Source organism: Paraburkholderia sp. NPDC080076 (assembly GCF_050281145.1).
Taxonomy (GTDB): Bacteria; Pseudomonadota; Gammaproteobacteria; order Burkholderiales; family Burkholderiaceae; genus Paraburkholderia.
Genome location: NZ_JBNNWQ010000003.1, coordinates 967,599 through 1,060,439 on the forward strand (window position 1 = coordinate 967,599; position 92,841 = coordinate 1,060,439).

Here is a 92,841-nt window from a genome sequence, read left to right on the forward strand (position 1 = left end):
GGCCGTCGAGGTCCGCCCACGCCACGCGTTCCTTCGCCGCCAATGGATGATCGTCGCGCAAGACGACGCAGAACGTATCGGTCATCAGCGATTCGCTGAGCAGGTCGTCGGCGGAAAACGGACCGATGATCACGCCGAAATCGACCTCGCCCGACTTGACCTTGCGCACCACGTCGCTCTGCACGTCGTCGCGCAGCCCCAGCGCGATATACGGGAATTGCTGCCCGCACGAGGCCACCACGCGCGGCATGAGCCGGCACGCGACCGTCGGGCTGGCGGCCACCACCACGCGTCCGCGGCGCTGTTCGCCGATTTCGCGGATTTCGCGAAGCGCGTCGTCCAGATCCGTCAACAGACGCGACACACTCGACACGAGGTTGCCGCCGACATCCGTGAGCTGCACCTCGCGGGTGGTGCGATCGATCAGCTTGAGGCCGATCTCGCCCTCCAGTTCGCGCACGCAACGGCTGACCGCCGACTGCGTGAGGCCGATTTCATCGCCGGCCCGGCTGAAGCTCTGCAAACGGGCCACCTCGATGAAAACCCTTAGCTGGCGGAGCGTGACATTCATTTACCAACCTCATCAATTGCATCATTTGATGCGTATTGTAAGGCGAAAGATAGCGCCACAGTCGCTTTTCGCAATCTCGCTGCAATGCAGCGATAAGGCGCAAACGCACGCTGGCCGGGCCTGATTGCACAAGATTGGTGATTGTCCCGATTTGCGAGATGGGTTTTTTGGATTCTTATACGCCCCTAGCTAGCGCCCGCGCTGGCCCGCCGTCACAGGGCTTTCAGGCGGTTGGACTCAACTTGGCACACTTCCTGCATTTATCTGCAGACAAGGGTCGGCGCCATGATTCTGACTGCATAGCAGACCGTGGCAAGCCCGACCCTCCTTGGCACTCGCCTATCGAGTGCATGGAGAGTGCGCGGCGCGGGGCAGCGCACCGGAGTTAGCTTCGCTGAGGTGAAACATGATGCTGTTCGACGATTTGAGAGACAACGAGTGGGCGCTGGTCGAGGCGTTGTTCTGTGCGGAGCCAGCACGGAGCGAACGGCGCGGTCGGCCACGCGTGGAAGCGCGCGCGGTTGTCAACGCCGTGCTGTGGGTGCTATCGACAGGCGAAGGCTGGTCCAAACTGCCGGGCCGCTATCCGTCGCCGCCGACTTGCCGCCGTCGCTTCGACGAGTGGCAGGCCGATGGTACGCTCGCCGAAATAGTTAAGCGACTCGGCACGAGCGGCCGTGAAATTTCGCTGCGCGGCCGAATTGGCGCGACCGCCGCGAAACCGCCGGCACCGCCGAGCCGTGACCGCCTGCGCGGCGCGTTCTGGACCAATCCGGAATCGTGGCGCGCGCCGGTCAAGATGGCCTGACGCACATTGCTTTTCCTCCGGGCGCCTGCGGGCGCCCGGAGCGTATCAATCCCCAGGTCGACGCGTCTTGACGCACGCCGTACCTGTCATGGGCACCGCTCTTCGGCGCGCCCAACACAGTCGTCCCTTCCCGTTACACCCAGCCTGCTTGCGCGCTGCTTCAGACGTCTGAAGCAGCGCGATAGTTGCTGGTGAAACATCCATTTACTATTACTTACAGCGTGCTTTCGCGACTGGGCATACCTTATGTGTATGCAAACAGGCCTTGAGTCGATCGGCTTGACGGGAGCTCAGCATGAAACCAATGTCACTGCTTCTGTGCGGCATTGTCGTTTCATCGATGGCCGCACCGGCGCTTGCCCAGCAGCGCCAACAGGCTTGGAACTGGCGGCCGGATCGTCCGGCTACCATCGAAGCCTGGCAGCAAAGCGATTCGCGCGCCCGCGATTTCACACCGCCGGCGCCGCGCGGAGACTTGCGCGGTGATATCGCCAGCAACGTGCGCACACGACCGGAGGCGCCTCGCCAGGATCCGACGCACCGGCGTTAGGCGGAGTCGAGCGTGAGCAAAGCCCACGGGGCTCACTCACGAAACTCCGTAGCGCATATTGAATAATTGGGGGAACCACCGCGCGTTGTGCAAGTCTGATTTAACGCCATTAGCACAGCGTGGCAGTAGTAATTCCGGTACGCCCGTATCCTCGCGATACGGGCTTTTTTTCAGGCTTTCGCTGCCTAATCGATAGCCGCGCGATACCTGCGCGACGCCTGCGGGCGCGCAGAGACGCACGGCGCGACGCAAGTGTCATGAAGCGGATGGACGCAGCAATGGAGACACCGCCAGCCGCGCGAAGCGGCCGGAAAACAACGCCTGCCAGCCCGGCCGGACCTAAGGCCGGACTTCAAGCGCGGCGGTGGGCCGCGTGTCGGCTGTAGCGACAACGTAGTCGTTCATGCGCTGTGCTGTCCAGGTGAGCAGACGTTCGTCATGGGCGAGCCGCGCGAACTCGGCTCTGCCCCGCTCAGTGAGCACGGCGATATCGACAGGTGCGTGGAAACCCGGAGCCGGCGCGACAGTGCGCTGCCGAACGGTGTCCATCAAGCCTAGTGCGCGAAGATATTGGAAAACACCCGGCCTTCTAGCCCATGGGACCTGGCGATATTGCGCCCGCCGCAGCGCTTCAAGTACCGCTTCGTTGGAATACGTGGTCATCTCACTTCTTTCTTAAAGTGCAGCTATGACACATTTATGCCCAACACGTCACCGCGCCACCAGTGACGCGCGTAGCACCCGCCCTTGGCTGGAAGCTGACCGCAACTCGTGCAGTCGAATTCCGCCAGGTGCTGCCTGGTCTCGTTTTCGGAACCCCCGTCTGAACGGCATGTTAGCGTTCTGTCCACGAACTGGCGATGCAACCGGTGCGGCGCCATAGCAAGCCCGTGGATTTGTCCCGAAAGACATACGTTACCGCATTTAAATTGATTCTATTCACTTTATTAGCGCTTTTTTTTGCAGCAATCGTGCTATGGAAAGGCGCCCGCCGACCTCTAGCCGTCTGCACCGTCGCCTTCTTCTGGCTGCTCGCCGCCGGCTGGCTCACCGCGCCCTTGCTGAAATTGGCGCAGCCGCACTGGCGGACCGAGACGCCCGCCACGTTCGCGCCGCGCACCGCGATCATCATGCTGGGCGGCGGCACGATCTACGACGACGACCACGTCCTCGTGCCCCCGCGCGACGTGCTTGCGCGCATTGCGGCGAGCGCCGAGAACTACGCCGCCTGCAAACGCGCGGCGGATACCTGCCATGTGATCGTGAGCGGCGGCAATCCGCAGCGGCATCGCGCGACTGAAGCCGACACCTATCTGCCTTACCTGCTGCGCCGACAGGTGCCACGCTCGGACATCGTGCTGGAGAACAGCAGCCTCACGACCTACGAAAACGCGCGCAACGTTTCCACCATCTTGCAGGGCTCGGATTACGATTCGCTGATCCTCATCACGTCCGCCTACCAGATGCCGCGCGCCTTACTCGACTTCCACCGCTTCGGCCTCGCGCCGCAACCGCTGATCTCGAACGCGATAGGCGCACGTCTCGGTGTACTGCCGCGATATGACAACCTGGTGTCCGCGGAGACTGCGCTGCACGAATTGATCGGCATCGCGCAATTTCACGTCTATCGCGCGATCGGCTGGTTCTGAAATTCACTACTGAAACTCAAGCCGCATCACAGGCCGATTTATTTAGACATACGAAGAATGCTCTTGAGCGGCAACCGGTTATCGTGACTTCCCGCTCGACTCACCGCGCATCGCAACCGCCGTTTGAGCGTAACAAGATGTAACGAATTGTCATTGCAGTTACAAAACCGTCTGTTGGAGCGGATATTGCTGGCTAGAATGCATTGTCTTTCCGTTTGGACAGGCAAGTACTCGGGTCCACAACCACTCTGCGGAGGTAGCGATGAAGAAAGTGTCCCTGGCGATCCTGGTTTCCCTCAGTGCCGTAACGGGTGCGGCTTATGCGCAGGACAACGGCGTCATGATGAGCACCGATCCGGCCAAGGCCGCCGACGTCGAGCAGCGCGCGCAAGATTTGCAAAACCGCCAGCAAGCAATGGAAAGCGCACCGGCCAAGCCGATGAAACACCACAAGTCGGCCCCTCACAAGAAGGCCCCCAAGGCCGACGCCGGCTCCTAAGCGCGGTTACCCGACTCACCCGCGGCCGCGCCGCGAAGGTGAAAAGCCGAAGCCGGCACCGTCGGCTTCGGCTTTTTTGTTGTTTAATGGACTGGCGAAAGACTCGCCAGACGCGGCGCAGCGCACCGCACCGGCTTGTCCCGCGCCGGCGGCTCAAGGCCGGCGGCGCCCAACTGGCGGTGTGCTAAAGTCGCGCACCGACCGGCGTCTGGCCGGACTCCCCTAACCCGTGCGCACCTTGGTGCGGAGGACAGCATGAGCAACATCCAGCTTGATATCGAATGGACTGAAGCGGCATCTCGCAAAATCGAAAAACTGATGCCGCGCGGCGGTCAGGAAGCGTTTCTGGCGCTGCCGCCCGTCGAATGCCTGCCGATGGAAGGCGACGTGCTGTTTCTCGGCCCGGACGGCAAGCAGCAGCCGTTCATCGTCGCGGAACGCCAGTATCACCATGATGGCGACGCCGACTGGACCATCATCCTGATTCTCGACGTCCCGCAAGCCACGCATTAAAAACAAACGGCGAGCACCGTGCCGGGCTGATCGCGCCCGGCAGTTCGCTCGCCGTTGTGCAACTCGTCTGAAGGTTCAGGCGATCTTCGACACGACGCGAATCTCCGCGTGTTCCACCCAGTCCGCCGCCGCTTTCTTGTACGCCTCGATGTGCGCCGATCTGGCATGCACCGCGAGCGCTTCCTGACTTTCCCAACGCTCGACAAACACGAACCGGCGCGGCTCCTGCACGTCGCGGTGCAAATCGTACTGAAGCGCTCCCTGCTCCTTGCGCGTCGGCCCGACCAGCCCTTCGAGCGCCTGCCGCAATTGCTCTTCATAGCCCTGCTTCGCCACCGAGATTGCGACCACCGCGATTTCCGACATGCCTGACCTCCCTTTCACGAAAAGCAGCAGCATACCCGCCGCCCGCCGAACCTGCTGGTGGCCTGCGCGCAAGGCAGCGGCGTGCCTGTTCAGGTTTCGGCCGCGCTGACCGGATCGCACGTTCGAACCTCCAGACGTCCGAGTACCGTCCTTGCCTGGAGTTTGGCGGGTGTCCGCTTGCCGCCCTGTTACGCTCGGTTTCATACAGGCGATTGAGAGCGCCAGGCGCAAGCGGTTTTGCGCGGGGCAAACGAGCGCAAAACTCACGCCAGACGGCCGATTGGCGTGGAGATCGGCAGCACCGCGGATATGACCCCGCGTCTGTGATTACCCGCACATTCACGCGAATTGCAAACTGTTAGACTGGTTTTGACTAATTCGCCGGAGTCCAGCATGGCTGGCATCGCTCTCCGCGTTTCCGGGCTTTATCCGACCTGCCCAGCGCACGTGTGGGCCGTGCATCCGTTGCGCGCCGAATGGCCTGGCGCGTCCCGTCACCCGCTTGCCGCGATGTCGCCATGTCCGCTCTCTTGCCTGCCTTTATGCCATCCGTCAGCGAATTGACCCTGAGCGGCCTGCTCCCGCATCTGGTCCGGGACGAGTCCGGCTGGACCGCGACGTGGCGCGCGCTGACTTTGCACAGCGTGTTCCAGCCGGTGTTGTCGGTGACACACCAGCGCGTGGTCGGGTATGAAGGGTTGCTGCGCGCGTTCGATCCGGTCGGTCTGCCGGTCTCGCCTGACGTGCTCTTTTCCGGCACCCGCTCGGCGGCCGACGCCCGCGAGCTCGACCGCATCGCACGCTGCCTGCATGTGGCGAATTTCATGGAGCAAGGCGTCAGCACCGGCTGGCTGTTTTTGAATACACGCCCGCAGGTGTTCGAAACCGGCTGGCCGCAACGCGCGTTCATCGACGAACTGTCGGCGCACTTCGGGCTGCCGCAGGAGCGCATTGTGATCGAAGTGCTCGAGCAGCCCGCCGACGACGAATCCGCTGTCGCCAGCATGCTCGCCGCGTCGCAGCCGCGCGACTTCCTGATCGCGATCGACGACTTCGGCACCGGCTTCTCGAACTTCGATCGCGTGTGGCGCTTCCGCCCGGATATCGTCAAACTCGACCGTTCGCTGGTCGCGCGCGCCGGCAAGCGTGAAGGCGACGACTCGATGATCAGCCACCTGGTCTCGATGCTGCATCAGTCCGGCACGCTGGTGCTGGCCGAAGGCGTCGAAACCGACGAAGAGTTGATGATCCTGATGGAGGCCGACGTCGATTTCGTCCAGGGTTTCTGGCTCGGTCAACCGAAGAGTTCCGTGCAGGCGGCCTGCGCGAAGGTGCCTGCGCTGATCGAATCGATGTGGGGCAAGTTCGCCGACTACGAACGCGAGCATGCCGGCCACCAGCGCCTCGGTTTCGAAGGCTTCGCTGAAGCAGTGCTGGCGGCCGCCGAGACTTACAAGTCCACCGGCGATCTGCGCCAGGCGGCGCAAAAGGTCTGGCATCTGCGCGAAGCACGCCGTGTGTTCATCACCGACGGACAGGGCGAGCAGACCCAGCCTTCGGTCACGGCCGCCTCGGTGCCGCCGCCTCCGCTACGGCTCGCGCCGCTCTACACCGATACCCGCAGCAACTGGTCGCGGCGGGCCTATTTCAAGCATGCGCTCGCCGCACCGGGGCGCGTCGCGATGATGGGTCCGCATTATTCGCTCGCCGACGGTCAGGACTGCTACACCGCGGCCCTCGCCTTCGAGTACGACGACGGCACGCATGTACTGTGCGTCGACTTCGTGCCGGCTGCCACGACCGCGGATGCGCGCCCGACGGGGCGCGGCAGCAAGCGCTAATCGTCCACCCGGCCGCGGCCGGATTTGATCTCACTGCGTTTTGCCTTGCCGTCGAGGCGCCGCAGGTTCGACGCGCGCGTCGGCCGGGTTGCGACGCGCGGCTTGCGCGTCACGCTGACGCTTTCGATCAGTTCATCGAGCCGCGCCAGCGCCGCCGCGCGGTTCATCTCCTGAGTTCGATGCTCCTGCGCCTTGATGATCACGACGCCGTCACGCGTAAGCCGATGATCTGACAGCGCAAGCAGGCGCATTTTCAACACTTCGGGCAGCGACGAAGCCTGCACATCGAAGCGCAGGTGAATGGCGCTCGAGACCTTGTTGACGTTCTGGCCGCCCGCTCCTTGCGCGCGCACTGCGGTCAGTTCGATTTCGTTCGGCGGGATTGGATAGCGGGATGTCATGACGCGAGCTTGAATCGGGAAACATGAGTGTACACAGCGCGCGACCGATCACCGACTACGGACTATCGAGCGCGTCTGCCGATGCGAAAAACTATTTGCGTCCAACGCGGCCAGTTCATCGATACTGCGTTTTTCGCTTACAGCGTAAATTCACATGAAACTCCGCCCAGGTTTTGTGCTGGAACTGGCCGTCAACTTTTTGTTGCCGTGGCTCGCGTACCGGCTTGCGCTGCCGCGCCTGGGCGAGACCGGCGCATTGATCGCGTCGGCCGTGCCGCCGATCGTCTGGAGTCTGATCGAACTCGTGCGTTTTCGGCGCGTCGACGCGCTGAGCGTGCTGGTGGTGACCGGCATCGTGCTCTCGGTCGCGGCGATGGCGCTCGGTGGCAGTCCGCGCATGCTGCTGTTGCGCGAGTCGCTGGTGTCCGGCGCGGTCGGCGTGGTGTTTCTGCTCTCGTTGCCGATGCGCCGCCCGCTGATCTTCTATCTCGCGCGCGCCACCGTCGCCCGCGAAATGGAGGGCGGCGCGGCGCGCTTTGAAGCGCTGTGGCAGGAGCGGCCCGCTCTCGTCAGCGCGATGCGGCTGATGACGCTGGTGTGGGGCATCGGCCTGACTGGCGAAACGACGCTGCGTGCGTGGATGGCGCTAACGTGGCCGATCGAGCGCTTCCTGGTGGTCTCGCCGTTTATCGGCTACGGCATTTATGGCGGCCTCACGCTGTGGACCTTCTGGTATCGAAAGAGCATGCGTGGGCGCGTCGAGGCGCGTGTGCAGTCGGGTGGCGCTGCTAGTTGAGCGGGTTCGGCGCGGAATGCGATTGTGCCGTTCTGCCGTTCTGCCGTTCTGCCGTTCTGCCGTTCTGCCGTTCTGCCGTTCCGGCAGCTTAATTTGCGTGATCGGGCCGCCAAGCAGCCCGCGCTAACCGCACCTGCTATTTACCGCCGCGCCACACCTCCGCTATCCGCGCGGCCAACCCTGAGTCGCGCTGTGTCGGCGTCGCAATCGCCTGCGCCAGCACGGCGCGCCCGCCGATCACTTCCACCCGTTCTCGCGCGCGAGTGATCGCCGTGTACACCAGTTCGCGCGACAACACCCGGCTAAATACCGACGGCAGCATCAGCACCGCGTGCTCGAACTCCGAGCCTTGCGACTTATGAACCGTGAGCGCGAACGCGGTGTCGTGCGGTGGAAGCGCCGCCGGCGACACCGCTCGCAAACCGCCGTCGCCGGTCCGGAAATACACACGCAACGCGCCGCTCGCGCCCGGCAGCGCAATGCCGATATCGCCGTTGAAGAGACCCAGCGCGTAATCGTTGCGCGTCACCATCACCGGACGCCCGGCGAACCACTGCGCGCCCACTGCCAGCGTCACCCCCGCCGCGCGCCGCACCTGCGCCGCCATCACCGCGTTCACCTGATCGACGCCGCGTGGCCCGGAGCGGGTCGCGCACAGAATGCGGAAACGATTCAACGTGTCGAACAGCGGCAATGGGTCAGGCGTTTCGGCTGCTAGCGCTGTGGCAAGCGTCTCGGCGTAGGGCGCGAAACCTGCGGCGAGCCGTGCGACGGTGCGCTCGGCAAGCGTCGCATGCGTATCTTCGTGAAGCGCCGCAGCGCAAGTTTCCGTGGGATCGGTGCGCAGGACATCGAGCGCGGCGCTCGCCGAGCCGTTGCGAATTGCGAGCGACAGTCGACCGATCGGCGACTCCAGGCCGAACCGATAGTTGCGTTCGAGCCAGACGACGCAATCGGCAAGCGGGCTTTGCGTGGACGAGGCGGACGTCGGCGCTGGTGCTGCGCTTTCGAAAAGGTCGCTCGCCGGTAGTTCATCGAAAGCGTCCGGCGAACCTGTATAGGCGAACAGATCGTCGTCCGACGCATCGGGTTGCGCGAAAATATCGGCAGGCTCCGCGCCGAAGCCCCGCGATGCACCCGGCAATGCCTGCGTAAGCCGTGTCTCGTCGATGCCGAGCGCCTCGGCGATCCGCCGCAAACCACCTTGCGTAAAAGCCGGACGCGCGCTGAGTTCGGCGAACACCGCGCCGGCCTCGACGGCGGCGAGTTGGTCCTTGTCGCCGAGCATCACGAGACGCGTCTGCGGGGCGATGGCGTCGAGCAGATGCGCGGCCATGGCGACGTCGATCATCGACGCCTCGTCGATCACGACGACGTCGTAAGGCAAGGGATTGTCCCGATGATGCCGGAAGCGTCCTCCCGGACCGGAGCCGAGCAAACGATGCAGGGTGTACGACGTCTGCGGCAAACGCGCAGCCAGTTCAGGCGGCAAATCGCCGGCGCGCGCGAGCAAGGCCTCCTGCATGCGCTGTGCGGCTTTGCCCGTGGGCGCCGCGAGTGCGATGCGCAAATCCGCACGCGCATCGAGGAGGCAGGCCAGCACGCCGACCACGGTGGTGGTCTTGCCGGTGCCGGGTCCGCCGCTGACGACGGTGAGTTGCCCAGACAGCGCCATGACCGCCGCGACACGTTGCCAGTCGACTTCGTTGTCTTTGGGCGGACCGAAATAGCGTAGGAGACGCTCGTGTAGGATTTGGGCGTCGGGGCTCGCGCTCGAGTTCACTCTGGTTCCCGCACCCGCGCCAGCGTCGGCGCCGACGTTGGCCGCAGCGCTCGCTCTCGCGCCTGTACGCGCATCGGCGTCAGCGCCGGCAAACAATCCCGCGTGAGAATCGTCGTGCGCAGTGTCAAGCGCACGAGTCCGCGCCTCCGTCCGCTGGCCCGCTTCCGCCCCCGCCTCCGCATGCGCCACCAGCGCGCGTGCAAGCCGCCGCTCGTAGTCGTAATAGCGAGCCAGATACAAGCGCCCTTGCCCATCGACCACCAGCGGCCGCAACGCCGCCGCGCTTTGCGAACCATCGCTCGCCATGCCGCTAGCGAACAAGGCCGCGCGAGCTTCGGCGCTCGACGCCTCGAAGCGTCGCGCCAGCACCGCAAGCGGCACGCACACGTGCCCTTCAGCCGTCGCGCGGCTCGCGGCGAATGCACCCCGCGCCGCCCACTTGACCGCCTCAGCCGACGCGCCGCCACGCCGCGCCAGCGCGCCGATGCGGCGCGCGAAACCTTCGGCGAGCGCGATACTGAAATCCGCCGGCGCGGGCAGATTCACGCCGATGTCGTCGAGCTCAGGCGGCGCCGATGTGCTCTGTTCGAACGCGCTCATGCGACACCCCCGATCATGGCCGCATCGAGCAGCGCAACCAGCTCGAATGCCGGGCGCCGCATATGCACGCCCGCTGGTCCGTCCGCGTCGCGCCAATGCGGACGCACGCCGCGCACGAACAGATACAGATAGCCGCCGATGTGCGTGTCGTACGAATAATCGCGCACCCGCGTTTTCAGATAACGATGCAGCGCGACCGTATAAAGCAGTGCCTGCAGGTGATACGCGTGGCTCGCCATGGCCGCTTCGAGCGGCGCGGCGGCGTAGTCGGCGGCGGTGTCGCCCAGATGGTTCGATTTCCAGTCGACGATCCAGAACCGTCCGTCGTGCTCGACGATCATGTCGATAAATCCTTTGACGAACCCGCGCAACACGCCGGGTTCCAGTGCGACGTCGGGATAGCCGTGTTCAATCAGCAGTTCACGCAACGCAGGGAAATCCAGCGACGGCGCCGCGAACAGAAACTCGAGTTCGTTCAGGCGACGGCGCGGGTTCAGTTTGGCGAGCGTCATGCCGGGCTGCAGTTCGGCAGTGACCACGTCCCTGAGCAGGTTGTGCATCATCGCCGGCAAGCGTGCGGCGAGTTCAGGCACAGCCGGCGCCGGACGCTCGCGCAACGCCCCGCGGATGGCGTCGGTCCATGTACGCGGCTCGGTGAAATCAGCCAGTTCGAACATGCGATGCAGACAATCGCCCGCCGCGGCGCCACGCGGAAACGCGAGGATGTCGTCTTCATCGTAGGCCGGCGCCTGTGGCATGGGCGCCGGCGTGACGACGAGCGCATCGGCAATCTCGTCGTGATCGGGACGCACCTCTTCCGCCGGCGCATGCATCTCTTCGGCTTTACTGCCGGCGGCGATCAGGCCGCTGAAACTCGCCATGCGCCACTGATCGCGCAACGGCCTGCGGTTGGCTCGCGCCTGCATTCGCGCGCCGCGGTCCTGAAGGCTTTCGAGCGGCACGCGGCGCTGCGGCCTGGGCAGCGCCTCCAGCGTGATCGGGCCACCCGCCAGCGCCTGCCAGCGTGCCGACAACGCGGCTTCGTCGGGCGGCTCGGCGAGCCAGTCGCCGAAATCATGACCACCGCCGGCCACGAGCCAGTTCAACACGCTGCGGCGCGACTCCTTGCCGGAGCGCGACGACAGATACGTGCCGGCGACCAGATAGCAGCGGTACACCGCACGCGTCAACGCCACGTAGACGAGCCGCGCCCGTTCCGCCGCCTGTTCGCGCACCGCGTAACGCGACGCATGCTCGGCCTCCGCGTCGTCGCAACCGTAGTGCAGCACCGCATCGCCGGTTTCGTCGTGATACTCGCGCGCATCCGGCAAACCGGACGACGGCGGTTCGCGCAACGCGCCGTCGTTCAGGAACGGACAGAACACCACCGCGTATTCGAGCCCTTTCGATTTGTGGACCGTGACGATCTGCACGAGGTTGCGATCCGACTCGAGACGCAACTGCGCGTCGTCGCCACCGCCCTGGGTGCGTTGCGCGGCGAGCCAGCGCAAGGTCGGCGCGATACCGGGCTGCGTCGCGGCGCGCGCCTGCACGAGTTCGGCCAGGTGGTTCACGTTCGTCAGGCGCCGCTCGCCGTCCGCTGCGGCAACCAGCCGTTGCGCGACGCGTAGCTCACGCATCAGCGTGCGCCACATCACCGCGAAGCCGCGCTCGTGCCACAGCGTGCGGTAGCGCGAAAAACGTTCGACCCAGCCCATCGCGTCGCCGGCGTGCGCGGGATCGTCGGCGACCGATGGCGCGTCGGCGACCTGCTCGAGCCGCCACAGCGCCGCGGCGTCGAGGCCCAGCCAGTCGGTCGCCAGCGCGGCGCGCAGACGGCGCAGATCACCAGGCGTATCGACGGCGGCCAGCACGCGTTCGATCTGTTCGGCGTCGAGCGTCGCGAACACCGACGCCTGCGCCAGCTCCACGCTGCCGACACCCCACGCGGCCAGCAGGCGTTTGATCAGACTGCCCTGCTTATGCGTTTGCACCAGCACCGCGATGTTGCCCGGCGCGAGCGGCGCATCGCCGATCGTCACCGCGCCTTCGCGCGCACCGCGCAGGAGCCGCACGATCTCGGCGGCACACGCTTCGCTCGCTTCGCGCTGAGCCTCGCGTTTGGTCAGCGCGGCGTCGCCTTGCGGCAAGGTCCAGATACGGAAGTCGCCGGCGCTCGTGTCCGGATCGGAAAACGGCAGCCTGCGCCGTTCGCCCGCACGCACCGGTTGATAGTCGAGGCCATCCAGCACGAACGCTTGCGGATTCGCTTCGAAGAGCCGGTTGCAAGCCTCGACGATGGGCGCGGTCGAGCGCTGATTGACGGCCAGCGTGTAGCACGCGGAGGCTGCCTCACGCGCCGCCAGATAGGTGTGTAGATCCGCCGCGCGAAAACTGTAGATGGCCTGCTTCGGGTCGCCAACCAGAAACAGCGGACCGGCCGGCGCGAAAATGCGGCTGAAGATCGCGAATTGCAGCGGATCGGTGTCCTGAAACTCGTCGATCAGGGCTGCGGGGTAACGCGTGCGCAACGCATCGGCAAGCCACGGATGCGCCGCGAGCGCGCGGTACAAATTGGACAGCAGATCGTCGAACGAGACGACGCGGCGCGTGCGTTTGCGCGCCACCAGTTCAGCGGGCGCGTAGTCGAGCCAGGTTTGCACGAGCGAGAGCCAGCGCGCGCGTTGCGCGGCTTCGGCCGCGATCACGGCTGCCGCCAGCGCTTCAGCGTGCTCGAAGAACGCATGTTCGGGCGGTTCGAACTTGACCTTGGTGGCCTTCTTCAACGCCGATGCCGTCAGCTTCAACGCGGCCCTCGGCGGCGGCGCATGGTAGTCGCCCTGCGCGAAGTACTCAGTCCATGCAGCGATCGCGGCGCTCACATGATCGGGCTTATGCGAGGTCTTGCTCAGACGGTCTTGCGCCTGAGTCAGCAAACTCACAATCGCATCGCGCTCCGCTTGCCAGAGGTCGCAAGCAGCTTCGAAACCAGCTTGCGGATCGGTGCCATTGCCGCTCGCGTCGACCTTGCCCCAGCGCAACTGCGCCAACGGTTTCTTCAGACGCCGCGCGAGTTGTTCATCGAGTGAAGCGGGACCGGCGCGTTTGGCCACCAGCCACGCGGCGAACGCAGGATGCGCATGCGCTACCGGTTCCACCTGCTCACGCCAGAAGTCAGCCGCCATTTCGAAGCGCAACGCCGCGTCGTCGGCTTCCATTTCGAAGGCGAACGGCATGGCGGCGGCAAACGGCGCCTCCTGCAACGCACGCTGACAGAATGCGTGGATGGTATGGATCGCCGCCTGGTCGAAGGTGCGCAACGCACGCCTCACCACCTTCAAGGCGCCCTCGCGCTCGATGCCCCGCTCCGGCCCCAGCGTCGTTTCAAAGAGACGGCGGACGAACGGATCGCCGCCGTCGTCATCCATTTCGATGGCGCGGTGCAGTTCGGCCAGGCGCCCGCGAATGCGTTCATGCAATTCCGCGGTCGCCGCCTTCGTGAACGTGACAACGAGAATCTGGTCCGCGTTCAGGTTCTTTTCGAGCAGCAGGCGCACGTACAACGCGCAGATATTCCAGGTCTTGCCAGTGCCCGCCGAAGCCTCGATCTGATTCACGCGGTCGAGCGAACAGGCGAACACGTCGAGTTCTTCGGCGACCAGCGCGTAATGCTTCGTGGCGCCGCTCATGACGCGCTCCGCAGATGTTGCATGAGTGGTTTGAACACGATCGCGGCGAGGCTGCCGAACGGCTCGTCGAGCGTCAGCGGCGTGCCGCGCAATGCGATCCGCAAGGCGGGATCGTCGGACTCGCCGCGCACGCGGTCGTTGATCCAGACGCCCTGCGCGGCCGAATCGCTTTCGCTGACTTTGGTCCACGCGCTCTTCGGGAAAAAGCGCAGCGGCAGCATGCGGCCTGCCTTGAACAACGCGGCGAGCGGCGCCAGTTCGTCGAGCGGCGCAGCGACCGGCGTGAGTTCGAAACTCTCGCCGCTGCCATGCCATACGGTGCGGCGCGGGCCGTTCGGCTGCGCGGCGCAATAGACCAGATGCGCGAGCCATGCCGACAGATAGTCGCGTGCGGTAGGTTTGGCGTAGCGGAAAATCACTTGTCCTGTTTCGGTGAGCAGGTTCAGACTGCCGTGCAGTTGCAACGGCGTTTCGGCGCCTTGCCGAAGCAGCGCGTCATGCGGACCGAACAGCGCACCGGCAAGCTCCTCGCTCGCGGGCCAGCGCGGCGCGATGTCGAGCACGAACGGCAAACGCTCGACACCCGAAGCCACCTCGCGACGCACGCTGTCGGCGAGCTGACGCAACGCACCGAGCTCGCGCGCTCGCCACACCGCGCCAGTCGCGCCGCCCGGCAATTCCGGGCTCGCCGCCGCCACACGGCGCACGCGCTCGAACACGACGTCGTCGTCCGTATCCACGTCGAGCAGCACGGGCAAAAGGCGGTCCGCCAATGCATCGCGCCCCGCGTAATCCAGGTCGAACGGCTCGGTATCGAGCAATTCGCCTTGTGCTTCCGACAACACGATGCCCAGGCGGTCGCGCAACAGCGCCCGCGTCGGATGACGCCAGAAACGCACGAATTCGTCGAAGGCAATCGGTGCCGGCTCTTCCGGCGGCAGCGGTCGATCGAAGAACGGAGCCGCAGCGGCATGCGTGGGCGCAGCCAGCAACGTGGCCAGCTCGGCGCGATCCGCGTCGTAGCTGAACAGCTCGGATTGCGACGAGAAATAGTCCGACGCAAACGCCTGCAACGGATGATCGACAATGAACGCATGCCGCGCGCTCTCGACTTCGGCGGGGCTAGCGCCCTCGCCCGCCGACACCTGCGCGAGATGGTCGAGCAATTCATCGACCAGTGCGGCGGGCGGCAACGGCGCGTTGTCGCGAATGCTGCGACCCGTATAAGCGATGAAGAGACGATCGCGCGCCGCGAGCAGCAGATCGAGGAACAGATTGCGTTCGTCGTCGCGGCGCTGACGGTCGCCAGCCTTGCCGAACGCGGCCATCAGATCGAACTCGTCGGCGCGCGCGAGACTCGGCAACACGCCGTCGTCCATGCCGAGCAGACAGACGACGCGATACGGCAAGCCGCGCAAACTGGTCAGCGACGAAAACGTCACGCTGCCCCAGGGCACGCCGCCGCGCGCGGGGTCGTCGAGCGCTTCGGTGAGCGCGCCGCGCACCACCGCGGCGGGCAGCGCGACCTCTTGCGCGCCGGCTTGCATCGCGTCGCCCATCTTGTCGATCGCGTCGCGCACGGCGGCGAGCGAATCGGCGAACTCGACGCCGCCGTCGAAACATTGCGCGAGCGTTTCGAGCAGCAGTTGGGTCCACTCGGCAGGCGTGCGCTCGATTGCGCAATTCGCCGCGAAACTGTCGATGTCGTCGACGAAACGCGACAGGCGGCCGAGCAATTCCGCATCCGAGCCGCCGGCGCCTTCGATCGGCAGCCAGGCGTCCACGGGTTCACCGCCCTCCGGCATCGCATAGCCGAGATACAGGCGCGTGAGCGCATCCGCGAACGTATGACGGGCGATCGGTACGTGTTCGCCCGTCGGCTCGACCGGGGTGAGCCCGCGACGCGCGCCGGCCGCCGCCAACCACTCCTGCGCGGCTTCGAGCGAGCTGGCGTCGATCCCATAACGCACGGCGATCGCGTCGACGCGCAGCCATTCGATCAGATCCGGCGCACCCACGCTGCGCTCGGGCAAGGCCAGCCAATCGAGCAGCAACCGCGCAACCGGATTGGCCTGCGACGGCGGCAAGCCGGTGATCCGATACGGAATGCGGCGCGTGTCGCCAGGCGGCGTGGTGCCGAACACGGCGTCGATCAAGGGGCCGGCCGCCGCGAGATCGGACACGGCGACCAGCACGTCGGACGGCTGCAGATCGTCGAACTCATCGAACCAGCCGAGCAGGCGATCGTGCAGCACTTCGAGTTGCCGCGACAGACTGTGGCAGACGTGCACTTCGATGCCGCGTTCGATCGGCGGTTCGTCGGCATCGGTCTCGTCGCACAGATCGAGAATGCCGTTCTGCACGGCGGCAAGCCAGCTCGGTTGCGCATTCTCGGTGAAATCGCCGGTCTCGCCGGAAGCGGCGCTCTCGGTCAATTCGTACAGCATGTGCAGCTGTGCCTGAGTCTGGCGACCCCACTCGGCAAGCAACGGATGGCCGACTTCCTGATAGTCGAGCTGGCCGGCGGCGTCGAGCGCTTCGACGCGCCCCGCGCTGACGACGTCGAACCAGAACTCGCGGCACGGATTCATCACGTATAGCCGCACGTCGACCCAGCGCGAGAGCGCGCGCAGCAATGCCACGTGCAACGGCGGCATGGTCGGCAGCGCGAACACGCTGACCGCTTCGGGCCACTGTGCGTTCGAGATCGCCTCGAGATCGAGCGTGCCGATTTCGTCGAGAAAGCGGTAGGCAGGCGGCAAGGCGGCCGCGGGAGTCTGCGCGTCGCCCGACAGTTCAGTGAGCACCGCGCGCCACAACGCCGCTTGCCAGCGCTCGTCCTCGCGCGCCGCTTCGCTCGCGCCGACAAGGCGCGGACCGGTATCGTCAGCCGCGCCGCTCGCGAAGATCGAGCCGCCCTTCTGCCATTGCAGCAACCACTCCGGGCGATAGGTCAGATAGTGGTCGAGCACGGTCGCCACGCGCCGCGCGAGTTCGTAGCGCATCGAAGCATCCGCCGCATCGAGATACGTGCGCAGACGCGGCGACGCATTCCAGGGCAGCGCTTCGTCCACATCGTCCACTTGGCCCAGCAGCCGGTAGCAGCGCCACACGAGCCGGTCCGGCGCGAACGGCGAATGCTTCGGCACCGTGATCACGCCGCCGATCTGCGCCCACAGCCATTGCGCGAGATAACCAAAGTCGACATTCGCGCAGATGCCCTGGCGCGCGGCGATATCGAGCTCGAGCCGGCGCCGCACCGCCGCGCTCGGGACGATCACGGGCTGCGCGGTCCAGGGATCGGACGGCGCTTGTGCCAGGTCGTCGAGCAGCGCGCCGACAAGGGTTTCGTAGCGATTCGAGTAGAAGAGCTGGAGCATGGATCCCGGGGCTTGCGGGCGGCGCGGGCGGAACGCCCAGGCCGCGACTGACATTGAAGCGACAGCATAACAAACGCATCCCCAAGGCAGAACCTGGCCGAACGGACGAGGTCAGATCAGCCATAAAATCAGTTAGACTCGACGGCAGTTTGGGTCTGCCCCTTCAACCGCGGTTTTCTCAGTGAATGGAATCCAGGCAGTCGATGCGCTATTCGGTTGAAATAAAAAAATTCCTCTACAGCCAGTACTTTTATGGCGGCCTGCGCATCGCAGTCGGCGTGTCGTTACCGGCGGTACTGTGTCTGATCGTGTTTCACGATCGCGAACTCGGCTTCACCATCGCGACCGGCGCGCTCGGCGCCTGTGTCGTCGACATGCCGGGCCCGCTCAAGTACAAGCACAACGAAATGCTGGCGTGCACGGTGATCGGCTTCCTGTCCGCGCTCGCCACCGGGCTCGCCACGGTGAACGCGGTGGCGTTGTGGTGCACGGTCGTGCCGCTCACCTTCCTGCTGTCTCTGATCGTCGTGTACGGCAACCGCTGGCCGCAGATCAGCTTTGCCACGCTGTTCATGATGATCATGACGCTGGAAGAGCGCTTCACGCCGATGCAGGCGCTCGTCAATGCGTCGTGGATTCTGGTTGGCGGCCTCTGGTACACCTACTGGTCGACCTTCGTGAGTCGCTGGATGATGCATCGCATCGAGCAGCAGGCGCTGGCCGAAAGCGTGTTCGCGTGCGCCGACTATCTGCTGGCGCGCGCCGAGTTCTATGACCTCGATAACGATCTTGACGAGTGTTATCGCAATCTGGTCGACAAGCAGATCACCGCGGTGGATCGCCAGGACGCCGCGCGCGATATCGTGCTGCGCAATCTGCCCAAGTTCAAGAGCGGCAAGCTCGAACCGCGCCGCGCCATGCTGTTCAATCTGTTCATCAATACGGTCGATCTGCACGAACTGTTCGTCGGCGCGCATACGGATTACCCGTTGGTGCGCAATACGTTCGGCGGCTCCGATCTGCTGGTGTTCTACCGTGATCTGATCCGCAAGGCGGCAGCCGATCTCGAGGAGATCGGGCTTGCGGTGCTGCAAAACCATGCGCCGCGTGGGCGCGTGAACGTCAAGGCGGAATTGCGCGCCATCGAATTCGAAATCGACCTGATGCGCAAGCAGGATCTGCCGGCAAAAAACCACGAGGCTTATTCGGCCATCTCATCGACTTTCCGGCGCGTCTGGAGTGCCACGCGTCTGATCGACAAGATGCGCAAGAGTCTCTCGAGCGAACCCAGCACGACCGAGACCGAATTGCGCCTCGACCAGGCGCTCACACGATTCGTGTCGAGCCGGCGCGTACCGTTCGGGCAGATTTTCTCGAACCTGACGATGGCCTCGCCGAGCTTCCGCCATGCGTTGCGCGTGACGATCGCCGTCGCCGTGGGCTTCTGGCTCGGGCGCCTGCTGCCGCTCACCAACGCCTACTGGATCGTGATGACCACCGTTATCATTCTGAAGCCGGGCTATTCGCTGACCAAACAGCGTAACGGGCAGCGGATCGTCGGCACGCTGATCGGCTGCGCGGCGAGCATCGCGCTGATGATCTTCGTCAAGGAACCGCACATCCTGCTGGTCGTGATGTTCGCGTCGATGGTGATGAGCTACAGCCTGCTGCTGTTCAATTACACGGCGAGCGTGGTGTTCACCTCGTCGTATGTGCTGCTCATGTTTCATCTGCTCGCGCCGGGCAGCATGCGCATCATCGGCGAACGCGCGATCGACACCGTGGTGGGTTGCGCGATCGCGATCGCGGCGAGCCACCTGTTCCCGTACTGGGAATATCGTTTGATGGGCAAGCTCGTCAACAACATGATCAACGCCACGCGCCAATATCTGGAAGCAAGCTGGTGGTGGAGCGGCAAGCCGGCCGCCGCCGTGGTCGCCACCGTGACCGAAGCCGGAGCGCGTGCTCCGGCGGCGGCGATGGCCGATCCGGCGATCGACTTTGCCAAGCCCGTGCTGGCGACGGTTAATGGAGGTGCAAGCGGTGGCACAAGCGGAGGCACAAGCAGCGTTGCGAGCGGCAGCGCAAACGCCGCGACCGCCGTGGCTACCGATGCAACAACCAAACCCATTGCCGACGCCGGCGCCAGTGCGGGCACGACCACGGTCAGCAACCCGACCGCGAAGCCGGCCGCCGGCGCCTCCGCTGCAGCCGCAGCGGCGGCGACCGCGCTCGATCGCGATTATCGCTACCGGCTCGCCCGCAAGAATGTTCACGTCGCGTTCGCCAATCTGGGCCAGGCCTTTCAGCGCATGATGCTCGAGCCGAAGTCCGCGCAGAAGTTCGTACCGGAACTGAACGGCCTGCTGGTGCGCAGCCATGTGCTCGCCTCGCAGATCACCGCGGCCGCGCCGCTCTTGCGCACCTCGGCGCAACAGCAGGTCGAAGGCGTCTCGCTACAGCCGCTGCAACGTGCGCTGAGTGTCGTGCGCGACAATCTTACCGAAGCTGAAACCGGCACCGCGCCGGCCGCCGATCAGAACGAGCAGATCAAACTGCTGGGCCGCGAACTCGATGCGATGGTGGTCGAAACGGAGAAGTCGCCGGGCTATTCGGCGGATGCCGTGCATGACATGAAGTTGCTCGCGCATCAATGCAAGCAGATGCTGTCGGCGGCAGCGCAGATTCGCAAGGATGCGAGCGTGATTCGCCTGCCGGACGAGTGAAACCGCGTGGGCCGACATTGCGCCTCGAGCGGTCGGCGTGCCTTTAGCTTTTTAGATGGATTGACCGTCTGCATGACGGCGAGCGTCTCGCCGGCACATTGAGCGCGACGCTCCAACCGATGTACGCGCTGTCTTACTGAGCCACGCCGCTTGCCGGCTTCGCGGCGTTGGCCGCTGCCGCCGCTTCGGACGAAATCGACGGCGCCGGTGCGTTCTGGCTCTCGAAATCGTGCTTTTCCTTGATGGCGTTATAGAAGAGTGTGGCGATCACCAGCAATACCGCGACCACGATGAAGACGGCAATGCCAAAGGTCGGGTTCTTCTTGCGCGGCGGTTTGTTCATGAGGCGGGCTCGGTTCGCGAGGCAGTCGCGGATGGTGTCTGGGAAGGCGGCATTCTACGCCCACTGAGCTTGCACACGGCTTGCAGTGGGCATGCTCGGCGGCATGGGCGCGCGAGCTTGCTGGAAGCTTCAACGGCTGACCAGGCGCGCCGCGCGGTTCGCTGTGTGACGAACGGCAAACGATGCACCCGCCGCCTTTCCCCCTATCTCACCACGGCGGGCCTGACGGGCAGCGCCGTCGAATACTTGATCTGCTCCATCGCAAAACTCGAACTCACGTCGTACAGCGGCACGGCGGCGATCAGCAGCTTGTAGACGCGGTCGTAGTCGTCGATATCGGACACCACCACGCGCAGCAGGTAATCGGTTTCGCCGCTCATCCGGTACACCTCCACCACTTCCGGAATCTCCTGCACGGCATGCGTAAAGGTTCGCGCCCACTCCTCCGTGTGCTGGTTGGTGCGTACCGCGACGAACACCGTCGTGCCCACGCCGAGTTTGCGCGCGTCGCAAAGCGCGACCTGCGCGCGGATCACGCCCGCCTCTTTCAGACGCTGCAGCCGCTTCCAGCAAGGCGTTTGCGACAGATTCACGCGTTGCGCCAGTTCGGCGATCGGCATGGTCGCGTCCTCCTGCAGCAACTCCAGCAGCTTCCGGTCGATGATATCCATTCCCATCATGACACCCCCATAGGAAATTATTCTACTTATCAGATTCCAGGGGGAATTATATGGAAACTCTTTCTCCGGGCAAACCGGTATAAATATCGCTATCCGAAAATAACCGATAAGCAGCCTGCCGCTGCCCAACGATCATGAGTCAAGACCTCCGCTCTGCGTCCCTCGAAGGCCTCCCAGCCCAACGCGTGCAACCTGTTAAAACGGCTCAGGCGGGTTCGCGTGAGCCGGTGGACATGCTGTTGCGCGCCGGGCGCAACGCGCCGCTCACGCGTCTGTGCGGTGCCCTGGATGCGATCTTCGACGCCTGCGCCCATTCTCCCGAACCGTCCGATTCGCCATTTTTCGCCCGCAACATGCGTATCGCGCTCGCCGACGCCGCGGCAAACCCCGATTTGCTCACGGCGACGCAACGCGAGGGCTCGCTCGAGAAGTACCGGCGCCATCTGCTGGCTGCCGATCCGCACGGCCGTTATGCGATCGCGGCGCTGGTGTGGCTGCCGCAACAGGCGAGCCCCGTGCACGCGCATCACACGTGGTGCGGTTACGCGGTGGTGGATGGCGCGCTGAGCGAGACGGTATTCGAATGGAACGGCGCGCAGCATTGCGCGAGCGCCACGCGTACGCAAGCGCGCAACGCCGGCGCGGTGTCGTTCGTGCGAGGCGGCCGCGGCGGGATTCATCAGTTGGGTAATCGCAGCGATGCCCCTGCCGTCTCGCTGCATATTTACGGCGTCGCGGGCGCGCAGATCGCGACGCACGTCAACGACATCGTGCGCGCGGCGGATCTGCCGGCGCTGACCTGAAACGAGGCGGCGCGGCTGCCCCGCACTCCACACCTGACGATCCAGTGACGCGCGAGGCCGACGCCTCGCGCCCTCCCGCAAGAGCCACGCACCGCGTGCGCCATCAAGTCTTCCCGCTCACCTCGCCTGCCGTCGGAATCTGCGGCGGAATCGGCGCGGTTTGCCCGGTCGGCGGTGGCGCCGGCCGCGGTTCATGCGACACATCGCGCGCCACGGCGAGCGGCGCATGCACGGCCCGCGCCGCCGACGCCGCTCCGGTCTGCGCATGCTCATGCGGGTGCGGAGCGAATCCCGACACCTCGTCGTCCTGCAAAGGCTGCCCTTCGCTGTCCTTCGACGACGTGTACACACGCATCTGCGGCACCGGAATCTCGATGCCGGCTTCGTCCATCTTGCGCTTCAGACGCAGATTGAAGGCGCGCGCCACGCTCCACTGCTGCAACGGCCGCGTCTTGATCTGCCCTTTCACGACCATCCAGTTCGGATCGAAACGGTCCAGCCCCCACACCTCGATCGGTCCGAGCATCTCACGGCGGTAACGGAAGTCGGCCATCAGATCGGCGCCGACCTCGCGAATCAGTTGCGTGATCTGATCGACGTCGGTGGAGAACGACATGCGCACTTCGAACACCGCATAGGCGAAGTCGCGCGACAGGTTCTTGACGATCTTGATCTGCGAAAACGGAATCGCGTGAATCGCGCCCTGGCCGTCGCGCAACCGCACCGTACGGATCGACAGATGCTCGACCGTGCCCGCATGGCCGCCGTCCACGTCGATCCAGTCGCCCACCGAAATCGTATCCTCGATGATGATGAACAGCCCCGTGATCAGGTCGGTCACGAGCGACTGCGCGCCGAAGCCGATTGCGAGGCCGATCACGCCGGCGCCCGCCAGCAGCGGCGTGACATTGATGCCGAGATTCGCCGCCGTGACGATGCCGGCAATCGTCATGATCGAGACCAGCAGCACGTTGCGCACCAGCGGCAGCATCGTGCGGGCGCGCATGCTCGGCGCGCGCGCCTTGTTGCGCGGCCCGGCCGGATTGAGTGCCTCGGTGATCGCCGTGTCGACCAGAATCCACAGCAGCCAGGCAATGAACACCGTGGCGACGATCGCCGTCACCGCGTGCGCGATACCGCGCGCCGCGACGTTTTCCTCGATCACCGCGGCGAGTGACACACCCCACAAACGCGCCGCGAGTTCGAAGAAAAACAGCCAGATGAAGAGCGTCACCAGCGTGCCGAAAAAGCGCAGCAAGCGCGTGAGATACGGCGAGCGGCGACGCGCGCGCGCACTGCGCGGACGCGTCAGGCGCAACACGATAGCCGACAGGAAGAACGCCAGCACCAGCAGAGCCGCGGTCACCACCGAAATCTGCAGCACGTTTTCGCTCGAACCCGAACCGCCAAGCGTGGCGACCACCGACGCGGTAGCGAGCACCAGCACGGGCACGTGCCACAACGCGGCGAGCACTTCGAAGGCGTCGGTCGCGGCCTTGTGATTGGTGCGCTGTTCGTAAGGCCGGTTGCGAATCAGATGCGCGACCGGCCGGCGAAACGCGAGCGCGAAATAGCCGGTGAGGACGGCGGCCGTCATGTTGGCCGCCGTCGAAATCAACGCGGCGAGGTTCGAGCCGAGCTGATGCGCGACGTCATAATTGACGGCGGCGTCGCCGAGCGCACCGCACACGCCGACCACGAACAGCACGCGCCGCGCATGATCGATCAGCAGGCGCACCGCGATCCGCCGATGCCCCGAGCCGAACAGCGAAAACATGATCAGACAGATCGCCGAAAACACCGCCCCCGCGACGATCGCATACGCGACCACCATGCCGAGCGTGCGGCCAAGCGCATCGGGCATGGCGCGCACGAACAATAGCGCGGCCAGGAAGGCGATGATCCAGGGTCCGACACGGCGCAGCGCGAAAATCAACAGTTCGCGCGTGGTGGGATTCGGCTGGAGTCCCATGACGATGCCGAAGCGCCGGTACAGCCGGTGCTGCACATAGATCAGCGCGCCGGCGCATGCGCCCCAGCCGGCCAGCATCGCGAACATGGAAAACAGAATGCGGCCGAAGCTCTCGTGCCCCTGCCCCGAGATGATCGTGTAGAGCTCATTGCCGGCCGCGTTGAAGCGGCCGCCCCAATAGCGGACCGGCGTGCGGCCCTGATGCACGTCGGATTCGAACGACGCGATGCCGGACGCGATCGCGCCGAGCAAGCCCGGGCTCGGCTGCGCGGGCGCGGGCGGCGCGACCGTTTGCGAGACGTCGCGCAATTTTTTGAGCTGGGCGACGAGCGCGGTGCGCTGGCGGTCGTTGTCGAGCGTGGAGATCACGCTGTCGAGCGAGCGCGCCAGTTCCGCCTGACTCGCCGGCGACGGCGCGGACGCCGCCTCCGCCGCCGAAGCGCCCGAGGCCGAAGACGCGGGCGTCGCCGTCACCGTCGCACTGTTGATCAGGCTCTGCAAGGCCGGAATGACGGGCGTGCCGGTGGCAGCGCCGGCGGCAAGCGCCTTCGCAGGCAGCCAGCCGACACACAGGATCAGCGCGACAAAGACCGCGGCCGCCCATGCACCCAGCCGGGCGCCGAGTTGCGGGCGCGCGCCGCGACGGGCGTCGCCTGCGGCACGGTCGGAAGAAAAATGAAAGACGGCGTGGGTCGCCGGCTGCCCGCCGTTGGACGGCGCAGCCTCGGACTCACGCCGCAACGGGCATGACTGCATGGCAATCCGTAAGAAAACGGGAGACGCCAGTGTATCCGCAGTTTTATCGGGAGCGACCGAACTTGCGTAACCGAATGTTAGGACGCTTGCGCGCGCTCAAACGTTGTGAGGACCGCGCGTGGGTCCTGACGTCGCGCTTGTAACGCCCGCGCGCGGCCGGTTCAGCCTCGTTTCACGCTCAATAGGCGACGGTCGCGATCTGACGGATGAAATGGCCCTGCTCCAGTTCATCGACGAAGGCAATCGCGTAATCTTCGGCGGAAATGCGGCTATTGCCCTCGGCGTCGGCCAGCAGCGTGTTCGCGCCCGTGCGGAATTTGCCCGTGCGCTCGCCCGGCGCGATGATTGCGGCCGGCGCGAAGCAAGTCCAGTCGAGGTCGGTCACGCCGCGGTAATAGTCGAATACCTTCCGATGCGCGAGCGCGATCGGCTTGTAGGCGTCCGGAAAGCCTTCCGTATCGACCAGTTGCTTGCCCGGCGCCACTTCGAGCGAACCCGCGCCGCCCACCACGACGAGGCGCTTCAGGCCCGCCGCGCGCACGCCTTCGACGAGCGCACGAGTCGCCTTGTCGAGCGCCGCAAGATCGTCTGGCGGCGGCGCATAGGCGCTCGCCACCACGTCGTGGCCGCGCACTGCGGCGCCGACGCTCGCCGCGTCGAGCAGATCGGCTTGCGCCGCTTTCAGGTTCGCCACATCGGTCGGCACGCGCGCCGGATTGCGCGCCAGCGCTGTCACCTGATGCCCGCGGCGGGCGGCTTCGGCGGCAATCCGCGAACCAATCATGCCGGTGGCGCCGAACAACGCGATCTTCAACTGTTTGCTCATTTTCAATGCTCCTGTCGTTGGCATATATGTAACTACATCGATTACATATAACGCGGAAAAAAGAGGGGCTTGAGCCCCCGTTCGTTGCGAGGCGCGTGCTTCGATCGACCACCACGCGCCCTTCCGTACTGCTATTTTGCTACGTCACCCGTGCGAGCGCTTCTTGCGTTCGCGCTGCTTCTCGGCACGCATCACGTCAGCTGTGGCGTCGGCCAGCGTGCGCGCACCGAGCGCGGCCTCCATGGCCTGCTGCGCTTCGTCGATGATGCCGCGCAGTACGCCCTGGATGTTGCGCCCGACCATGCACGCCGGATTCGGCTCCTCGCGATGCAACGCGAATAACTGCGCGTCGTCTACCGCACGGTACACCTCGAGCAACGTGATCTCGTCAGGCGCGCGAGCCAGCAGCGCGCCGCCGCCCGCGCCGAGCTGCGAGGTAGTGAGCCCCGCTTCCGCCAGCATGCTCAGAAGCCGCCGGATCAATGCGGGATTCGTATTCACGCTGCCCGCGATCAGGTCCGACGAGAGCGGCGCGCCCTCCTGCAACGACAGCAGCGCGAGCACATGCACCGCGAATGCAAACCGGCTACTCGTGTTCACAGCAAACCCGCCCGGCGACGACAATGTGTAACCATAGTAATTACATTTAATCCGACTGTCAAACGACGACGCACTCCGGCCGGCATATCACTTATCCATCTGCTTCTGCGCATCGCTCGACTCGCCCGATGACGACGAAGCCGCAGCATTCGTCGACGATGCCGAACTCTGCGCCGACCATTCCTGGAGCTTGCGCCCCGCCGATTCGAGGCTTTGCCCGGTCAGCGACGCGGCCTTGCCAAGTTGCGCATTGGTGGCGCTCGCCGCGCTCTGCAGATTGGCCTGCGCGGTCGAAGCGAGCGCGTTGGGGTCGATATTGATCGTGGGCGCCGAGGCGGAATCGAGGTTCTGCTGCGCGGCGGACTTGGTCGCGTCGACCTGCTGGCCGACGTAGCTGGCGGCCTGATCGAGCTTCTGACCGGCGACCTGGGCTGCGTCGTTGAGCTTGCCGGCAACCTGCCCGGCGGACGCGTCATTCTTCTGACAGGCTGCGAGCCCGCCGAACACGATGGCCACGAACGCGGCACGGCGCAGCAAGGATGAACGTATCGATGAAATCATGATTGAGTATGAGCCGCGTCGAGCGGCTTCCGCATGCGAAAACGCGCCAATGATACGCCGTTGCGCTGCACGCGCTCCTCAATGAGCATCTCGAAGCCCGCTCGCTCGAAGCTGCGGCGCGCGCTGAGGCTTACGTCGGCGCTGAGTTGCATGGCACCGGACGCGCGCGCCGCGGCTTCGAGACGCATCAGCAAGCCTGCCGCGAGGCCTTGCCGCGCGTGAGCCGGCGCCACATACAGCATCTCGACATGGTCGGCTGGATGAAGCTGTGCGAACGCAGCCGGCCTGCCTTCGCGCCAGGCCACCAGCGTCACGCCGCGTGCGAGCCTCGCGGCAAAAGCCGGCACGTCGGCGGCGGCCGACGCCCATGCGTCGCGCGCCGCCGCGTCATAGTCTGGGGCGGCAAGCGCCCTGATCGCAGCGCGAAACAGCACGGCGAGCGCTGCTGCATCCTCGGCGCGAAACGCGCGCCATTCGAATGTGTCCATTGCGTGAGCCGTCGCGGTTCTGTCAAACGTAGTGGAGTAGACTGCCTGAGCTTATGAACGTCAATGACGTGAGCGTCAAAGAGCATTCGCTGTGTTCCGTTGATCAATTGGAGGCATACGATGGCGGCAAAGAAGATTCTGTTTCTGACCGGCGACTTCGCCGAGGATTACGAAACGATGGTGCCGTTTCAGGCGCTGCAGGCAGTCGGCCACGTGGTCGACGCGGTCTGTCCGAACAAGAAGGCCGGCGACCGGATCAAGACCGCGATTCACGATTTCGAAGGCGATCAGACCTACACTGAAAAGCCCGGTCATCAATTCACGCTCAACGCCACCTTCGACGACGCCGACCCGCGCCAATACGACGCGCTCGCGATCGCCGGCGGCCGCGCCCCGGAGTATCTGCGGCTCAATCACAAGGTAATCGAACTCGTGCGGCAATTCGCCGAAGCGGGCAAGCCGATCGCGGCTATTTGTCACGCCGCGCAACTGCTGGCCGCCGCCGACGTGATCCGCGGCAAGCGCATTTCCGCCTACCCGGCCTGCGCGCCCGAAGTGAAGCTGGCAGGCGGTGAATACGCCGACATTCCCGTCGACGCCGCGATCACCGACGCCAATTTCGTCACCGCGCCGGCGTGGCCCGCGCATCCCGAGTGGCTGCGCCAATTCCTCGTGCTGCTCGGCACGCGCATCGAACTCTGATCCGTCTGGCTGATCCATCGGCGAGCGCCTTCGCGCTCGCCGACGCTCCCCTTATTTGAGACTAGTCCGATAGTACGTAGCGGAAGGCTTTCCTATAGTCGCCGGCTGACTTGGGAGAGTTTTTCAATGCAACTGACCGACTGGATCGTCATTCTCGCCGTCGTGTTGATGGCAATTGCCTTCTTCTGCGGACGTACGCCGGCCAACTGGTCGCGCGAAAACCGCGCGCGTCGTCTGGCAGGCACGCGCATGCTGGCTCAAGCCGCGTGTTCGGTATGGGCCGCGCTGCTGATCGCCGCGCGCGGCCTCTTTGCGCTGGACGGCCTGCTCGGTCTGCGCCCGGCGCCGCTGGAAGCCCTGACGGGCGTCGCGATCCTGATAGCCTTCGGCTGCTACTGGTCGATTCGCGGCAGCAGAATGCTCAAACCACGCCGTCTCTTTACCGCGTAACGGCTACGGCGCAGTGATGCCGGGCTGGGCATCCGCGGCATGCGCGGCGGCGCCGCTGCCACTCTTTCGATCGCGATCTTCCGGGCCCGGGCGGGCGTCCCGAATGGCTTGAACACTCGCCACCTCCAGTGGCGCTTGCGTGCCGACAGCCTGTTGCGCGATCCGCGCTTCGGCTTCAGGCAGCGACAGGTAGAACGTCGTGCCCACGCCTTCTCTCGACTCCGCCCACACACGTCCGCCATGCCGCTCCACTACGCGGCGCACGAGCGCGAGGCCGATGCCCTCGCCCGCCGCCACATTGCCGTGCAAGCGCTGGAATGCATTGAATAGCCGCGGCAAGGCGACCGCCGGAATACCCAGACCGTTGTCCCTCACGTAGAAAATCCGCAGCGAGTGCACGCCCGGCGGCGCCGGCGTCGTACCGATCTCGATCCTGCCTTCCCGAGACGGGTCCAGATAATTCACCGCGTTGCCGATCAGGTTCGCGAACACCTGTTCCAGCGCGGTGGGGTCGCCCCACACCGCGGGCAATTCATCCACGCTGACATGAGCACGGCGCGCGCGGATCGAGCCTTGCATCGCATCGACTACGCGCGGCACGATATCGCGCACCTCGACCTTCTGCTGTCGATACTCCACGCGGCCCACGCGCGACAGCCGCAACAGCGCGTCGATGATGTGCGAAGCGCGCAGCACCGCCGTCTGCAGATAGTGCAGCGCTTCGCCGATGTCCTCGTCGACCACCCGTTCGATGCGCTGCCGCGTCTCGGCCGCAAGCGACGACTCGCGCACCGCGGCGCGCAGTTCGTCGCACGAGCGAATCAGTTCCTTCGAGAAGCCTTGCAGGTTCACCAGCGGCGCACGCAGATCGTGCGACACGCTGTAAATGAACATTTCGTTTTCCTGGGTCTGCTGACGCAAGGTCTCGTTGATCCGCGCCAGTTCGCCGGTACGGCGCGCAAGGTCGGCCCGGAAGCGCGCCTGGATGCGCTCGGCTTCGAGCAGGCGCCGGCTGGTCTCGTGCAAGGTCAGATCGAGGCGCGCGATTTCGTCGCGTCCGGGGCCGATTGGCGCCAGCGGCTCATTGCCCGCGAGGCGCCCGGCGTTGTCGGCAAGGACCGCGAGCCGCCCGCGCACGCCGCGCGTGAACAACCAGACCGCCAGCGCCACGAACAGCAGGGAGCCGAACACGGCCGCGACCACCAGGGTCTGCTGCCGTTCGCGGGCGGCGTCGGCGGCATTCGAACGCAGTGTGTCGAGACGCCGCTCCTCCGCCTGGAACGCCGCGAGTTGCTGACGAAACCGGTCGAGCACGTCGGACGGCGCGAGGTCGCGGAAGCGCGCGAGCACGTCGCGCCGCCGGCCCGAATGCAGCATGTCCTGAATGCGATCCGACCATTGCCGGTAAGCCTGCACCGCCTGGCGCACCTGAACCACGCGTTCGACTTGGGCCGGATTGTCGGCGACCAGTTCGGCCAGTTGATCGATGCGCCGGTCGACGTCCATCCAAACGGTCACCGGTGTGGAGAAACGGGCGTCGTTAGCGAGCACCGCGCCGCGCAGCGCCACCGACTCGCCCAGCACCGGGTCGAGGATCGCGGTGGTCTGGCGCAGCACCTCTTCGCTGTGGATAGCCCAGCGCTCCGCCTGTGTCGCATCTGCTTGCGCCTTGACCAGTCCGGACAATAGCGCCAACTCGAAGAGGGCCGGAATCGCGATCAGCAACAGCCCTTTAGTGGTCAGTCTCATGCGTGCGCATTGGAGGTCGGTGGCCCGGCAGATCATGCGCGGGGACGGGACATTATGTCGGCGATTGTGCAGGAAAACAAAGAGGGCACGCCATCGGCCAGGCATGCGCCGCCAACGTGCACAACAGGCGCACGCAAAACGTCAGGCTTTTGAATTAAACGTAAATCAAATCGAATAATTCGCCCCGCTTTGGGTCGCGCAGTTCGCGTCGAAAAATTCATGCACATTATTTGTGCGTCCTCGTGCCGTTTCAGGTGCAGACGGGTTAACGGCTCGTTGCTCAAAATACACGCCAAATTCCATCCCGGTGCCGACTTGCACCGTATAGACGCGTTTCGGCACAAGTTTGGCCCACTTCTTGCATTCACTGCCCGCTTTTTTGGCACAAGCAGGACACATCGATGGAAAGTCTGAAAACCGGCACCGATACCCTCTTCCTTCTGCTCGGCGCCGCGATGGTGCTGGCCATGCATGCAGGGTTCGCGTTTCTCGAACTCGGCACGGTACGCAAAAAGAATCAGGTCAATGCGCTGGTCAAGATTCTGGTGGACTTCTCAGTCTCGACGATCGCGTATTTCTTTATCGGCTACACGATTGCGTACGGCGTGCAGTTCTTCGGCAGCGCCGAGTCGCTGGCAGCTCATAACGGGTACGCGCTGGTGCGATTCTTCTTCCTGCTGACGTTCGCCGCCGCGATTCCGGCGATCGTGTCCGGCGGTATCGCCGAGCGTTCGAAGTTCAACCCGCAACTCTTCGCGACGTTCGTGCTGGTCGGCTTCATCTATCCGTTCTTCGAAGGGATCGCGTGGAACGACCGCTTCGGCATCCAGGACCGGCTCGCCCACGTGTTCGGTGTGCCCTTCCACGACTTTGCCGGCTCGGTCGTCGTGCATGCGTTCGGCGGTTGGGTCGCGTTGCCGGCCGTGCTGCTGCTGGGCGCGCGCCATGGCCGTTATCACCGCGACGGCGGCATTGCCGCGCATCCGCCGTCGAATATTCCGTTCCTCGCGCTGGGCGCCTGGGTGCTGGCGGTCGGCTGGTTCGGCTTTAACGTGATGAGCGCGCAAACCATCGACAAGATCAGCGGCCTCGTCGCCGTCAATTCGCTGATGGCGATGGTCGGCGGCACGCTGACCGCGTGGCTCGCGGGCCGCAACGACCCCGGCTTCACGTACAACGGGCCGCTTGCCGGACTGGTGGCGGTTTGCGCCGGCTCCGACGTGATGCATCCGCTCGGCGCGCTGGTGACGGGCGGCATCGCCGGGGCGCTGTTCGTTCATATGTTCACCTGCGTGCAGAACCGCTGGCGCATCGACGACGTACTGGGCGTATGGCCGCTGCACGGTTTGTGCGGCGCGTGGGGTGGTATCGCGGCAGGCATCTTCGGCCTGCGCGCGCTCGGCGGCCTGGGCGGCGTTTCGTTCGGCGCGCAACTGGTGGGCACGCTGGGCGGAATCGTCGTGGCGACGCTCGGCGGCACACTCGTGTACGGTGCGATCCGGCTGACGGTCGGGCTGAGGCTCGATCAGGAAGACGAGTACAACGGCGCCGATCTGTCGATTCACAAGATTTCGGCGACGTCGGAGTGAGGTTCGACTGGGAGCGCCGGCGGCGCGCGAGATGCGCCGCACGAATCTCGTCGGCGCCGAACTTGCGGCATCGCTTCGGTCAGCACGTGCGAGCGCCCCGTTCGTGACCGCGCCGACCTGTCCCCACATGCACTGCCAATGTTAGACTTCTGCGCTGGAGATGGCATTCTCCTTTAACCGCCCTCGTGGCTGATGATGCCTGCTTCGTCCGGATGAACGCGGAGGCGGCATCGCGCTCCTCGCTCTGTCCGGTTTGTCGACACGCCGGTTTTGCCAGGCCTCCTCTCATGTATTGGTCCATTCTCGCTGTCGGCATCGGCGGCGCGCTCGGTTCGTTGTTCCGCTGGTTTCTGGGCATCCGCCTGAACGGCATCTTCAGCGGCTTGCCGCTCGGCACATTCGCCGCCAACGTCATTGCCGGCTACGTCATCGGCGTCGCGGTCGCCGGTTTCGCGCGGGCGCCGCAGATCGCGCCCGAATGGCGGCTCTTCGTCATCACCGGCCTGATGGGTGGACTGTCGACTTTCTCGACTTTTTCAGCGGAAGTGGTGCAGCGCCTGCAGGACGGCCGGCTCGGCTGGGCGGCGGGCGAGATCGTGATTCACGTGGCCGCTTCGCTTCTGATGACCATTCTCGGCATCGCGACGGTGTCACTGCTGTCGCGCTGAAATCGCGGCGAGCGGCGGCGCGAGGCGCACGCGCGCCTGGCTGCGCTTCGTGAAGCTCAATCATCCGCTGCCGACGCGAGACGACGCGGTTCCTGCCGGCGCGTTTCGCCGCTTACAGCGCGCGCTCCGCGCGTTCTAGCGCCGTATTGATGTCGTCGATCAAGCCGACGCAGCACACAGTCCACTACTGTGCGTTACCGGCCCTCGGCACAATACGCGGCAACAGTTCCGGCGGTACTCCTCGATACAGCGATGAATTCTCCCGTGCCGTTTCCTGGAGAACGACCATGACATCGGCCGCGTTCAAGCCAACGCGGGTGCGGAGGTTGTGCTGAATTTGTTCGATCATGTCGTGCTTCATCGAGTCAGGACGACCCGTGCTAATCCAGATTTGAACCAGCACGAAGTCACGAGTCCGGGGTGCCGCGGAGAAGTTCGGGAAAACGGGATCAACAATGAAGTCGTTGTCTTCGTACTCGTGGATTTTCTGAAAGCGATCATTGCTGGGATAGCCAGCGAAAGAAAGCGCGTCCTGAATACAGTCGGCAATAAGCCGCTTTTCCGCTGGAGTACGACCTTTGTATAAAGATATGGTCTGAATGGGCATCGAATTCCTCTACGGCTAGATGAGGCGCAGATCGCGGCCGACGCGCTCGAAAACGCTCAGCGCAAAGTCAATATCGTCGTCCGCGTGTGCCGCGGATGTCTGCGCGCGCAGGCGAGCCGTACCCTCGGGCACGACCGGAAACGCCAAAGCCGGAACGTAGACGCCCCCTTGCTCGAGCAACTGCGAGAACACCTGTGTCATTTCGGCGTCTCCGATCAGCACCGGAGTGATCGGGCTTTCGCTGTTCACCGTCTTGAATCCGAGTTGCGCTACGCCGCTGCGAAATTTCTCGGCAACGTAGCGCATACGTTCCAGCGACTCCAGATCCGAGCGTGCCAGCGAAACGGCGGCCGCCGCCGCTTCTGCCGCTGCCGGACTTATCGAACTGCTGAAAAGCGCCAAGCGCGCTTTCCCTTTGAGTTCCGCGATGCGCTCATTGCTCGCGCAGATATAGCCTCCCCCGACGGCGCCAAACGCCTTCGAGAGCGTCCCTGTGACATAGTCAATTTTGTCCATGCAGTCATGGAGTTCGGCACTGCCTCGGCCCGTGTTGCCCACCACTCCCGCCGCGTGACTCTCATCGAGGGCGAACATGGTGTTGGAACGGGTCGTCGCTTCAAGAAACTCAGGTAGCGGCGCGGTGTATCCCTCCATGCTAAAAACACCATCGGTAATAAAGAGTTTGCGTTGCTGCGGCTCACCTGAAGACGATTGTTCCAATGCCTGCGATAAACTCGCCACGCTGCGGTGTTTCACTCTCACGACTCGCGCCCGACTTAATCGACACCCGTCGATGATGCTCGCGTGGTTCAACTCATCACTGAAAATCAGATCACCCGCGGTTGTAACGGTGTCGAGTAGAGCGAGATTCGCTGCCGTACAGGAATTGAAGACCACCGCCGCCTCGGTCTGATGAAATTCGGCCAAAGCCTCTTCGAGTCGCCGATGCGCGTTCGTGGTTGCAAGCGGCGGGTTCATCCCGGTGCCGGCGCCATATTGCCGCAAGCCCTCATGAAACGCGGCCAGCACATCGGGGTGGTTTGCCAAACCCCGGTAGTTGTTGGAGCCGAGCACGATGATCTTCTTACCATCTATCCGAGCACTCCCCGATATGGGACTTTGTATCACTCTCAACGACATGAAAATTTCATCCTCCGGCACTAAACGCTGCGCCTACCTCTTCAGTTAAGCCGCCTGGGTTTGCGACGTCCACACTCGATCATGGGCACCCTCATTTGCGCCCATGACCCGCTCCGCAAGTGGTTTGGGGAAACTTCTATTTTCATTAGAAAATCTGATCCAACGCCGGCGCAATAGCGCCTCCGTCTCACCATGCGTTTGAAGCAGAAATTTTCCCGATTTCGTGGTGAAATTGTACGCGCGGCAGAAACCGCCACGCGTTACCATTTCTGAAGTTTAATGATTAGAATTTCTTATCTATGGAAAAGCGGCTACCGCCATTGAATGGGCTTCGCGCGTTTGAAGCAGCAGCGCGTAATCTGTCACTCAAGCTGGCAGCCGACGAACTGTGTGTGACTCCCGCAGCGGTCAGCCAACTGGTGAAGGGCCTCGAGAGCTATCTTGGAGTCGCGCTGTTCGTCCGTGCCAACCGGGGTATTCGTTTGACCCAAGCGGGCGTCGACTATCTACCGGCAATTCGAAACGCGTTCAAACAGATTGGCGATGCAACTCGCCGCATCGCCAAAATTGCGGAAACGGGGACGCTCACAGTCAGCGTGACGCCGTCGTTCGCCTCCTACTGGCTGATTCCTCGTCTCCAAAGCTTTCACGAGAAACATCGCAACATCGACCTCCGGGTGATGACCGGCAAGGAACCCGTCGACTTTGCCCACGACGTGATGGACGTAGCGATCCGTCATGGCACCGCGCAGCACGGGAAGTTCTACCGCGAGCGGCTGTGCGCGGTGGATCTCATTCCGGTCGCCAGTCCGACCTTGATCGCGCAGTTCGGAATGCCCGAAACGGCTTCGGATCTGACGCGCTGGCCGCTCCTACATGAGGTCGAGCGAATGAACTGGCATCTCTGGTTTCAGTCGCAATCCGTGCAAGGTATGAGCCTGCCAAGCGGAACGGCGTTCGATGACTGCGGCATGATGCTAACCGCGATTGTTGCTGGACAAGGTGCTGGTCTCGTCCCCGCGGCAATGGCAGCGCCTGCCCTCGGCGACAACAGGATAGTCAAGGTTTGGGATTTTGATTGGCCCGAGGACTATGCCTATCATCTGGTCTTGCCCGATGGAGACTATGGACCCTTGGTGGCTGCTTTTCGCGAGTGGATAATCGGAGAGATTGCCAACTCATAGAGGATATCTGAGCATCGCTCGCTGCGTAAAACGCGCCACGCCAACTCGAACGTCGAAGCGGCGCCCTGAATCTCTTCGAGTGTGAAATCGCGAGCAATGAAGATCGCCGCCACCGGCGCGGCGTATCAAACCGACATGAACGCCGGTCCATGACGGAGGCCGCTTACTTCTGCAGCAGCGCTTCCTGGTGAGCCTTCACGAGGTCTGCCATGCTGTTGAAGCGGAAGTTCACGGCAGGTTGTTCGCCCGGGTTCATCGTCGCGCCGAAACCGGTCTGCGAATGGCGGCGATAGATCCAGCACGATGCCAGCCCGAACGCGTTCGCGGGCTTGTGGTCGTGAAACAGACTTTCCGCGGTATGGAGAATCGTCTCCTTCCCGATACCGCGGGCGCCCAGCTTGTCCAGCATGTACTCGAAGTTACGCGGGGACGGCTTATAGGAGCCGACGTCCTCCGCGGTGATGATCGCGTCGAATTCGACCTGAAGCTTCGCGTTGCTGTGCGTGAAGCTCTCATTGTCGATGTTCGACAGGATCACCAGCTTGTAGTACTTCTTCAGGTACTGCAGCGCAGCCGCCGAGTCCTCGAATGCCGGCCAGTTACGTACGGACTTGCCGTAGGCGACGCACTCCTCGTGCGTGAAAGGCACCTGCCATTCTTCGGCCAGTCGCTTGTACACGATAGGAAGCAGTTCCTGGTAACGCTTGGCGGGCGTGTAGGCCTGCTGCGACGACTCGTGACGCGCGTGCGCTTCGAGAACCTGATCCCGCGTCAGCGGCGGACTCACGCGCTCGAGCAGAGGACGCAAGCCTTCGAAGATGCCCGTTTCCCAGTCGATCAGCGTGCCATAGCAGTCGAAAGTCAGCGTATCGAAGTCGGTCAGTTTCATAGTCAATCCTCCTGTTGGTTGGTGAGCTAGACATAGTCTATTGGGCGTGAGCAGCAGCCGTTACTTGTGTTTCTCGCTACCCCCGCGCTTCCTTGATCCACGCTAGTTAGCTCCCATTCGAAGCCTACAATAAGCTTGCGATCCAATCTGGCTGGACGTAAAGTGAGCGCTCGACAAATCAGCAGATGAGGTGATGGATGCTTAAGTTCCTGGCGTTAGGTGTCGCATTGGGTGTTTCCGGCACGGCGTTCGCTAAAGCCGATTGCCCGGCCCATCCGAAGAGCGAGTGGATGAAGGAATCGGATGCGCGCGCTCAACTCGAAGCAGAGGGCTATAAGATCAAGAAGTTCAAGGTCGACGGCAACTGCTACGAAATCTACGGCCACAACAAAGAGGGCAAAAAGGTCGAGATCTACTACGACACCAAGACGCTTGCCGTCGTGAAGTCCGAGATCGACTAAGCTCTGGCGCGCGCGATGCCCGTCAAAACCTGGGACATGGGCGTGCGATTCACGCATTGGACCGTTGCGGGCATCGTCGTGTGGAATCTGTTCGGGCCGACTGATCAGACACATCGGGTACTGGGATATATCGCTGCGGGTCTCGTTGCATGTCGCATCGTGTGGGGGTTTATCGGCACGCCGTACGCGCGATTCTCCGCCTGGTGGCCGACGCCGGCGCATGTGAAAGACTACGTGCGCTCGCTGGGCGCCGGCAAGCCACTGCGTCATCTGTCGCACAATCCGCTCGGCGGCCTGATGGCGATCGCACTCTGGCTGCTGATTCTCGCACTGGCGGCAAGCGGCTGGCTGATGCGCCTCGACGCCTTCTGGGGTGAAGACTGGCCGCATGAGCTTCACACGTATTTGTCAATCGCACTGCAAGTTTGCGTGTGCGTCCATATCTTCGCGGCCGTCGTCATGAGCATCTGGACACGTGACAATCTGATCGGCGCGATGCTGTCCGGCTTCAAACGCGATCCCGCCGACAAGCGCTGACGGCTGCGAGCGCGCTCCGCCGCTAACGACCGCTTGCGGGCCCACTACGAACGCCGGACACGGCCATTCACCCCCGGCCCGTTCCGATGGCGCGCTGAATCGCGAATCCAGAGGTTCGCAGACTCACCCGGCATCGAACCCGGCGCAGTCACAGCGTTCGATCACAAAACGGTTTGCTGCGCTGCACGCTCGGGTTTGCCCGGTTGCCGCGGACGGATGCGAAGCATAGGCTTTGTAATACTTTGGTAAGCGTTATTCGCAGGTTGCCGGATAAGCCAGCCGTTTCCGCGATCTGCGCAGGATGCACAGGTGTCACGACCGCGCCGCACAGTTCGGCGCCGGGATACTTCCCCGCCGTCATACGGGTCACGCTGGCGTATCAAACGATGCTCTGATTGACGACTGAAGTGATTGTTTTGGAGCTCAAATGGCTTCGCACAAACCGCTTTACCGATCACTTTATTTTCAGGTAATCGTCGCGATCATCGCCGGCGTTGTGTTGGGAATTTTCGCCCCGCACACTGGCGAGGCGATGAAGCCGCTCGGCGACGCCTTCATCAAACTGATCAAGATGATCATCGCCCCCATCATCTTCTGCACGGTGGTCGTCGGCATCGCCGGCATGGAAGACATGAAGAAGGTGGGCAAGACCGGGGGATTGGCGTTGCTCTACTTCGAGATCGTCAGCGCTCTCGCGCTGGTGGTCGGATTGGTGATCGTCAACCTGGTGCAGCCCGGCGCCGGTATGAACGTGGACCCGAAGACGCTGGACGCGAAGGCCGTGGCTACGATCACCAGCGGGCGGAAGATGGAGAGCACGACCGACTTCCTGATGAACATCATCCCCTCGACCGTGGTCGACGCGTTCGCCAAGGGCGAGATACTTCAGGTTCTGTTGTTCGCGCTCATGTTCGGCTTCGCGTTGCACTCGTTCGGCGGTAGAGGCACATTGATATTCGACTTCGTCGAGAAGATCTCCCATGTGTTCTTCCGCATCGTCGGCTTCATCATGAAAGCGGCGCCGATCGGCGCCTTTGGCGCGATGGCCTTTACCATCGGCAAATACGGCATCGGCAGCATGGTCTCGCTTGGAATGCTGATGCTCACGTTCTATGCGACCTGCCTGTTCTTCATCTTCGTCGTGCTAGGACTGATTGCCCGGTTCCATGGCTTCAGCGTGTGGAAGTTGATCAAATACCTCAAGGAAGAACTGTTTATCGTTCTTGGAACCTCCTCGTCGGAAGCAGCGTTGCCTCGTGTCATGGTGAAGCTGGAGAATCTCGGCGCGAAGAAGTCCGTGGTCGGACTAGTCATTCCAACCGGGTACTCTTTCAATCTCGATGGCACGTCGATCTACCTCACCCTGGCTGCCGTCTTCATCGCCCAGGCGACGAATACGCCGCTTGACCTCACGCATCAGATCACTTTGCTGGCCGTCTTGCTGCTGACCTCCAAAGGCGCTGCGGGCGTTACGGGCAGCGGGTTCATCGTGCTGGCGGCAACGCTGTCCGCGGTCGGACATGTACCGGTTGCAGGCCTTGCGCTGATCCTCGGCATCGACCGCTTCATGTCCGAAGCGCGCGCGTTGACGAACTTCATCGGCAATGCTGTGGCTACGTTGGTGGTCGCCAAGTGGACCCATGAACTGGACGAACCCAGAATGCGCCGGGTCCTGGATAAAGAGACTCCGGAAGAAGCGGACGAGCCGGAAAAGGTGTTTGACCGTACGGACGAACGAATGCCCATTGCTACAGCAGGACCGGGCTCGCACAACATCTAGAGAGCCCGCAAGTTGCCGCATCTATCGACCTGACAGTCGGGAGCTCAGCCGGCGCGTCGTCGGACCAACTGCCGCAGCGACAGCGCGTGCAGCAGGATCGAAACTGGGACCACGAAAGCAGGGGTCAGCACATCCGGATAAGTGCCGGCGCCGATGCTCGTCACGCTCGGAACGAGCAACTGGAAGGGCCCAGGCGAAGTGATCATCCCGAAGGCAATCGCGACGGCGAAGTCGGCGAGGCCGAAGATGTTCCAGGCGATCGCCCCCTTCCGGCCTTGAGCTGTGCCGCTCGCCACGGCGATTGCCGCCGGCACGGCGAACAGGCCGGTCAAGACATCGCCGACGCCCGCCGGCAACGCGAACACGCCTGGCAGCGCCCCATGCAGCCAGGCGGCGAGAGCCCAACCGCCAAATACCCGATAAAGCTGAAGAGCGACAAGCCAGGTCGCCGGCATTCCATCGAGCACCTGCCCTACCCGCCTCGACAACAGCAGCAGCGGCGCGCCGATCATAACGGGCAGGAAGATCGCCAACGGCAACAACGGCAACGCCGAGGCGCTCGTGCGAAAGACGCCATTGATCGCCGCGCTCCAGACGACAGCGAACCACAGCGTGTCTGGAATCATGACCGCTAGCCAGGTCGTGCGGCGTTGGCGCGGCGTCAGTTCCGCGTTTTCGAGCCCGAGCCACAAACCGACTGCAATAAGCCCATGGACCATCAACTGATGAGCGGTGATCGCAACGCCGCTGGTTGGGATTATCGGCTTCCAGTAGATCAACGCAATCCACAGCACGGTCAACGGAACCAGCCAAAGCAGGCTGCGCCAGGCGGGACGCGGCAAGACGATGCCGGCGGGAATAGAGGCGGCGGTCATCACTGGTTCTCCAGGTTGATTCGGGTCTTGGTCAATGCAGCCTCGAACACCGCGGTGAGAATGCCGAGTCGGCCTTCCAGGAGATTTCGCGCCAGGTTGGTGGAAAGCTGCGCGAAGTCCGGCCCCATCACCACGCCGAGATTTGGCGAGGGCGGTGGTCCTGACGCACGCAACTGGGTGAACCAGGCCTTTGCGGCCTCGGTGTCGTTTTGCGATGCCAGCGTGCGGAAGCCCGCCTGTTCAATCGCCTCGCGCGTTGCATCGGCTGTCAGGAGAAAGCTTGTTGTCGACGTGCGCGCCCAGGGAACCGGGTAGTACGGTTCGCTGCCGTTTGCGACGACATCGAACGTCGCGAACCGGCCGGATGGCTTCAGCACGCGTCGAATCTCCCGGTAAAGCCGTGCGCGCTCGGCGATGTTCATCGCGACGTGCTGCAACAATACGGCGTCGAAGCGGCTGCCGTCGAAGGGAAGGTCCAGCGCGCTGGCGGCACGGAACGACACCTGTTCGCTCTGCCCTGTGCGTCGGGTGAGATAGCGCGCGGCATCCACGAACGGTTCGCTCAGGTCGATACCCGTCACCCGGCAGCCATAGGTTGCAGCCAGAAAACGGGCCGGCCCGCCAACGCCGGAACCGACGTCCAGCACGGCCATGTCGGCGGTGATCCCGGCGAGTTCGGCAAGTTCGGCGGTGGCCGCAAGCTCACGGGTGTGAAACTGGTCAAGGGCGCCTAGTTGCTGCGGCGTGAGTTGCTGATCCTCCGGCCCAAAAACTGCGAGCGCGATCTTCAACCGGTCGGTCAGGCCGGTCGCGTGATAGTGATCTCGTACGCCATCAAGTGCATCAGTCATTGCAAGGTTCCTCCACGATCTCAGCGGATTGTTCAGGGCTCGCAAGCCGACACCGGCCCGAGTCCTCATCTGCAGGCGTAGGTGTACCATGGCCTCTCGCGAGCAACTATTCCTCACAATGTTGACGGGCTATGAAGCAGAACTTCACAGTCAGACAGGGCGCGCTCGATGGCGTGGAGGTGTTTCTGAGCGTTGCCCAGCATCGCAGTTTTCGCCGGGCGGCCGCTGAACTCGGAGTGACGCCGTCGGCCGTCAGCCAGACGGTGCGTGTACTTGAAGCACGCATTGGCGCCGCCCTCTTCATACGCACCACGCGTAGCGTCGGCCTGACCGAAGCGGGTGAACGATTTCTTTCGCACGCACAGCCCGCCTTCGAGGCGCTTGTCGCCGCTAGTGAAGTTGCGCGCGGACTTGGCGAGCGGCCCGCCGGGTTGTTACGCCTTTCCGTGCCGCGCGCGGTGGTGCCAATCCTGCTGGAACCGCTGATTGCCTCCTTCTGCCACGCTTATCCCGAGGTCGAAGTGGAGATCGCCGCAAGCAAGGAGTTGATCGATCTTGCGGCGGAAGGATTTGACGCCGGTATCCGGCTGGGTCAGTTCGTCGACGCCGACATGATCGCGGTACCGTTGACGCCACCGTTACGCCTGATCGTCGTCGGCAGCCCGGCCTACTTTGCGGCGCGCAGCCGGCCCATGCACACGGACGATCTGCGTCAACACGCATGTTTGCGATGGCGGCGATCCAGCGGCGCGCTCGCGCTATGGTCTTTCAACGGCAACGGCCAGCCGATCGAGATCGCCGTATCCGGCCCGCTCATCGCCCACGATTTTCCCACCTTGCTCGGCGCGGCAGTCGAAGGGGTAGGCCTTGCGCAACTCCCTGAGCCGATGGCGGCTGAAGGGTTGAGAACGGGGAAACTGGTGCACGTGCTGGAACCGTTCGCGCCGATGATACCCGGCGTGTTTCTCTACTATCCAAGCCGCCGGCAGATCATGCCGAAGCTGCGCGCCTTCATCGATCATGTGAAGAGCCACCCAGCCGGCGATAGCGAAGGCTCGGATACATGATGACTATTGGCGTGCCGGGTTGCACATAGGAAGGTCCAGCAGAGCGGTCGCGCTCTGACGGATGACGGCCGTCTCAGGTCGACCCGCTTGCACCGCTCGCGGCTGGTCGGCATATGTCCGCTGTGATCCGCTCGGGACGCTAGCGCATTTCGGCGCGAAGCTCGCGTACCCCACGGCCGAGCCTCCGACGCAGCAGAGTCCGCAATGTCGCCGAGTCGGCGTAGCCAACCTCGCTCGCAATTTTCTCGAGGTCGTAGCCAATCGAAACGAGGTTTTGCGCCCGCTCGATTCGCAGGTCCTGGAAGAACGCCAGTGGCGACTTACCCAGCACTGCCTCGGTGCGGCGTTGCAACGTGCGGGGTCCGACGGACAATGCAGCCGCTGCCGCCTGAAGCGAAAACCCCGAGGAAAGATTGTCGCGAGCCCATCGCTCGAATCGCGCGACCAATGGATCGGCGTGGGCGAGGTGATCGGGAATGATGTATTCGGCCTGGGAGGAACGCTTGTCGATGAGCATGAAGCGGGCAACGAGCGTCGCGAGTTCGGGGCTTGCCTGACGCAACAACCATAGCGCAAGGTCGAGATGGCCCATCGCGGAACCCGCCGTCACCACGCGATCCGACGCGACGACCATGCGTGAATCATCCAGATTGACGGCCGGATAGCGTTGGCGGAAGAAAGGCGCCAATGACCATGTGGTCGTCGCTTCGCGATTATGCAAAAGCCCGGCTTCGGCCAGCAGGAAAGTACCGATGCAGGCGGCCGCGATGCCGACGCCGTCAGCATGCCAGGTACGCAGGTACGCCATCGCCTCGCGCACGTCCGGACGCCCCAGCGCCTCGATCAGGCGCTCCGGTTGCCTGACATTCGGCGCAGGCACCACCACCCAATCCGGGCGGGGAACGTTGCTTGCCGGTTCGACTGGAGTCGACAATCCATGCGCGGTACGAATGCGTCTGCGTACGCCAACGAGCCTCACATCGAAGGGCGGTGCGGCGAACCCCTGGGCGGCGGCCAGTTCGTTGGCCGTCGCGAAAGTATCCAGCAGTACCGTGAGCCCGGTGTCGAACAGGCCGTCAAGCGCGAAGATGACGAGTCTCATGTCGCAAATAACTCTATTAATGTCATTTGCGACTATAGCCCCCGCTCCGATCGGACGTCTAGACTGCACAGCCATGCGGCCGCGGTAATGCGCTTGCAAAAGGAGAAGATATGAGTGGTTCGATACAAGCTGACCTCGACCGTCCGATCTGGACGGCCCTCGCAACGAAGCAGGCGCACCTTGGATACGGAGACACGCTTGCCCGTCGATACCACCCCGATGTGGCGCCCTTCGCCGCCCTGGCATTCGAAACCCCTGCGGCATACCAGGCGCTCCTTCAGCTTCTGTTGCCTCACGAGCAGGTAGCTGTCCTGCAATCCGATGAACCGATCGGTCCAATCGACGGGCTTCAAATGACGCGCGTGGGAGTGATCCATCAAATGATCGCCCGGCACCGCGAAGCAAGCGGCATGGACGACCGCGCGGTAAGCCGGATGGGTGACGCGGATGCGAACGACATGCTCGACCTGGTCCAGAAGACCAAGCCCGGCCCCTTCGGCAAGCGAACTCGCGAGATGGGCAACTACATTGGGATTCGCGAGCGCGGGCGTCTAATTGCGATGGCTGGCGAACGGATGTGCGTCGACGGATACGTCGAGATCAGCGCCGTTTGCGTCGCTGAAGACTATCGGGGAAAAGGCCTTGCTGGCCGGCTCGTAAATATCCTGCGTAGAGAAATCGAGCAACGCGGGGAAACGCCGTTTCTCCATGTGTTCAGTGACAACATTTCCGCGATTGGGTTGTATGAGCGGCTTGGCTTCGAATTGCGCCGCACGTTCCATCTTACCCGCGTCGGACATGCAGATTCGCTTCCGACTTCAGTTCCTACGTCCTAGAAAAAGGTCGAAATGGGCTAACCATCGGTTATTCGGCCACCACGTTGGTCGACAGAAGCGAAGCTGTCTTCTCCACAGCAGGTCTACCAGCCGGAGGCTATCCGAAAACTCGAGCCCATGCCGCCCGAAGGCGACGCGCGCGGTTTTCGAAGAGATATGACGCAATCAACGCCAGGAGGCCTGAAATAGCACCCGTCACGATGTGCTCGAGATACGGGATGCGGTAGTGACTCGCGTGCGAATAGGCGTCGCCTACCGTCGTCAGGACGCCGACGACAAGCGCATTGCCGTATCGATGCGCGTAGAGTTTCTCCACAGGTGTGAAGGTCAACAGTACGGCCAGGAGTCCGGTAAGCAGACCGGTATGGAATGCAATCGTCCAGTGGGCAAGGCTCATCACATTGCCCCAACTTCCCGGCATGCAAGTCATGCACGCGCTGGTCGGCTGCCAGAAACGCTGGATGAACAGCCCGGCGCGGCGTTTCCACTCGGTTGACATGATGTATTCCCAACAATGCCGTTGCCACAGCCGACGCCACCACGCGTTTCGTTGGCGCGGTTTCCAGCCGTTTGACCGCATTGCCGTCAACGCCATGGATGCGTCGAATCTGCACGCCGTCGAGGCCGGGTAAGAACGCGTACATGGTCGAATACTACACCGCGATTGGGCGGCCGCCGTCTTGTCCGGAACCGGTATTCAGCCCTTGCGTTTATCGCTGCGACTCCATCGACGACAGGCAGCGAACGAGCGCTTCCTCGTGAAGTGAGCGTCCGGACTAGCCGGCCCATGCCGTCATTCGGGTCGCCGTTGTACAGTGTCGATTGAATGGAAGGAGACGCGATATGGAGAACCCATCGAACAGGTGGCCGACGCTTTGCGCGTTGGTTTTATTGCTCGCTGGCTGCGCGGCGGGCGGCAGCCCGCAAAGCACGACGCACTTGAGCACGTCGCAATGCCGCGACCTGGCCGCGCTCAGGAACAACGCCCCTTTAACGCCGGAGCGAAACCGCAGCGAACTGGCGGCTCTAAGGAAAGCTGGCTACGATCCATCCAGGTGGTTCGACCCGTACTACCCGGATGATCTACAGGCGGCACAGCGCCGGGTCGACAGTTGGTTCCAGGCGGAGTGCCAGCAGGCGCCGCCCGCTTGACGCCAAACTCTAGCGTTGAAGGCCATCGAGAAGGTCGAAAAATTGCAAGGCACCCGTAACCTGATCGCCCACACCGCCGGATGTGACGTAGTGCTGCTAGATGCAATCTGCATACACCGCGTGAAACCTACGAGTTGGAGATAGGCGACTCGCGATCGACGATTTTTCAAGCACCTTTCCGCGCAGCGCATCGAACCGCCTGACGCGGGTCACTCTGCAACAGGTGATTGCGTTCCCTCAGGCCACCCGAAGTGCCATCTAGTCCGATCGCCGGAGGCCTCCAGCGTCAGCCATAGCCGTTATTTCGATAACATATGGAGGCCGACATGCCCGTGACGTGGGGAAACTCGGTATAGTTCGAAAGCGCGGGCATTTCGGTTGCCCCATTCTGAAGGATGTCGATATGATTCCAATCGGTGTAGCAGCCTCAGTACTCAGCGGCGTGAGCAGCGCCATCGGTTCCGGGCTGTCGAAGCTGACAGGCCAAAGCTCCACGAGTGAATCGAGCCAGCCGAGTTTTGCAGCACATCTGAAGGCGGCAACGTCACCGAGCAGTCCAGGCAAAAGCGTCCATCACCTTCACGCGCATGGCGCAGTAAGCGCATTGGCGGATCGGTCGCCATCGTCAGCGCAAGCCACTACCGGTTCCGGTACGACAGCGGTCGGCTCGGTTATCAATATCAGCGCCTAAAATACCACCGCATACGAGTCGACCAGCCGTGTCTGGCCGCATTGTGCCCGGCCAGCGGTCGAATCGATCGTCGTGTGAAGGCGCTCCATCCGCTCGGCGCGGCGCCCCTCATTGAGGTCGACGGCATGTTGCTCGCCGAATCGGCCAATCGCTAAAAGAACCCACTCTCAGCAACGGCACAGCCGCATGCCAATGCACGCACTTCTGAAACCGTTCGCCTGCCAAAGACTTTCAGTCGCAGTGCCACCGCATGAACCCATTGGCTTTCCGTCTACGCCAGTGAGCTTGCAGGGTAAGGCTCAATCAATTCAGCGAAACGGTCTGCAAGCGTCTGCCTTGCACGCGCCGGCCAGATCGCGCTGAGTTCGAAACGCGGCAGCGCGGCGCCGTCGACGATCTCGCACAGCCTTACTCCGCTAAATTGCAGCGCCCGCACCGAACGCGGCAGCAGCGACACACCGCACCCCGCGGCGACGCACGCGAGCACGGTCAGCGACCGGTTCGCGTCCTGCACGATCTCCACCTCGCAATCCGCCTGCCGGAACGCGCTCAGGATGCCCGCGCGAATGTTGGGTAACTGGCCCTGCGGGAACCATACGAGCCCGTGCTGCGCGAGCTCGCGTAACGACACAGTCGCGCCGGCCTGCAACGGAAACGTCGCCGGCAACACCGCGACCAATTGCTCCCGCGCGATCAGCTTCTCCCGCATCTTGCCCGCGACCGCCACCGGCGTATGCAGCAAGCCGATATCGATTTCCCCTTTCTCGAGCGCGCTTGCCTGCTCCGCGTTGCTCATCTCGCGCAACACCAGCTCGACATCCGGCACCGATCCGCGCAACGCCGCGATAGCGCGCGGCAGCACCTCGAACAGCGCCGCCGACGCGAAGCCCACCGTCAGACGCCCTGCCCGTTGCGCGCCGATTTCGCGAGCGCGGTGCGAGGCGGCGTCGATTCTCGCGACGCTCATCCGCACGTCCTCGACGATCGCCAGCCCGGCGGCGGTAAGGTCCGCACCACGCCGCGTCCGGTTGAACAGCTTGACGCCCAGGTCCTTTTCCATGCGCGTGAGCGCCTGACTCAGCGCGGGTTGCGCGATGTTCAGCCGTTCAGCGGCGCGCGTGACGCTGCCTGCATCGGCGACGCAAAGGAAGTACTTCAGGTTGCGCATGTCCATATTAGAACGATATGAAAAATGATCATTTGCATCATATATCTTTATCCACCCGCTCACTAGAATGCCTCCACGTGCGATGAGCGAGCAGAGCGTCGCCACGAAAATATCGACAGCCTTGGACGGGACCAGAGTCAGGCGCCAAAGCGCCAACTCGGGTCGACAGGAGACAAAGATGAACTGGTACCGCGAAATATCGACGCTGGAAAAACGCACGCTGTGGAGCTGCTTTGCCGGATGGGCGCTCGACGGCGTGGACACGCAGCTGTTCAGCCTCGTGATCCCGACCTTGCTAGTCACCTGGGGCATCGGCAAAGGCCAGGCGGGCTTGATCGGCGGCGCAACGTTAGTCGCCGGCGCGTTGGGCGGACTGCTTGCGGGCATGCTGTCGGACCGGTACGGCCGCGTGCGCGCGTTGCAGATCACCGTGATCTGGTTCTCGCTCTTCACCTTTCTCAGCGCCTTCGCGCAGAACTTCGAACAGTTGCTTGTTCTCAAGGCTTTGCAAGGCGTGGGCTTTGGCGGCGAATGGACCGCTGGCGCCGTGCTGTTGAGCGAGACCATGCGCGCGGAGCATCGCGGCAAGGCGATGGGCATCGTGCAAAGCGCGTGGGGTTTTGGCTGGGCGGGCGCAGTGCTTCTGTACACGCTGGTTTTCTCGTTCGTACCGCCGGATTGGGCGTGGCGGTTGCTGTTCGGCATCGGCGTGATTCCGGCCGGCCTCGTGTTTTATCTGCGCCGCAACGTGGTCGAACCGCCACGCGCCGCCGCGCCGGTCGCGTCGCCGAGGCAGGCGCTCCCCGCCGCACGGAATATCTTCGACCGGTCGGTGATTCGCACGACGATCGTGGGCGCGCTGATCGGTGTCGGGGCGCACGGCGGCTATCACGCGATCACGACATGGCTGCCGACTTATCTCAAGACCGAACGGCATCTGTCAGTGCTCGGCACCGGTGGGTATCTTGCCGTCATCATTACGGCGTTCATCTGCGGCTGCTTCGTGAGCGCGTGGCTGCAGGACCGCATCGGCCGCCGGCTCAACGTGATTCTGTTCGCCGTGTGCTGCATCGCGACGGTCAATCTCTATGTCTTCCTGCCGATGGGCGACACCGCCATGCTGTTCCTCAGCTTTCCGCTGGGCCTCTTTGCAGCCGGCATCCCCGCCACGCTCGGCGCACTGTTCAACGAACTTTATCCGCAAGGCATTCGCGGTACCGGCGTGGGCTTTTGCTACAACTTCGGACGGATCGTCTCGGCCGGTTTTCCGGTGCTCGTCGGACACATGGGCAACTCGATGCCGCTCGGCTCGGCGCTCGGCATCGATGCCGGCATTGCCTACGGACTCGTGGTGGTGGCCGCGCTCATGCTGCCGGAAACGAAGAACCGCCGGATCGCGACGGTAACGGCCAACGCCGCGAGCCGCGCATAACGGGGAAACACATGATCGACGAACAGATTCAAACGATGCAGACGCAAGACACTGCGGTGGCGGACCAGTGGTATCACACCAAGGATCAGCGAATCGTCGCAATCGACGCGCATGCCCACGTGTTCGTACGCGGCTTGCCGCTGGCGCGGCAGCGTCGCCATGCGCCGGATTATGACGCAACGGTGGACGCCTACGCGGGTCACTTGCTGTTAAACGGCGTCTCGCACGCCGTGCTCGTGCAACCCAGTTTTCTCGGTACCGACAACTCCTTTTTCCTCGATGTGGCGAAGCGCTATCCGCGGCGTTTTCGTGGGGTGGCGGTCGTGGATTGCGCAGTCACCGATCACGAGCTCGCGCTGCTCGATAGCACAGGCGTGGTGGGTATCCGGTTGAATCTCGTCGGCCTGAAGCTTCCTCAACTGACCGCACCCGACTGGCGGCGGCTGTTCGCGCGTGTCAACGCGCTCGGCTGGCATGTCGAGGTTCACCGTCAAGCCGTGGATTTGCATGCCGTTGTCGGGCCGCTGCTCGAGCAGGGCTGCACGGTGGTCGTGGATCACTTCGGCCGGCCCGATCCGCGCACTGCTGCCGACGATCCAGGCTTCACGTATCTGCTGTCGCTTGCCGCTACCGGACGCGTCTGGGTGAAGCTGTCGGCGGCTTACCGGACCACGGTGAACGACGACGGCACAGCATTGGGCACAGCTCTCGCGAGCCAGCTTCTCGACGCTTACACACCCGCGCGACTGGTGTGGGGCAGCGACTGGCCGCATACGCAGCATCAGCAACTCGTCGATTACACCGCGACCCGTCGTGCGCTCGATCTGTGGGTTCCGGACGCGGCGCAGCGCGAGTCTATTTTGACCAGCTCGGCGCGCACGCTTTATCGATTCGAATAAGCGCTCGACCGCGGCGGCCAATCCGCCGGAGCGGTACATCACAACGGCAGCGATTTCAGCCATGTCGCCGATCTTGCGGGATCGGCCGGAAACGCGATTGCAAAAAGGCGCCAGTTCCATCCTGTGACGTTTGCTCACAAAGTCAATATTTTTCGTGCATTGTCCTCCCACCGGTCACGGCGCTTAATCTCCCTTGAGAGCAACCCGCAACGCGTAGATCTGGGGAAAACCATGGACCTTGAGGCGCTCAAACCCGCGATTTCCGATCGGTTGATGAAACGGATCGCCTGGCGGCTCGCGCCGCTGATGATCCTGATGTACATTGCGAACCAGCTTGACCGCGCAAACATCGGCTATGCAGCGCTGACCATGAACGCCGAACTGCATATGACAGCGGCGCAATACGGTTTCGCGGCAAGCCTGTTTTTCCTTGGCTATATTCTCTTCGAAGTACCGAGCAACCTGTGCATGCATCGGTTTGGCGCCCGGCTGTGGATGACGCGCATCCTGCTGAGCTGGGGTCTGCTCTCCTCGCTGACGAGCTTCGTTCCCGACTCCCGCTGGCTCTACATCGCCCGCTTCTTTCTTGGCGCATTCGAGGCGGGTCTGTTTCCGGGCATGGTGTACTACCTCACGCTGTGGATGCCCGCGCGCAATCGCGTCTGGATGATGTCGCTGTTCGTCACCGCTATCCCGCTGACCGGTGTGCTCGGCGCGCCCGTGTCCACGTGGCTGATGGCACACGCCACCGTGTTCGGCGTGAGCGGCTGGCGCGCGATGATTCTGCTGGAGGGATTGCCCGCGATCATTCTCGGCGTGGTCGCCTATTTCTGGCTGACCGACGACCCTTCCCGCTCGCGGTGGCTTTCCGCCGCTGAAAAGGGCGAAATCGCCGCCGCGCTGGCTGCCGAACGGGCTCAGGCAGCAACCGCCACGTCGTCGTCCGACGTCTCGCGAGCGCTTCGAAATCCGAAAGTCTGGGCCCTCGGCATCGTCTATTTCGGCACCAACGCCGGCATCATCGGCTTGCTCTATTTCCTGCCGCAAGTCATCAAGACGTTTGAAAGCACGTTCGGGGTGAAGTACAGCCTCACGGACGTCGGGCTGATCACGGCGATTCCATTCGGCGTCGCTGTCATCGCGATGCTGATCTGGGGCCGTCTGGTGAGCCGCCACAATGTCGGGGCCTGGCATGTGGCCGGCCCGCTGCTGGTGTGCGCAGCCGCGCTCTCGGTGGCGCTACTGCTGAAGTCTCCCTACCAGTCGATCATTGCGCTTTCGATTGGCGCGTCGGCCTGCTTTTGCAGCATCACGACTTTTTGGCAGTTGCCCAGCCGCATACTCACGGATCGGGCTGCGGCGGCCGGTATCGCGCTGATCACGAGTATCGGCGTATCGTCAGGATTTTTGCTGCCGTATTTTATCGGGTGGGTCAAGGATACGACCGGCACGTTCGTGCTCGCGTTCGTCGGCATTGCAGCGACGATGGTGCTCGCTTCCATCGTGGTCATGCTGCTCGAAACGCGCTGGCGCGAGGTCGGCCTGCGCCGGCTGGCGAGCGAATAGGCGTCGCCTGCGCCTCGCCGCACGAAGGGCTATCATCGGCGTATCCATTGCCCATTCCTTTTCGCCAGCAAGGATTATCGATGCGCCGCGGTGTTCCCAGTCTCAGCGCCCTGCAAGCTTTTGAAGCAGCGGCGCGTCATGAAAGTTTTTCGAAGGCCGCGGCCGAGCTGTCGCAGACGCACGGCGCGGTCTGCAAGAAGGTCAACGAACTCGAGGCGCATCTGGGCATCACGCTCTTCGAGCGAGTCCGTCAGCGGCTGGTATTGTCCGCGGCGGGCGCGGAGTACGCACGGCGGATCCGCGTCCATCTCGACCAGATTCGACGCGATACGCTCGAACTGGTCCGCAAGCAAAGCGAAGTGAAGCTCCAGCTAGCCGTCGGCGTCACATTTGCATCTCAATGGCTGATTCCACGTCTGCATGATTTCTACGAGTCCAATCCGGATCTGCAACTCCACATCATGGGTCGCGACCAGCCGACTTTCTTCGACGATTCGAGTTTCGATGCCGCGATCTATTTTGCGCAGAGCTTGTGGCCTGCAATGCCAGGACAGCCGCTCGTCAGCGACGATGAAATTCTCGCTGTCTGCGCGCCCTCGTTGATCGGTACGCGCGGTACGTTGAGCGGCGCAAGGATCAGCGCGCTGCCCTGGATCCACACCCGCGATCTACCGCGCGCATGGCTTGCATGGTCCGAAACGGCGTGCGCCCAGGTCATCGAACCCAGCACGTCGAACCAGCATTACGACATGTTCATCATGGCGATTAACGCCGCGATTTCCGGACTGGGTGTGGCCTTGCTTCCGCACATCCTGATCGAACGGGAATTGCGCAGCGGTGCACTCGTCCAGATCCACCCTCATTCGATCCCGAATCCGGAGACCGTCTACTACTCGTTTCCAGAGCAGAAACGCGAGTGGGAGCCGCTCAAACGCTTCGATCAATGGCTATGCGCCGCGGTTCGCGACTATCGTGACGGCTGCCGCGACCGCGCGGCAGCTATCGAAGCGACGCTTGCGTCACACTAGCAACATCCGCGTCAGGCGAGTTCGCGCAGATCAGGATTGTCGCGCAGGAGTTGCTGATAGAGTCCCTGGAATCCAAGCCATGCTACATAGTCGGATCCCAGTTGCGCGCGCGTGGCCTGCGCCTGCTCGTCGGAGAGCGGCTCGATCGGGCCGGCCGCCTCGGCCAGTAACTGCACCTGGCAGCAACGCTCCATCGCGATGAAACGATACGCTGCGGCATCGACGGATGAGCCGACCGTCAGCAGCCCATGATTGAGCAGAATCGCGGCGCGCTTCGTGCCCATCGTCTGCGCGATCCGGCGACCCTCTTCAGTGGCGAGCACCACTACGTCGCCACGAAATAGCACGTGATCCTCATGGAAGAGACAGGCTTCCTGATTGAGCGGAGCAAGCAGCCGTGCGCGCGCAGAGAATGCGCGACCGAAAGTCGTGTGTGTATGGGCTGCTGCAACGACATCGGGATTCGCGCCGTGGATGCCGCAGTGAATCGCGGCCGCCGCGGCGTTAACCGGTCCGGTCCCGTGATAAACGTTGGCATCCTCGTCGATGCAAACGAGATCGTCGGGATGAATCGACAAAAAATGCTGTGCGTACGGGTTGACCCAAAACCGATCGTGAAACTCCGGGTCGCGTACCGTGATATGTCCGGCTATGCCTTCGGCGAGCCCGAATCGCGCGAAGATGCGAAATGCGGCAGCGAGTTTGAGCTTGCGATGTTGCCGCTCTTCGTCGAGGCTGGCGAATACAGGCGGCTCCGGCAAGCGTCCGCCAATTGGCTTCGGAATCTGCAACTCGCGGACTTCCGCGTGACCCATGACATGCTCCTTCGTGCTGATTGAAGCATTCATTCTCAGCCGCACGGACCGCACGGTCCATCGACGATTTGTCACAAGTTTGCTTCTTGCGCTCACAAGGTGCGGCCCACTTCCCCATGGCTTGCCGAGATCGGCGCCACTCACGCTTGCGGTGCCCGTGGCTCTTCGAACGTCCCGCATGCATGCCCGCGACCGATCGCGTCCACTGCTTTCGTGCGAGACGGTTAACTCCAATGTGAATGAAGCAATCAGTCGACGTTAACCCGCATGGCATTTTGGCAACCAATACTTTTCACGAGCATGCGAATTCAGATATCGACGCTTGCATGCTCGCGGTCAATCGCCGCGTCGTCGAAAGCAACGCAATGATCCGCCGGGACCCCCCACGTGCGATGCCGATCCGGGTGACGCCGGCGCTGAGGAGTGACTGATGAAAAAACCGCGCATTGCCATTCTTGGCTTCGCGATCGAATCGAACCGGTTTGCGCCGGTGTCCACGCGCGCCGATTTCGTATCGCGTGCCTACTTGCAAGCCTCCGCGCTGCTAGACGACGCACGCAAGGAAGCGCCGGTGATGACGCCGGAAATTCCCGCATTCGTTCGAACGATGGATGCGACCTCTGAGTGGACACCTGTCCCGATCCTCTTTGCCAACGCAGAGTCGGGCGGCCCGGTCGAACACGCATTCTTTGCCGACACGCTGGGCGAATTCGAACAGCGGTTGCGTGCGGCACTGCCGCTCGACGCTGTCTATATCTGTGAGCATGGCGCCGCCATCACGACCGAAGAAGACGATCCCGACGGCGCGGTTTTCACGCTCGTACGCAATATCGTCGGACCCGCGGTGCCGATCGTCGCCACCGTCGACCTGCATGCGAACGTGTCCGACCGGATGGTGAACACCGTCGACGCGTTGGTCTCATACCGCCGCAATCCTCACACCGACATGGCCGAGCGCGGCGCCGAGGCCGCCCGCATCCTGAGCGAATTATTGAATGGCATGCGCACGACTGTCGCGCATGTACGCATGCCCGTCTGCGCGCCACCCACCCAGTTGCTGACCGCCCCGGGAACCGGACCGTATGCGGAAATGATCCGGCGCGCGGAAGCGCTGGACGACCCGCGGATCGTGAATGTCTCGATTGTCGGCGGCTTTGCGTTCGCGGACACGCCGAAGAACGGCTTGACGGTACTCGTGACCACGCGCGGAGATGCACCGCTCGCACATCAAGTGGCCATCGATCTTGTGTCGTATGCGTGGCAAGAGCGTGCCGCATTCACGCCGACGCTGACGCCCCTCGACGACGCGGTGCGCCTCGCCAAAGCGACGAGCGACGATCCTTCGTTAGCGCCCCTGCTACTCGCCGACGTGGCTGACAACCCGGGCGGCGGCGGGCGCGGCAACACGCCGTTCGTGCTCAAGGCGCTGCTTCAGCAGGAGGTGCAAGGGGCGATCCTCGGTGTCGTCACCGATCCGGATCTGGTGGCCGACGCCCACGTGGCGGGCACCGGGCAAGCGCTCGTTGCGCGCTTCAATCGTGCTGAAACCACTGTGTATTCGGAGCCGTTCAACGCGCCGGCCCGAGTGTTGAAACTGCACAACGGCAAAGGTGTCGGCCGACGCGGACAACTGGCGGGCTGCAGCTTTGACCTTGGACCGTGCGCCGCGCTGCAGATCGGCGGCGTGACGGTCATCGTCATCAGCAAGCGACATCAGTGTCACGAGCCGATGTTCTTCGAGATGTTCGGCATCGACATTGCACGTGCGCGCGTCGTCGTATTGAAGTCGCGCGGCCATTTCAGGGCGGCATTCGACGAGTTCTTTTCCGACGCACAGATCGTCAGTGTCGATGCGCCAGGTCTGACTTCCCCGATCCTCGCGCGATTCGATTTCAAGAAGCTGCCGCGGCCCGTCATACCGCTGGACGACATTTCCACGTGGAGTCCGACGGTCCGCACCGTTCTGCCAAGGAGCGACCCGCGATGAACGAATTACCCCGCGAAGACTTGCTGTCTTCACAGCACGCGCAAGGCACGCACCATTGCAACAGAGGATATTCCCAATGAACGATACGCTAGACGTGACGCGAGTCAGACCACAGACCGCCCGGAAGGTCATCTGGCGTCTGGCGCCGCTGCTGATATTGCTCTACATGGTCAACCAGATGGACCGGGCGAACGTCGGCTACGCGGCGTTGACGATGAATCGCGAACTCGGCATGTCGGTCTCCCAGTTCGGGTTGGCCGCCGGCCTCTTCTACGCCGGGTACATTCTCGTTGCGGTGCCGAGCAATCTGCTGCTGGCGCGATTCGGCGCACGGCTGTGGATGACGCGTATTCTCGTCACCTGGGGATTGATCGCTTCGCTGACCGCATTCGTCAACAGCCCTCACATGCTGTACGCGCTGCGCTTTCTCCTCGGCATTGCAGAGTCAGGCTTCTTTCCGGGGATGATTCTGTATGTCACGTTCTGGCTGCCGCGGCAGGAGCGGGTGTGGCTGATGTCGCTGCTCTTTCTCGCCATTCCGCTGTCGAACATGCTGGGTGCACCGATCTCAACTTTCGTCATGGAACATACGCATCTGTTCGGCTGGTCCGGCTGGCGCTCGATGTTCTTCATAGAAGGATTGCCGGCGATCGCGCTCGGTGTCGTCACGTTCATCGTCATGAAGGACCGGCCCGACGACGCCCGGTGGTTGACCGTCGAAGAGCGCGCCGAACTGAGCCATGCGCTCGCGGTGGAGAGACAGGAAGCCCAACGGGTGTCGCCGAAAAGCGCATGGCTTGCGTTGCTCGACCGGCGAGTTCTCGCATTCGGACTGATCTACTTCGGGATCAATATCGGCGTCGTCGCACTGTCGTTCTTCTTGCCGCAGATGGTCGCGGAGTTCTCCCACCTGTACGCTGTCAAATACTCGGTCTTCCAGGTTGGACTGATTACCGCTGTGCCATTCGCGGTGTCGGCGGTGACCATCCTGTTGTGGGGACACTATGCTCGACGTACCGCGCTCAGCGCCTGGCACGTTGCGATTCCAACGGCGATCGGCGGTTTGTCGTTCGCCGCTGCGCTGTTCCTTTCGTCGCCATACGAGGCCATGGCTGCGTTTACGCTCGGCGCGGTCGGCGTCTACACCCCGCATGCCTCGTTCTGGCAGTTGCCTCCGCGCTATCTCAGCAACGCCGCGGCCGCGTCGGGCATCGGCCTCATCAATACGATCGGCACGCTGGCCGGGTTTCTCGGCCCCTATGCTACCGGCTGGCTGCACGACGTTACCGGCTCGTATCGCGTGCCGATGCTCGGTGTTGCGGGACTCATGTGCCTGTCCGCGATGATGGTGCTGTTCGTAGAACGCGCAAACCGTGCGGCATTGCAGCCAGCGCGCGCACCGCAAGGTAGTGCCTCCTGACGCCGGACACACTGCGTTTGCCATTCTCAAGAATCAAGGTGTACCACCATGCGCAATGATGCCAAGCTGATCCTGATCGACAAACACCAGGTCGAGGCCTTGCTGAAGCCTGACGATGTAGTCGACGCGGTACGGGAAGCATTCGCTCTTCACAGCCGCGGCGAGGGCCGTGTGTTTCCTGTTGTCCGAGAGCCACTCGTGACAGGGGGCGTGTTCGGAATCAAATCGGGCGACGTGCAGTCGCAAGGCCTGCTCGGATTCAAGGCCGCGGGGTTTTGGCCTTTAAACCGCGGCTTGGGCGGCGAACCGCACCAGGCCACCATTCTCCTGATCGATCCGAAAACCGGCCGGCCCGTGTGCGTGATCGACGGCAATGCAATCACGACCATGCGCACGGGCGCTGCCGGCGGCTTGGGTTTGACCCTCCTCGCGCGTACGGACAGTGCTCGTCTATGCGTATTTGGCACGGGCGTACAAGCACAAGTGCAGGTCGGATTCGCGATGCGTGTGCTCGAACAGCTTTCCTGCGTTCGCTATATCACCGTGGACGGTGAGCGCGACGTTTCATTTGAAGCCCAGTTCGCCGGACGTTGCGAAGTCCTGCATGCGACCGACCGTAACGCCGCGGTGGCCGACAGCGATGTGGTCGTTACGGCCACGCCGGGCAAGGGGCCACTCTTCGACGCGCATGCAGTGCAACCCGGCACTCATCTCAACTGCGTCGGCGCGGACACCAAAGGCAAACGCGAACTTCCGGAAGATTTGCTGCCGCGCGTCCGCCTTTTTGTCGACGATCGAACCCAGGCACGCGAAATCGGCGAAACACAATGGGCGCCCGACACGCCATGTATCGAGATCGGCGATCTGATCATCGGCCAGGTTCGGATCGATCGGCATCCTGGCGACATCACCCTGTTCGACATGACCGGTATCGCCCTGCAGGATCTGACAGTCGCGCGATTGCTTTACGAGCGTGCCTGCGAAACGGGTACGGCGACCTCGTTGTCGTGGCCTTGGTAGTATCGCCGCTTCACCGGTAGTCAGACCAGGCCCGCGCCGCTCTGATCGGTGCGGGTTCGCGGCCACATCCGGTCAGCCGGCGCTCGCGCGAGCCGTCGATCCGGCAGCACCAGAGCCCTGTGCACGTTTGCCGCTCCTGGATTGTTCGCTGTCACCCGGCAACCAGGGTTGTTGCAACGTCGACGCATGCAGAAGGTCGAGAAAACGCTGAGCGCGCAGTGAGCGTCCATGCCGCGAGTTGATCAGCGCGACGATATCCGCGTCCGGCTGCGTCCACGCTTCGAGCAGCGGGACGAGCCGCCCCGCGTGCAGATGCTCGGCCACGTCCCATTCTGAACGCGAAATTATGCCAAGCCCGGCAAGCGCCCAATCACGCACGGTGCCGCCGTCATTGCTCGTTAGCATCGGCTCGATTCTGACGTTCGCCGGTGTGCCCTGGTCTCTCGGCGTGAAACGCCACATGGTCACGTCTTCATCGTTCTCGCGCAGCGCGATACAGTCATGCGTGAGCAGTTCTTCTGGATGCTTTGGTTCACCGCGACGCGCCAGATAGCTCGGCGCCGCGCACAGGATGCGGCGATTAGGTGCGAGACGCCGGCTGACGAGCGACGAATCGCGCAACTTGCCGATATGCACCATCAGGTCCCACATGTCATCCGAGATGCGCGCGGGGCGATCGGACAGCATCAGACTTGCGCTCACTTCCGGGTAGAGGGCACGAAATTGCGCAATGACAGGCGCGACGTAACGCTGCCCGAAACCGAGCGGCGCAATCACGCGCAGATGGCCGGCCACGGTGCCGCGCCGCGAAGCCAGCGTGTCTGACAAATTGCCAATGTCATCGCAGATCCGGCGCGCGTGGACCGCAAGCAGCTCGCCTTCGTCGGTGAGCACCATGCGCCGGCCCGATCGATCGATCAACCGCATGCCCAACCGGTTTTCCAGAAGACGCAGCCGCTGCGTAACCGCTGGCGGCGTGACATCGAGCTTACGTGCGGCATCCGCTAGCGACAAAGCGCTCGCAAGCGTAATGAAAAAATGCAGGTCCTCGGTCGAAATCATTGACTTGGGTATGAGCGCGGCGATCCGACGATGGTATTCCGTGGCGTTAGCGATCGCCATTATTTTTTTACGCCTGACGTGAGCGATTCCTGTCCATCCGTCTTCGTGTGCGCGCAATGGAGGTGACGGAACCTACGACGGTGGCGGAGATTAAAAGCCAGCGCGCCCACGCAGGGCTGAATCCAGGTCCGTCGCCATTTTCAGAGTATTACGAGCGGTCAGGCAACCAATCGATGCTCGGAGTAAGGCCGGTCCCTGTCATCATAAATTTGCGTCCCTCGCCTACCGTTGGGGCCGCTCCGGGCTTGCGCATTAGTCAATGTTCTTTAGTGGTTGTTCGGTCCTCCACCCCGCTTCGTTCGCCGCTGGAAGAGTACCGCGAATCCAATCGCGACAAGCAAGGCCACCATCAGAACGGCGCTCATGCCTGTCGTGCCGCGCTTGTCAACCGGACCGGACGCAGCGGAAGCCACAGCAGGTGAAGAGCTCTGCGTTTCAACCGGCTTCGGGAGCGCTACGCCAGCGGCACTCCCCTGGCGAACAAGAGAAGCCTCCGACGTTGGGGAGGCCTGAGATGCGATGGAGGGAACTACGTCCGGCATCGGACCGACGGGAGCCATGTCAGTGGATGAAGCCATTGCCGGAGCCTGTGCAGCGGCAGGACTGGCTTCGGCAGACCTGGCCAACGCCTTCCACTTGGCGAATACCGTATCGATGCAGTGAACGTCGGTGCAGGCGTTCCGCGATTGCCTCCACTGAGCGAGTCGTTCGGGTGAAAGCTTTCCACTGCTCAGGAGAGCCTGTTGTTGCGCGGAGATATCGTCGTATTCATTGTTCAGGATGGCGTGGTCGCAGATGACGCGTTCAGCCGGTTGTCGCGTGGTGGCGCATTGAATATCGCTTGCCCATGCTCCGGTTGAACCAAAAGCCGCCACTGATAGCAGCACTGGCCAAAATCGCTGTAGATGCACCGGCCCTCCTTGAAGATGGTTGCTTTGCTAAGACTGCGGTCGCTCGTGAGCGAAATCCTATGCGCCTACAACGGGATCACGAGACCCCGATCGTGCCGTCGCACGAGGCGTGCCACGCTAACCGCGAAAACGGTATTCGCTGGATCCTTTGAGTGTGCCAGCAGGAGCCGGCACAACAATGAACCCACCGAGCTCATCGCCGTACGCCACGAATCTCTCGTCAAGCAAGCAATGTGCTGTCAAGGCACACAGCGCCGCATCCACTTCGTCGATAGATTTCAGCGACGTCGCGTCAATTCCCGCATTTTGAAGAATTGCTCGGCGCTGAGTTCGTTTCTGTTTCGCGGACGCGACCGCGGTCCCTAGAAAAGCGCTGGTGATAGCGTGGGGGAACGTCTCAAAGCAGACTCGATCACCGAGTTCTCCGCCATTGTTGAAGAGGGGAAAATGCGGTGCGAATGCCTGATAGACAAGCTCGCCGTTGAACATCCACTCGTAGAATCCGCTTTTACTGGCCATGGCCGTTGCGCGAGTCGGTGTGGCGAAAGAAAAGATTCGCTGCCGCGCGAGCTCCTTCTCGGCTTGCCTTCCGGCTTCGCCGACTCGCCACAGACAGGGAGCATCGATGCCCACCGCTCCTACCTCGAATTGGAGGCACTTTTCGACCATTTGTTCCGGCGCCTGCGACCGGAGGTTGCACACAATCTGGGTGTCACGCAGGATAACCAGATGATTTCCTTTCCGGTCGCCGCCAATATCGATTCCAGCTACAGCTCGTTGTGACCTCATAGTTCCCTACTCTCAACGGAGCACGCTTACCTCGGTAGCAATAGCCGATGCTTAATCCGTCGAAAACCGCAGAAGCGACCTCGCCTGTTCAAGCAGAGCGTGTGACGCGGCAAACTCATTGCGTCCAGCCATAGTCAATGCGGCTTGTCCTGTGCGCTCGAACAGCTCGTCGTCAGATGTCGCGACGACACTCGCGTCGAGACCAGGACGGTCGTATTGGCGAAAAAATGCGAGCATTTGGGACGCATCGAATTGCGAGTCCTTAGGACCGGACCTGGCTAGAATCTCGGCGGCTGCCGCCAGATGTCGCGTGGCTTGGAGGAAATTAGTGCGGTCCATGACACTTGCCTCATGAGTCAGAGAACCTGATTGAAATCGAAGGCAGCACGATAGCCGCCGACAGATAGTCTATCTCACCGTGCCGCCTTTAGCGCCCAGAGGGTTGCGGCATGTTCGGCCATACCTGGCCGAAAACAATCGTCATCGCGGGATTGCCTGGGTCGGCGCCCGCTATATCCGCAGCAAACAGGAGCGTCTCCGTGTGCGTCGAGCAGCTTAAAACCCGCCTGCATCCTCACCCGTGACGCTCATTTGCCGACTCTAATGGGCGTCTGACGGTTCGTTCGTCGCCGTGTCAACTAACTCCAGCGTTTGCGGCGCGGACTGGGACGCATCGGAAACTGGAACCGGGCCAGTCTCGTGGCGATGGACATCATGCGTAACGAAGCCTAGATCATGACTTGGAATCTCGAACCAGTCGGGGTTGCCGAACGAGCGGCGGATGTCCTCGAGGCCGCTCGCCCAGTGTTCTCCCATGGTGTCGTTGCTGAATTCGTAGTCCTTGTAGTGACCTTCAAAAAACTTGTTCTTGTAGATGAGGTGCACGACATTGACCGCACCACCGTCGGCTACTTTCTGTGCCTGCTTGACTAGCGGGTGTGTCCGCCGCACTTTCTCCGGAATGTGTTCAAGCAGTTCCTTGATCAGGCGAGCATGCTTCTGGCTCTGCGACACGAAGGCCGTGATGGCGCGGGTACGGCTCGAGTATTGAATGTCCTTGGCCCTCTCGGCGACATCGAGGAAATCGCCAGGCTGCGTTCCACCTGCGCTCCACAGATCGACCTGGAAAACCAGCGCGTCCTTGTGCTGGCATTCCCGAACGATTTCCGTAAGCGGCGTATTCGAGACCAGACCTCCGTCCCAGTAATATTCTCCGTCGATTTCCACCGCCGGAAAGCCTGGCGGCAACGCGCCAGACGCCATGAAGTGCTCCGGCTCGAGGCGAGTCTGCGTGTTGTCGAAGTACACCAGATTGCCCGTGCGAACATTGACCGCTCCGACGGAGACGCGAACGTCACCGTCGTTGATACGGTCGAAATTGGCGTACTTGAGGAGCGTCGCGCGCAACGCCGTCGTATCGTAAAAGCTCACTTCGGTCGGCGGCTTCTTTGCAATGCTGGCGATGTGTGCGGAAAAGCGCGGTGAGAAAAAGCCCTTCTGACCTTCGGTCAAAGCGCGAGCGGCAGCCCACATGCTCGACCATTTTCGGGCAACGTCTGGAAACCCGAACGCTGTCGGCACCAAAGCGCCGACGTGCCCCAGCAAGTCCGCTGGTTGACAGATGGTGCTCCAGAAGCCGCGCAATGCTTCTACGCGATCCTCCGGTGCATTGCCGGCGATGATGGCGGTGTTCAGGGCGCCAATCGAGATGCCCGAAATCCAGGTGGGTTCGACACCCACTTCAGCAAGCCCCTCATACACGCCGGCCTGATAGGAACCCAACGCGCCACCGCCCTGCAGGACCAAACCGATTTCGTCGTAGGAAGGTAGCTCAAGATGATTCGGTTGCTTTAATGTATTGCGTTGACTGCGGCGCATTGTCGGCTCCTTATTGCATGAACCAACCGTGGCTGACCACAATCGATTGTCCCGTCAGTGCTGCTGATTCAAATCCCGCCAGGAAGGCGACTGTTTTGGCAACGTCGGCTACGGTGGTGAATTCGCCGTCGACAGTTTCCTTCAGCATCACGTCCTTAACGACCTGGGCTTCCGAAATACCGAGCGCTTTCGCCTGCTCCGGAATCTGCTTGTCGACCAATGGAGTACGAACAAAGCCCGGACATACGACATTCGCTCTCACGCCGCGCGAGCCACCTTCTTTCGCGACCACGCGCGCAAGACCCAGCAAGCCGTGCTTGGCGGTGACGTAAGCCGACTTCAGCTTCGAGGCTTCGTGTGAATGGACCGAGCCCATGTAGATGATGGAGCCGCCCTTGCCGGATGCGTACATGTGCCTGATAGCGGCCTTCGTGGTCAGAAATGCGCCATCCAGGTGAATGGCGAGCATCTTCTTCCAGTCGGAGTACTCGTAGTCTTCAATCGGGTTGACGATCTGAATACCGGCGTTCGACACCAGCACGTCGATGCTGCCGAGTTTGCCGACTGCTTCTTCGATACCGGCGTTGACCGCTTCTTCGCTCGTCACGTCCATCGACACGGCCAGTGCTTTCCCACCTGCGGCGACGACACTGTCCGCGACCTGCTGCGCGTTTGCCAGATTCAGGTCCGCAATGACGACGGCCGCGCCGTCCGAAGCCAGCTTGCGCGCGCATTGCTCACCGATACCGCTTGCGGCGCCCGTCACGAGCGCGACTTTTCCTTGCAACGACATAATTTGCTCCTTGTTGAATTATTGGTTCACGGCGAGCTTCAGCGCTTCCGCCGGGGCGAGGTAGTCGTACGCGACTTCGCCCACATCGAGGGTGAGATTTGCAATGACGTGCCTGGCGGCCACTACCCTTTTGACAGGCAGGTCAGCGACCGGCGCCAACGCATGTGCGTGCAGATCGAGCGCAGCGGGGCCTTCCCATGCGCCGAGCACAGAAACGTCGCGCAAGTAGAAACGTACGAGTTCACAAATCCGCGGTGAGCCATCGACATGGGGGATGACCTTCAACAGATAATTGGGTGTGTCCGCGAGTTTCTTGCGTTCAGATTCGATATCGAGCGGGCGGTACTTGTAGCCCATCGTGCCGGTAGCGACCCGTTGCGTCCCATAGTCGAGTGTGCCCAGCAACGTATCTTTTCCGTCGACGGATAAACGGGGTGAAGCGAGCTTCTTCGGGAAACCCCAAATCTCCCGGCCGCCGGCGATCGGACCTTCGTCATCGAGATACATCGCGTGCGTATAGCTGGCTTTCCGGCCGGCTTCATCCAGGACCGAAATGACTTGACCACTCTCTGTGTAATCGCCAAAGCCAGATGAATCCGGCATCCGGATGAACTCGTAGTGGACCAGACCATTGTCGACCGTCAAAGGCTCCGGCACGACCGCGCGAACCGCATCGATGTCGGTCTCGTACGAAATGATGAAGTATTCGCGGTTGAGGAATCGAAATGGCGGACGCGGATAGGCCGGGTTGTGCACTGGCATTGCGAAGGCATTTGCGCGGATTTCATCGAGTGTCACAGCAATTCTTCCTTTGGATACGAAGGCAGCATCATAGAGGCAAGTCATAGGGAGTTTCAGCGAAGCGCACATGGCGGACGGCGATTCCATGACTGACGTGTCAGGCGTCGAGTGCCCATCCCGCTTAGGTTTGAGCTGTGTTTATGCTTGCCTCGATGCCACATGTTGCAACTTCGCAATACATTGTTGCAGGATGGATTTCGGCGTCGAAGGGAACCCGCGCATACGACCGGGAGTCGCACGCCGACATCGCGTAGTGGCGATGTGGCGGCTGAGCCAGTGCACAGGTTGCGCCGTGGCCTCTTTTCTATTCGCCGATAAGTTTTCCAAGCAGACCATGCAATTCGACCAGTTCTGCAAGCGAGAGTCTGGCGAATCGTCCGCTCAATAGACTGGGAGTCATCTGCTCGAGGCGGGTGTACATGCTGGCGCCCACTTCCGTCAGCGCGACTCTTACTACTCTTCGGTCTTCCACGCCTCGGGAACGCTGCAGCAACAGCCTCTTCTCCAATCGGCCCAACAACCGGCTCATGAATCCCGAGTCGACGCCTAGCACCTCAGACAATCCCGTAGGTGTGTCGGCGACACTTTCACCGATTGCCATCAGGACGGTCGCTTCATTTGCGCTGAGGTCGAGGCTGCTGAAAGCCTGATTCAACTCCCTCAGCAAGGCAGCGCGCGCTCTGACAAGGCGCGATTCTACGTTGCGAACCAAAGAAAAATCGACATCGGCGGAGGCCCCGTGAGGACGCGCCCCATCCAAGGCAGGGCTCGATTCGGTTGTCGTGACTGGCATTCATGCAGCCCTGATTGCGTTGAACATTGCTCTTCGGAGGGGCGATGGTAGCAAGGCGGGGCCGACGCCGTAATTACATGTTTATGTTGTGACCTCGCGAGATGTCGCGGGGATGTCACTGGGACGCCTTCGCACAAACTCATCGGTAACTTACCTGGCCGGCGTCGCGAACGGCGCCGTTCCCGATTTGCCCGGGCGCAGCATCGCAGGCGTTTCGACGTGATGCGCGCATCGATCCGGGAAAATCGCGCATTGCAGTCCTCCTTGAACGACTTCGGAACTGTCGACTCTAAAGACAAGGGGCCACCCGGCCTCACGTATGAGCCTCTGCGTGTTGAACTCCATAGAAAGCGGACTCAGCGCTATTTGTCCATGCCTCGTTGCGCCGTCGCTAGTCGTTCGAACGGGCCTCGAGGCGAGGAGAACGCAAATGAACAGGTTCGTTCGTTTTCTGGTCGCTGTCGGGCTAGGCGCGGGTGCGGCCGGCTTCGCGCAGGCGGGTGGTGTGTCCGTGGGCGTCGGCATTGGTGTGGCGGGCCCCGTGTATGCCGGTCCGCCGGTAATCTATGCGCCGCCGCCCGTCATCTACGGTCCGCCGGTGATATTTGGACCGCGCCCCTGGCCCGGATACTATCGTTATCCCTATTGGTACGGCGGATATCGAGGCTATTACGGCCGCGGTTACTACGGCCCTGGTTACTATGGGCGTGGGTACTACGGCCATGGGTACTACGGCCATGGGTACTACGGCCGTGGGTACTATGGACGTGGTTATTATGGACGTGGCTACTACGGGCATCCGGGGTGGCGACGCTAGAGCGCACGAGTGACTGTCTCCGCACAACTCCAGCGCATTCGAAATGCGTGCACAGGTCGCTCGTAGCGAACCTTTCTTCCCTACCCGACCTGCATACGTCCCCGAAATCGTAGTTCCACGCTGCATGAATGGCGATTACTGACCTAACCCAGCCCGCGCTTCGCGCAAGTGTTGGCTTTGGAGACAGCATATAAGCTGAAATGTTTGTCTGAACCCAACATCGAGTCGTCCGCTCGCACGCTCATGCCGGGCATCAACAAGGCGGGCAGCCCGGCTGGATTGGCAGTTCGAAAACTTCTTCTCCGTCGGCACGGTCGTTGCAACTATGGCTGCCTCAACGGGAGATTGCCATGATGAGCTGCTTGCAGGGTTTCGCTAATTCCATTCCAGCGCGTGCGTCTTCACTTGTCGCCGTCGCTTCTATCGCTGTTGCGGTGGTCTGCGCGACCGGCATCGCAGCATTTGCCGGGTTACTGCCTGCGTCGGATGACGTAGCCGTCGCAGTGACTGTGACACCGTTAATTGACATGCAAATTGACGCTTATGTGAAGCGTGTCGCAGCCATGGATTGAACCGTCAGCCACAAAACAAGCGAGAAACCGGCGACATGCACCGCTCAGTCCGTGCGAGCTACCGCGCCCTCGATGCCAGACAGCGGTCAGGAGCGCAGCACTAATTTCAAGCGTCCCAGCTCAGCAGGTCTCGTGTATGACCGATACAGTTCGCCCACCGTGCCGAATGCCAAAGCTGGTTTGAGAGTCGCACCCGGAAGTGCGCTTGTAATCCAATCAAAGGCATTCATTTCACGTTGAGCAGCATGCACCGCTGCAGTGAGCACAGTGAGGGCTCGCTCCGCGGAGTGCCCACCAAGGTCGACGAAGCAGCTCTCAAATGGATGTTTCGTTGCGCTCTCGACGTGTAACGCTGACTTTCGGACGTTCAAATCAATCTCCTTCGCGGATCGCCCGTCCTGTATATCAACTGATTGTGACAATGCATCGCGTTGTCCATTCAATGATGCGACTCGGCTCGCGTGGACGCTCCGGGTGCGACGCGCCCCGATTGCAACTGGACGTGATTTGTTGAAGTAACAGCGCCCGACCTCCCGACAGCATCAAGGCTGGGACACATCAGGCTGTGTCGTCGCGAGCATGCCGTTTTCGAATCCAGTCGCGAGTATTCCCCGTATATGCGGTCAGACCCACGCAATTACGCGTGGCGACTCTGGAGGAGTACACCATGAAATACAAGACTATGTTCGCCGCTATCGCGCTTTCTGCAGCGGTATCAGGCGCCTTCGCCGCCAGTGACACGGTCATGGTCGGCGGTCAGGCCATGTACCCGAGCAAAGACATCGTGGACAACGCGGTCAACTCGGCCGACCACACCACGCTCGTTGCCGCGGTCAAAGCCGCAGGTCTCGTCGAGACGTTAAAGAGTGCGGGCCCGTTCACGGTGTTTGCACCGACGAACGAGGCCTTTGCTGCGTTGCCCGCCGGTACGGTCGATACGCTCGTCAAGCCTGAAAACAAGACGACGCTGACCAGCATCCTGACGTACCACGTCATTCCGGGGCGCTATGACTTCCGCAAGCTCGATCAGGCCATCAAGGCGGGCGGCGGCAAGGCGGAACTGAAGACAGTCAATGGAGAAGAACTGACATTCACGGAGAACGGTCCGCACAACATCGTAGTAATGGATGGCAGTGGCCACACGGCCGACATTTCCACCTATGACGTCACCCAGAGCAACGGCGTCATCATGGTCGTAGACAAGGTTCTGATGCCGAAGTAATAAGAGAAGCGCTCAGCGTCAGACGCTGGAATTCAGCGTAACGCTGTCATTTTCGGTGCCGGGCTCCGACTCAATCGCATGCCTCGCATCTGGGCGCAGCAAATGTCTGCCCTGTTTGCATTGGAGTGGCTGCTCGCGATTCGCCGCTGCGCAACCAGTCAGTGTTTAGCGGCTTACGAGACTTTGGCGTGGCTGACGCACGCGCCTGCATCAAAGGAGAAATACCATGGAAAAGCTGACGACAAAAGTTCTGTTCGCGCGTGTCGCTGTCGCGTCACTCTGCGCGTGCGCCGCGACGCTTGCGCAGGCCGGCGGGAATGGCAACGGTGGAAATGGCAGCGGCGGCGCTCACGGTGCCGCAACCGCAGGGATGACGTATCACAGCGAACCCATCTCGAGCCCCTGGAATCGGGTTCCCGGCGACATGAGCAAGAGCGCGGACACGGCTCATAGAGATATGCCCGGCATGACGCCCGACGACAGCAGTATGTCTAAAAAAACTGGGCAGTAACTGCTTGAAAGTTTGCCGGCGCCAGAAAACTCATGGTCTGCGCGCCCGGCAACAGGTTCGCAAGCGCTCGCTACGTCAGGTACGGAAGTCTGCGGCCCGTCTGCTCATAGAGCCGACCGTCCTGGTAACCGCATGAAGTTCTCGATGAGCCGCAGCAAGTCCGTCTCGTCCGGCCGCGTGCCCCAACGGCTGTATCCCGCAACAGATGCAATGGCGAACCAGGAATGCGGCGGAAACCATTCTGCCCGCACCGTTACGCCGCCGATAATTCGCAGTCGTCCCGTATCGCAGAGGAATTCAGCGTGAATCTTTTCGCCGCCGACAGTTTTGCTGGCAACTACTGGCGTGGATCGAAACATAAAGCCCTCCTGCGGTTTCCGACTGCCTAAAGTGAATGCTCGTGTGCTAGCTCTCCCGAAGAAAACGAACATGGCCCGGACGTTTGCATCAACCCGTCGAGCCGGCGGCGAAAACTAGGGTTACTGACGACACCGCATATTGAGAGGCAAGTTGCATGCCGGATGATCAAACGACCGATAATCGGGCTTTTGCTCATTTTTGCATCTGCTATTGAGTCTGGGCGGGGGCAGTTGCGCGGGTCGGATGCACGAAAATGAACAACGCGGCACCCGTTCTGTGCTGCGCCGCCTGCCAGCGTCTGCCGCTTCTGCAATTCCTCTACCAGCGCTTCGGCTGGCTCCATAAACGCCAGGTTTGATATCGTGACTTTGATGGCAGCGATTAACGCGTACATCGCGCAGTACCTCCGTCAACGTTCGAAATAGACGGCGCGAGACGTGTACCCTTACGATTGAGCCACAAATTCATTCCCGAAGCCGGCTCCCCACCGGCGATGAATCTCCTTCACACTACCCAACGCATAGAACCCGTAGTCGAGTTGCAGCAGGTCCGAATAACTACATAGCGCCGGAGCCCGGCTCCGCGGTGCGGTTTGGAGACATCATGAGCGCAGGCTTTCAACACCCGTTTCTCGCCACTGCGAACAGCGTCGAGCGAGGCAAAATCGTCAGTGCCCAGCAGGCCGTCAGGCTGATTCGTCCGGGCAACACGGTGGCAACGGGCGGCTTCGTCGGCATTGGCTTTGCGGAAGAAATCGCCGTCGCACTTGAACAGTTGTTCCTCGACTCAACGGCTGAGGATAGCGACGCGCCCCGAAATCTGACGCTAGTCTACGCGGGCGGTCAGGGCGACGGCGCCCGCAAGGGCCTGAATCACCTGGCTCACGAAGGTCTGGTTCGGCGGGTCATTGGTGGTCATTGGGGACTCGTTCCGGGCCTTCAACGTCTGGCCGTTGAAGGCCTCATTGAAGCCTATAACCTCCCGCAAGGCGTTATCTCCCAGCTGTTTCGGGACATCGCCGCGCATCGGCCAGGTCACTTGTCCACAGTCGGACTCGATACGTTCGTCGACCCGCGCAACGGCGGCGGCAAGCTCAACGCCCGCACGACCGAGGACCTGGTTAGCCTGATATCGGTCAACGGCGCTGACTGCCTTCTGTACAAAACATTTCCGGTCGACGTAGCCATCGTGCGTGGTACCACTGCCGATGCAAACGGTAATGTGACGATGGAAAAGGAAGCGCTGACCCTCGAGTCGCTTGCCATTGCAATGGCCGCACGCAACTCGGGTGGCATCGTGATCGTTCAGGTCGAGCGCATTGCCGAGTCAGGGACTTTGAATCCACGACAGGTCAAGATACCCGGGATTCTGGTCGATTGCGTGGTGGTCGCAAAACAGGAAAACCACTGGCAAACCTTCGCCGAGTCGTACAGCCCCGGCTTTGCGAGCGAGCTTCGCATTGCAACAAGTTCGATTCCGACCATGGCATTGACGGAGCGGAAAGTCATTGCACGGCGCGCTTCGTTCGAGCTGATGGCCAATAGCGTCGTCAACCTTGGGATTGGCATGCCGGAAGGGATTGCCAGCGTCGCGAACGAAGAAAATGTCTGCGACCTCTTCACGATGACAACCGAGCCGGGCGTCATCGGCGGTATCCCTGCCGGGGGCTTGAATTTCGGCGCCGCGACCAATACCGACGCCATCATCGACCAGCCCTACCAGTTCGACTTTTACGACGGCGGCGGCCTGGACATTGCATTTCTCGGGCTCGCGCAAGTCGACCGGGAAGGCAACCTCAACGTCAGCAAGTTCGGGCCAAAGCTGGCGGGTGCGGGTGGGTTTATCAACATCTCGCAGGCGGCGAAGAGGGTTGTGTTTGTCGGAACGTTCAACGCCGGCAAGCTGGAAGTGAATATCAAAGATGGGCGCCTGCAAATTCTTCAGGATGGCGTCAGTCAAAAATTCGTGGACGCAGTGGAACATCGCACCTTCGGCGGTCGCTACGCCAACGAACGGCAGCAACCCGTGCTCTACATTACGGAGCGCTGCGTCTTTACCCTGACGCCTGACGGACTCGAACTCGTCGAGATCGCACCGGGGATCGATCTCCAGCGAGACATCGTTTCCCAGATGGGCTTCGCTCCTGTCATCAAATCGCCGCCGCGCCTGATGGACGCCCGCATTTTCGACAATAAGCCGATGGGCTTGCGAGCAATGCTGTTGAGGCTGACACTCAGTGAGCGATTCAGCTACGACGCCGATAAAAACATGTTGTTTATCAACTTCGAAGGCCACAAGGTCACGACTGTTGACGACGTTGAAGCAGTCAGAGCCGAGGTCGAACGGGCGGTGTCCGGCCTCAAGGTCCGGCCTCACGCAATCGTCAACTACGACAATTTCTCGATAGCGCCCGAAGTCATCGATGCCTATTCCGAAATGGTGACTGGCCTGGTCGCCCGATATTACTCGGACGTGACTCGATACACGACAAGCAGCTTCCTTCGAATGAAACTGGGGGACGCGCTGCAGCGGCGCAGTGTCGCCACGTACATTTATGAGAGCCCGGAGGAGGCGTCGTCTCACGAGTCACGTTAGCCCGACGGATGCGCTTATGCCGATGGAACCAGGACGCGGGCTTCGACGAATACTCTGGCCGCGTCTTGCCATCAGACGATGAGAGGAAAGCTTTCCTGAATCGCGGACTGGACCTTGACCACCGCGGAATCGCGCATCGAGCTGGTCCGCCATGCAAGTACGATGGGGTAAATCGGGAGTTTTACAGGGCACTCGATAAGCATCAGCCCGGTCAGTCTGGAAATCGCCAGCGCTGCATGCCTCGGAATGGTCGCGACTGCACGCGAGCCCCTCAGCAGATGCGGCAAGGAAGCAAAATGTGTTGTTGAGGCTATGACGTTACGCCGTCGACCGAGTGCCGACAGCCCTTCATCCACTATCCCCACGACCCCGCCCGAAGAGACGAGAATGTGTCCGCGAGACACGTATTCATCAAGCGTCAGAGTAGACGCCGCGCGGCGCTTCTCATCCAGCAGGCATGCGTAATCGCCTTCACCCACAACCCGATGGTTGAGCCCTCGGCCGGACGCTGCACCCGCAAACAATGCGAGGTCCATTTCGCGATTTGCCAGCGCGTCGCCGGCAATCTGACTATGGGTTTGCCGGAATATGAGCCTCAGTCCCGGCGCGCTCTGCGCGAGGCGTTCAATCAACTGTCGTCCCACGGCAATCTCAAAGTCATCGGACAGCCCAACCGACACCGAGCGGCCGTGAAACGAGGTTGCATCGGGCCAGGCGATAGCGACGGTCTGACGGCATTTGCCGAGCGCTTCGCTCACCAGCGGTTTCAACTCTTTTGCACGCGATGTCGGCGCAAGACCTCGTCCAGTGCGGACGAACAGGGTGTCGGAAAACACTTCGCGCAGCCGTCCGAGCGCCGCGCTCACCGCGGATTGGGTCAGATTGAGCCGAATGGCAGCTCGGCTTGCTCCCCCTTCCTCGAACAAAGCTTCAAAGACCTTGAAGAGATTCAGGTCGACGGCATCGATATCAATCTTGTTCATATCAAATAGTGACGATATGCATTCACACGATTTTACATCCGGGTAAAGATGCAGGCTCAAACGTTCCTCGAGGAAAACGCCATGTCCAAGTCAACAGTCGCCGCGCTGCAAATCGGTTCCTCTGCAGCAGGAAAAGCCCAGACCCTGCAGCACATCCTCTCTTTCGAAGAGCAGATTCGCGCGTCCGGCGCCAAGCTCGTGGTCATGCCTGAGGCGTTGCTGGGCGGCTACCCTAAGGGCGAAATTTTCGGCACCCGTCTTGGCTACCGGTTGCCGGAAGGTCGCGAGGCTTTCGCGCGGTACTACGACAACGCCATCGACGTGCCGGGCGAGGAAACCCAAGTGCTCGCTGACCTCTCGGCTAAGTGCGGCGCTTCAATCGTCATCGGTGTTATCGAACGAGCGGGCAATACCCTGTACTGCACGGCGTTGTTCTTCGACCCTGACGACGGGCTGGTGGCAAAACACCGCAAGCTGATGCCGACGGGCACGGAGCGACTCATCTGGGGACAAGGCGACGGCTCGACCTTGCCTGCCGTGAAGACCGAAGCCGGCGTGGCGGGCACGGCAATCTGCTGGGAAAATCACATGCCGCTCCTGCGCACGGCCATGTATGCAAAGGGTGTGCAGGTCTGGTGTGCGCCAACGGTGGACGAGCGGGACATCTGGCAGTGCTCGATGCGGCATATCGCTCACGAAGGTAGGTGCTTCGTTATCAGCGCATGTCAGGTTCAACCTTCGCCGGCACAACTCGGCATAGAAGTGCCGGGGTGGGATGAAAACCGGCCGCTCATCAACGGTGGCAGCCTCATCGTGGGCCCTTTGGGTGAAGTTCTGGCTGGTCCGCTCCGCGGCGAGACCGGATTGGTGGTCGCTGAAATCGACACCGATGAACTCGTTCGAGCACGATATGACTTCGACGTGGTGGGCCATTACTCGCGGCCCGACGTGTTCTCGCTGTCCGTCGACGAGCGCGCCAAGCGAACTGTCGAGTTCAAGTAGTAGTCGAAATGCCCCCAGGCGATCGGGGGCCTAATCGCGTCATTCAGATATTCGGTGGAGGTAGCGGTCCGAACGGCTCAGCAATGGTTCTGCGACACGATTGCACGAACGCTAAGCGAAGTTTGACATTCGACAGTCGCCGGGCCGCGCCGCATCCATCCGCCGTCAGCGTTAGTCGGTTTTTCAAAAGTTAATCGGGCAATACAGCGACCGCCTTGATCTCAACAATGTAACCCGCCGCACCGCCAAGCATGTGCGCGCCGACCGCCGTCCAGGCCGGCAATGGATGCGTAGTCAGGTATTGGTCACGCACCTTCATGAACAATGGCAGGTCGCGCATGTCAGTGTGGTACGTGGTCACGTCAACCACATCGCTCAATGATGCACCCGCAGCCGCCAGAACCAGCTTGAGGTTTTCGAATGCCTGGACTATTTGCGCTTCGCGGCCTTCGACCAGTTGCATGGCCGTATCTCGACCAATCTGGCCGGACACGTAAATCGTGTTGCCGACCTTCACCGCTGGAGCGTAATGAATCTTCTCGTACACCGCTTCCATCCCCGCAGGGATGATGGCTTCGCGTTTGCTCATGCATATGTCTCCTACAAAAGACGAATGCTCAATAGGTTGCCCACGCCGGTGCATAGCGTGGAGAGGTTCTTCGTGCCACCGGTCTTCTTAGGTTTGTGACCAGGGGCCGGAGAACGTTACGAATCAGCCCGTGTCACCGCCGGCTACCGGCAATACAGTGCCAGTGATATAACCTGCCTCGTCCGAAGCGAGGAACAGAATCGGCGCCGCCTGCTCGTCGATGCTGCCGTAGCGTTTGAAGAAAGTCGATTCAGTGACCTGCTTCACCGCTTCACCCATCCAGACTTTTTCCTGCTCGCTATCGCCGACAGAGTTACGCGGCACGCGTCGCGGCGGCGCATCGGTCCCACCCGGCGCGGTGGCGACCACGCGGATGTTGTGCTCTGCGTATTCCATCGCCAACGACTGCGTAATCGCGTTGACCCCGCCCTTCGCCGCCGAATACGGAACGCGGCGAATGCCGCGAGTGGCATTCGAGGAGACGTTCACGATAGTCCCGCCTCCGCGCTTGAGCAGGTACGGCAAGACTGCATGGCAGGCGTACAGCGTCGGCATGAGAGAGCGGCGGATTTCCGCATCGATCTGTGCAGGCTCGAACTCGGCGAAGGGACGCATGCGAATCGCGCCACCCACGCCATTGACCAGAATGTCGATGCCGCCAAAAGTGCGCGCGGCGAAGGCCATCGCCGACGCAGCGCCATCGTACGTCTCGAGGTCGGCGACAAACCCCGCTGTCTGCGCACCGTGCGCTTCGGCGGCGACTTCCGACACGAAGTCGGCGCGGTCTACGAACAGCACCCTGCCGCCTTCGGCGGCTGCTCGAAGCGCTACCGCGCGACCGATGCCCTGCGCGGCGCCGGTGACCACCATGACCTTGCCAGCGAATCGTTGCGTGCTCATGCCGTCCTCGGCGCTGCGTTAGGTGTGAACTTCTCGTAGTGGAAACTGTTTGGCTTCACACCGTTGTCGTCGAAATGCTTACGCACTGCATCGACCATCGGCGGCGGCCCGCACAGGTACACGTCCACGTCACCATCGTTGACGGCCTCCACCGGCATGTGCTGCGTCACCCAACCCTTGCGAGGATGGGTCGAATCCGTGTCGGCCACGACGGTGCTGTAGGTGAAATTCGGCAACTTCGCCACATAGGCTTCGATTGCATCGACCTGCACGAGGTCGAGGTCGCGCGTTACGCCGTAAATCAGATGAACTTTTTGCTGCGAATTCGCACGAGCCAGCACTTCAAGCATCGACAGGAACGGCGCCAGGCCCGTACCGCCGGCGAGGAACAGCAACGGCCGCTCAACAGCGCGCAGATAGAAGCTGCCGAGTGGTCCGGTCAGTTCCACCTTGCTGCCTGCCTGTGCCGATTCGAGCCACGTGCTCATCACGCCGCCAGAAATCTTCTTGATCAGAAAACTGATTTTCGATTCGCCCGGTGCTGACGAAAAAGAATATGAACGGTGCTGACCGCTGCCAGGAACGTCAATGTTGACATACTGGCCCGGCAGGAATACCGGCGCGCTCGCCTCCACATCCAGTTCGAGCACGATGGCCGCATCGTTATGCGCTTCGACCTTGGTTACGGTCGCGGCGAACTTGCTTTGCTCAGTCTTGCATGCAGTGGAAGATGCCGGCACCGCAATGACGCAATCGCTTTCCGGCACCATCTGGCAGGTGAGTACGAGACCGCCGTCCTTCTCATCTTCGGTCAGCGCATCTTCGATGTAGTCGTCGCCCAGATCGTAGCTGCCGCTCTCGGCTCGGCACTTGCAGGTACCGCACACGCCGTCGGAGCAATCCATCGGCAGGTTGATTTTTGCGCGAAAGGCGGCGTCGAGTACTTTCTCGCCCGCCTTGCATGTCACGAAGCGGGTCACGCCGTCTTCAAAATTCAGTGCAATGTTGTAGCTGGACATCTTGCCTCCTGTACTTCTCATTTCCGCGGATGGTTGCGCTCAAACGTGATAGACGTCGAGCACCTGGCGGATGTAGTCGTCCTTCAACACGATGCGCTTATAGCAAATCAACAGTTCATCGTTGACTTTGCGCAGAGTGACGAACATCGTGCCGAAAAACTGGTCGGTGGTTTTGTAACGGTGACTGAGCGTGTTGAAGTTGTAGCGCACGTCCACTTCGTTCTCGCGCTCGGCCACCACTTCCACATTGGTGACGTTGTGACTGGTTCGCGGCTCAGGCATCGAGGCACTACTGCGTTCGGTCTTGATGCGGAACACACGGTCTTCGAGGCCGCCACGGTCCGGGTAGTACATCAGCGAGATCTGACTCTCGTGGTCGTCGGTGAGCCGGTCGTCGTCGTCCCACGCCGGCATCCAGTAAGTGACGTCCTCGGTATAGCAGGCAAGCCACTCGTCCCATGTTCGGTCGTCGAGCAGGCGCGCTTCGCGGAACAGCGCGGCGCAAATTTTCTGGTAATCGAAGCTCATGCCAGGGCCTCCCCTTGTTCCTTTTTGAGTGCGTCGCGCATCTGGTGCACCCAGTATTCGTGTTGACACACAAACAGGCCTTCGTCTTCGCTGCGCTCGCCTGAGATGCGCGGCTTCAGGCCCATACTTTTCGCATTTGCGTCGGGACCTTCGACCCACAACGGCGCTCCGCGCGAAAGGTCGTTCCACAACGCAGTGGTGCCGGCATAGCCAGCCTGGCAAGCGCGAAACTCTTCGAGGTCATCCGCGGTGCCCATACCCGAGACGTTAAAGAAGTCTTCGTACTGGCGGATGCGGGTAGCCCGGTCGGCGGCGCTCTCGCCCTTCGGAGCGAAACAGAAAATGCTGACTTCGGTCTTGTCCACGCTGATTGGACGTACCACGCGAATCTGCGTGCTGAACTGGTCCATCAGGAACACGTTCGGGTACAGACAAAGATTGCGGGTCTGGTTGACGATGAAGTCCGCCTTCACCTCGCCAACGCGTGCCTTGATTTCGTCGCGGTATTGATAGACCGGTCGCACTTCCGGGTTCATCGTCTTGGTCCACAGCAGGATGTGGCCGTGGTCGAAGCCGTACACGCCGGCCACCGACTTGCTCCAGCTGTTCGCATCCACGGCCTTGGTGCCCTCGACCTTGCGCCGGTCCATCGTCGCGGCGTAGTTCCAGTGGACGGTGCTGACGTGGTAGCCGTCGCAGCCGTTCTCCATCTGCATCTTCCAGTTACCGTCGTAGATGTACGATGAATTGCCGCGCAACACTTCCAGCCCGTCCGGGGCCTGGTCGACGATCTGGTCGATGATGACCTTGGTCTCGCCGAGGTAGTCCTCCAGTGCAATCGCGTCCGCGTTGAGGCTGCCGAACAGGAAGCCGCGATAGCTCTGAAAGCGTGCGACCTTCTTCAGGTCATGCGAGCCGTTGGTATTGAATTGCACCGGGTATTCGGTGGTCTTCACATCTTTTACTTTCAGCAGCTTGCCGGTGTTGGCGAAGCTCCAGCCGTGGAAAGGACACGTGAAAGTGCCTTTGTTGCCGTGTTTTTTACGGCACAGCATCGCGCCCTTGTGCGCGCAGGCATTGATGACCGCATGCAGTTCACCGCTTTTGTCGCGAGTGATCACGATAGGCTGGCGGCCAATCCAGGTGGTGTAGTAGTCGTTGTTGTCGGGAATCTGGCTTTCATGCGCGAGGTAGACCCAGTTGCTCTCGAAAATGTGCTTCATTTCGAGCTCGAACAGATCCGCGTTCGTGAAGATGTCGCGGCGGCAACGGAATACACCGTTTTGCTTGTCGTCCTGAACGGCCGTGTGCAGCAGTTCATCAAGTTGCGAGGCTTTGTCGATAATTGCGGACATGAGTGCTCTCCTACGCGTGCTCCAGGTTATGGGGCACGCGCATCGGTGTCGAAAGATTCTTGCGAAGGATTGAGCGGCAGCAGGGGTACGACGCAGCGGCCGCGTTTAGCGGTCAGGCGGTAGCAGATGCACGCAGGCGATGGACGACCTGGTTATCCTTGCCCTGAATCAGCGGAGTCAACTCGATGTCGAACTCGATTTCCTTATACGCGTCGGCCTTCATTCCCAGCGCAGTGCCGCCGGTCTTTTCGACCACACGAGGAATCAGATCCTCGCGGGTGGCATAGGCAAAGTCGTCCCAAATCAACGGGTCGCCCTCGATGTTGATTTGCGTCGTCAGCTTGCGGTACTTGTCGGTGGTGACGAAGAAGTGCACGTGTGCCGGACGGTTGCCATGGCGGGCAAGCACATTCAACAACTGTTGAGTCGCACCATGCGGCGGACAGCCATAGCCGACCGGCATGAGCGTACGGAACTCGTACTTGCCATCGACATCGGTGCTGACCGCGCCCCGAAGATTGAACTCGCTCTGCGCGCCAGTCGGGTCGAAGTGCGAATAGAAGCCTTTCGAGTTGGCGTGCCAGCATTCGACCAGCGCCCCTGCAACCGGCTTGCCATCTGGACCGGTTACCGTGCCGCGGATGACCAACGGGCCGGCATCCTCGTCTGGGTTGATATCGATCTTCGAAACGCCATCGCGCACGGGCACGCCAGCGACATAGAGCGGACCTTCGATGGTGCGCGGCGTGCCGCCGGTGATTTCAGCCGCCTTGTCTTCGGCATCCATGCGAATGTCGAGGTATTTCTCCAGACCGAGACCAGCAGCAAGCAGCGCAGCTTCGCCGTCCTGGCCGAGCTTGTTGAAGTAGTGGACGCCAGCCCAGATTTCATCGGGCGTCATGTCGAGGTCGTCGATCGCCTTGAACAGGTCGCCCAAAAGGCGATTGACGATCTGCTTTGCGCGAGCATTGCCGTCCTGGCTACCCACGTTAGCCGCAGCCTTCAGCAGGTCTTGCACTTCCTTCGTATCGAACACTTTGACGCTCATGTCTGCTCCTGAATCTCTATTTTCTGATGGGGTAAACCCTTGGTTTAGCGCCCGTTCGAATATGCCTGAGAGGTATAATGGGTGCTGAAACAGAGTGTGAATGCAGAATAATGGACGTCAGAACGCCTCGTCCAACACTGATTTAGTATCGGTCTATATCCACGAGGTATTGAAATGGAACTGCGGCATCTTCGCTATTTCGTCGCCGTAGCCGAGGAGCGCAATTTCACGCGCGCGGCTCAGCGGCTGAACATGGCTCAGCCGCCTTTGAGCCGTCAGATACAGCAGCTCGAAGAGATTCTTGAGGTGCAGCTATTCCAGCGCGACTCGCGCCCGTTGAAGCTCACCGAGACGGGCAAGTTCTTCTACGCTCATGCCGTCCAGTTGCTGGCTCAAACGTCGGAACTCGAATCCATGACGCGGCGCGTGGGCAACATCGAGCGCAGCCTCTCTGTCGGTTTCGTGGGCTCGACGTTGTACGGCATGCTGCCCAAAATCATCCGGCGCTTCCGCGATGAGAACACGACAGTCGAACTCAGCCTCCACGAGATGTCGACGATGGACCAGATTCGAGCGCTGAAGGACGGTCAGATCGATGTCGGGTTCGGTCGCATCCGGCATGAGGACGCGAACATCCGTCGGGTGATTCTTCGCGAGGAGAAGATGATCGTTGCATTCCCGGAGGGCCATCCGCTCTCGCTGGCCAAGCCCGTCCTCGCTCTCAGCGACCTGGTCAACGAGACCTTGATTATTTTTCCTAAGTCGCCACGCCCCAGTTATGCAGACCAGGTGCTGTCGGCGTTCGAAGATCGCGGCCTCAAGCCTCGCCGGATATATGAAGTACGGGAGTTGCAGATCGCGCTGGGCCTCGTAGCAGCGGGAGAAGGAATTTCTGTCGTTCCGAGTAGTGTGTACGGCCTGAAGCGAGACGATGTGAGTTACAAGGAGCTGGACGACCCTACTCTGGTTTCGCCAATCATCATGAGCATGCGTGCGCTCGACGAGTCGCGCGACATTCGGGAAATGCTCGAACTCATCTATCGGCTGTACGAGGAGGAAAAAATACCCCATGCACCTCCCAACGATTTTGGGCGGTGATATTCGCTATACCCATGAGGTATGGGGCTAGACGTCGACGGTGTTGGACAGGGGCTTATTGGGCACGCAATACTTCATCAACCCCTTAACTCCAACATGCCAGGTATGAACGCCCAAATCACCTCCGTCGAAGCGATTCTGGTTGACCTCCCAACCATTCGCGCGCATCAGCTAGCCATGGCGACGATGCAGCAGCAAACCTTAGTGATCGTCCGTCTGCGCTCGAGCGATGGCATCGAAGGCATTGGCGAAGCGACTACGATTGGCGGTCTGTCGTACGGCGACGAAAGCCCCGAAGGCATCAAGCTGACCATCGACACTTATCTTGCACCTGCGATCGTTGGGCAGGACGCAACCAACATCAACGACGCAATGCTCAAGCTGAGCAAGGTTGCTCGCGGGAACCGGTTTGCCAAGTGCGCAATCGAGACGGCTTTGCTGGACGCTCAGGGCAAGCGCCTGGGCGTTCCGGTTTCGACGCTTCTTGGCGGCGCTGTGCGCAAGACGCTTCCGGTCCTGTGGACGCTCGCAAGTGGCGACACCCAACGCGACATCGATGAAGCGGAAACGCTGCTCGCCGAACGTCGCCACAATACTTTCAAGCTGAAGATTGGCCGGCGTAGCGTTCGCGATGACGTAACGCACGTATCGAAAATCAAAGCCGCGCTCGGCGACCGCGCCAAAGTCACCGTCGACGTGAATCAGGCCTGGAACGAGGCTGACGCCGCATTGGGAATCGAAGCGCTTGAAGCTGCTGGCATTGACCTCATCGAGCAACCCACTCCGCGAGAGCAGCGCGGAGCACTCGCCAGACTTGCATCGCGTTTCATCGTACCCATCATGGCCGACGAAGCGGTGACAGGCCCGGAAGATGCCCTCGAACTTGTGCGCGGCGCATGTGCGGACGTCTTTGCGCTGAAGATCGCGAAGTCCGGCGGAATCTACGGAATGATGCGTACGGCCGCCATTGCGGATGCAGCCGGCGTGTCCCTCTATGGCGGCACGATGCTTGAAGGCAGCATCGGGTCGATTGCATCGGCACACGGATTCGCCGCGCTCCCGCAACTTGCCTGGGGTACGGAGTTGTTCGGACCACTTCTGTTGAAAGACGACATCGTCACTGCTCGCCCCCAATATCAGGACTTCGACCTTCACCTGCCGGAAGGGCCGGGCCTGGGCCTGCATATCGATGAGGACAAGCTCGCTTTCTATCGTCGCGACAAAAATAGCTGAGCGCACAGTCAATCCGGCACCGGGCATATCGACCCACTCCAACTATTGTGCTGGCGAACCTGAGAGACCCCTACTTTTTCGAATGAGAAACACATGCTATATCTCGTAAGAATGGATGTACACCTGCCACACGACATGCCGGTGGCTCAGGCTGACGAAATCAAGGCGCGAGAAAAGGCGTACTCACAAGAGCTTCAGCGCCAAGGCAAGTGGCAGCAACTACATCGCGTTGTGGGCGAGTATGCGAACTACAGCGTCTTCGACGTCGACTCGCACGACGAACTGCACACCATCCTGTCAGGTCTGCCGCTGTTTCCGTATATGACGATGAAGGTGGAAGCGCTCGCGCGCCACCCGTCGTCCATCCGCTGAAGCCTGGGACAGGCGTTCGCGTGTGAGCCCTAGCGGGCGCCTGCCTCTGAAATCAGCCATTCTTTGAAAGCGACTACTGGCGCAGAGTTCTCGCCTTCTTTTTTGTGGACGAGGTAGTACGCTAGTTCGCAGCTTTGTGATTCCTGGAATGGACGCACAAGCCGCCCCTCTTCGAGGTCATGTTCGACCAGCGTGGTCCTGCCGAGCGCAATACCGTTCCCTGAAATGGCTGTTTGGAGTGCTGCCGCGGAGTCGTCAATCTGGATGCCGCGATTGCAATCGACTTCGTTGCGACAGCCGGCTTTTTGCAGCCAGGAGCGCCATGTCGGGAAGACACCGGATGTTTGCATCGACACATCGTGAATGAGCAGATGATGCTCCAGGTCGGCAGGCGTCCTGAGCGGATGTTCGCCCATTAGAAGCGCGGGACTGCATACCGGGAAGAACTCGTCTCGCATGAGAAAGGTCGATACCAGGCCTGGCCAGACGCCCGAGCCATAGCGAATGCCGACATCGATTCTGTCAGCGGTGAAGTCGAGAAGCCGGTTGCTGGTGTCTATGCGAAGGTCGTAATACGGATGCCTCTGTTGAAACCGCTCGACGCGTCTCAACAACCACTTGTCAGCGAATGCGCCGGGTATCGTCACGGTGAAAGCGATGCGCGATTTGCTCGCTTTCAATTGCTCAACGGCTTCGGACAACAGGTCAAATCCCGCCTGCAATGCAGGTAGGACTGACCGTGCAGCGTCGGTCAGGGTCAGCCGGGTTGGCCCCGACGTCGCGCGATGAAACAGCTCGACGTCGAGGGTATCTTCGAGCCCGCGTATCAGATGGCCAACGGCCGCAGGCGTAACGTTGAGCTCCTCGGCGGCCGACGGATAGCTCAGATGACGCGATACCGCTTCAAAGGCACGGAGTGCATTCAGGTTGTTCGGTGCACGCATGTTGCTTGATGGGCCCAAGTCTGGTTGGCCCATCTTCCCAGCGCTGCAATTTATCGTCAACACTGCGGCGGCTTGGACTAAAGCCGCGCGATATCACCGCTCGAACGTGGGCGTATCAACATGCGCTCCTGAACGCAAACAGTCCAAGCTTCGTCGTTTCTGGAAGTGTGCGTTAGCGCCAGTTCGTAACCACCGTTTTCAGCTTCGAGGGCTCGCACGGTCTGGCGCTTTGATGACGTCAGAATTGCGTTAAGCCTCCATCGACCACGATTTCTGCGCCCGTCGTGAAGGACGAATCGTCGCTCGCGAGGAACAATGCCGTCCTGGCGATTTCGACGGCTTCGCCGAATCGTTGCAGCGGTACCCGAGCCTGAATGGCAGTCGCCGTTTCCGTCAATTGCGCGTCGGTCAACCCGAGTTTGGTGTGGAACGCAGTCGCAATCGGGCCCGGGCTAACAGCGTTCACCCGAATGCCGCGCGGCGCGAGTTCAGCGCCGAGGGAGCGCACGAGGGAGCGAATCGCTGCCTTTGTCGCTGACAGAATCGACAGCCCCGGTGTGCCGACAGCATTGAGGAACGACGTTGTCACCACGATGCTGCCTCCTTTCGGAATGAGAGGCGCGGCCTTCTGAATCGTGAAAAAGAGCCCACTGACATTCAGGGAAAACTGCTCGTCAATCTGTTCCGGCGTGACGGATTCCAGCGGCGCGGCCGTGCCAGCACCGGCGTTCGCGAAGACGACATCGATGCGACCGTATCTGGCACGCACCTCTTCGACCGCACGCTCGATTTCAGCGGGCTTGCGCAGGTCGACCGAGAGCACGAGCGCATTGTCGCCCAAAGCCTTTCCTGCAGCTTCAAGGCGTCCCGGATTGGTGCCCGTGACAATGACTTTCGCGCCTTCAGCCTGGAAAAGCTTCGCGGTTTCCAGGCCAATGCCCGAGGTGCCACCGGTGATAAAAGCAACCTTGTTTTGCAGCTTCATGTCGTTCTCCTTCGAGGGTTAGGTGACGAGAACCGTTGTGCGTCCTCGATGGATGCAATATGGCTTTTGGAACGACGTCGGACAAATGAGAAGAACTCGCGCAGTGGAGTAGAAAAACTAGCGTGGGGCCAGGAAAATCGTTGCCAGGCCTGGATTGCGACAGCTTGATGCACAGTTGACCGTGCTCGTGGCGGCGTCTGTGGAGAGCCAGGACTGAGGGAAAGTCGCGGGCGGAAATCCCGGCATTTCCGTATGGAGCAAACTTTGTTGTGCTTGATTAGCCGAAAAAAAAAGGCGTCACGTTGCCGTGACGCCTTAAAAAGTTCTAGCCATTCCGAGGGCCGTGCTAGAACCTGAGAGACGGTATTCGAAAGTTTGGCCTGCGATGCGGCGCCTGTACGGTGCGCGACATGGACTGTTACGGTGGACTATGAGAAGACACTCGACACAGACATTGTGCGGGCCACGGCAGGTTCGAAAACTTCAAAATGCAGAACCTGAAACCGTCTTTCGAAATGAGATTCCATTTTTTATGGTTATGCTGACTAAGTCAAGCAAAATCTAAAGAGGCTCCATTCGTTGCGGCAAAATATTCCGATACAATGAATGTTCTGATGAAAAATGACTTTGATGCCCCATTTTGGGGCCGCCGCTGGCGCTCTGAGAGACGGTGCCAGCAAGGCTGCGAAGAAAAATATTGAAATAAAGTTCCAGAAAAACACATGAACCGACCCACGCCCTCCCGAACCGCCGCAGACCCGGCCAAAGACAAAGACGGCTCCGGCGACGAAGTGACCGCCCTCGCGCGCGGCCTGACCGTGCTGCGCTCAATCGCCGCCGCCGACGCGCCGCTCAGCAACCGCGAACTGACCGAGCTCACCGGCATTCCCAAGCCCACCGTGTCGCGGATCACCGCCACGCTGGTCAGCGCGGGTTTCCTGTTCCGCCTGCCCGACAGCGAGCGTTTCGTGCTGACCTCGTCGGTGTTGGAGCTGAGCAACGGCTTTCTGCGCAACTTCGACATCCGCGCTCGCGCGCGGCCGTTCCTGATCGAACTCGCCGAACGCACGGCGCTGTCCGTGCATCTGGCCGTGCGCGACCGGCTCGATATGGTGGTGATCGACGCGATCCGGCCGCGTTCGGCGGTGCTGGTGTCGCGTCTCGAGATCGGCTCGCGCATGAATCTGAGCCGCACCGCCATCGGCCGCGCCTATCTGGCCGCGCTCGAAGCGCCGGAGCGGGAAAAATTGCTGATCGGCTTGCAAGCGGCTGAAGGCGACGACTGGGGCCACGTCAGCAGCCGGCTCGAGAGCGCATTACAGGAAACCATCGAGCGCGGCTTCGCGATTGCCACGGGCGAATGGTACGACGGCCTCAACGCGATCGCGCTGGGTTTCACAGGACCGTCGGGCGAACGCTATGCGGTCAATTGCGGCGGCTCCGCCGACCAATGCCCGCGCGACTGGCTGATCTCGCGCGCGGCGCCGGCGCTGCTCGAGTGCGTCGCCAAAATCGTGCTGGAAATCGGCGGCACCCCGGGGCGCCGCCTGGATACCTGACCCGGCGGCGGTTTCGCCGGTCGGCGGCCAAGGTTATTGCAAGGCATCCTGTAACCTTCGTAATCAAAAGAAAAATACGCGGGTGGACTGTTACAGAGCCCGCGACGTAGGATCATGCCTTCCTGTCGCGGGACGCACGCCCGGCCTGCCGTTTTCCCCTTTGATAACGTTCCGGCCGCCTGTTTCGATGCCGCATTGCGTTAACATCTCTGTCCCGCGCCTCGGGTAGCATCGCGCTGAACGAGCGCGGGGCACCCGTTGTCGAAACCGCCTGTCATGCCATTCGCGTGCCGGTCCGCCGAACTGTCGAAACGGCACGAACGCGCGAGCGGCTCACATCCAAGCCAGTCACCTGACCGAACCGATGGACGAACAACAAAAGTATTCGGAAACCACACGCCCTGTTCCTCCGGCTTCCCAACCGTCCTCCAGCGGCGGCCCCGCCGGCACACCGAACCAGCCGCCAGGCATGGTGAAGCGGCACCGCGGCCGCAATATCGCGTTGATCATCGCGGCGCTGGTCATCCTCGGGGTGGTGCTGTGGCGCTGGCATCCGTGGGGCGGTCCCGGCGGCGGCGCGAGCGGCGCGGCCGGCGCCAGCGACGCGAGCGGCGCGCGGGCCGGGCGCGCGGGCCGCGGCGGTGCCATGGCCAATATCTCGCAGCCGGTTCACGTGGCGGCCGCGACGCAGGGCGAAATGCCGGTGGTGATCACCGCGCTCGGCACGGTCACGCCGCTCGCCAACGTCACCGTGCTGCCGCAGTTGAGCGGCGTGTTGCAGGACGTGTATTTCAAGGAGGGCCAGATGGTCAAGAAGGGCGACGTGCTGGCCCAGATCGACCCGCGTCCCTATCAGATCTCGCTCGACAACGCGCAAGGCACGCTCGCGCGCGACGAGGCCCTGCTGCAAACCGCCCGCCTCGACCTGAAGCGCTATCAGACGCTGCTCTCGCAGGACTCCATCGCCAGCCAGCAGGTGGATACGCAAGCCTCGCTGGTGCGGCAATACGAAGGCACGGTGAAGTCCGACAAGGCCAATATCGACACCTTCAAGCTCGACCTCGTGTATGCGCGCATCACCGCGCCGGTGTCGGGACGCGTCGGTCTGCGCCAGGTCGATCCGGGCAACTACGTGACACCGAGCTTGACCAACGGGCTCGTCGTGATTACGCAACTGCAGCCGATCAGCGTGATCTTCACCACCTCCGAAGACAATCTGCAGCAGATCATCCAGCAGACCCAGTCGGGCGCCAAGCTCTCGGTCACCGCGTATGACCGCAGCAACACCACGTCGCTCGAAGGCGGCATGCTCGAAACACTGGATAACCAGATCGACACCACCACCGGCACGGTCAAGCTGCGCGCGATCTTCCAGAACAGCAAGAGTCTGCTGTTCCCGAATCAGTTCGTGAACACGCGCCTGCTGGTCGATACGATCAAGGACGCCGTGATCGTGCCGACACCGGCCGTGCTCAACGGCTCGATGGGCCCGTTCGTGTACGTCGTGAAGGCGGACAACACCGTGACCGTGCGGCCGGTCAAGGTCGGCCCCGTGGATGGCGAGCGCACCAGCATCCAGTCCGGCCTGACCGTGGGCGAGCGCGTCGTGATCGACGGTTCGGACCGGCTCAAGGAAGGCGCGAAAATCACGATTCCGGCCGACAAACCGCGCGGCGCCTCGGGTGCTCGCGGTGCGGCCGCCGCGTCGGGCGCCTCCGGCGCTCACGCGCATCATGGCAAACACGCGGCGCAAGCCTCGCAATAAAGGCACGGCACTTACCGCATGAATCCATCCCGCGCCTTTATTCTGCGTCCCGTCGGCACCGCGCTGCTGATGGCGGCGATCATGCTGGTCGGTCTCGTCGCGCTGCGCTTTTTGCCGCTCTCGGCGCTGCCCGAAGTCGACTATCCGACCATCCAGGTGCAGACCTTCTATCCGGGCGCGAGCCCGGACGTGATGACGTCGTCGGTCACCGCGCCGCTCGAGCGCCAGTTCGGGCAGATGCCGTCGCTCAATCAGATGTCGTCGCAAAGCTCGGCCGGCTCGTCGATCATCACGCTGCAGTTCAGCCTCGACCTGCCGCTCGATATCGCCGAGCAGGAAGTCCAGGCCGCCATCAACGCGGCCGGCAACCTGCTGCCGTCGGACCTGCCCGCGCCGCCGATCTACGCCAAGGTCAATCCGGCCGACGCGCCGATCATCACGCTCGCGATCACCTCGAAGACGCTGCCGCTCACGCAGGTGCAGGATCTGGCCGACACGCGTCTCGCGCAGAAAATCTCGCAGGTGGCGGGCGTGGGTCTGGTGAGCCTGTCGGGCGGCCAGCGTCCGGCCGTGCGGATTCAGGCGAACCCGCGCGCGCTCGCCGCGTACGGCCTGAATCTGGACGACTTGCGCACCACCATCTCGAACCTGAACGTCAACACGCCGAAGGGCAACTTCGACGGTCCCACGCGCAACTACACGATCAACGCGAACGACCAGTTGACCGACGCCGACGCCTACAAGAGCGCGGTGGTCGCGTACAAGAATGGCCGCGCGGTGATGTTGACCGACGTCGCCACCATCGTGCAGGGTGCGGAGAACACCAAGCTCGGCGCGTGGGTCGACGGCACGCCCGCGATCATTCTGAACGTGCAGCGCCAGCCGGGCGCGAACGTGATCCAGGTGGTGGACAGCATCAAGAAGCTGCTGCCGCAATTGCAGCAGGCGCTGCCCGCCGCGCTCGAGGTGCAGATCGTCACCGACCGCACCACCACGATCCGCGCTTCCGTGCGCGACGTGCAGTTCGAACTGGCCATGTCGGTCGTGCTGGTGGTGCTGGTCATGTACCTGTTCCTCGCCAACGTCTACGCGACCATCATTCCGAGTCTGTCGGTGCCGCTGTCGCTGATCGGCACGCTCGCCGTGATGTACCTGTGCGGCTTTTCGCTCGACAACTTATCGTTGATGGCGCTGACCATCGCGACCGGCTTCGTGGTGGACGACGCGATCGTGATGATCGAGAACATCGCGCGTTACGTGGAGGAAGGCGAAGCGCCGCTCGAAGCCGCGTTGAAAGGCTCGAAACAGATCGGCTTCACGATCATTTCGCTGACGGTGTCGCTGATCGCCGTGCTGATTCCGCTGCTCTTCATGGGCGACGTGGTCGGCCGCCTGTTCCACGAATTCGCCATTACGCTTGCCGTGACGATCGTGATTTCGGCGGTCGTGTCGCTCACGCTCGTGCCGATGATGTGCGCCAAACTGCTGCGCCACACGCCACCGCACGAGAGCCATCGTTTCGAAGCCAAGGCGCACCGCGCGATCGACTGGGTGATCGCGCGTTACGCGGTCGCGCTCACGTGGGTGCTGAACCGGCAACGCTCCACGCTGGTCGTTGCGGTGCTCACGCTGGTGTTGACCGGCGTGCTGTACGTGTTCATTCCGAAGGGCTTCTTTCCGGTGCAGGACACCGGCGTGATCCAGGCGATCACGCAGGCGCCGCAGTCCGTGTCGTATGCATCGATGGCCGAGCGCCAGCAGGAACTCGCCGCGCAGATCCTGAAGAACCCGGACGTGGAGAGCCTGACCTCGTTCATCGGCGTGGACGGCAGCAATATCACGCTGAACAGCGGCCGCATGCTGATCAACCTGAAGCCGCGCGACGACCGCAGCAACACCGCGAGCGAAGTGATCCGCCAGTTGCAGCGGGACGTGGCGCACATTGCCGGCGCGTCGCTGTACATGCAGCCGGTGCAGGATCTGACGATCGACTCGACCGTGAGCCCGACGCAGTATCAGTTCATGCTGACCGATCCGAACATCAGCGAATTCACCACGTGGGTGCCGAAGCTGATCGACCGATTGAGGCAGTCGCCCGAACTCGCCGACGTCGCCACCGATCTGCAGGACAACGGCCAGTCGGTCTACATCGAAATCGACCGCGCCACCGCGTCGCGTTACGGCATCACGCCGGCCACCGTGGATAGCGCGCTGTACGACGCGTTCGGCCAGCGCATCATCTCGACCATCTTCACGCAATCGAACCAGTACCGCGTGATCCTGGAAGCGCAGCCGGAGATGCAGCACTACACCGAGTCGCTGAAGTCGATCTATCTGCCCTCTTCCACGTCCACGGGCGGCCAGGTGCCGCTGTCGTCGATCGCGCGCTTCATCGAGAAGCCCGCGCCGCTGCTGGTCACGCACCTGAGCCAGTTCCCGGCCACCACCGTGTCGTTCAACCTCGCACCGGGCTCGTCGCTCGGCGCGGCGGTCAAGGCGATCGACCAGGCGGAGAAGGACGTCGGCTTGCCCGCGTCGTTCCAGACCCGCTATCAGGGCGCGGCGCTGGCGTTCCAGGCGTCGCTGTCGAACGAGCTGTTCCTGATTCTCGCGGCGATCGTCACGATGTACATCGTGCTGGGCGTGCTGTACGAGAGCTTCATCCACCCGATCACGATTCTCTCGACGCTGCCGTCGGCCGGTGTCGGCGCGTTGCTCGCGCTGCTGATCACCGGGCATGATCTCGACATCATCGGCATCATCGGTATCGTGCTGCTGATCGGTATCGTGAAGAAGAACGCGATCATGATGATCGACTTCGCGCTCTATGCCGAGCGCGAGGAAGGCAAGCCGCCGCGCGAAGCGATTTACCAGGCGTGTCTGCTGCGCTTCCGGCCGATTCTGATGACCACGCTCGCCGCCCTGCTCGGCGCGCTGCCGCTGATGCTCGGCACCGGCGCCGGTTCGGAATTGCGCCGTCCTCTCGGTATCGCGATTGCGGGCGGATTGATCGTCAGCCAGTTGCTGACGCTGTTCACCACGCCGGTGATCTACCTCGCGTTCGACTCGCTCGGCCGTCGCGCGCGTGAGCGCTTCAATCGGGGCAAGCCTACGCCGCCCGTCACCGATGCAGGGAACTGAGCGATGAATCTGTCGCGCCCATTTATCTCCCGCCCGGTCGCCACCACGCTGCTGGCGATCGGCATCGCGCTGGCCGGTATCTTCGCGTTCACGAAGCTGCCGGTGGCGCCGCTGCCGCAAGTCGATTTCCCGACCATTTCGGTGCAGGCCACGCTGCCGGGCGCGAGTCCGGATACCGTGGCGACCAGCGTCGCCAGTCCACTTGAACGGCATCTCGGCTCGATCGCCGACGTCACCGAAATGACCTCGTCGAGCTCGGTCGGCTCGACGCGCATCACCATGCAGTTCGGCCTGAACCGCGACATCGACGGCGCCGCGCGCGACGTGCAGGCCGCCATCAATGCGGCGCGCGCCGATTTGCCGACAAGCTTGCGCAGCAATCCGACGTACCACAAGGTCAATCCGGCCGATGCGCCGATCCTGATTCTGGCGCTCACGTCGAAAACGCTCACCGCCGGCCAGTTGTACGACTCCGCGGCCACCGTGCTGCAACAGTCCCTGTCGCAGGTGGACGGCGTCGGCGAAGTGGATGTGAGCGGCTCCGCCAACCCGGCCGTGCGTGTCGAACTCGAGCCGAATGCGCTCTCGCACTACGGCATCGGTCTCGAAGACGTGCGCGCGGCGCTCGCCGCGGCCAACGCGAACAGCCCGAAAGGCTCGATCGAATTCGGCCCGAACCGCGTGCAGATCTATACCAACGACCAGGCCAGCAAGGCGTCGCAATACAGGGACCTGGTCATTGCCTATCGCAACGGCGCGGCGGTGAAGCTCTCCGACGTGGCCGAGGTGGTCGATTCGGTCGAAGATCTGCGCAACCTCGGCCTCTTCAACGGCAAGCGTTCGGTGCTGGTGATTCTGTATCGCCAGCCGGGCGCGAACATCATCGACACCATCGACCGTGTGACGGCGATGCTGCCGCAACTGCACGCGTCGCTGCCCGCGGACGTCGACATCGCGCCGGCCGCCGACCGCTCCACCACGATCCGCGCGTCGCTGAAAGACACCGAGCGCACGCTGGTGGTCGCGGTTGCGCTGGTGGTGATGGTGGTGTTTCTGTTCCTGCGCAACTGGCGCGCCACGCTGATTCCGAGCGTGGCCGTGCCGATCTCCATCATCGGCACGTTCGGCGCGATGTACCTGCTCGGTTTCTCGATCGACAACCTCTCGCTGATGGCCCTGACCATCGCGACCGGCTTCGTGGTCGACGACGCGATCGTGGTGCTGGAGAACATCTCGAGACATATCGAGAACGGCGTGCCGCGCATGAAGGCGGCCTTTCTCGGCGCGCGCGAAGTCGGCTTTACCGTGCTGTCCATCAGCATTTCTCTGGTCGCCGTGTTCCTGCCGATTCTGCTGATGGGCGGCATTGTCGGGCGCCTGTTCCGCGAATTCGCGCTCACGCTTTCGCTCGCGATCGGCGTGTCGCTGATCGTCTCCCTCACGCTCACGCCGATGATGTGCTCGCGCCTTCTGCGCGAGCCGCACGAGCAAAAAGAAGAAGGACGTTTCGGCCGCTGGCTGGAACGCGGCTTCGCTTCGATGCAGCGCGGTTATGAGCGCACGCTCGGCTGGGCGCTGCTGCATCCGCGCCTGATCGTGACGATTCTGCTGCTGACCATCGGCCTGAACGTGTGGCTGTACATCATCGTGCCGAAGGGCTTCTTTCCGCAGCAGGACACGGGGCGGCTGATCGGCGGCATTCAGGCTGATCAGGCTACCTCGTTCCAGTCCATGAAAGGCAAGTTCGCGCAGATGATGGAGATCGTCGGCAAGAATCCGGCGGTGGAGAGCGTGGCCGGTTTCACCGGCGGGCGGCAGACCAATTCCGGCTTCATGTTCGTGACATTGAAGTCGAAGTCCGAGCGCAAGGCATCCGCCGATCAGGTCATCCAGCAACTGCGCACGCCGCTCGGCGACGTCGCCGGCGCGCGGACTTTTCTACAGGCGGTGCAAGACATTCGCGTCGGCGGCCGGCAATCGAATGCGCAGTACCAGTTCACGCTGCTGGCCGATTCGACGCCCGACCTGTACCTGTGGGGACCCAAACTCACCGAGGCGCTGCAGGCGCGCCCCGAACTCGCGGACGTGAATTCCGACCAGCAGCAAGGCGGCCTCGAAGCGATGGTGACGATCGACCGCGCCACCGCCGCGCGCCTCGGCATCAAGCCGGCGCAGATCGACAACACCTTGTACGACGCGTTCGGTCAACGCCAGGTGTCGACGATCTATAACCCGTTGAATCAGTATCACGTTGTGATGGAAGTCGCGCCGAAGTACTGGCAGAGTCCGGACATGCTGAAGCAGATTTACATCAGCACGTCGGGCGGCAGCGCGAGCGGCGCGCAGACCACCAACGCGCCGGCGGGCACGGTGACAGCGGCGACCGCCGCCGCGACGACCTCGTCCACGAGCGCAACGACAGGCGGCACGGCGGGCACGACCGCATCGAGCGCGGCGAGCATTGCCGCCGACTCCGCGCGCAACCAGGCGATCAATTCGATCGCGGCGAGCGGCAAGTCGAGCGCTTCGTCGGGCGCGGCGGTGTCGACGGCGAAGGAAACCATGGTGCCGCTGTCGGCGATCGCGAGCTTCGGACCGGGCAGTACCCCGCTCTCCGTGAATCACCAGAGCCAGTTCGTGGCCTCGACGATTTCGTTCAATCTGCCGCCGGGCGTTTCGCTGTCGACGGCGACTCAGGCGATTTACGACACGATGGCGCAGATCGGCATGCCGGGGACTATCCACGGCAGTTTCCAGGGGACCGCGCAGGCGTTCCAGCAGTCGATGTCAGATCAACCGATTTTGATTCTGGCCGCTCTGGCTGCCGTGTATATCGTGCTGGGGATGCTGTACGAGAGCTATATCCATCCGCTGACGATTCTGTCGACGCTGCCTTCGGCGGGTGTGGGCGCGTTGCTGGCGTTGCTGCTGTTCAAAACGGAGTTCAGCATCATCGCGTTGATCGGCGTGATTTTGCTGATCGGTATCGTGAAGAAGAACGCGATCATGATGGTGGACTTTGCTATTGAAGCGTCACGGCATGGTTTGTCGTCGCGGGATGCGATTCATCAGGCCTGTTTGCTGCGATTCCGGCCGATCATGATGACGACTTTTGCCGCGTTGCTGGGGGCGCTGCCGCTGGCGTTTGGGCGGGGTGAAGGGGCTGAGCTTCGGGCGCCGCTGGGGATTGCGATTGTTGGTGGGTTGATTGTCAGTCAGATGCTCACGCTTTATACGACGCCGGTTGTGTATCTTTATATGGATCGGATTCGGGTGAGGTGGGAGTCGAGGAAGGCTCGCCGTGCAGGCCCGGCTGCTACTTGAGGGTTTTTTTACGCGGCTGGTTTTTTGGGTGTGAGGGTGGCCTTTCCTTGAGATCATGGTGGTCTATTAGCGTTGCCGCCTGCGTGAGGCGGCGCCAATGGATTCAACCGGTCGATGCAACACCCAAAGTTTCCGCCAGTTTTTCGGCGGGTTCGTAAATTGCAAGGTCTGACGCGGGCCGTCGCAGAAGGCCATTCGTGTTCTCATTGCTGACTCGCTGCCGTGGGCTGTGCGGATCACAGAAATACACCTGCACGTCCGTGGCAATCGAGAAGTTCCTGTGGCTCGCCATCTCGGCCGCGGCCCATGTCACGACCGAAGTAGTTTTGCCGGCAGTCTGTTGACCTGCTTTATCAGCGCGGGCACCACGCTTGCCGTGTCCTTGCGCGCCACCTTGACCAGCATCGCATAGCGCGAGTGCCGCTCCATCAGCGTGGCAATGTAGGTGTTGTCCGAGCCCGTCAGCAGATCGTGCGGGTAGCCGGGCAATGCCGCTGGTCCTATTCGCAACACGATAAACCGAACTCGGATGGCGCTCGAGCATGCGTGCAATGGCACGCAGCGTCTCACCCTCATCCAATGCTTTCTTGAATCCGCCGCGCCAGCCGGTCAGTATGCGCCGCGTCATACATTAAATAGTTCTCCATACTCGTGCTGTCCGTCAACCAGTCACCTGATTATGCGAAGTACCTATCTACTTTTATCGCGTTGACCAATTTTGACAGTTGTCCTATATACGCCTAGCAAAATCCAATTTGATAATGAAAATTTCAAATTTGAGCGGGCTAAAGCGTATGAAGAAACGCGAAGACCTACTGGTGCAAGTCAGTCGACGGAGGGGCCATGTATAGCCCCAGCCAGTCACGTACCCTGAGCGTGTCGTGCGAGGCGTTCCCGATTGATCGCGGTGTGCCGGTCCTGTCTCCCGTGCGGCTACGGGGTACGGAGGCGCTCGGCAAGCTGTAC

The 92,841-nt window shown here is 62.0% G+C and carries 81 protein-coding genes, 2 pseudogenes and 1 riboswitch (1 of these 84 cut by a window edge); of the genes and pseudogenes, 41 read left to right on the forward strand and 42 right to left on the reverse strand.

Features of this window, described 5'->3' with window-relative positions; all coding sequences use genetic code 11:
- A protein-coding gene (locus ACQKRQ_RS16635; protein ID WP_132374955.1) for a LysR family transcriptional regulator crosses the window boundary here: on the reverse strand, positions 1–571 show its 5' portion. Its footprint begins 332 nt before the window's first position; the window shows 571 of its 903 coding nt (coding positions 1–571); the start codon lies at positions 569–571; its stop codon lies off the left edge, out of view.
- 409 nt (positions 572–980) lie between these two features.
- On the opposite strand from ACQKRQ_RS16635, the pseudogene ACQKRQ_RS16640 reads away from it, so the two are divergent.
- Positions 981–1,376 (forward strand): annotated as a pseudogene (locus tag ACQKRQ_RS16640) (transposase); the annotation flags it as partial.
- A 298-nt stretch (positions 1,377–1,674) separates the two neighbouring features.
- Entirely contained in the window at positions 1,675–1,929 is a 255-nt protein-coding gene (locus ACQKRQ_RS16645) for a hypothetical protein (protein ID WP_132374956.1), read from the forward strand.
- 339 nt (positions 1,930–2,268) lie between these two features.
- On the opposite strand, the gene ACQKRQ_RS16650 is transcribed toward ACQKRQ_RS16645, so the two are convergent.
- Positions 2,269–2,592, reverse strand: coding sequence for a hypothetical protein (locus ACQKRQ_RS16650; RefSeq protein ID WP_132374957.1), 324 nt, complete (start codon positions 2,590–2,592; stop codon positions 2,269–2,271).
- Between the two features lie 266 nt (positions 2,593–2,858).
- Between ACQKRQ_RS16650 and ACQKRQ_RS16655 the strand changes: the two genes are divergently transcribed.
- From ACQKRQ_RS16655 to ACQKRQ_RS16665, 3 genes are all read left to right on the forward strand, one after another.
- Positions 2,859–3,578, forward strand: coding sequence for a YdcF family protein (locus tag ACQKRQ_RS16655; protein WP_427478205.1), 720 nt, complete (start codon positions 2,859–2,861; stop codon positions 3,576–3,578).
- Between the two features lie 262 nt (positions 3,579–3,840).
- Positions 3,841–4,077: a hypothetical protein gene (locus tag ACQKRQ_RS16660; RefSeq protein ID WP_132374959.1), complete on the forward strand. Its 237-nt coding sequence runs from the start codon at positions 3,841–3,843 to the stop codon at positions 4,075–4,077.
- A 255-nt stretch (positions 4,078–4,332) separates the two neighbouring features.
- A complete protein-coding gene (locus tag ACQKRQ_RS16665) occupies positions 4,333–4,590 on the forward strand; it encodes a hypothetical protein (RefSeq protein ID WP_007182306.1) in 258 nt (85 codons plus the stop codon).
- A 75-nt stretch (positions 4,591–4,665) separates the two neighbouring features.
- Here ACQKRQ_RS16665 and ACQKRQ_RS16670 read toward each other — a convergent pair whose 3' ends face one another.
- Entirely contained in the window at positions 4,666–4,956 is a 291-nt protein-coding gene (locus ACQKRQ_RS16670; protein WP_427478208.1) for a putative quinol monooxygenase, read from the reverse strand.
- A gap of 518 nt (positions 4,957–5,474) precedes the next feature.
- On the opposite strand from ACQKRQ_RS16670, the gene ACQKRQ_RS16675 reads away from it, so the two are divergent.
- Positions 5,475–6,797: an EAL domain-containing protein gene (locus ACQKRQ_RS16675; protein WP_427478210.1), complete on the forward strand. Its 1,323-nt coding sequence runs from the start codon at positions 5,475–5,477 to the stop codon at positions 6,795–6,797.
- On the opposite strand, the gene arfB is transcribed toward ACQKRQ_RS16675, so the two are convergent.
- On the reverse strand, positions 6,794–7,198 hold the full coding sequence (gene arfB / locus ACQKRQ_RS16680) for an alternative ribosome rescue aminoacyl-tRNA hydrolase ArfB (RefSeq protein ID WP_012432640.1): 405 nt from the start codon (positions 7,196–7,198) through the stop codon (positions 6,794–6,796). The two genes, ACQKRQ_RS16675 and arfB, sit on opposite strands and share 4 nt — an antisense overlap.
- Before the next feature lie 154 nt (positions 7,199–7,352).
- Between arfB and ACQKRQ_RS16685 the strand changes: the two genes are divergently transcribed.
- The gene (locus ACQKRQ_RS16685; protein ID WP_427478212.1) at positions 7,353–7,994 is read left to right on the forward strand and encodes a VC0807 family protein; all 642 of its coding nucleotides are present in this window, start codon (positions 7,353–7,355) and stop codon (positions 7,992–7,994) included.
- Positions 7,995–8,130: 136 nt separating this feature from the next.
- Here ACQKRQ_RS16685 and ACQKRQ_RS16690 read toward each other — a convergent pair whose 3' ends face one another.
- The 3 genes from ACQKRQ_RS16690 to recC are packed head-to-tail and all read right to left on the reverse strand — an operon-like array spanning position 8,131 to position 17,446.
- On the reverse strand, positions 8,131–10,377 hold the full coding sequence (locus tag ACQKRQ_RS16690; RefSeq protein ID WP_427478214.1) for an AAA family ATPase: 2,247 nt from the start codon (positions 10,375–10,377) through the stop codon (positions 8,131–8,133).
- Positions 10,374–14,066: an exodeoxyribonuclease V subunit beta gene (recB, locus tag ACQKRQ_RS16695; RefSeq protein WP_427478216.1), complete on the reverse strand. Its 3,693-nt coding sequence runs from the start codon at positions 14,064–14,066 to the stop codon at positions 10,374–10,376. The genes ACQKRQ_RS16690 and recB overlap by 4 nt, the downstream gene beginning before the upstream one ends.
- Complete coding sequence (recC, locus tag ACQKRQ_RS16700) at positions 14,063–17,446, reverse strand: exodeoxyribonuclease V subunit gamma (RefSeq protein ID WP_427478218.1); 3,384 nt, start codon at positions 17,444–17,446, stop codon at positions 14,063–14,065. Before recC ends, recB begins: the two co-directional genes overlap by 4 nt.
- 203 nt (positions 17,447–17,649) lie before the next feature.
- Between recC and ACQKRQ_RS16705 the strand changes: the two genes are divergently transcribed.
- On the forward strand, positions 17,650–20,172 hold the full coding sequence (locus ACQKRQ_RS16705) for an FUSC family protein (protein ID WP_427478363.1): 2,523 nt from the start codon (positions 17,650–17,652) through the stop codon (positions 20,170–20,172).
- 133 nt (positions 20,173–20,305) lie between these two features.
- On the opposite strand, the gene ACQKRQ_RS16710 is transcribed toward ACQKRQ_RS16705, so the two are convergent.
- Together ACQKRQ_RS16710 and ACQKRQ_RS16715 are read right to left on the reverse strand one after the other, a co-directional pair.
- On the reverse strand, positions 20,306–20,515 hold the full coding sequence (locus ACQKRQ_RS16710; RefSeq protein ID WP_408175779.1) for a hypothetical protein: 210 nt from the start codon (positions 20,513–20,515) through the stop codon (positions 20,306–20,308).
- Between the two features lie 203 nt (positions 20,516–20,718).
- Positions 20,719–21,192 (reverse strand): Lrp/AsnC family transcriptional regulator, encoded by a 474-nt coding sequence (locus ACQKRQ_RS16715; protein ID WP_132376926.1) that lies wholly within the window; start codon positions 21,190–21,192, stop codon positions 20,719–20,721.
- A gap of 236 nt (positions 21,193–21,428) precedes the next feature.
- On the opposite strand from ACQKRQ_RS16715, the gene ACQKRQ_RS16720 reads away from it, so the two are divergent.
- Positions 21,429–21,998, forward strand: a complete 570-nt coding sequence (locus tag ACQKRQ_RS16720; protein WP_427478365.1) for a cysteine dioxygenase — start codon at positions 21,429–21,431, stop codon at positions 21,996–21,998.
- 103 nt (positions 21,999–22,101) lie between these two features.
- On the opposite strand, the gene ACQKRQ_RS16725 is transcribed toward ACQKRQ_RS16720, so the two are convergent.
- From ACQKRQ_RS16725 to ACQKRQ_RS16745, 5 genes are all read right to left on the reverse strand, one after another.
- Positions 22,102–24,726: a mechanosensitive ion channel domain-containing protein gene (locus ACQKRQ_RS16725; RefSeq protein WP_427478220.1), complete on the reverse strand. Its 2,625-nt coding sequence runs from the start codon at positions 24,724–24,726 to the stop codon at positions 22,102–22,104.
- 178 nt (positions 24,727–24,904) lie between these two features.
- Positions 24,905–25,552 carry an NAD(P)-dependent oxidoreductase gene (locus ACQKRQ_RS16730; RefSeq protein ID WP_427478222.1) on the reverse strand — a complete coding sequence of 216 codons (648 nt, stop codon included), beginning with the start codon at positions 25,550–25,552 and terminating at the stop codon, positions 24,905–24,907.
- 144 nt (positions 25,553–25,696) lie between these two features.
- Positions 25,697–26,152, reverse strand: a complete 456-nt coding sequence (locus tag ACQKRQ_RS16735) for an Rrf2 family transcriptional regulator (RefSeq protein WP_427478224.1) — start codon at positions 26,150–26,152, stop codon at positions 25,697–25,699.
- Between the two features lie 87 nt (positions 26,153–26,239).
- A complete protein-coding gene (locus ACQKRQ_RS16740; RefSeq protein WP_132374969.1) occupies positions 26,240–26,713 on the reverse strand; it encodes a hypothetical protein in 474 nt (157 codons plus the stop codon).
- Complete coding sequence (locus tag ACQKRQ_RS16745; protein WP_427478227.1) at positions 26,710–27,201, reverse strand: GNAT family N-acetyltransferase; 492 nt, start codon at positions 27,199–27,201, stop codon at positions 26,710–26,712. Before ACQKRQ_RS16745 ends, ACQKRQ_RS16740 begins: the two co-directional genes overlap by 4 nt.
- Positions 27,202–27,321: 120 nt before the next feature.
- On the opposite strand from ACQKRQ_RS16745, the gene ACQKRQ_RS16750 reads away from it, so the two are divergent.
- Positions 27,322–27,903: a DJ-1/PfpI family protein gene (locus ACQKRQ_RS16750; protein ID WP_132374971.1), complete on the forward strand. Its 582-nt coding sequence runs from the start codon at positions 27,322–27,324 to the stop codon at positions 27,901–27,903.
- 126 nt (positions 27,904–28,029) lie between these two features.
- Positions 28,030–28,353 (forward strand): hypothetical protein, encoded by a 324-nt coding sequence (locus ACQKRQ_RS16755; RefSeq protein WP_408179221.1) that lies wholly within the window; start codon positions 28,030–28,032, stop codon positions 28,351–28,353.
- A 3-nt stretch (positions 28,354–28,356) separates the two neighbouring features.
- Here the strand turns inward: ACQKRQ_RS16755 and ACQKRQ_RS16760 are convergent, their stop codons facing one another.
- Complete coding sequence (locus ACQKRQ_RS16760; protein WP_427478229.1) at positions 28,357–30,102, reverse strand: sensor histidine kinase; 1,746 nt, start codon at positions 30,100–30,102, stop codon at positions 28,357–28,359.
- Between the two features lie 401 nt (positions 30,103–30,503).
- Here ACQKRQ_RS16760 and ACQKRQ_RS16765 point away from each other — a divergent pair, with 401 nt between their 5' ends.
- Both ACQKRQ_RS16765 and crcB read left to right on the forward strand, forming a co-directional pair.
- Positions 30,504–31,691 (forward strand): ammonium transporter, encoded by a 1,188-nt coding sequence (locus ACQKRQ_RS16765; RefSeq protein WP_427478231.1) that lies wholly within the window; start codon positions 30,504–30,506, stop codon positions 31,689–31,691.
- Between the two features lie 147 nt (positions 31,692–31,838).
- Positions 31,839–31,900, forward strand: a riboswitch (Fluoride riboswitch).
- A 78-nt stretch (positions 31,901–31,978) separates the two neighbouring features.
- The gene (gene crcB, locus ACQKRQ_RS16770) at positions 31,979–32,359 is read left to right on the forward strand and encodes a fluoride efflux transporter CrcB (protein ID WP_132374975.1); all 381 of its coding nucleotides are present in this window, start codon (positions 31,979–31,981) and stop codon (positions 32,357–32,359) included.
- Positions 32,360–32,543: 184 nt separating this feature from the next.
- Here the strand turns inward: crcB and ACQKRQ_RS16775 are convergent, their stop codons facing one another.
- Positions 32,544–32,966 carry a tautomerase family protein gene (locus ACQKRQ_RS16775; protein ID WP_427478233.1) on the reverse strand — a complete coding sequence of 141 codons (423 nt, stop codon included), beginning with the start codon at positions 32,964–32,966 and terminating at the stop codon, positions 32,544–32,546.
- A 15-nt stretch (positions 32,967–32,981) separates the two neighbouring features.
- Positions 32,982–34,040, reverse strand: coding sequence for an aminotransferase class I/II-fold pyridoxal phosphate-dependent enzyme (locus ACQKRQ_RS16780; RefSeq protein ID WP_427478235.1), 1,059 nt, complete (start codon positions 34,038–34,040; stop codon positions 32,982–32,984).
- Between the two features lie 365 nt (positions 34,041–34,405).
- Between ACQKRQ_RS16780 and gcvA (ACQKRQ_RS16785) the strand changes: the two genes are divergently transcribed.
- Positions 34,406–35,290: a transcriptional regulator GcvA gene (gcvA, locus tag ACQKRQ_RS16785; RefSeq protein WP_427478237.1), complete on the forward strand. Its 885-nt coding sequence runs from the start codon at positions 34,406–34,408 to the stop codon at positions 35,288–35,290.
- A 163-nt stretch (positions 35,291–35,453) separates the two neighbouring features.
- Here gcvA (ACQKRQ_RS16785) and ACQKRQ_RS16790 read toward each other — a convergent pair whose 3' ends face one another.
- Positions 35,454–36,179: a haloacid dehalogenase type II gene (locus ACQKRQ_RS16790; protein WP_427478239.1), complete on the reverse strand. Its 726-nt coding sequence runs from the start codon at positions 36,177–36,179 to the stop codon at positions 35,454–35,456.
- 197 nt (positions 36,180–36,376) lie between these two features.
- Between ACQKRQ_RS16790 and ACQKRQ_RS16795 the strand changes: the two genes are divergently transcribed.
- From ACQKRQ_RS16795 to ACQKRQ_RS16805, 3 genes are all read left to right on the forward strand, one after another.
- Positions 36,377–36,640, forward strand: a complete 264-nt coding sequence (locus ACQKRQ_RS16795; RefSeq protein WP_427478241.1) for a PepSY domain-containing protein — start codon at positions 36,377–36,379, stop codon at positions 36,638–36,640.
- 15 nt (positions 36,641–36,655) lie between these two features.
- Positions 36,656–37,177 (forward strand): cytochrome b/b6 domain-containing protein, encoded by a 522-nt coding sequence (locus tag ACQKRQ_RS16800; RefSeq protein ID WP_132374981.1) that lies wholly within the window; start codon positions 36,656–36,658, stop codon positions 37,175–37,177.
- Between the two features lie 427 nt (positions 37,178–37,604).
- Entirely contained in the window at positions 37,605–38,957 is a 1,353-nt protein-coding gene (locus ACQKRQ_RS16805) for a dicarboxylate/amino acid:cation symporter (protein WP_132374982.1), read from the forward strand.
- A gap of 44 nt (positions 38,958–39,001) precedes the next feature.
- Here ACQKRQ_RS16805 and ACQKRQ_RS16810 read toward each other — a convergent pair whose 3' ends face one another.
- Both ACQKRQ_RS16810 and ACQKRQ_RS16815 read right to left on the reverse strand, forming a co-directional pair.
- Complete coding sequence (locus tag ACQKRQ_RS16810; RefSeq protein WP_427478243.1) at positions 39,002–39,832, reverse strand: MFS transporter; 831 nt, start codon at positions 39,830–39,832, stop codon at positions 39,002–39,004.
- The gene (locus ACQKRQ_RS16815) at positions 39,832–40,683 is read right to left on the reverse strand and encodes a methyltransferase domain-containing protein (protein WP_427478245.1); all 852 of its coding nucleotides are present in this window, start codon (positions 40,681–40,683) and stop codon (positions 39,832–39,834) included. The genes ACQKRQ_RS16810 and ACQKRQ_RS16815 overlap by 1 nt, the downstream gene beginning before the upstream one ends.
- Before the next feature lie 131 nt (positions 40,684–40,814).
- Here ACQKRQ_RS16815 and ACQKRQ_RS16820 point away from each other — a divergent pair, with 131 nt between their 5' ends.
- The gene (locus ACQKRQ_RS16820; RefSeq protein ID WP_427478247.1) at positions 40,815–41,750 is read left to right on the forward strand and encodes a LysR family transcriptional regulator; all 936 of its coding nucleotides are present in this window, start codon (positions 40,815–40,817) and stop codon (positions 41,748–41,750) included.
- 139 nt (positions 41,751–41,889) lie between these two features.
- Here ACQKRQ_RS16820 and ACQKRQ_RS16825 read toward each other — a convergent pair whose 3' ends face one another.
- Positions 41,890–42,852 (reverse strand): GlxA family transcriptional regulator, encoded by a 963-nt coding sequence (locus ACQKRQ_RS16825; protein WP_427478249.1) that lies wholly within the window; start codon positions 42,850–42,852, stop codon positions 41,890–41,892.
- 110 nt (positions 42,853–42,962) lie between these two features.
- Between ACQKRQ_RS16825 and ACQKRQ_RS16830 the strand changes: the two genes are divergently transcribed.
- Positions 42,963–43,688 (forward strand): GNAT family N-acetyltransferase, encoded by a 726-nt coding sequence (locus ACQKRQ_RS16830; protein ID WP_427478251.1) that lies wholly within the window; start codon positions 42,963–42,965, stop codon positions 43,686–43,688.
- Between the two features lie 97 nt (positions 43,689–43,785).
- Here the strand turns inward: ACQKRQ_RS16830 and ACQKRQ_RS16835 are convergent, their stop codons facing one another.
- The gene (locus tag ACQKRQ_RS16835) at positions 43,786–44,187 is read right to left on the reverse strand and encodes a hypothetical protein (protein WP_427478367.1); all 402 of its coding nucleotides are present in this window, start codon (positions 44,185–44,187) and stop codon (positions 43,786–43,788) included.
- Between the two features lie 344 nt (positions 44,188–44,531).
- Here ACQKRQ_RS16835 and ACQKRQ_RS16840 point away from each other — a divergent pair, with 344 nt between their 5' ends.
- Complete coding sequence (locus ACQKRQ_RS16840; RefSeq protein ID WP_427478253.1) at positions 44,532–44,840, forward strand: DUF4148 domain-containing protein; 309 nt, start codon at positions 44,532–44,534, stop codon at positions 44,838–44,840.
- A 962-nt stretch (positions 44,841–45,802) separates the two neighbouring features.
- On the opposite strand, the gene ACQKRQ_RS16845 is transcribed toward ACQKRQ_RS16840, so the two are convergent.
- The gene (locus ACQKRQ_RS16845; RefSeq protein WP_427478255.1) at positions 45,803–46,705 is read right to left on the reverse strand and encodes a LysR family transcriptional regulator; all 903 of its coding nucleotides are present in this window, start codon (positions 46,703–46,705) and stop codon (positions 45,803–45,805) included.
- A gap of 172 nt (positions 46,706–46,877) precedes the next feature.
- Here ACQKRQ_RS16845 and ACQKRQ_RS16850 point away from each other — a divergent pair, with 172 nt between their 5' ends.
- From ACQKRQ_RS16850 to ACQKRQ_RS16865, 4 genes are all read left to right on the forward strand, one after another.
- On the forward strand, positions 46,878–48,131 hold the full coding sequence (locus ACQKRQ_RS16850) for an MFS transporter (protein ID WP_427478257.1): 1,254 nt from the start codon (positions 46,878–46,880) through the stop codon (positions 48,129–48,131).
- An 11-nt stretch (positions 48,132–48,142) separates the two neighbouring features.
- Positions 48,143–49,030, forward strand: coding sequence for an amidohydrolase family protein (locus ACQKRQ_RS16855; RefSeq protein WP_427478259.1), 888 nt, complete (start codon positions 48,143–48,145; stop codon positions 49,028–49,030).
- 231 nt (positions 49,031–49,261) lie between these two features.
- Positions 49,262–50,596 (forward strand): MFS transporter, encoded by a 1,335-nt coding sequence (locus tag ACQKRQ_RS16860; protein WP_408179238.1) that lies wholly within the window; start codon positions 49,262–49,264, stop codon positions 50,594–50,596.
- 80 nt (positions 50,597–50,676) lie between these two features.
- Complete coding sequence (locus tag ACQKRQ_RS16865) at positions 50,677–51,624, forward strand: LysR substrate-binding domain-containing protein (protein ID WP_427478260.1); 948 nt, start codon at positions 50,677–50,679, stop codon at positions 51,622–51,624.
- A gap of 11 nt (positions 51,625–51,635) precedes the next feature.
- Here the strand turns inward: ACQKRQ_RS16865 and ACQKRQ_RS16870 are convergent, their stop codons facing one another.
- Complete coding sequence (locus ACQKRQ_RS16870; RefSeq protein ID WP_427478262.1) at positions 51,636–52,439, reverse strand: class II aldolase/adducin family protein; 804 nt, start codon at positions 52,437–52,439, stop codon at positions 51,636–51,638.
- A gap of 239 nt (positions 52,440–52,678) precedes the next feature.
- Between ACQKRQ_RS16870 and ACQKRQ_RS16875 the strand changes: the two genes are divergently transcribed.
- From ACQKRQ_RS16875 to ACQKRQ_RS16890, 4 genes are all read left to right on the forward strand, one after another.
- On the forward strand, positions 52,679–52,870 hold the full coding sequence (locus tag ACQKRQ_RS16875) for a hypothetical protein (RefSeq protein ID WP_408430175.1): 192 nt from the start codon (positions 52,679–52,681) through the stop codon (positions 52,868–52,870).
- Positions 52,870–54,426 carry a M81 family metallopeptidase gene (locus ACQKRQ_RS16880; protein WP_427478264.1) on the forward strand — a complete coding sequence of 519 codons (1,557 nt, stop codon included), beginning with the start codon at positions 52,870–52,872 and terminating at the stop codon, positions 54,424–54,426. Before ACQKRQ_RS16875 ends, ACQKRQ_RS16880 begins: the two co-directional genes overlap by 1 nt.
- A 76-nt stretch (positions 54,427–54,502) precedes the next feature.
- Complete coding sequence (locus ACQKRQ_RS16885) at positions 54,503–55,846, forward strand: MFS transporter (protein WP_132374997.1); 1,344 nt, start codon at positions 54,503–54,505, stop codon at positions 55,844–55,846.
- A 48-nt stretch (positions 55,847–55,894) separates the two neighbouring features.
- Entirely contained in the window at positions 55,895–56,866 is a 972-nt protein-coding gene (locus ACQKRQ_RS16890; protein WP_427478266.1) for an ornithine cyclodeaminase family protein, read from the forward strand.
- A gap of 72 nt (positions 56,867–56,938) precedes the next feature.
- On the opposite strand, the gene ACQKRQ_RS16895 is transcribed toward ACQKRQ_RS16890, so the two are convergent.
- The 7 genes from ACQKRQ_RS16895 to ACQKRQ_RS16925 form a co-directional block, all read right to left on the reverse strand.
- Complete coding sequence (locus ACQKRQ_RS16895; protein ID WP_427478268.1) at positions 56,939–57,988, reverse strand: LysR substrate-binding domain-containing protein; 1,050 nt, start codon at positions 57,986–57,988, stop codon at positions 56,939–56,941.
- Between the two features lie 1,028 nt (positions 57,989–59,016).
- Complete coding sequence (locus ACQKRQ_RS16900) at positions 59,017–59,688, reverse strand: DUF429 domain-containing protein (protein ID WP_427478270.1); 672 nt, start codon at positions 59,686–59,688, stop codon at positions 59,017–59,019.
- A 51-nt stretch (positions 59,689–59,739) separates the two neighbouring features.
- Positions 59,740–60,027 (reverse strand): hypothetical protein, encoded by a 288-nt coding sequence (locus ACQKRQ_RS16905; protein ID WP_427478272.1) that lies wholly within the window; start codon positions 60,025–60,027, stop codon positions 59,740–59,742.
- 261 nt (positions 60,028–60,288) lie between these two features.
- Positions 60,289–61,566: a DUF3734 domain-containing protein gene (locus tag ACQKRQ_RS16910; RefSeq protein WP_427478274.1), complete on the reverse strand. Its 1,278-nt coding sequence runs from the start codon at positions 61,564–61,566 to the stop codon at positions 60,289–60,291.
- 10 nt (positions 61,567–61,576) lie between these two features.
- A complete protein-coding gene (locus tag ACQKRQ_RS16915; RefSeq protein WP_427478276.1) occupies positions 61,577–62,359 on the reverse strand; it encodes a 3-hydroxybutyrate dehydrogenase in 783 nt (260 codons plus the stop codon).
- A gap of 18 nt (positions 62,360–62,377) precedes the next feature.
- Positions 62,378–63,157 (reverse strand): acetoacetate decarboxylase, encoded by a 780-nt coding sequence (locus tag ACQKRQ_RS16920; protein WP_408179251.1) that lies wholly within the window; start codon positions 63,155–63,157, stop codon positions 62,378–62,380.
- Between the two features lie 307 nt (positions 63,158–63,464).
- Positions 63,465–63,953 (reverse strand): MarR family winged helix-turn-helix transcriptional regulator, encoded by a 489-nt coding sequence (locus tag ACQKRQ_RS16925; RefSeq protein ID WP_427478278.1) that lies wholly within the window; start codon positions 63,951–63,953, stop codon positions 63,465–63,467.
- Positions 63,954–64,383: 430 nt separating this feature from the next.
- Here ACQKRQ_RS16925 and ACQKRQ_RS16930 point away from each other — a divergent pair, with 430 nt between their 5' ends.
- From ACQKRQ_RS16930 to ACQKRQ_RS16945, 4 genes are all read left to right on the forward strand, one after another.
- Positions 64,384–64,770 (forward strand): hypothetical protein, encoded by a 387-nt coding sequence (locus ACQKRQ_RS16930; protein WP_427478280.1) that lies wholly within the window; start codon positions 64,384–64,386, stop codon positions 64,768–64,770.
- Positions 64,771–65,120: 350 nt separating this feature from the next.
- A complete protein-coding gene (locus ACQKRQ_RS16935) occupies positions 65,121–65,342 on the forward strand; it encodes a hypothetical protein (RefSeq protein ID WP_427478281.1) in 222 nt (73 codons plus the stop codon).
- A gap of 667 nt (positions 65,343–66,009) precedes the next feature.
- A complete protein-coding gene (locus ACQKRQ_RS16940) occupies positions 66,010–66,564 on the forward strand; it encodes a fasciclin domain-containing protein (RefSeq protein WP_427478283.1) in 555 nt (184 codons plus the stop codon).
- Positions 66,565–66,790: 226 nt separating this feature from the next.
- On the forward strand, positions 66,791–67,075 hold the full coding sequence (locus ACQKRQ_RS16945; RefSeq protein ID WP_408179255.1) for a hypothetical protein: 285 nt from the start codon (positions 66,791–66,793) through the stop codon (positions 67,073–67,075).
- Between the two features lie 104 nt (positions 67,076–67,179).
- Here the strand turns inward: ACQKRQ_RS16945 and ACQKRQ_RS16950 are convergent, their stop codons facing one another.
- A complete protein-coding gene (locus tag ACQKRQ_RS16950) occupies positions 67,180–67,434 on the reverse strand; it encodes a hypothetical protein (RefSeq protein WP_132375010.1) in 255 nt (84 codons plus the stop codon).
- A gap of 604 nt (positions 67,435–68,038) precedes the next feature.
- Here ACQKRQ_RS16950 and ACQKRQ_RS16955 point away from each other — a divergent pair.
- Positions 68,039–70,030: an acyl CoA:acetate/3-ketoacid CoA transferase gene (locus ACQKRQ_RS16955; RefSeq protein ID WP_132375011.1), complete on the forward strand. Its 1,992-nt coding sequence runs from the start codon at positions 68,039–68,041 to the stop codon at positions 70,028–70,030.
- Between the two features lie 71 nt (positions 70,031–70,101).
- Here ACQKRQ_RS16955 and ACQKRQ_RS16960 read toward each other — a convergent pair whose 3' ends face one another.
- Positions 70,102–71,013 (reverse strand): LysR family transcriptional regulator, encoded by a 912-nt coding sequence (locus ACQKRQ_RS16960; RefSeq protein ID WP_427478287.1) that lies wholly within the window; start codon positions 71,011–71,013, stop codon positions 70,102–70,104.
- 81 nt (positions 71,014–71,094) lie between these two features.
- On the opposite strand from ACQKRQ_RS16960, the gene ACQKRQ_RS16965 reads away from it, so the two are divergent.
- Positions 71,095–72,015 carry a carbon-nitrogen hydrolase family protein gene (locus ACQKRQ_RS16965; RefSeq protein WP_427478369.1) on the forward strand — a complete coding sequence of 307 codons (921 nt, stop codon included), beginning with the start codon at positions 71,095–71,097 and terminating at the stop codon, positions 72,013–72,015.
- Positions 72,016–72,205: 190 nt separating this feature from the next.
- On the opposite strand, the gene ACQKRQ_RS16970 is transcribed toward ACQKRQ_RS16965, so the two are convergent.
- The 6 genes from ACQKRQ_RS16970 to catA form a co-directional block, all read right to left on the reverse strand.
- Positions 72,206–72,604 (reverse strand): RidA family protein, encoded by a 399-nt coding sequence (locus ACQKRQ_RS16970; RefSeq protein ID WP_408179257.1) that lies wholly within the window; start codon positions 72,602–72,604, stop codon positions 72,206–72,208.
- Between the two features lie 123 nt (positions 72,605–72,727).
- Positions 72,728–73,504: a benzoate diol dehydrogenase BenD gene (gene benD, locus ACQKRQ_RS16975; RefSeq protein ID WP_427478289.1), complete on the reverse strand. Its 777-nt coding sequence runs from the start codon at positions 73,502–73,504 to the stop codon at positions 72,728–72,730.
- A complete protein-coding gene (gene benC, locus ACQKRQ_RS16980; RefSeq protein ID WP_427478291.1) occupies positions 73,501–74,523 on the reverse strand; it encodes a benzoate 1,2-dioxygenase electron transfer component BenC in 1,023 nt (340 codons plus the stop codon). Before benC ends, benD begins: the two co-directional genes overlap by 4 nt.
- 39 nt (positions 74,524–74,562) lie before the next feature.
- The gene (benB, locus tag ACQKRQ_RS16985) at positions 74,563–75,051 is read right to left on the reverse strand and encodes a benzoate 1,2-dioxygenase small subunit (RefSeq protein WP_427478293.1); all 489 of its coding nucleotides are present in this window, start codon (positions 75,049–75,051) and stop codon (positions 74,563–74,565) included.
- Positions 75,048–76,406 carry a Rieske 2Fe-2S domain-containing protein gene (locus ACQKRQ_RS16990; protein WP_427478295.1) on the reverse strand — a complete coding sequence of 453 codons (1,359 nt, stop codon included), beginning with the start codon at positions 76,404–76,406 and terminating at the stop codon, positions 75,048–75,050. The genes benB and ACQKRQ_RS16990 overlap by 4 nt, the downstream gene beginning before the upstream one ends.
- A gap of 112 nt (positions 76,407–76,518) precedes the next feature.
- Positions 76,519–77,454: a catechol 1,2-dioxygenase gene (gene catA / locus ACQKRQ_RS16995; RefSeq protein WP_408280338.1), complete on the reverse strand. Its 936-nt coding sequence runs from the start codon at positions 77,452–77,454 to the stop codon at positions 76,519–76,521.
- Positions 77,455–77,628: 174 nt separating this feature from the next.
- On the opposite strand from catA, the gene ACQKRQ_RS17000 reads away from it, so the two are divergent.
- The 3 genes from ACQKRQ_RS17000 (at position 77,629) to catC (ending at position 80,157) form a co-directional block, all read left to right on the forward strand.
- Positions 77,629–78,552 carry a LysR family transcriptional regulator gene (locus tag ACQKRQ_RS17000; RefSeq protein ID WP_427478297.1) on the forward strand — a complete coding sequence of 308 codons (924 nt, stop codon included), beginning with the start codon at positions 77,629–77,631 and terminating at the stop codon, positions 78,550–78,552.
- A gap of 105 nt (positions 78,553–78,657) precedes the next feature.
- Positions 78,658–79,785 (forward strand): muconate/chloromuconate family cycloisomerase, encoded by a 1,128-nt coding sequence (locus ACQKRQ_RS17005; protein ID WP_427478371.1) that lies wholly within the window; start codon positions 78,658–78,660, stop codon positions 79,783–79,785.
- A gap of 93 nt (positions 79,786–79,878) precedes the next feature.
- Positions 79,879–80,157 (forward strand): muconolactone Delta-isomerase, encoded by a 279-nt coding sequence (gene catC, locus ACQKRQ_RS17010; protein ID WP_408179265.1) that lies wholly within the window; start codon positions 79,879–79,881, stop codon positions 80,155–80,157.
- A gap of 29 nt (positions 80,158–80,186) precedes the next feature.
- Here the strand turns inward: catC and gcvA (ACQKRQ_RS17015) are convergent, their stop codons facing one another.
- Both gcvA (ACQKRQ_RS17015) and ACQKRQ_RS17020 read right to left on the reverse strand, forming a co-directional pair.
- Positions 80,187–81,101, reverse strand: coding sequence for a transcriptional regulator GcvA (gcvA, locus tag ACQKRQ_RS17015; RefSeq protein WP_427478299.1), 915 nt, complete (start codon positions 81,099–81,101; stop codon positions 80,187–80,189).
- Between the two features lie 238 nt (positions 81,102–81,339).
- Positions 81,340–82,086, reverse strand: coding sequence for an SDR family oxidoreductase (locus tag ACQKRQ_RS17020; RefSeq protein WP_408314990.1), 747 nt, complete (start codon positions 82,084–82,086; stop codon positions 81,340–81,342).
- A gap of 722 nt (positions 82,087–82,808) precedes the next feature.
- Between ACQKRQ_RS17020 and ACQKRQ_RS17025 the strand changes: the two genes are divergently transcribed.
- From ACQKRQ_RS17025 to ACQKRQ_RS17040, 4 genes are all read left to right on the forward strand, one after another.
- The gene (locus ACQKRQ_RS17025; RefSeq protein ID WP_132375022.1) at positions 82,809–83,645 is read left to right on the forward strand and encodes an IclR family transcriptional regulator; all 837 of its coding nucleotides are present in this window, start codon (positions 82,809–82,811) and stop codon (positions 83,643–83,645) included.
- A 364-nt stretch (positions 83,646–84,009) separates the two neighbouring features.
- On the forward strand, positions 84,010–85,410 hold the full coding sequence (locus tag ACQKRQ_RS17030; protein ID WP_427478301.1) for an MdtA/MuxA family multidrug efflux RND transporter periplasmic adaptor subunit: 1,401 nt from the start codon (positions 84,010–84,012) through the stop codon (positions 85,408–85,410).
- 18 nt (positions 85,411–85,428) lie between these two features.
- Entirely contained in the window at positions 85,429–88,551 is a 3,123-nt protein-coding gene (locus ACQKRQ_RS17035; protein WP_132375024.1) for an MdtB/MuxB family multidrug efflux RND transporter permease subunit, read from the forward strand.
- A 3-nt stretch (positions 88,552–88,554) separates the two neighbouring features.
- Positions 88,555–91,875 (forward strand): efflux RND transporter permease subunit, encoded by a 3,321-nt coding sequence (locus ACQKRQ_RS17040; RefSeq protein WP_427478304.1) that lies wholly within the window; start codon positions 88,555–88,557, stop codon positions 91,873–91,875.
- 103 nt (positions 91,876–91,978) lie between these two features.
- On the opposite strand, the pseudogene ACQKRQ_RS17045 reads toward ACQKRQ_RS17040, so the two are convergent.
- Positions 91,979–92,379, reverse strand: a pseudogene (locus tag ACQKRQ_RS17045) (IS30 family transposase); the annotation flags it as partial.
- Between the last annotated feature and the right edge of the window lie 462 nt (positions 92,380–92,841).

Excerpts from the sequence above, each read along its gene's own strand:
- ACQKRQ_RS16910 (WP_427478274.1), bottom strand. The coding sequence starts at position 61,566 with ATGCGCCGCAGTCAACGCAATACATTAAAGCAACCGAATCATCTTGAG.
- ACQKRQ_RS16970 (WP_408179257.1), bottom strand. The coding sequence starts at position 72,604 with ATGAGCAAACGCGAAGCCATCATCCCTGCGGGGATGGAAGCGGTGTAC.
- ACQKRQ_RS16650 (WP_132374957.1), bottom strand. The coding sequence starts at position 2,592 with ATGACCACGTATTCCAACGAAGCGGTACTTGAAGCGCTGCGGCGGGCG.
- ACQKRQ_RS16915 (WP_427478276.1), bottom strand. The coding sequence starts at position 62,359 with ATGTCGTTGCAAGGAAAAGTCGCGCTCGTGACGGGCGCCGCAAGCGGT.
- ACQKRQ_RS16945 (WP_408179255.1), top strand. The coding sequence starts at position 66,791 with ATGGAAAAGCTGACGACAAAAGTTCTGTTCGCGCGTGTCGCTGTCGCG.
- ACQKRQ_RS16705 (WP_427478363.1), top strand. The coding sequence starts at position 17,650 with ATGCGCTATTCGGTTGAAATAAAAAAATTCCTCTACAGCCAGTACTTT.
- ACQKRQ_RS16755 (WP_408179221.1), top strand. The coding sequence starts at position 28,030 with ATGCAACTGACCGACTGGATCGTCATTCTCGCCGTCGTGTTGATGGCA.
- ACQKRQ_RS16990 (WP_427478295.1), bottom strand. The coding sequence starts at position 76,406 with ATGTCCGCAATTATCGACAAAGCCTCGCAACTTGATGAACTGCTGCAC.
- ACQKRQ_RS17030 (WP_427478301.1), top strand. The coding sequence starts at position 84,010 with ATGGACGAACAACAAAAGTATTCGGAAACCACACGCCCTGTTCCTCCG.
- ACQKRQ_RS16925 (WP_427478278.1), bottom strand. The coding sequence starts at position 63,953 with ATGCCAGTCACGACAACCGAATCGAGCCCTGCCTTGGATGGGGCGCGT.
- ACQKRQ_RS16940 (WP_427478283.1), top strand. The coding sequence starts at position 66,010 with ATGAAATACAAGACTATGTTCGCCGCTATCGCGCTTTCTGCAGCGGTA.
- ACQKRQ_RS16825 (WP_427478249.1), bottom strand. The coding sequence starts at position 42,852 with ATGAGACTCGTCATCTTCGCGCTTGACGGCCTGTTCGACACCGGGCTC.
- ACQKRQ_RS16710 (WP_408175779.1), bottom strand. The coding sequence starts at position 20,515 with ATGAACAAACCGCCGCGCAAGAAGAACCCGACCTTTGGCATTGCCGTC.
- ACQKRQ_RS16715 (WP_132376926.1), bottom strand. The coding sequence starts at position 21,192 with ATGGGAATGGATATCATCGACCGGAAGCTGCTGGAGTTGCTGCAGGAG.
- ACQKRQ_RS16935 (WP_427478281.1), top strand. The coding sequence starts at position 65,121 with ATGATGAGCTGCTTGCAGGGTTTCGCTAATTCCATTCCAGCGCGTGCG.
- ACQKRQ_RS16765 (WP_427478231.1), top strand. The coding sequence starts at position 30,504 with ATGGAAAGTCTGAAAACCGGCACCGATACCCTCTTCCTTCTGCTCGGC.
- ACQKRQ_RS16775 (WP_427478233.1), bottom strand. The coding sequence starts at position 32,966 with ATGCCCATTCAGACCATATCTTTATACAAAGGTCGTACTCCAGCGGAA.
- ACQKRQ_RS16875 (WP_408430175.1), top strand. The coding sequence starts at position 52,679 with ATGAAGCAATCAGTCGACGTTAACCCGCATGGCATTTTGGCAACCAAT.
- ACQKRQ_RS16960 (WP_427478287.1), bottom strand. The coding sequence starts at position 71,013 with ATGAACAAGATTGATATCGATGCCGTCGACCTGAATCTCTTCAAGGTC.
- ACQKRQ_RS16730 (WP_427478222.1), bottom strand. The coding sequence starts at position 25,552 with ATGAGCAAACAGTTGAAGATCGCGTTGTTCGGCGCCACCGGCATGATT.
- benB (WP_427478293.1), bottom strand. The coding sequence starts at position 75,051 with ATGAGCTTCGATTACCAGAAAATTTGCGCCGCGCTGTTCCGCGAAGCG.
- ACQKRQ_RS16900 (WP_427478270.1), bottom strand. The coding sequence starts at position 59,688 with ATGAGGTCACAACGAGCTGTAGCTGGAATCGATATTGGCGGCGACCGG.
- ACQKRQ_RS16860 (WP_408179238.1), top strand. The coding sequence starts at position 49,262 with ATGGACCTTGAGGCGCTCAAACCCGCGATTTCCGATCGGTTGATGAAA.
- ACQKRQ_RS16670 (WP_427478208.1), bottom strand. The coding sequence starts at position 4,956 with ATGTCGGAAATCGCGGTGGTCGCAATCTCGGTGGCGAAGCAGGGCTAT.
- ACQKRQ_RS16835 (WP_427478367.1), bottom strand. The coding sequence starts at position 44,187 with ATGTCAACCGAGTGGAAACGCCGCGCCGGGCTGTTCATCCAGCGTTTC.
- ACQKRQ_RS17025 (WP_132375022.1), top strand. The coding sequence starts at position 82,809 with ATGAACCGACCCACGCCCTCCCGAACCGCCGCAGACCCGGCCAAAGAC.
- recB (WP_427478216.1), bottom strand. The coding sequence starts at position 14,066 with ATGAGCGGCGCCACGAAGCATTACGCGCTGGTCGCCGAAGAACTCGAC.
- ACQKRQ_RS16870 (WP_427478262.1), bottom strand. The coding sequence starts at position 52,439 with ATGGGTCACGCGGAAGTCCGCGAGTTGCAGATTCCGAAGCCAATTGGC.
- ACQKRQ_RS16965 (WP_427478369.1), top strand. The coding sequence starts at position 71,095 with ATGTCCAAGTCAACAGTCGCCGCGCTGCAAATCGGTTCCTCTGCAGCA.
- recC (WP_427478218.1), bottom strand. The coding sequence starts at position 17,446 with ATGCTCCAGCTCTTCTACTCGAATCGCTACGAAACCCTTGTCGGCGCG.
- ACQKRQ_RS16950 (WP_132375010.1), bottom strand. The coding sequence starts at position 67,434 with ATGTTTCGATCCACGCCAGTAGTTGCCAGCAAAACTGTCGGCGGCGAA.
- benC (WP_427478291.1), bottom strand. The coding sequence starts at position 74,523 with ATGTCCAGCTACAACATTGCACTGAATTTTGAAGACGGCGTGACCCGC.
- ACQKRQ_RS16665 (WP_007182306.1), top strand. The coding sequence starts at position 4,333 with ATGAGCAACATCCAGCTTGATATCGAATGGACTGAAGCGGCATCTCGC.
- ACQKRQ_RS16855 (WP_427478259.1), top strand. The coding sequence starts at position 48,143 with ATGATCGACGAACAGATTCAAACGATGCAGACGCAAGACACTGCGGTG.
- ACQKRQ_RS16830 (WP_427478251.1), top strand. The coding sequence starts at position 42,963 with ATGAGTGGTTCGATACAAGCTGACCTCGACCGTCCGATCTGGACGGCC.
- ACQKRQ_RS16845 (WP_427478255.1), bottom strand. The coding sequence starts at position 46,705 with ATGGACATGCGCAACCTGAAGTACTTCCTTTGCGTCGCCGATGCAGGC.
- ACQKRQ_RS16930 (WP_427478280.1), top strand. The coding sequence starts at position 64,384 with ATGAACAGGTTCGTTCGTTTTCTGGTCGCTGTCGGGCTAGGCGCGGGT.
- gcvA (WP_427478237.1), top strand. The coding sequence starts at position 34,406 with ATGGAAAAGCGGCTACCGCCATTGAATGGGCTTCGCGCGTTTGAAGCA.
- ACQKRQ_RS17035 (WP_132375024.1), top strand. The coding sequence starts at position 85,429 with ATGAATCCATCCCGCGCCTTTATTCTGCGTCCCGTCGGCACCGCGCTG.
- ACQKRQ_RS16840 (WP_427478253.1), top strand. The coding sequence starts at position 44,532 with ATGGAGAACCCATCGAACAGGTGGCCGACGCTTTGCGCGTTGGTTTTA.
- ACQKRQ_RS16685 (WP_427478212.1), top strand. The coding sequence starts at position 7,353 with ATGAAACTCCGCCCAGGTTTTGTGCTGGAACTGGCCGTCAACTTTTTG.
- crcB (WP_132374975.1), top strand. The coding sequence starts at position 31,979 with ATGTATTGGTCCATTCTCGCTGTCGGCATCGGCGGCGCGCTCGGTTCG.
- ACQKRQ_RS16905 (WP_427478272.1), bottom strand. The coding sequence starts at position 60,027 with ATGGACCGCACTAATTTCCTCCAAGCCACGCGACATCTGGCGGCAGCC.
- ACQKRQ_RS17020 (WP_408314990.1), bottom strand. The coding sequence starts at position 82,086 with ATGAAGCTGCAAAACAAGGTTGCTTTTATCACCGGTGGCACCTCGGGC.
- ACQKRQ_RS16895 (WP_427478268.1), bottom strand. The coding sequence starts at position 57,988 with ATGGCGATCGCTAACGCCACGGAATACCATCGTCGGATCGCCGCGCTC.
- ACQKRQ_RS16815 (WP_427478245.1), bottom strand. The coding sequence starts at position 40,683 with ATGACTGATGCACTTGATGGCGTACGAGATCACTATCACGCGACCGGC.
- ACQKRQ_RS16850 (WP_427478257.1), top strand. The coding sequence starts at position 46,878 with ATGAACTGGTACCGCGAAATATCGACGCTGGAAAAACGCACGCTGTGG.
- ACQKRQ_RS16725 (WP_427478220.1), bottom strand. The coding sequence starts at position 24,726 with ATGCAGTCATGCCCGTTGCGGCGTGAGTCCGAGGCTGCGCCGTCCAAC.
- ACQKRQ_RS16805 (WP_132374982.1), top strand. The coding sequence starts at position 37,605 with ATGGCTTCGCACAAACCGCTTTACCGATCACTTTATTTTCAGGTAATC.
- benD (WP_427478289.1), bottom strand. The coding sequence starts at position 73,504 with ATGAGCACGCAACGATTCGCTGGCAAGGTCATGGTGGTCACCGGCGCC.
- arfB (WP_012432640.1), bottom strand. The coding sequence starts at position 7,198 with ATGACATCCCGCTATCCAATCCCGCCGAACGAAATCGAACTGACCGCA.
- ACQKRQ_RS16645 (WP_132374956.1), top strand. The coding sequence starts at position 1,675 with ATGAAACCAATGTCACTGCTTCTGTGCGGCATTGTCGTTTCATCGATG.
- ACQKRQ_RS16890 (WP_427478266.1), top strand. The coding sequence starts at position 55,895 with ATGCGCAATGATGCCAAGCTGATCCTGATCGACAAACACCAGGTCGAG.
- ACQKRQ_RS16750 (WP_132374971.1), top strand. The coding sequence starts at position 27,322 with ATGGCGGCAAAGAAGATTCTGTTTCTGACCGGCGACTTCGCCGAGGAT.
- ACQKRQ_RS16760 (WP_427478229.1), bottom strand. The coding sequence starts at position 30,102 with ATGAGACTGACCACTAAAGGGCTGTTGCTGATCGCGATTCCGGCCCTC.
- catC (WP_408179265.1), top strand. The coding sequence starts at position 79,879 with ATGCTATATCTCGTAAGAATGGATGTACACCTGCCACACGACATGCCG.
- ACQKRQ_RS16865 (WP_427478260.1), top strand. The coding sequence starts at position 50,677 with ATGCGCCGCGGTGTTCCCAGTCTCAGCGCCCTGCAAGCTTTTGAAGCA.
- ACQKRQ_RS16795 (WP_427478241.1), top strand. The coding sequence starts at position 36,377 with ATGCTTAAGTTCCTGGCGTTAGGTGTCGCATTGGGTGTTTCCGGCACG.
- catA (WP_408280338.1), bottom strand. The coding sequence starts at position 77,454 with ATGAGCGTCAAAGTGTTCGATACGAAGGAAGTGCAAGACCTGCTGAAG.
- ACQKRQ_RS16955 (WP_132375011.1), top strand. The coding sequence starts at position 68,039 with ATGAGCGCAGGCTTTCAACACCCGTTTCTCGCCACTGCGAACAGCGTC.
- ACQKRQ_RS16660 (WP_132374959.1), top strand. The coding sequence starts at position 3,841 with ATGAAGAAAGTGTCCCTGGCGATCCTGGTTTCCCTCAGTGCCGTAACG.
- ACQKRQ_RS16800 (WP_132374981.1), top strand. The coding sequence starts at position 36,656 with ATGCCCGTCAAAACCTGGGACATGGGCGTGCGATTCACGCATTGGACC.
- ACQKRQ_RS16690 (WP_427478214.1), bottom strand. The coding sequence starts at position 10,377 with ATGAGCGCGTTCGAACAGAGCACATCGGCGCCGCCTGAGCTCGACGAC.
- ACQKRQ_RS17005 (WP_427478371.1), top strand. The coding sequence starts at position 78,658 with ATGAACGCCCAAATCACCTCCGTCGAAGCGATTCTGGTTGACCTCCCA.
- ACQKRQ_RS16675 (WP_427478210.1), top strand. The coding sequence starts at position 5,475 with ATGTCCGCTCTCTTGCCTGCCTTTATGCCATCCGTCAGCGAATTGACC.
- ACQKRQ_RS16820 (WP_427478247.1), top strand. The coding sequence starts at position 40,815 with ATGAAGCAGAACTTCACAGTCAGACAGGGCGCGCTCGATGGCGTGGAG.
- ACQKRQ_RS17000 (WP_427478297.1), top strand. The coding sequence starts at position 77,629 with ATGGAACTGCGGCATCTTCGCTATTTCGTCGCCGTAGCCGAGGAGCGC.
- gcvA (WP_427478299.1), bottom strand. The coding sequence starts at position 81,101 with ATGCGTGCACCGAACAACCTGAATGCACTCCGTGCCTTTGAAGCGGTA.
- ACQKRQ_RS16740 (WP_132374969.1), bottom strand. The coding sequence starts at position 26,713 with ATGATTTCATCGATACGTTCATCCTTGCTGCGCCGTGCCGCGTTCGTG.
- ACQKRQ_RS16790 (WP_427478239.1), bottom strand. The coding sequence starts at position 36,179 with ATGAAACTGACCGACTTCGATACGCTGACTTTCGACTGCTATGGCACG.
- ACQKRQ_RS16810 (WP_427478243.1), bottom strand. The coding sequence starts at position 39,832 with ATGACCGCCGCCTCTATTCCCGCCGGCATCGTCTTGCCGCGTCCCGCC.
- ACQKRQ_RS16885 (WP_132374997.1), top strand. The coding sequence starts at position 54,503 with ATGAACGATACGCTAGACGTGACGCGAGTCAGACCACAGACCGCCCGG.
- ACQKRQ_RS16720 (WP_427478365.1), top strand. The coding sequence starts at position 21,429 with ATGCTGTTGCGCGCCGGGCGCAACGCGCCGCTCACGCGTCTGTGCGGT.
- ACQKRQ_RS16880 (WP_427478264.1), top strand. The coding sequence starts at position 52,870 with ATGAAAAAACCGCGCATTGCCATTCTTGGCTTCGCGATCGAATCGAAC.
- ACQKRQ_RS16745 (WP_427478227.1), bottom strand. The coding sequence starts at position 27,201 with ATGGACACATTCGAATGGCGCGCGTTTCGCGCCGAGGATGCAGCAGCG.
- ACQKRQ_RS17040 (WP_427478304.1), top strand. The coding sequence starts at position 88,555 with ATGAATCTGTCGCGCCCATTTATCTCCCGCCCGGTCGCCACCACGCTG.